Annotated in this window: 110 protein-coding genes (2 of these 110 cut by a window edge); 51 read left to right on the top strand and 59 right to left on the bottom strand. The window is 63.0% G+C overall.

Annotation, left to right across the window (positions count from 1 at the left end; genetic code table 11):
* The 6 genes in view from JHX88_RS16975 to JHX88_RS16950 are tightly spaced (at most 55 nt apart) and all read right to left on the bottom strand, a layout consistent with a single transcriptional unit that may run on beyond the window.
* Nucleotides 1-233: the start of an ABC transporter ATP-binding protein gene (locus JHX88_RS16975; RefSeq protein WP_076524838.1), read on the bottom strand. Its footprint begins 721 nt before the window's first position; only the first 233 of its 954 coding nucleotides appear in the window; the start codon lies at nucleotides 231-233; its stop codon lies beyond the left edge, outside the window.
* On the bottom strand, nucleotides 230-1,207 hold the full coding sequence (locus tag JHX88_RS16970) for an ABC transporter ATP-binding protein (RefSeq protein ID WP_076524836.1): 978 nt from the start codon (nucleotides 1,205-1,207) through the stop codon (nucleotides 230-232). The genes JHX88_RS16975 and JHX88_RS16970 overlap by 4 nt, the downstream gene beginning before the upstream one ends.
* Before the next feature lie 3 nt (nucleotides 1,208-1,210).
* The gene (locus tag JHX88_RS16965; protein WP_076524834.1) at nucleotides 1,211-2,113 is read right to left on the bottom strand and encodes an ABC transporter permease subunit; all 903 of its coding nucleotides are present in this window, start codon (nucleotides 2,111-2,113) and stop codon (nucleotides 1,211-1,213) included.
* A complete protein-coding gene (locus JHX88_RS16960) occupies nucleotides 2,113-3,120 on the bottom strand; it encodes an ABC transporter permease subunit (protein ID WP_076524832.1) in 1,008 nt (335 codons plus the stop codon). The genes JHX88_RS16965 and JHX88_RS16960 overlap by 1 nt, the downstream gene beginning before the upstream one ends.
* A complete protein-coding gene (locus JHX88_RS16955; RefSeq protein ID WP_076525015.1) occupies nucleotides 3,120-4,214 on the bottom strand; it encodes a M24 family metallopeptidase in 1,095 nt (364 codons plus the stop codon). The genes JHX88_RS16960 and JHX88_RS16955 overlap by 1 nt, the downstream gene beginning before the upstream one ends.
* Before the next feature lie 55 nt (nucleotides 4,215-4,269).
* Nucleotides 4,270-5,862 carry an ABC transporter substrate-binding protein gene (locus JHX88_RS16950; protein ID WP_076524830.1) on the bottom strand — a complete coding sequence of 531 codons (1,593 nt, stop codon included), beginning with the start codon at nucleotides 5,860-5,862 and terminating at the stop codon, nucleotides 4,270-4,272.
* Nucleotides 5,863-6,122: 260 nt separating this feature from the next.
* Here JHX88_RS16950 and JHX88_RS16945 point away from each other — a divergent pair, with 260 nt between their 5' ends.
* The 3 genes from JHX88_RS16945 to JHX88_RS16935 are packed head-to-tail and all read left to right on the top strand — an operon-like array spanning nucleotide 6,123 to nucleotide 8,699.
* Nucleotides 6,123-7,067 carry a lysophospholipid acyltransferase family protein gene (locus JHX88_RS16945; protein ID WP_336389902.1) on the top strand — a complete coding sequence of 315 codons (945 nt, stop codon included), beginning with the start codon at nucleotides 6,123-6,125 and terminating at the stop codon, nucleotides 7,065-7,067.
* The gene (locus JHX88_RS16940) at nucleotides 7,067-8,017 is read left to right on the top strand and encodes a phosphatidate cytidylyltransferase (protein ID WP_076524827.1); all 951 of its coding nucleotides are present in this window, start codon (nucleotides 7,067-7,069) and stop codon (nucleotides 8,015-8,017) included. Before JHX88_RS16945 ends, JHX88_RS16940 begins: the two co-directional genes overlap by 1 nt.
* 34 nt (nucleotides 8,018-8,051) lie before the next feature.
* On the top strand, nucleotides 8,052-8,699 hold the full coding sequence (locus JHX88_RS16935; protein WP_076524825.1) for a CDP-alcohol phosphatidyltransferase family protein: 648 nt from the start codon (nucleotides 8,052-8,054) through the stop codon (nucleotides 8,697-8,699).
* 15 nt (nucleotides 8,700-8,714) lie between these two features.
* Here the strand turns inward: JHX88_RS16935 and JHX88_RS16930 are convergent, their stop codons facing one another.
* The 4 genes from JHX88_RS16930 to JHX88_RS16915 all read right to left on the bottom strand — a co-directional run bounded on the left by JHX88_RS16930 (nucleotide 8,715) and on the right by JHX88_RS16915 (nucleotide 12,496).
* Nucleotides 8,715-9,212 carry a DUF2244 domain-containing protein gene (locus tag JHX88_RS16930; protein ID WP_076524824.1) on the bottom strand — a complete coding sequence of 166 codons (498 nt, stop codon included), beginning with the start codon at nucleotides 9,210-9,212 and terminating at the stop codon, nucleotides 8,715-8,717.
* Nucleotides 9,212-10,888, bottom strand: a complete 1,677-nt coding sequence (gene ctaD, locus JHX88_RS16925) for a cytochrome c oxidase subunit I (RefSeq protein ID WP_076524822.1) — start codon at nucleotides 10,886-10,888, stop codon at nucleotides 9,212-9,214. Before ctaD ends, JHX88_RS16930 begins: the two co-directional genes overlap by 1 nt.
* A 192-nt stretch (nucleotides 10,889-11,080) precedes the next feature.
* Entirely contained in the window at nucleotides 11,081-11,518 is a 438-nt protein-coding gene (locus JHX88_RS16920) for a c-type cytochrome (protein WP_076524820.1), read from the bottom strand.
* A gap of 312 nt (nucleotides 11,519-11,830) precedes the next feature.
* A complete protein-coding gene (locus tag JHX88_RS16915) occupies nucleotides 11,831-12,496 on the bottom strand; it encodes a GntR family transcriptional regulator (protein WP_076524818.1) in 666 nt (221 codons plus the stop codon).
* A gap of 116 nt (nucleotides 12,497-12,612) precedes the next feature.
* Here JHX88_RS16915 and JHX88_RS16910 point away from each other — a divergent pair, with 116 nt between their 5' ends.
* The 6 genes from JHX88_RS16910 to JHX88_RS16885 all read left to right on the top strand — a co-directional run bounded on the left by JHX88_RS16910 (nucleotide 12,613) and on the right by JHX88_RS16885 (nucleotide 18,588).
* Nucleotides 12,613-13,608, top strand: coding sequence for a TRAP transporter substrate-binding protein (locus JHX88_RS16910; protein WP_272848076.1), 996 nt, complete (start codon nucleotides 12,613-12,615; stop codon nucleotides 13,606-13,608).
* A 5-nt stretch (nucleotides 13,609-13,613) separates the two neighbouring features.
* Nucleotides 13,614-14,120, top strand: coding sequence for a TRAP transporter small permease (locus JHX88_RS16905; protein ID WP_076525013.1), 507 nt, complete (start codon nucleotides 13,614-13,616; stop codon nucleotides 14,118-14,120).
* On the top strand, nucleotides 14,120-15,436 hold the full coding sequence (locus tag JHX88_RS16900) for a TRAP transporter large permease (protein WP_076524816.1): 1,317 nt from the start codon (nucleotides 14,120-14,122) through the stop codon (nucleotides 15,434-15,436). The genes JHX88_RS16905 and JHX88_RS16900 overlap by 1 nt, the downstream gene beginning before the upstream one ends.
* Nucleotides 15,433-16,740: a malonyl-CoA decarboxylase gene (locus JHX88_RS16895; RefSeq protein ID WP_076524814.1), complete on the top strand. Its 1,308-nt coding sequence runs from the start codon at nucleotides 15,433-15,435 to the stop codon at nucleotides 16,738-16,740. Before JHX88_RS16900 ends, JHX88_RS16895 begins: the two co-directional genes overlap by 4 nt.
* Nucleotides 16,737-18,245: a malonate--CoA ligase gene (locus JHX88_RS16890; RefSeq protein ID WP_076524812.1), complete on the top strand. Its 1,509-nt coding sequence runs from the start codon at nucleotides 16,737-16,739 to the stop codon at nucleotides 18,243-18,245. The genes JHX88_RS16895 and JHX88_RS16890 overlap by 4 nt, the downstream gene beginning before the upstream one ends.
* A 160-nt stretch (nucleotides 18,246-18,405) precedes the next feature.
* Nucleotides 18,406-18,588, top strand: a complete 183-nt coding sequence (locus JHX88_RS16885; RefSeq protein WP_076525009.1) for a hypothetical protein — start codon at nucleotides 18,406-18,408, stop codon at nucleotides 18,586-18,588.
* A 12-nt stretch (nucleotides 18,589-18,600) separates the two neighbouring features.
* On the opposite strand, the gene JHX88_RS16880 is transcribed toward JHX88_RS16885, so the two are convergent.
* Both JHX88_RS16880 and JHX88_RS16875 read right to left on the bottom strand, forming a co-directional pair.
* Nucleotides 18,601-19,143, bottom strand: a complete 543-nt coding sequence (locus JHX88_RS16880) for a 5' nucleotidase, NT5C type (RefSeq protein ID WP_076524810.1) — start codon at nucleotides 19,141-19,143, stop codon at nucleotides 18,601-18,603.
* Between the two features lie 12 nt (nucleotides 19,144-19,155).
* Nucleotides 19,156-20,760 carry an alpha-glucosidase gene (locus JHX88_RS16875; RefSeq protein ID WP_076524808.1) on the bottom strand — a complete coding sequence of 535 codons (1,605 nt, stop codon included), beginning with the start codon at nucleotides 20,758-20,760 and terminating at the stop codon, nucleotides 19,156-19,158.
* Nucleotides 20,761-20,884: 124 nt separating this feature from the next.
* Here JHX88_RS16875 and glgB point away from each other — a divergent pair, with 124 nt between their 5' ends.
* From glgB to JHX88_RS16850, 5 genes are all read left to right on the top strand, one after another.
* Nucleotides 20,885-23,071 carry a 1,4-alpha-glucan branching protein GlgB gene (glgB, locus tag JHX88_RS16870; RefSeq protein WP_076524806.1) on the top strand — a complete coding sequence of 729 codons (2,187 nt, stop codon included), beginning with the start codon at nucleotides 20,885-20,887 and terminating at the stop codon, nucleotides 23,069-23,071.
* Between the two features lie 125 nt (nucleotides 23,072-23,196).
* Nucleotides 23,197-24,456, top strand: coding sequence for a glucose-1-phosphate adenylyltransferase (gene glgC, locus JHX88_RS16865; RefSeq protein ID WP_076524804.1), 1,260 nt, complete (start codon nucleotides 23,197-23,199; stop codon nucleotides 24,454-24,456).
* Nucleotides 24,453-25,874, top strand: a complete 1,422-nt coding sequence (glgA, locus tag JHX88_RS16860) for a glycogen synthase GlgA (RefSeq protein ID WP_076524802.1) — start codon at nucleotides 24,453-24,455, stop codon at nucleotides 25,872-25,874. The genes glgC and glgA overlap by 4 nt, the downstream gene beginning before the upstream one ends.
* Before the next feature lie 119 nt (nucleotides 25,875-25,993).
* The gene (glgX, locus tag JHX88_RS16855) at nucleotides 25,994-28,084 is read left to right on the top strand and encodes a glycogen debranching protein GlgX (protein WP_076524800.1); all 2,091 of its coding nucleotides are present in this window, start codon (nucleotides 25,994-25,996) and stop codon (nucleotides 28,082-28,084) included.
* Between the two features lie 461 nt (nucleotides 28,085-28,545).
* On the top strand, nucleotides 28,546-30,966 hold the full coding sequence (locus JHX88_RS16850) for a glycogen/starch/alpha-glucan phosphorylase (RefSeq protein WP_084203019.1): 2,421 nt from the start codon (nucleotides 28,546-28,548) through the stop codon (nucleotides 30,964-30,966).
* 18 nt (nucleotides 30,967-30,984) lie between these two features.
* On the opposite strand, the gene JHX88_RS16845 is transcribed toward JHX88_RS16850, so the two are convergent.
* From JHX88_RS16845 to JHX88_RS16765, 17 genes are all read right to left on the bottom strand, one after another.
* Nucleotides 30,985-32,061 (bottom strand): DUF1513 domain-containing protein, encoded by a 1,077-nt coding sequence (locus JHX88_RS16845; protein ID WP_076524798.1) that lies wholly within the window; start codon nucleotides 32,059-32,061, stop codon nucleotides 30,985-30,987.
* Between the two features lie 138 nt (nucleotides 32,062-32,199).
* Nucleotides 32,200-33,195, bottom strand: coding sequence for an imelysin family protein (locus JHX88_RS16840; protein WP_076524796.1), 996 nt, complete (start codon nucleotides 33,193-33,195; stop codon nucleotides 32,200-32,202).
* Entirely contained in the window at nucleotides 33,195-34,730 is a 1,536-nt protein-coding gene (locus JHX88_RS16835; RefSeq protein ID WP_084202998.1) for a di-heme oxidoreductase family protein, read from the bottom strand. Before JHX88_RS16835 ends, JHX88_RS16840 begins: the two co-directional genes overlap by 1 nt.
* A 7-nt stretch (nucleotides 34,731-34,737) precedes the next feature.
* Nucleotides 34,738-35,994 carry an imelysin family protein gene (locus JHX88_RS16830; protein ID WP_076524794.1) on the bottom strand — a complete coding sequence of 419 codons (1,257 nt, stop codon included), beginning with the start codon at nucleotides 35,992-35,994 and terminating at the stop codon, nucleotides 34,738-34,740.
* Nucleotides 35,995-36,110: 116 nt separating this feature from the next.
* Nucleotides 36,111-36,845: an ABC transporter permease gene (locus JHX88_RS16825; protein ID WP_076524792.1), complete on the bottom strand. Its 735-nt coding sequence runs from the start codon at nucleotides 36,843-36,845 to the stop codon at nucleotides 36,111-36,113.
* Complete coding sequence (locus JHX88_RS16820) at nucleotides 36,842-37,777, bottom strand: ABC transporter ATP-binding protein (RefSeq protein ID WP_076524790.1); 936 nt, start codon at nucleotides 37,775-37,777, stop codon at nucleotides 36,842-36,844. Before JHX88_RS16820 ends, JHX88_RS16825 begins: the two co-directional genes overlap by 4 nt.
* The gene (locus tag JHX88_RS16815) at nucleotides 37,774-38,937 is read right to left on the bottom strand and encodes an ABC transporter permease (protein WP_076524788.1); all 1,164 of its coding nucleotides are present in this window, start codon (nucleotides 38,935-38,937) and stop codon (nucleotides 37,774-37,776) included. Before JHX88_RS16815 ends, JHX88_RS16820 begins: the two co-directional genes overlap by 4 nt.
* An 11-nt stretch (nucleotides 38,938-38,948) precedes the next feature.
* Complete coding sequence (osmF, locus tag JHX88_RS16810) at nucleotides 38,949-39,860, bottom strand: glycine betaine ABC transporter substrate-binding protein OsmF (RefSeq protein ID WP_076524786.1); 912 nt, start codon at nucleotides 39,858-39,860, stop codon at nucleotides 38,949-38,951.
* A 293-nt stretch (nucleotides 39,861-40,153) separates the two neighbouring features.
* Entirely contained in the window at nucleotides 40,154-40,705 is a 552-nt protein-coding gene (locus JHX88_RS16805) for a flagellar basal body-associated FliL family protein (protein WP_272848075.1), read from the bottom strand.
* Nucleotides 40,706-40,714: 9 nt separating this feature from the next.
* The gene (gene flgH / locus JHX88_RS16800) at nucleotides 40,715-41,446 is read right to left on the bottom strand and encodes a flagellar basal body L-ring protein FlgH (RefSeq protein WP_419182370.1); all 732 of its coding nucleotides are present in this window, start codon (nucleotides 41,444-41,446) and stop codon (nucleotides 40,715-40,717) included.
* 35 nt (nucleotides 41,447-41,481) lie between these two features.
* Nucleotides 41,482-41,898, bottom strand: a complete 417-nt coding sequence (gene flgA, locus JHX88_RS16795; protein ID WP_076524782.1) for a flagellar basal body P-ring formation chaperone FlgA — start codon at nucleotides 41,896-41,898, stop codon at nucleotides 41,482-41,484.
* Nucleotides 41,898-42,683: a flagellar basal-body rod protein FlgG gene (gene flgG / locus JHX88_RS16790; protein ID WP_076524780.1), complete on the bottom strand. Its 786-nt coding sequence runs from the start codon at nucleotides 42,681-42,683 to the stop codon at nucleotides 41,898-41,900. The genes flgA and flgG overlap by 1 nt, the downstream gene beginning before the upstream one ends.
* A gap of 11 nt (nucleotides 42,684-42,694) precedes the next feature.
* Nucleotides 42,695-43,411, bottom strand: a complete 717-nt coding sequence (locus JHX88_RS16785; RefSeq protein WP_076524778.1) for a flagellar hook-basal body complex protein — start codon at nucleotides 43,409-43,411, stop codon at nucleotides 42,695-42,697.
* Nucleotides 43,412-43,415: 4 nt separating this feature from the next.
* The gene (locus JHX88_RS16780; RefSeq protein WP_076524776.1) at nucleotides 43,416-43,682 is read right to left on the bottom strand and encodes a flagellar biosynthetic protein FliQ; all 267 of its coding nucleotides are present in this window, start codon (nucleotides 43,680-43,682) and stop codon (nucleotides 43,416-43,418) included.
* A gap of 9 nt (nucleotides 43,683-43,691) precedes the next feature.
* Nucleotides 43,692-43,982, bottom strand: a complete 291-nt coding sequence (fliE, locus tag JHX88_RS16775) for a flagellar hook-basal body complex protein FliE (RefSeq protein ID WP_076524774.1) — start codon at nucleotides 43,980-43,982, stop codon at nucleotides 43,692-43,694.
* 11 nt (nucleotides 43,983-43,993) lie between these two features.
* Complete coding sequence (gene flgC / locus JHX88_RS16770) at nucleotides 43,994-44,386, bottom strand: flagellar basal body rod protein FlgC (RefSeq protein WP_076524772.1); 393 nt, start codon at nucleotides 44,384-44,386, stop codon at nucleotides 43,994-43,996.
* An 11-nt stretch (nucleotides 44,387-44,397) separates the two neighbouring features.
* A complete protein-coding gene (locus JHX88_RS16765) occupies nucleotides 44,398-44,787 on the bottom strand; it encodes a FlgB family protein (protein WP_076524770.1) in 390 nt (129 codons plus the stop codon).
* 95 nt (nucleotides 44,788-44,882) lie between these two features.
* Here JHX88_RS16765 and JHX88_RS16760 point away from each other — a divergent pair, with 95 nt between their 5' ends.
* Nucleotides 44,883-46,184 carry a FliI/YscN family ATPase gene (locus JHX88_RS16760; protein ID WP_084202996.1) on the top strand — a complete coding sequence of 434 codons (1,302 nt, stop codon included), beginning with the start codon at nucleotides 44,883-44,885 and terminating at the stop codon, nucleotides 46,182-46,184.
* A gap of 37 nt (nucleotides 46,185-46,221) precedes the next feature.
* Here JHX88_RS16760 and JHX88_RS16755 read toward each other — a convergent pair whose 3' ends face one another.
* The gene (locus tag JHX88_RS16755) at nucleotides 46,222-47,046 is read right to left on the bottom strand and encodes an extensin-like domain-containing protein (RefSeq protein WP_076524768.1); all 825 of its coding nucleotides are present in this window, start codon (nucleotides 47,044-47,046) and stop codon (nucleotides 46,222-46,224) included.
* The gene (locus JHX88_RS16750) at nucleotides 47,043-48,539 is read right to left on the bottom strand and encodes a L,D-transpeptidase family protein (protein ID WP_076524766.1); all 1,497 of its coding nucleotides are present in this window, start codon (nucleotides 48,537-48,539) and stop codon (nucleotides 47,043-47,045) included. Before JHX88_RS16750 ends, JHX88_RS16755 begins: the two co-directional genes overlap by 4 nt.
* 148 nt (nucleotides 48,540-48,687) lie before the next feature.
* Here JHX88_RS16750 and JHX88_RS16745 point away from each other — a divergent pair, with 148 nt between their 5' ends.
* The 6 genes from JHX88_RS16745 (at nucleotide 48,688) to JHX88_RS16720 (ending at nucleotide 55,429) form a co-directional block, all read left to right on the top strand.
* Nucleotides 48,688-50,004, top strand: a complete 1,317-nt coding sequence (locus JHX88_RS16745; protein ID WP_076524999.1) for a TRAP transporter large permease — start codon at nucleotides 48,688-48,690, stop codon at nucleotides 50,002-50,004.
* Nucleotides 50,005-50,132: 128 nt separating this feature from the next.
* The gene (locus JHX88_RS16740) at nucleotides 50,133-51,341 is read left to right on the top strand and encodes an MFS transporter (protein WP_076524764.1); all 1,209 of its coding nucleotides are present in this window, start codon (nucleotides 50,133-50,135) and stop codon (nucleotides 51,339-51,341) included.
* Nucleotides 51,341-53,074 (top strand): glycosyl transferase family 90, encoded by a 1,734-nt coding sequence (locus JHX88_RS16735; RefSeq protein ID WP_076524762.1) that lies wholly within the window; start codon nucleotides 51,341-51,343, stop codon nucleotides 53,072-53,074. The genes JHX88_RS16740 and JHX88_RS16735 overlap by 1 nt, the downstream gene beginning before the upstream one ends.
* A gap of 25 nt (nucleotides 53,075-53,099) precedes the next feature.
* Complete coding sequence (locus tag JHX88_RS16730; RefSeq protein WP_076524760.1) at nucleotides 53,100-53,579, top strand: ureidoglycolate lyase; 480 nt, start codon at nucleotides 53,100-53,102, stop codon at nucleotides 53,577-53,579.
* On the top strand, nucleotides 53,576-54,208 hold the full coding sequence (locus JHX88_RS16725; RefSeq protein WP_076524757.1) for a ribonuclease HII: 633 nt from the start codon (nucleotides 53,576-53,578) through the stop codon (nucleotides 54,206-54,208). The genes JHX88_RS16730 and JHX88_RS16725 overlap by 4 nt, the downstream gene beginning before the upstream one ends.
* Nucleotides 54,209-54,301: 93 nt before the next feature.
* The gene (locus JHX88_RS16720) at nucleotides 54,302-55,429 is read left to right on the top strand and encodes a site-specific DNA-methyltransferase (RefSeq protein ID WP_076524997.1); all 1,128 of its coding nucleotides are present in this window, start codon (nucleotides 54,302-54,304) and stop codon (nucleotides 55,427-55,429) included.
* A gap of 113 nt (nucleotides 55,430-55,542) precedes the next feature.
* Here JHX88_RS16720 and topA read toward each other — a convergent pair whose 3' ends face one another.
* The 4 genes from topA to tldD all read right to left on the bottom strand — a co-directional run bounded on the left by topA (nucleotide 55,543) and on the right by tldD (nucleotide 61,444).
* Nucleotides 55,543-58,212, bottom strand: a complete 2,670-nt coding sequence (topA, locus tag JHX88_RS16715) for a type I DNA topoisomerase (RefSeq protein ID WP_076524755.1) — start codon at nucleotides 58,210-58,212, stop codon at nucleotides 55,543-55,545.
* 85 nt (nucleotides 58,213-58,297) lie between these two features.
* Nucleotides 58,298-58,720, bottom strand: a complete 423-nt coding sequence (locus JHX88_RS16710) for a VOC family protein (RefSeq protein ID WP_336389886.1) — start codon at nucleotides 58,718-58,720, stop codon at nucleotides 58,298-58,300.
* Between the two features lie 33 nt (nucleotides 58,721-58,753).
* Nucleotides 58,754-59,887 (bottom strand): DNA-processing protein DprA, encoded by a 1,134-nt coding sequence (gene dprA / locus JHX88_RS16705; RefSeq protein ID WP_272848074.1) that lies wholly within the window; start codon nucleotides 59,885-59,887, stop codon nucleotides 58,754-58,756.
* A 135-nt stretch (nucleotides 59,888-60,022) separates the two neighbouring features.
* A complete protein-coding gene (gene tldD / locus JHX88_RS16700) occupies nucleotides 60,023-61,444 on the bottom strand; it encodes a metalloprotease TldD (protein ID WP_076524749.1) in 1,422 nt (473 codons plus the stop codon).
* 200 nt (nucleotides 61,445-61,644) lie between these two features.
* On the opposite strand from tldD, the gene coxB reads away from it, so the two are divergent.
* From coxB to JHX88_RS16645, 11 genes are all read left to right on the top strand, one after another.
* Entirely contained in the window at nucleotides 61,645-62,553 is a 909-nt protein-coding gene (coxB, locus tag JHX88_RS16695; protein WP_084202995.1) for a cytochrome c oxidase subunit II, read from the top strand.
* A 25-nt stretch (nucleotides 62,554-62,578) separates the two neighbouring features.
* Entirely contained in the window at nucleotides 62,579-63,496 is a 918-nt protein-coding gene (gene cyoE, locus JHX88_RS16690; RefSeq protein ID WP_076524747.1) for a heme o synthase, read from the top strand.
* On the top strand, nucleotides 63,490-63,708 hold the full coding sequence (locus JHX88_RS16685) for a hypothetical protein (RefSeq protein WP_076524745.1): 219 nt from the start codon (nucleotides 63,490-63,492) through the stop codon (nucleotides 63,706-63,708). The genes cyoE and JHX88_RS16685 overlap by 7 nt, the downstream gene beginning before the upstream one ends.
* Nucleotides 63,705-64,268: a cytochrome c oxidase assembly protein gene (locus JHX88_RS16680; RefSeq protein ID WP_076524743.1), complete on the top strand. Its 564-nt coding sequence runs from the start codon at nucleotides 63,705-63,707 to the stop codon at nucleotides 64,266-64,268. Before JHX88_RS16685 ends, JHX88_RS16680 begins: the two co-directional genes overlap by 4 nt.
* A 26-nt stretch (nucleotides 64,269-64,294) precedes the next feature.
* The gene (locus JHX88_RS16675; RefSeq protein WP_076524741.1) at nucleotides 64,295-65,095 is read left to right on the top strand and encodes a cytochrome c oxidase subunit 3; all 801 of its coding nucleotides are present in this window, start codon (nucleotides 64,295-64,297) and stop codon (nucleotides 65,093-65,095) included.
* 89 nt (nucleotides 65,096-65,184) lie between these two features.
* Nucleotides 65,185-65,856, top strand: a complete 672-nt coding sequence (locus JHX88_RS16670) for an SURF1 family protein (protein ID WP_076524739.1) — start codon at nucleotides 65,185-65,187, stop codon at nucleotides 65,854-65,856.
* Nucleotides 65,857-65,866: 10 nt separating this feature from the next.
* Nucleotides 65,867-67,249: a threonine synthase gene (gene thrC, locus JHX88_RS16665; RefSeq protein ID WP_076524737.1), complete on the top strand. Its 1,383-nt coding sequence runs from the start codon at nucleotides 65,867-65,869 to the stop codon at nucleotides 67,247-67,249.
* Between the two features lie 62 nt (nucleotides 67,250-67,311).
* Nucleotides 67,312-68,520, top strand: a complete 1,209-nt coding sequence (locus tag JHX88_RS16660; RefSeq protein WP_141225799.1) for a M16 family metallopeptidase — start codon at nucleotides 67,312-67,314, stop codon at nucleotides 68,518-68,520.
* Nucleotides 68,520-69,101 (top strand): GNAT family N-acetyltransferase, encoded by a 582-nt coding sequence (locus JHX88_RS16655; protein ID WP_076524733.1) that lies wholly within the window; start codon nucleotides 68,520-68,522, stop codon nucleotides 69,099-69,101. The genes JHX88_RS16660 and JHX88_RS16655 overlap by 1 nt, the downstream gene beginning before the upstream one ends.
* A 30-nt stretch (nucleotides 69,102-69,131) precedes the next feature.
* Entirely contained in the window at nucleotides 69,132-70,541 is a 1,410-nt protein-coding gene (locus JHX88_RS16650) for an FAD-binding oxidoreductase (RefSeq protein WP_076524731.1), read from the top strand.
* Nucleotides 70,542-70,608: 67 nt separating this feature from the next.
* Nucleotides 70,609-72,255, top strand: a complete 1,647-nt coding sequence (locus JHX88_RS16645) for an FMN-binding glutamate synthase family protein (protein ID WP_076524729.1) — start codon at nucleotides 70,609-70,611, stop codon at nucleotides 72,253-72,255.
* Between the two features lie 278 nt (nucleotides 72,256-72,533).
* Here JHX88_RS16645 and JHX88_RS16640 read toward each other — a convergent pair whose 3' ends face one another.
* From JHX88_RS16640 to JHX88_RS16630, 3 genes are all read right to left on the bottom strand, one after another.
* Nucleotides 72,534-73,154 carry a class I SAM-dependent DNA methyltransferase gene (locus JHX88_RS16640; RefSeq protein ID WP_076524727.1) on the bottom strand — a complete coding sequence of 207 codons (621 nt, stop codon included), beginning with the start codon at nucleotides 73,152-73,154 and terminating at the stop codon, nucleotides 72,534-72,536.
* A 225-nt stretch (nucleotides 73,155-73,379) separates the two neighbouring features.
* Nucleotides 73,380-74,639 (bottom strand): lytic murein transglycosylase, encoded by a 1,260-nt coding sequence (locus JHX88_RS16635; RefSeq protein ID WP_076524724.1) that lies wholly within the window; start codon nucleotides 74,637-74,639, stop codon nucleotides 73,380-73,382.
* A 102-nt stretch (nucleotides 74,640-74,741) separates the two neighbouring features.
* Nucleotides 74,742-75,071: a hypothetical protein gene (locus JHX88_RS16630; RefSeq protein ID WP_141225793.1), complete on the bottom strand. Its 330-nt coding sequence runs from the start codon at nucleotides 75,069-75,071 to the stop codon at nucleotides 74,742-74,744.
* Nucleotides 75,072-75,200: 129 nt separating this feature from the next.
* Here JHX88_RS16630 and JHX88_RS16625 point away from each other — a divergent pair, with 129 nt between their 5' ends.
* The gene (locus tag JHX88_RS16625; protein WP_076524995.1) at nucleotides 75,201-75,671 is read left to right on the top strand and encodes a YbaK/EbsC family protein; all 471 of its coding nucleotides are present in this window, start codon (nucleotides 75,201-75,203) and stop codon (nucleotides 75,669-75,671) included.
* Nucleotides 75,672-75,699: 28 nt separating this feature from the next.
* Nucleotides 75,700-76,524, top strand: coding sequence for an aldo/keto reductase (locus tag JHX88_RS16620; RefSeq protein ID WP_076524720.1), 825 nt, complete (start codon nucleotides 75,700-75,702; stop codon nucleotides 76,522-76,524).
* Here JHX88_RS16620 and JHX88_RS16615 read toward each other — a convergent pair whose 3' ends face one another.
* On the bottom strand, nucleotides 76,525-77,313 hold the full coding sequence (locus tag JHX88_RS16615; RefSeq protein WP_076524718.1) for an alpha/beta hydrolase: 789 nt from the start codon (nucleotides 77,311-77,313) through the stop codon (nucleotides 76,525-76,527).
* Nucleotides 77,314-77,414: 101 nt separating this feature from the next.
* Here JHX88_RS16615 and kynU point away from each other — a divergent pair, with 101 nt between their 5' ends.
* The 4 genes from kynU to JHX88_RS16595 all read left to right on the top strand — a co-directional run bounded on the left by kynU (nucleotide 77,415) and on the right by JHX88_RS16595 (nucleotide 83,870).
* Nucleotides 77,415-78,602: a kynureninase gene (gene kynU / locus JHX88_RS16610; RefSeq protein ID WP_076524716.1), complete on the top strand. Its 1,188-nt coding sequence runs from the start codon at nucleotides 77,415-77,417 to the stop codon at nucleotides 78,600-78,602.
* 68 nt (nucleotides 78,603-78,670) lie between these two features.
* The gene (locus JHX88_RS16605; RefSeq protein WP_076524993.1) at nucleotides 78,671-79,726 is read left to right on the top strand and encodes an efflux RND transporter periplasmic adaptor subunit; all 1,056 of its coding nucleotides are present in this window, start codon (nucleotides 78,671-78,673) and stop codon (nucleotides 79,724-79,726) included.
* Nucleotides 79,723-80,823: an efflux RND transporter periplasmic adaptor subunit gene (locus JHX88_RS16600; protein ID WP_076524714.1), complete on the top strand. Its 1,101-nt coding sequence runs from the start codon at nucleotides 79,723-79,725 to the stop codon at nucleotides 80,821-80,823. Before JHX88_RS16605 ends, JHX88_RS16600 begins: the two co-directional genes overlap by 4 nt.
* Complete coding sequence (locus JHX88_RS16595) at nucleotides 80,820-83,870, top strand: efflux RND transporter permease subunit (RefSeq protein ID WP_076524712.1); 3,051 nt, start codon at nucleotides 80,820-80,822, stop codon at nucleotides 83,868-83,870. The genes JHX88_RS16600 and JHX88_RS16595 overlap by 4 nt, the downstream gene beginning before the upstream one ends.
* A gap of 72 nt (nucleotides 83,871-83,942) precedes the next feature.
* Here JHX88_RS16595 and JHX88_RS16590 read toward each other — a convergent pair whose 3' ends face one another.
* From JHX88_RS16590 to msrB, 3 genes are all read right to left on the bottom strand, one after another.
* A complete protein-coding gene (locus JHX88_RS16590; RefSeq protein WP_076524710.1) occupies nucleotides 83,943-84,239 on the bottom strand; it encodes a cupin domain-containing protein in 297 nt (98 codons plus the stop codon).
* Nucleotides 84,240-84,437: 198 nt separating this feature from the next.
* Nucleotides 84,438-84,944 (bottom strand): peptide-methionine (S)-S-oxide reductase MsrA, encoded by a 507-nt coding sequence (msrA, locus tag JHX88_RS16585; RefSeq protein WP_076524708.1) that lies wholly within the window; start codon nucleotides 84,942-84,944, stop codon nucleotides 84,438-84,440.
* Entirely contained in the window at nucleotides 84,945-85,385 is a 441-nt protein-coding gene (gene msrB / locus JHX88_RS16580) for a peptide-methionine (R)-S-oxide reductase MsrB (protein ID WP_076524705.1), read from the bottom strand.
* Between the two features lie 226 nt (nucleotides 85,386-85,611).
* On the opposite strand from msrB, the gene JHX88_RS16575 reads away from it, so the two are divergent.
* Nucleotides 85,612-86,283, top strand: a complete 672-nt coding sequence (locus JHX88_RS16575) for a transferrin-binding protein-like solute binding protein (protein WP_076524703.1) — start codon at nucleotides 85,612-85,614, stop codon at nucleotides 86,281-86,283.
* 57 nt (nucleotides 86,284-86,340) lie between these two features.
* On the opposite strand, the gene JHX88_RS16570 is transcribed toward JHX88_RS16575, so the two are convergent.
* Nucleotides 86,341-87,309 (bottom strand): NAD(P)H-dependent flavin oxidoreductase, encoded by a 969-nt coding sequence (locus tag JHX88_RS16570; protein WP_076524701.1) that lies wholly within the window; start codon nucleotides 87,307-87,309, stop codon nucleotides 86,341-86,343.
* A gap of 154 nt (nucleotides 87,310-87,463) precedes the next feature.
* Between JHX88_RS16570 and JHX88_RS16565 the strand changes: the two genes are divergently transcribed.
* Complete coding sequence (locus JHX88_RS16565; protein ID WP_076524699.1) at nucleotides 87,464-88,354, top strand: 5'-methylthioadenosine/S-adenosylhomocysteine nucleosidase; 891 nt, start codon at nucleotides 87,464-87,466, stop codon at nucleotides 88,352-88,354.
* Nucleotides 88,355-88,554: 200 nt separating this feature from the next.
* A complete protein-coding gene (locus tag JHX88_RS16560) occupies nucleotides 88,555-89,514 on the top strand; it encodes an omptin family outer membrane protease (protein WP_176011418.1) in 960 nt (319 codons plus the stop codon).
* 161 nt (nucleotides 89,515-89,675) lie between these two features.
* Here the strand turns inward: JHX88_RS16560 and clpB are convergent, their stop codons facing one another.
* Nucleotides 89,676-92,315 carry an ATP-dependent chaperone ClpB gene (clpB, locus tag JHX88_RS16555; protein ID WP_076524695.1) on the bottom strand — a complete coding sequence of 880 codons (2,640 nt, stop codon included), beginning with the start codon at nucleotides 92,313-92,315 and terminating at the stop codon, nucleotides 89,676-89,678.
* Nucleotides 92,316-92,473: 158 nt separating this feature from the next.
* Between clpB and pyrF the strand changes: the two genes are divergently transcribed.
* The gene (gene pyrF / locus JHX88_RS16550) at nucleotides 92,474-93,181 is read left to right on the top strand and encodes an orotidine-5'-phosphate decarboxylase (protein ID WP_076524693.1); all 708 of its coding nucleotides are present in this window, start codon (nucleotides 92,474-92,476) and stop codon (nucleotides 93,179-93,181) included.
* Between the two features lie 232 nt (nucleotides 93,182-93,413).
* On the opposite strand, the gene JHX88_RS16545 is transcribed toward pyrF, so the two are convergent.
* The gene (locus tag JHX88_RS16545) at nucleotides 93,414-93,857 is read right to left on the bottom strand and encodes an NUDIX hydrolase (protein ID WP_272848073.1); all 444 of its coding nucleotides are present in this window, start codon (nucleotides 93,855-93,857) and stop codon (nucleotides 93,414-93,416) included.
* A 263-nt stretch (nucleotides 93,858-94,120) separates the two neighbouring features.
* Here JHX88_RS16545 and meaB point away from each other — a divergent pair, with 263 nt between their 5' ends.
* The 9 genes from meaB to mnmH all read left to right on the top strand — a co-directional run bounded on the left by meaB (nucleotide 94,121) and on the right by mnmH (nucleotide 100,484).
* Nucleotides 94,121-95,092 (top strand): methylmalonyl Co-A mutase-associated GTPase MeaB, encoded by a 972-nt coding sequence (gene meaB / locus JHX88_RS16540; RefSeq protein WP_076524691.1) that lies wholly within the window; start codon nucleotides 94,121-94,123, stop codon nucleotides 95,090-95,092.
* A 67-nt stretch (nucleotides 95,093-95,159) separates the two neighbouring features.
* Nucleotides 95,160-96,227, top strand: coding sequence for a bifunctional transcriptional activator/DNA repair enzyme AdaA (locus JHX88_RS16535; protein ID WP_272848072.1), 1,068 nt, complete (start codon nucleotides 95,160-95,162; stop codon nucleotides 96,225-96,227).
* A complete protein-coding gene (locus JHX88_RS16530; RefSeq protein WP_076524687.1) occupies nucleotides 96,217-96,963 on the top strand; it encodes an isocitrate lyase/PEP mutase family protein in 747 nt (248 codons plus the stop codon). Before JHX88_RS16535 ends, JHX88_RS16530 begins: the two co-directional genes overlap by 11 nt.
* 128 nt (nucleotides 96,964-97,091) lie before the next feature.
* Nucleotides 97,092-97,391, top strand: coding sequence for a 50S ribosomal protein L28 (gene rpmB / locus JHX88_RS16525; RefSeq protein ID WP_076524685.1), 300 nt, complete (start codon nucleotides 97,092-97,094; stop codon nucleotides 97,389-97,391).
* 104 nt (nucleotides 97,392-97,495) lie between these two features.
* Nucleotides 97,496-97,804 carry a divalent-cation tolerance protein CutA gene (cutA, locus tag JHX88_RS16520; protein WP_272848071.1) on the top strand — a complete coding sequence of 103 codons (309 nt, stop codon included), beginning with the start codon at nucleotides 97,496-97,498 and terminating at the stop codon, nucleotides 97,802-97,804.
* 18 nt (nucleotides 97,805-97,822) lie between these two features.
* A complete protein-coding gene (locus tag JHX88_RS16515; RefSeq protein WP_076524683.1) occupies nucleotides 97,823-98,167 on the top strand; it encodes a hypothetical protein in 345 nt (114 codons plus the stop codon).
* A 32-nt stretch (nucleotides 98,168-98,199) separates the two neighbouring features.
* Nucleotides 98,200-98,679 (top strand): copper chaperone PCu(A)C, encoded by a 480-nt coding sequence (locus tag JHX88_RS16510; RefSeq protein ID WP_076524681.1) that lies wholly within the window; start codon nucleotides 98,200-98,202, stop codon nucleotides 98,677-98,679.
* Nucleotides 98,680-98,856: 177 nt separating this feature from the next.
* On the top strand, nucleotides 98,857-99,429 hold the full coding sequence (locus tag JHX88_RS16505) for a L,D-transpeptidase (protein ID WP_076524679.1): 573 nt from the start codon (nucleotides 98,857-98,859) through the stop codon (nucleotides 99,427-99,429).
* A gap of 2 nt (nucleotides 99,430-99,431) precedes the next feature.
* Nucleotides 99,432-100,484, top strand: coding sequence for a tRNA 2-selenouridine(34) synthase MnmH (mnmH, locus tag JHX88_RS16500; RefSeq protein WP_076524677.1), 1,053 nt, complete (start codon nucleotides 99,432-99,434; stop codon nucleotides 100,482-100,484).
* A 65-nt stretch (nucleotides 100,485-100,549) separates the two neighbouring features.
* Here the strand turns inward: mnmH and JHX88_RS16495 are convergent, their stop codons facing one another.
* From JHX88_RS16495 to JHX88_RS16430, 14 genes are all read right to left on the bottom strand, one after another.
* Nucleotides 100,550-101,359: a purine-nucleoside phosphorylase gene (locus JHX88_RS16495; RefSeq protein ID WP_076524675.1), complete on the bottom strand. Its 810-nt coding sequence runs from the start codon at nucleotides 101,357-101,359 to the stop codon at nucleotides 100,550-100,552.
* Nucleotides 101,343-102,308, bottom strand: a complete 966-nt coding sequence (locus JHX88_RS16490; protein ID WP_076524673.1) for an ABC transporter permease — start codon at nucleotides 102,306-102,308, stop codon at nucleotides 101,343-101,345. The genes JHX88_RS16495 and JHX88_RS16490 overlap by 17 nt, the downstream gene beginning before the upstream one ends.
* Before the next feature lie 2 nt (nucleotides 102,309-102,310).
* Nucleotides 102,311-102,955 (bottom strand): LysE family translocator, encoded by a 645-nt coding sequence (locus tag JHX88_RS16485; RefSeq protein ID WP_272848070.1) that lies wholly within the window; start codon nucleotides 102,953-102,955, stop codon nucleotides 102,311-102,313.
* Nucleotides 102,952-104,049, bottom strand: coding sequence for an ABC transporter permease (locus tag JHX88_RS16480; RefSeq protein WP_076524671.1), 1,098 nt, complete (start codon nucleotides 104,047-104,049; stop codon nucleotides 102,952-102,954). The genes JHX88_RS16485 and JHX88_RS16480 overlap by 4 nt, the downstream gene beginning before the upstream one ends.
* Nucleotides 104,049-105,698, bottom strand: coding sequence for an ABC transporter ATP-binding protein (locus JHX88_RS16475; RefSeq protein WP_084202989.1), 1,650 nt, complete (start codon nucleotides 105,696-105,698; stop codon nucleotides 104,049-104,051). The genes JHX88_RS16480 and JHX88_RS16475 overlap by 1 nt, the downstream gene beginning before the upstream one ends.
* Entirely contained in the window at nucleotides 105,698-106,693 is a 996-nt protein-coding gene (locus JHX88_RS16470; RefSeq protein WP_076524669.1) for a BMP family lipoprotein, read from the bottom strand. Before JHX88_RS16470 ends, JHX88_RS16475 begins: the two co-directional genes overlap by 1 nt.
* An 82-nt stretch (nucleotides 106,694-106,775) precedes the next feature.
* Nucleotides 106,776-107,195: a GNAT family N-acetyltransferase gene (locus tag JHX88_RS16465; protein ID WP_076524667.1), complete on the bottom strand. Its 420-nt coding sequence runs from the start codon at nucleotides 107,193-107,195 to the stop codon at nucleotides 106,776-106,778.
* Nucleotides 107,192-107,797: a tRNA (adenosine(37)-N6)-threonylcarbamoyltransferase complex dimerization subunit type 1 TsaB gene (gene tsaB / locus JHX88_RS16460; protein WP_076524665.1), complete on the bottom strand. Its 606-nt coding sequence runs from the start codon at nucleotides 107,795-107,797 to the stop codon at nucleotides 107,192-107,194. The genes JHX88_RS16465 and tsaB overlap by 4 nt, the downstream gene beginning before the upstream one ends.
* Complete coding sequence (locus JHX88_RS16455; protein WP_076524663.1) at nucleotides 107,790-108,350, bottom strand: NifU family protein; 561 nt, start codon at nucleotides 108,348-108,350, stop codon at nucleotides 107,790-107,792. The genes tsaB and JHX88_RS16455 overlap by 8 nt, the downstream gene beginning before the upstream one ends.
* A 70-nt stretch (nucleotides 108,351-108,420) precedes the next feature.
* Nucleotides 108,421-108,876, bottom strand: coding sequence for a universal stress protein (locus tag JHX88_RS16450; RefSeq protein ID WP_076524661.1), 456 nt, complete (start codon nucleotides 108,874-108,876; stop codon nucleotides 108,421-108,423).
* Nucleotides 108,877-108,977: 101 nt separating this feature from the next.
* The gene (gene truA, locus JHX88_RS16445; RefSeq protein ID WP_076524660.1) at nucleotides 108,978-109,757 is read right to left on the bottom strand and encodes a tRNA pseudouridine(38-40) synthase TruA; all 780 of its coding nucleotides are present in this window, start codon (nucleotides 109,755-109,757) and stop codon (nucleotides 108,978-108,980) included.
* A 3-nt stretch (nucleotides 109,758-109,760) separates the two neighbouring features.
* On the bottom strand, nucleotides 109,761-110,720 hold the full coding sequence (locus tag JHX88_RS16440; protein ID WP_076524659.1) for a 5-bromo-4-chloroindolyl phosphate hydrolysis family protein: 960 nt from the start codon (nucleotides 110,718-110,720) through the stop codon (nucleotides 109,761-109,763).
* Between the two features lie 188 nt (nucleotides 110,721-110,908).
* Nucleotides 110,909-111,889, bottom strand: a complete 981-nt coding sequence (gene lpxK / locus JHX88_RS16435; RefSeq protein ID WP_076524657.1) for a tetraacyldisaccharide 4'-kinase — start codon at nucleotides 111,887-111,889, stop codon at nucleotides 110,909-110,911.
* Nucleotides 111,886-112,657 carry the 3' portion of a 3-deoxy-D-manno-octulosonic acid transferase gene (locus tag JHX88_RS16430; protein ID WP_076524655.1) on the bottom strand. Its footprint extends 404 nt past the window's final position, so 772 of the gene's 1,176 nt are visible here — the last part of the coding sequence; its start codon lies off the right edge, out of view; the stop codon is at nucleotides 111,886-111,888. Before JHX88_RS16430 ends, lpxK begins: the two co-directional genes overlap by 4 nt.

Genomic DNA, 112,657 nt, shown 5'->3' with positions numbered 1-112,657 from the left:
TCGATTCCGCCGATCGTGAAGTTGCCCGAGGTCGGTTCCTCGATCATCGTGATCAACCGGGCGAGGGTGGATTTACCGCAGCCGGATTCCCCGACCACTGCCAGCGTCTTTCCCGGCTGCAATTCGAAGCTCGTGTCCGAAACCGCACGCAAGATCCGCGGACCGGAGAAAAGCCCACCCTTGACCTCGTAATGGCGCGACAGGTTATCCGCCTTGACCACAGGGGCATTCATGCCGAAACCTCCGTCTTGGTATTGAGGGGATAGTGACAGCGGGCAAGGCCGAGTTCGGGCCCCATGGGTGCCGGAGGCTCGATCCTGCAACGTTCATCGGCAAATTTGCAGCGAGGGCTGAACAGGCAGCCTTTCGGCCGGTCGAATTGTCCCGGCACGACGCCCGGAATGGTCGGTAGATGGCGCGAGGTGGCGCGTTCTGGCAGGGCAGCCAGCAGGGCGGCGGTATAGGGGTGATGCGGTGTCTCGAACAGGTCGATGACCTTCTGTTCCTCGACTTTCTGGCCGGCATATTGCACCGATACCCGCTCGGCCGTTTCGGCCACCACGCCCATGTCATGGGTGATCAGGATCAGGGCCATGTCGCTATCGCGTCTCAATCCGGTCAGAAGATCGAGGATTTGTGCCTGGATCGTCACGTCCAGCGCCGTCGTCGGCTCATCCGCGATCAGCAGTTTGGGGCCGCAGGCAATGGCCATGGCGATCATGACCCGCTGGTTCATCCCGCCCGACATCTGGTGCGGGAAGACCTTCAGCCGCTCTTCGGGTGCGGGGATGCCGACCATCTCGAACAGCTCAACCGCGCGCCGGTGGCGGGCCTTGCGATCAAGGCCGAGATGCAGGCGCAGCGCCTCCTTGAGCTGGAAGCCGGTGGTGAAGCAGGGATTGAGCGATGACATTGGCTCCTGGAAGATCATCGCCATGTCCTTGCCGATGATCCGGCGCCGCTGCCGCGGGCTGAGTGCGTGCAGGTCATGGCCGTCGAAGCGCATGACATCGGCGGTGATCGTCGCCGTCCATGGCAGCAGGCCCATCATCGCCAGCATCGACACGGATTTGCCCGAGCCGCTTTCACCGACGATGGCAAGCAACTCGCCATTATCGACAGACACATCGACTCCGTCCACTGCCCGGAACTGCCCCGAGGAAGTGACGAAATCGACCGAGAGGTTGCGGATTTCAAGCAGGGGCATGGATCAGCTCCGCTTCAGTTTCGGATCGAGTGCATCGCGTAGCCCGTCACCCATCAGGTTGATGGCCAGCACCGTGAACAGGATGGCAAGGCCGGGGAAGGTCACCACCCACCATGCGCGCAGGATGAATTCGCGTGCTTCGGCCAGCATGGTGCCCCATTCGGGCGTCGGCGGCTGCGCGCCCATGCCCAGAAAGCCCAGGGCCGCCGCATCCAGGATGGCGGTCGAGAAGGACAGCGCCGCCTGCACGATGATCGGCGACAGGCAATTGGGCAGCACGGTAAGGAACATCAGCCGCAGCCTGCCCGCACCCGCCACGCGGGCAGCGGTCACGTAGTCCTTGGTGCGTTCGGACAGCACACTGGCGCGGGTCAGGCGGACGTAATGGGGCTGCAGGACGATGGCGATGGCGATCATGGCATTGGTCAGGGAGGGACCGAGGATTGCCACTAGCACCAGTGCCAGCAGAAGTGACGGAAAGGCAAGGATGATATCCATGATCCGCATGATGATCGTATCGAGCCAGCGCGGCGCGAAACCGGCGATCAGCCCGATCACGATTCCGCCCGAGGCCGCCACCGTGACCACCACGATTCCGACATAAAAGGAGTAACGCGCCCCATGCAGCAATCTCGACAGCATATCCCGCCCAAGCGCATCCGTTCCCAGGGGGAAGGCGATACTGCCGCCTTCTTGCCAGAAGGGTGGTTGCAGCAGGTTCTGGCGGAACTGCGAGGTCGGATCGTATGGCGCGATCAGATCCGCGAACAGGGCGACGAGGATGAAGCCGACAAAGACCCAGAGGCCCATGACCGCCCCCCGGTTCTCGCGGAAGTAATGCCAGAACTCGCGGAGCGGCCCCGGACGGTCGGTGGCTTGGGATGCTGTATCGCTCGTTTCGGTCATCAGCGTTTCCGGATCTTGGGGTTGATGAAACCGTAGAGCATATCCACGATCAGGTTCACGATCATCACCATCACGGCGATCAACAGCAGGCCTCCCTGCACGACCGGGTAATCCCGGCGGAAGATCGAATCGACCATCCATTTGCCGATGCCGGGCCAGGAAAAGATCGTCTCGGTCAGGATTGCCCCGGCCAGCAGGGTGCCGACCGACAGGCCGATGACCGTGATCACCGGGATCAGCGCGTTGCGCAGGGCGTGCAGCCCGTTCACCCGCAGCGGTGCAAGCCCCTTGGCGCGGGCGGTGCGGATGTAATCCTCGGACAGCACTTCGAGCATGGCCGAGCGGGTTTGCCTCGCGATCACCGCCAGCGGGATGGTGCTGAGGACGATGGTTGGAAGGATGAGGTGGTGAACCGCCGACCAGAAGGCGCCGTCCTGCCCAGACCTGAGCGAGTCGATCAGCATGAAGCCGGTGCCGCCGTCGAAATAATACATCAGGCTGATACGCCCCGAGACCGGAGTCCAGCCAAGCCAGCCGGAAAAGGCGATGATCAACAGAAGCGCCCACCAGAAGATTGGCATCGAATAGCCGACCAGCGCCGTGGACATCAGCAGCCGGTCAAAGAACTTGCCCCTGTTCACCGCCGCGATCACGCCTGCGGGCAGACCCAGGGCTACGGCAAGGATGATCGCGCAGACCGACAGTTCCAGCGTGGCGGGAAACAGCGTGAAGAACTCGTCCCAGACCGGTTTCTTGGTGACCAGGCTCTGCCCGAGATCGCCCTGCATCACGCCCTTGAGGTACTCCCAGTACTGAAGCAGGATCGGTTGGTCGAAGCCGAATTCCTTCATCAACTCGGCATGGCGCTCGGCCGAGATGCCGCGTTCGCCCGCCAGAACGGTGATCGGGTCGCCGGGCAAAAGGCGGATGAAGGCGAATGAGATCAGCGTTACCCCGAAAAAGGTAGGCAGGAAGGTCAGCAGCCGCGAAAGGATGAATTTCAGCATCAGCCTACGATCCTGATATCTCGGGGGAATGTCGTCAGGGAGCGGTTGCCGGAATCGGTGATCAGCACATCGTCCTCGATACGGATACCGAAGCCCCCGGTCTGGTAGAGGCCCGGTTCATTGGTAAAGACCACGCCCGGTTCCAGCCGCTGATGATTGCCGCGCATGACATAAGGTGCCTCGTGGACATCGCGGCCCAGCCCGTGCCCGGTCTTGGTTCGGATCCGGTCGGCATAGGGGGATGCCTCCAGCACCGAAATCACCGCGTCATCGACCTCATGCGCGGTCACGCCCGGCGCGGCGATCTCGTGTCCGCGCCGATTGGCCGCCAGCACGGTTTCATAGACCGAAGCCGCCTCGTCGGTGACATGCCCGACAAAGGCGGTGCGGGTGATATCGGCGCAAAGCCCGCCCCAACGCGCGCCGAAATCGATCAGCAGCGGATCGCCTGCCCGTAGCGCGTAATCGTCGCGCGCATGGGCATGAGAGGCCGCGCTATGCGCCCCGGCGGCGACCAGCGCCCCGAAAGCCTGCTCTTCCGCGCCATGGGCGAACAACGCCTGGATCAGGATCCGCTCGACATGTTTTTCGGTTTGCCCGATGCGCACCTGGTCCAGAGTCTCGCCCAATGCCGCCTCGGATATGGCGATGGCGCGCTCCATCGCGGCGATCTCGTCCGGGGTCTTGCGATATCTGAGGCCGGTGATCCGGGCCTCGCCGTCCACGATGCCAAGGCCGGGCCAGGCGTTGCGCAACGCGAGTTCGATGAACACGCGCATGGATTGCCCCTCTACTGCGACCGAGCGCAAGGGCAGGCGTGCGGCCAGTGCAGCGAAGGCTTCGTCATAGCCCGTCTGATCGCGCCAGTCGAAAACCTCGCCCTCGAAATCAAGGGCGGCAAAACTGGACAGTTCCAGGTTTGGCACGATGGCAGCGGGATCGCCCTCGACGGGGATCACCACCACCAATGGACGTTCGTTGCTCATGAACACATGCCCGTAGAGGCGTGTGAAATTAGCGCCGGGAACCAAAGCGACCGCATCAGTTCCCAGTTCGGCCGCGATGCGGCGGAAATCTGTGTATCTATCTGGCATGATCAGGCACCTGATCATGAGAGGCGCATGAAGGCGCGCCCCTCATGACCAAAGCTTACTCGGCGATATCGACGCCGTAGAAGATATGGGTGCCGAGCGGATGAACCTTGAATCCGGTCACTTCCTTGCGCACCGGTTTGTAGACCACCGAATGAGCTATCGTGGCCCATGGCGCCTGTTCCTTGAAGACGGTTTGGGCGTCTTCGTAAAGCCTGGTGCGCTCGTCCTGATCGGAAGAAACCTTGGCCTTCTGGATCAGCTCTTCGAAGGGCTCATGACACCATTGCGCACGGTTCGCACCGCCAACTGCGTCACAGCCCAGCAAGGTGGCCAGGAAATTGTCCGGATCGCCATTATCGCCGGTCCAGCCCAGAAGCACGGCACCGTCGCGATCCGTCTCTTTCGAACGTTCAAGATACTCGCCCCATTCATACGAGACGATCTCGACATCAACGCCCACTTCGCCGAAATCGGCCTGGATCAGTTCTGCCATGCGGCGGGCATTGGGATTGTAGGGACGCTGCACCGGCATCGCCCAGATCTTCATCGACAGATCGGTGACCCCGGCCTCGTCCAGCATGGCCTTGGCGGCCTCGGGGTCATAGCTGTCGTCCTCGACCGCATCGTTATAGGACCACATGGTCGGCGGAACCGGGTTCTTGGCCGCGGTGCCGGCGCCCTGGAAGACCACGTCGATGATGGCTTCCTTGTTGATCGCCATGTTCAGCGCCTTGCGGACCTTGGGATCGTCGAAGGGCTCCATCTGCGTGTTATAGGCCAGGTAACCGACATTCAGCCCTTCCTGTTCGAGCATGTCGATATCGGCATCGGCCTTCATCGCCTCGATATCGGCAGGATTCGGGTAGGGCATGACATGGCATTCCCCGGCCTTCAGCTTCTGGTAGCGGACCGAGGCGTCGGGGGTGATGGCAAAGATCAGATCGTCGATGGCGGCCTTGCCGCGCCAGTAATCGGGGTTGGCCTTGTAGCGGATGACCGCATCCTTCTGATAGGCGACGAACTGGAACGGCCCTGTGCCGACAGGGGCCTGGTTCAGCATTTCCGGCGTGCCGGCCTCCATCATCTGGTCGGCATATTCCTTCGACTGGATCGAGGCGAAATCCATGGCGAGATTCGCGACCATCGGCGCCTCGGGGCGGTTCAGCACGAATTTCACGGTATAATCGTCAACCTTCACGATCTCCTTGATCAGGTCGGGCATCGACATGCCGTTGAAATATTCCCAGGTGCCCCCCGAGACTTGGTGATAAGGATGATCCTCCAGCCGCTGGCGGTCGAAGGTGAAGATTACGTCATCCGCATTGAAGTCGCGCGACGGGGTGAAACTGTCATTGGAGTGGAACTCGACGCCTTCACGCAGATGGAAGGTATATTCCAGCCCGTCTTCCGACACCTCCCAGCTTTCGGCCAGGCCGGGAATGACCTTGGTGGTGCCGGTCTCGAACTCGACAAGGCGGCTGTAGACAGGCTGCGACGAGGCATCAAAGGTGGTGCCCGCCGTGAACAAGGCCGGATCGAACCCTTCGGGCGAGCCTTCCGAACAATAGACCAGTGTCTTGGCCGAGGCGGCGGTCCCGCAAAGCAATAGTGCGGTGGCGCTGATGGCGATCTTCTTTTGCAACGACATTTCTAACTCCTTGTTGGCTGGCAGTTCCGATGCTCTGCTCGCTTTGCGACGGCCATTTCGATGCTGGCCTGTCCGGGTGAACTGGGTTCAGTTCATGGTGACGGTGGCTCTTTGCATGAGGCGCAAGATGCGGGGACGGGGATGGATGTGGAGATCATAGCATTATCCGGGAGCCGTCCCAATAACGCGGGCAGCAAGTGCATATCGGACATGCTGCCGCGCGGCGCGAATGCGCGGACCAATTGCCATGAAGATGCGGCTTGCTGGACGACGCGTCATTCCCACCCTGTCGACGACTGATTACCAAAGGCTTTCTGCCCTGTTGCGGACATTACAGAGAGAAAAACCTTTGTGGTCAAGGAAAATTTTTATTAATTTCAATTGGTAAGATGGGACTTAAAGATGCGTGGAAATTGGGCATCCGGTTGTTTTGTTGCGAGCAGGCTGACGGGTACGATGCGCAATCCGATGGATGGGTGATTGCATCCGTCCTCGCAACCGTTAGCTTTGCCGTCGACATAACTGGGGAGAGGCAAGGGATGGCGCGGAGGGGCGGAAACTTGTTGCGCAAGGCATTGGCACGCGGTTCCGGACGGGCCATCGCCTTGTTTGCCCGCCTTGTCACGGCTGTTCAGCCGCTTTGGCAGGGTATCGATCCGCTCGACCGGCGTCAGCGCATCTATTTTGCTAATCACGCAAGTCACGGCGATTTCATTCTTGTCTGGTCCGTCCTGCCAGAGCCGTTGCGGCAGGGGGCCCGGCCTGTCGCGGGGGTGGATTATTGGGGCGGTACCGGATTGCGCAGCTTTGTCGGCAAGGATGTCTTCAACGCCGTGCTGATCGACCGGCAGCGCAGCGAGGAGAGCGCCGATCCCGTGTCGGTCATGGCCGGAACGCTTGACGATGGCACATCGCTGATCCTGTTTCCCGAAGGAACGCGCAACCTGACTGACGCGGAACTGCTGCCTTTCAAGAGCGGGCTTTTTCATCTTGCCAAGGCACGCCCCGATATCGATCTGGTTCCGGTCTGGATAGACAATTTGAACAGGGTGTTGCCGAAAGGGAGTTTTATTCCCGTACCATTGATGTGCAAGGTGATTTTCGGAGAGGCCCTGCGCATCAAGCCGGCTGAGGAGAAAGATGCGTTTCTTGCCCGTAGCCGCGATGCCCTGCTGAACCTGCGCCCAAGAAAGGATGGCAACTGATGCTGCAAGCGCGCGACGATCTGTTGACCGTTTTCATGGGTGTAGGAGGCGTTCTGGTTCTGGCCTCGCTGATCGGTTGGACCCTGCGGCTGCGCTTTTCGCCAGAGGGTGGGAATGCCGCGATCGATAATCTGAACGACCGGATTCGCGCTTGGTGGATCATGGTCATCGCATTGGCATTGGCGTTTCTGGGCGGGCGCATGGGGGTCATGTTGCTGTTCGCCCTGTGCTCATTCGCGGCCTTGCGGGAATTCATGACGCTGACAAATGCCACGCGAGCCGATCACTGGTCCCTGGTCGGCGTCTTCTTTATCGTGCTGCCGGGCCAGTACTATCTTGTCTGGGCAGAGCTATACGGCATCTTTGCGGTATTCATCCCGGTCTATGTCTTCCTGCTCTTGCCGATCATGTCGGCCTTGCGGGGAGAGAGCCGCAACTTCCTTATCCGTGTCGCCGAGATGCAATGGGCACTGATGATCTGTGTCTTCTGCGCTTCGCATGTGCCGGCTCTGCTGAACCTGACGATACCGGGCTACGAGGGGCGGAACCTGCTGCTGATCGCCTTCCTGGTGATCGTCGTGCAGATGAGTGATGTGCTGCAATATATTTGGGGCAAGCTGATCGGGCGGCACAAGATCGCGCCCTCCCTGTCGCCCTCGAAAACCATCGAGGGGTTTCTGGGTGGAGCCGGGTCTGCCACGTTGTTGGCCGCCGGGCTGTGGTGGATGACCCCATTCAATCCGTGGCAAGCGGGGCTGATGGGGGCGATCATCACGCTGTTCGGTTTTCTCGGGGGGCTGGTCATGTCGGCAATCAAGCGCGATCGCGGTGTCAAGGATTGGGGGCACGCCATCGCGGGACATGGCGGCTTTATCGACCGGCTGGATTCGGTGGTGTTCTCGGCCCCGATATTTTTCCATCTGACACGCTATTTCTGGTCTTTGACGTGACGATCCCCGTATCCGGGCACCGGAGGTATTCGATATGACCGAACCCGATCAACGCAGGCCCTTGGCCAGCCGACAAACCGCATGGGCGGCGGCGCTTACACGCAGGTTGACCGCGACATCGGTGACTCCCAACCAGATTTCCGGGGCTGGGATGGTCGTGGCCCTGCTTTCCGGAATTTGCTTTGGCCTTGCGGGATCGGCCGAGGGGTGGGGGCGTGTCCTGCTGCTGTTGCTGGCGGCTGGGTTCTGCCAGAGCCGGCTGTTATGCAACCTGCTGGACGGGATGGTGGCGGTCGAGGCGGGCAGGCGCGCGCCCGATGGCCCGTTCTGGAACGAATTCCCGGATCGGGTCTCGGACATGTTCATCCTGGTCGGGGCGGGTATTGGCGCTGCCGTGCCCGGCCTTGGGTGGATTGCGGTCAGCATGGCGTTCCTTACCGCCTATACCCGCGAACTGGGCTCGAACTGTGGCGCAAAAGCGGATTTTTCGGGGCCGATGGCCAAGCCGCACCGGATGGCGCTGATCACGGGTGCCGCATTGCTTTCCCTGTTCGAACCTCTCTGGAACAGCAGCGGCCAAATTCTTGCCGCCGCACTTGCCGTCATCGCGATCGGGGCGGGTATGACCGCCTTGCGTCGGGCTGTCAGGTTGGTGCGGTTTCTGAAGGGGGTGGGCATGTGATGCGACGAGGCGTGGTTATCGCAATCTCGCCAACTGTCGATTGATCTCGTTACAAAGCTCTCGCCGCTCTTCCGGGGTCAGGAAGGCACCCAGCTCGATTTCCCGCCGGCCGTCGGTCAGGGTCAGGTATTCCTCTACGGGACCGTCATCCCATAGCGATACCCGGACCCAATAGGGATTGGTCTGCCATTGGCGATCAGCCCGGCCCGGATCATGCCGCCACAGTTCCAACATGTCGCGGTTCAACCGCAACTCCTCCCGGATTTCACCGCTACGATAACTGCGCTGCAAGGCGGTCCAGATGGCCCAGATCGCGACAAGGGCGAAGGGCAGCAGACCCCATAATGCGGATGTTCCAAGCAATGCGGCCAGCGGTAGCGCCATCAATGCGGCGGTGGCTCCGATGAACCACACGAAGCCTCGGCGGGGCAGGGACCGATATGGCCAGAGGACCAGCCGATGTGAAACGGCCCCGGAATCCTCCGGGGCCGTGTCTTGCCATTCATAAGGCATCAGTGGGCGTGGCCGTGATCCCAATCCGAACGCTTGGGCAGCTGCTCGAACGTATGTTCGGGCGGTGGCGAGGACAGTGTCCATTCCAGAGTATCGGCATGCTCGTTCCAGTAGTTCGGCACGTTTACCCGCTGCCCGTAGCGCAGCGTGTAGAACATGATGCCGAAGAAGAACAGGAAAGAGGCGAAGGACAGATAGGCCCCGAGCGAGCTGATATTGTTCCAGTACGCAAATTCGACCGGATAGTCGATATAGCGGCGCGGCATGCCCTGACGGCCCAGGAAGTGCTGCGGGAAGAAGGTAATGTTCGCGCCGATGAACATCATCCAGAAGTGCAGCTTGCCTGCCCATTCGGGGTATTGCCGGCCCGACATCTTGCCGATCCAGTAATAGATCCCGGCAAAGATCGCAAAGACCGCGCCAAGCGACATCACATAGTGGAAATGCGCCACCACGTAATAAGTGTCGTGATAGACACGATCCAGCGGCGCTTGCGACAGCACCACGCCGGTCACGCCGCCGACGGTGAACAGGAACAGGAAGCCGAAGGCCCAGAGCATCGGCGTCTTGAACTCGACCGAGCCGCCCCACATCGTCGCGATCCACGAAAAGACCTTGATGCCGGTGGGCACCGCGATGGTCATGGTTGCCAGCATGAAGTAGCTTTGCTGGGTCAGCGACATGCCGACCGTATACATGTGGTGCGCCCAGACCACGAAGCCCAGAACACCGATTGCGGCCATGGCCAGGACCATCGGGAGGTAGCCGAAAACCGGCTTTTTCGAGAAGGTCGCGATGACATGGCTGATGATGCCGAAGCCGGGCACAACAATGATATAAACCTCGGGATGACCGAAGAACCATAGGATATGCTGGTACAGGATCGGGTCACCGCCGCCGGCGGGATCGAAGAACGCCGTGCCGAAATTGCGGTCCATCAGCAGCATGGTAATGGCCCCGGCCAGAACCGGCAGCGCCAGCAGGATCAGCCATGCGGTGATGAAGACCGACCAGGCGAAGAGCGGCACCTTGAACAGTGTCATTCCGGGCGCGCGCATGTTCAGGAAGGTGGTGATGATGTTGATCGCGCCAAGGATCGAGGATGCGCCCGAGACGTGGACGGCGAAGATCGCCAGGTCCATCGAATAGCCGCCCTCGGTCGTGGACAGCGGCGGATACAGCACCCAACCCACGCCGGAACCCGGTTGCTGGTTGCCGCCCGGTGCCAGAAGCGAGGCGATGCCGAGACAGACGCCCACGACATACATCCAGTAGGAGAGGTTGTTCAGCCGCGGAAAGCTCATGTCCGGGGCGCCAATATGCAGCGGCATGAAATAGTTGCCGAAACCGCCGAACAGCGCCGGAATCACCACGAAGAACATCATCAGCACCCCGTGATAGGTGATCATGACGTTCCACAGATGACCGTTGGGCGTGCATTCCGCCGTCGAATCGGCGATGAACCGCGCGCCTTCCTGGCACATGTACTGCACACCGGGGTGCTGCAGTTCCATCCGCATGTAGACGGTGAAACAGACCGAAATCAGGCCAACCACCGCGGCCGTCAGAAGGTAAAGGATGCCAATGTCCTTGTGGTTGGTGGACATGAACCAGCGGGTGAAGAACCCGCGCTGGTCGTGATGGTCTTCGTGGCCGTGAGCGGCTGCGTCTGCCATACCCGAACTCCCTCAGATATCGTCGAGCCGGTCTGGCCGACCGGCGGTGTCTCGCGTTCTTCTAGACCAGCCTTCGGCACCGGGCAATGCGTTACGCTGACCAAAAATTGAATACCCCCACAAGAATATCACATTCCGCGGGGGCGAGGCCTTCCTGTCATGCGACTGATTGCCGCAGGAACCCGTGCCGTCCTACTCCGCCGCCGGAGCATCGGGGGAGACGCTGGCCAGGTAGGCCGCGATATCGGCCTGCCCCTTGCGAAGCTTGAAGGTCATCTTTGTCCTGGCGCTGGAGTCGCCGGTCTTTTCCTGAACGAAGGCGTTCGGGTCGGTGACATACGCGGCCAAATCCTCTTCGGTCCAGACCTCGCCGCTATCCTTCAGGGCCAGCAGCGCGTCGGAATACTTGAAATCCTCCTGGCTGCCGGCGGGGCGGCCGACGATGTTCCAGAGATTCGGGCCGGTCTTGCCGCCTTTCACGATGTCCTCGCCATCGGCGCTCTGGATCATGTGGCAGGCCTTGCATTTGCGGAATTCCTTTTCCCCCGCGGCGACATCGCCCTCTTCCTGGGCGAAGGCGGGCAGGGCAAGGACGACGCTCAGAACGCCGCCGATCATTGCAAGTTTCATTTGGCTCTCCTCACTCACACTAGCTGGGTGTCCAGCAAAGCTTATAGGAAACCGGAGCCTTCAAGACTACCCGGCATAAGGTCGCAGAGCAGAATCGTGCAAACGAGGGTCGCGGCTGGATGCAACAGCGGCGTGCGTTGCGTCCGTGCGGGGCGCGCTACGGTCGGCGGAACTTGACCAGCAAATGCTGGGAATCCGACTGCACAACCCGTACACCGAACGTGCACAGCATGTACACAGACCGTACACAGGCAGCGCGCGTTGCGCGGTTGTTCTCACGTTTTCGCGATCCTGGTGGCGCGATTCGCGCGTTCAGCCCGCGTTCGCCCGCGCAGCCGCGCCGAATTGCGAGAGGAAATCGCCGAAACGCTCTCCCTGGATCAGGATATGGGCTCGCTGCACGGCCTCTGCCACTGCTTCGTCCCCGGCTTCGATGGCGGTGACGACCTGCGTATGCTCGGCCAGCGACTGCCGCAACCGGCGCGGCACGCGGAGTTGCTGGCGGCGAAAGGGCGTCAGGCGCAGATGCAGGGATTCGGCCTGTTCCGCAAGGAACCCGTTGCCCGAACCGCGATAGATGGTGTGATGAAACTGGCGGTTAGCCTCGTAATAGGCCGAGACATCCTGCGCCGCCGCCGTGGTTTCGCAAGACATCAGCCATGCCCGCAACTTCTCGATCAACTCAGGTTCCGCGCGGCGGGCGCAAAGACGTGCGCAGACGGCCTCCAGTTCCGCCATGACCTCGAACATCTCGACGATGCGCCCGATCGAAGGGTTCAGGACCTGCGTGCCCCGGCGCGGTTTCAACTCGACCAGGCCCGAGGCCGACAGCCGCTGCAATGCCTCTCGCACCGGGGTGCGGGAGACGCCGAAACGTTCGGCCAGCGCGGGCTCTTCCAGCCGCGTGCCGGGAGGTAGCAGGCCTTCGACGATCTCGGTCTCTAGCGCCTCGCTGATATCATCGGCGACACTGGTCATCCTGCACTCCCATCAATCTGCATGCATGATTATCGCTTGTGTATACACAAAAGTCGAGACAGTATGCATGCGGGAGTATGAGATTCGGTGCGATGCGCCGCAAGGGAGGAAATATCATGACCAGAATAATGACCGCCGCAGCAGCGACAGCAGTGATCGCTGCCACCATGCCGCTGGCCGCCGGGGCCGAAGTGCTGAAGGCCAGCCACCAGTTTCCGGGCGGCAAGGGCGATGCCCGGGACGAAATGGTGCAGATGATCGCCAAGGAAGTCGCGGATGCCGATGTGGATCTGGAGATTCGCGTCTATCCGGGCGAATCGCTTTACAAGGCCCGCGAACAATGGAGCGCCGTAACCAGCGGACAGTTGGACATGACGTCCTTCCCGCTGGATTATGCCGCAGGCCGGGTGCCGCAATTCAGTGTCACGCTGATGCCGGGGCTGGTGCGCAACCATGAACGCGCCCAACGCCTGAACGATTCGCCTTTCATGGAAGAGATCAACCGGCTGATCGAGGAAAGTGGCGCGCTGGTCCTGTCGGATGCGTGGCTGGCTGGCGGGTTCGTCAGCAAGAAAAATTGCATCACCGCACCGGATTCGATCTCGGGGCAGGTGACGCGCGCCGCCGGTCCGGCATTCGAACAGATGCTGGTCGGTGCCGGGGCCTCCATCGCCTCGATGCCGTCTTCCGAGATTTACACGGGCATGCAGACCGGGGTCCTGGACGCGGCGAATACATCGTCCGGTTCGATGGTCAGCTATCGCCTGTTCGAACAGGCCGAATGCCTGACCGCACCGGGCGAGAACGCGTTGTGGTTCATGTATGAGCCGGTGCTGATCTCGAAGAAGAAATTCGAGCGGCTCAGCGAAGAACAGCAACAGGCGTTGATGGATGCCGGTCAGAAGGCCGAGGACTGGTTCGCCGAACAGGCCGCCGGTCTCGACAGCAAGATGATCGAGGAATTCGAGAAAGCCGGGGTGGAAACCGTCAGCATGAGCCTTGAGGATTACGAGGCATGGCTCGCCATCGCCAAGGAGACCTCTTACAAGACCTTTGCCGAAGAGGTCGATGGCGGTCAGGAACTGATCGATCAGGCCCTGGCGGTGGAATGATCGGCATGAGCGCTGTCTTGCGGGTTCTGAACGGGCTGGCCTGGCTGAGCGGCATCCTTGCGATGCTGCTCCTGGCCTCGGCGACAGTGGTGGTCACGCAGATGGTCATCTGGCGCTATTTCCTGGGCGCCTCGACCGTCTGGCAGACCGAGTACGTGATCTTTTCGACCACGGCGGCGATGATGCTTGGCGCGCCTTATGTGCTGGCGCTGAAGGGCCATGTCGGCGTCGATCTGCTGGTCGAACGGGCGGGGAGCGGGATGCGCCGGGTCTTCGCGTTGATCTCGGGGTTGGCCTCGCTGTTTTTCGTCGGTGCGCTGGCATGGTCGGGGCTGCATTTCCTTTTCGAGGCAACGATGAAGGGCTGGACCACGGACACGATCTGGGCCTTGCCTTTGTGGATTCCGTTCTGGCCAGTGCCCTTCGCCTTTGCGCTGATGAGCCTGCAACTGATCGTGCAGATTATCCTCGCGGTGTTTCCCGAGCTTGATTCAGCCGAAGGAGCTGCGTGATGTCTCCGTCAATGTCCGGGCTGGCCGTTCTGGTCACGATGTTCACCCTGCTGGCCGTGGGAACGCCGATCGCTTTCACGATGGGCTTCGTCGCGGTCGCCGCGCTGGCGCTGTCCGAGGGATGGTTCGCCATCGGCGGCGTTTCGGAAACATTTTTCGCGGGGCTCGCGAATTTCGGGATGGTGTCGATCCCGATGTTCATCCTGATGGGCGCGGCGGTGGCGTCGTCGCCCGCGGGCAAGGATCTGTACGAGGCGCTGGATCGCTGGCTGTATCGCGTGCCGGGTGGCATGGTGATGTCGAATATCGGCGCCTGTGCGCTGTTCGCGGCACTGTCGGGCAGCAGCCCGGCGACCTGCGCCGCCATCGGCAAGATGGGCATCCCCGAGATGACCAAGCGCGGCTATCCCGATTCGCTGGCCGCGGGGTCCATCGCGGCGGGCGGCACGCTTGGCATCCTGATCCCGCCTTCGGTGACGATGATCGTCTATGGCATCGCGACCGAGACCTCGATCGGGCGGCTGTTCCTGGCCGGGCTGATGCCGGGTCTGATGCTGACCGGGCTGTTCATGGCATGGGCGCTGTTCGATTGCTGGCGGCGCGGGCTGGGGCTGTCGGATGTGACGCGCCGCTATTCGCTGGCGGAGCGGCTGGAGAAGCTGCCGAAGGTGCTGCCTTTCCTGATCATCGTGGCGATGATCCTGTTCGTGCTTTACGGCGGCGTCGCCACGCCCTCGGAAGCGGCGGGAACCGGGGCGTTGATCTGCCTGCTGCTGGTCGCGGTGATCTATCGCATGTGGAAGGCCGGGCCGATGGTCGCGATCTTCCGCGACACGATCCGCGAGGCGGTGATGATCATGCTGATCCTCGGCGCGGCGGAACTGTTCGCCTTCGCGCTGTCCTCGCTGTTCATCACGCAGACGGTGGCGGACGGGATCGCCGGCCTTGAGGTCAACCGGTGGGTGCTGCTGATCGTGATCAACATCTTCCTGCTGATCGCGGGCTTCTTCCTGCCGCCAGTAGCGATCATCCTGATGACCGCGCCGATCCTGATGCCGATCCTCGATTCGGCCGGGTTCGATCCCTATTGGTTCGCGGTGATGCTGACGATCAACATGGAGATCGGGCTGATCACGCCTCCGGTCGGGCTGAACCTCTATGTCATCAACGGCATCGCGCCGCAGATATCGCTGCGCGACATCCTGATGGGCTCGCTGCCCTTCGTGGGGATGATGGTTCTTGGTATGCTGTTGCTGGCGATCTTTCCGCAGATCGCGCTTTTCCTGCCCGAACTTATCATGGGAGCGGCGCAATGACCTTGACCGCGCAGATCTATGACCGGCTCAGCAGCCTCGTCGTCAGTTCCGGCTGGCGGCGGGGGAGGGAGGACGCGCCCAAGCCCGAGGCGCTGATCGAATCTGCCCGCGCCCTGCCGGGACTGCGCTCCGAGATGCGGGTGATGGCGCTGGCCGTCGAGGTGCTGGACGGCTACGCGGCCTTGGACGACGCTGGCAAGCGGGTGTTTTTCGACGCCCTGCGCGACGGTTTCGATCCCGACCCCGAGGCGCTGGCGGGTGCCGCTCGCGCCTATCTGGACATCGGCGATCCGGCGGCGCTGGAGGCCCTGTCGCGCCTCGCCGAGCCTCCGCGGCAGGAATTGCTCCGGCGGTTGAATATGGCTCCGGGAGGGACGGCGCGGCTGGTGGGGATGCGGGCCGACCTGTTGCGGCTGACCGGGCGCGACAAGGATTTCGCCCGCGTCGATGCCGATTTCCGGCACTTGCTGAAATCATGGTTCAATCGCGGCTTCCTCGAACTGGTGCGGATCGACTGGCGCAGCCCGGCGCTGCTGCTGGAGAAGCTGATCGAATATGAGGCGGTGCACGAGATTCGCGATTTCCGCGATTTGCAGATGCGGGTGCTGCCGCCCGACCGGCGCTGCTACGCCTATATGCACCCGGCCATGCCGGACGAGCCGCTGATTTTCGTCGAGGTGGCGCTGACCGAAGGCCTACCGGACTCGGTTCAGGGGCTGATCGACGAGACCCGCGAATTGCTGCCGCCGGAAAAGGCCGATACGGCGGTATTCTATTCGATCTCGAATTGTCAGGCGGGGCTGGCCGGGATCAGTTTCGGCAATCTGTTGATCAAGAATGTCGTGGCCGAGTTGTCGCGGGAACTATCGGGACTTTCGGTTTTCGTCACGCTCTCGCCCATTCCCGGCTTGCGGGCATGGCTGGAGGAACGAGTCAAGGCGGGAGAGACCGCCATCGCCAAGCTGCTGGACGATCCCAAGCCCGCCGCCCTGTCGGCGCAGACCGCCCGTTACCTTTTGCTGGCCAAGGATGGCAGGGGACGCCCGCGCGATCCGGTGGCACGTTTCCATCTGGGCAACGGGGCAGAGGCCCATCGGGTAATCCCCGAGGCAGATATTTCGCCGCGGGGGCGGAAACAGTCGCTTGGGATGATGGTGAATTACCTTTATGACCGCCGCCGGATCGAGGCGCAGCATGATGAATTCACCGAAAGCGGCACCATCGCCGCGCCGAAGAAATTGCAGGAACTGGCCCGAAAGACCGAGGCCGAGGCAAAGCAGACGGACGGAAAGAAGAAGAAATGACCAACACGCTTTTTGACGCATTGATGGGCCCGCATGAGGGCTCGGCCCGAGATTTCCTGATCCTCGGCGACGGCAAGCGGATCAGCTATGGTGAGATGTATCGGCTGTCCGGACGTCTGGCTAACCTGCTGCAGGCAGAGGGCGTAAAGCCCGGAGATCGCGTCGCCGTGCAGGTCGAGAAATCGCCCGAGGCGCTGGCGCTCTACCTGGCGACGGTGCGGGCGGGGGGCGTGTTCCTGCCGTTGAATACCGCCTATACTCCCGCCGAGATCGCCTATTTCGTTGGCGATGCCGAGCCTGCGCTGGTTGTGTGCGACCCGGCGCGCGAAGCAAAGCGGGCCGATTTCATGCCCGCTGACGGAAAACTGATGACGCTTGGCGCGGATGGCAAGGGTAGCTTGATCGAGGCTGTCGCCGCCCATGACGAGGCGCATGATCCGGTCGCACGCGAAGGCGGCGATCTGGCGGCGATCCTTTACACATCGGGCACCACGGGCCGCTCGAAAGGCGCGATGCTGAGCCATGACAACCTGCTCTCCAATGCCCGCACGCTGAAGGATGCCTGGCGCTTCACCTCGGAGGACGTGCTGCTCCATGCCTTGCCGATCTTTCATACCCATGGGCTTTTCGTCGCTTCGAACGTGACGATCCTGTCGGGCGGGGCGATGATCTGGCTGCCGAAATTCGACGCCGCGCAGGTGGTTGGACTGCTGCCGCGGGCGACCACGATGATGGGTGTGCCGACCTTTTACACGCGGCTGCTGGACCGGCCCGATTTCACCCGTGATCTGGTCAGGGACATGCGGCTGTTTACCTCGGGCAGTGCGCCCTTGCTGGCAGAAACCCATCGCGCATTCGAGGATCGCACCGGGCATCGCATCCTTGAACGCTATGGCATGACCGAGACCAACATGAATACCTCGAACCCCTATGAGGGAGAGCGGCGTGCGGGAACCGTCGGTTTCCCCCTGCCGGAGGTGGAGTTGCGGATCGTCGGCGAGGACGGGGCCGAACTGGCGCAGGGCGAGATCGGCCAGATCGAGGTTCGCGGCGACAATGTCTTTCAGGGCTATTGGCGGATGCCGGAAAAGACTGCCGAGGAACTGGGCGCGGATGGCTGGTTCAAGACCGGTGATCTGGGGATGATCGATGCGGATGGTTACGTGGCCATCGTCGGACGCGGCAAGGACCTGATCATCTCGGGCGGGTTCAACATCTATCCCAAGGAGGTCGAACTGCTGATCGACGAGATGCCGGGTGTGCTGGAAAGCGCGGTGATCGGCGTTCCGCATCCCGATTTTGGCGAGGGGGTGGTCGCGGTGGTTGCGCGCGCGAAGGATGCCAAGCCCGACCCGCAGGCGATCATCGACGGGCTGGCCGACCGATTGGCGCGGTTCAAGCAGCCCAAGAAGGTGATCGTGATCGACGAATTGCCGCGAAACACCATGGGCAAGGTGCAGAAGGCGGCGCTGCGGGCCGAGCATGAAGCCTTGTTCAAGGGCTGATATTCGGGTCAACGTGTACTGGTAGTGTAGGGGCAAGGGGGCGCTCGCGCACCCTCTTGCGTCCCGGCGGGCCGCAATTCACCCCCGAGGATATTTGCATGAAGAAGAAGGGCTGCGCGGCAGGCTGTCGTCATGTAAGGAGGGCAAAACGGAGGGAACGATGCTGGTCGATCCGAATGCGCCTTTTTTCAGGCCGCTATGGGTGCGGGTGCTTTGTGTTGCACTACCGCTGCTCTGGGCGGGGTTCGAGCTGTCCATGAACAACGTGTTCTGGGCGATCTTGTTCGGAGCGGCGGGGCTTTACCTGGGATTCGAGCTGTTCTTTCGCCGTAAGGGTGACTGACCGCGCTGATGTTCAGACCAAAGCCCCTGCAAAGAAACGCGAGATGTCCTGCCAGTTCCGGACCCGGTCGAAACGGTTTTCCCGGCGGTTCTTGGGCGCGTCGTAGAGGATGCCGCGCCCGTCCAGCTTTTCGAAATGATGCGGGGTGTCGTCGATCAGGTAATCGACATTTACCACATGCTTGTGTCCGCAGAACACCAGCCGCAGCGGGTCGAAAAACGGCAGATGCTCTTCGACCCATGTGAATTTGTGCTGAAGGCTGCCGGGATGCTCCATCGCGGCTGTGACGATGAAGATGTCATGGGCGCGATAGAGTTCGGCCAGAATTTCGACCGCGCCGTCCATCGGGGCGAGCTGACGAAAGATCGAACCTTCGTTCAGCATTTCAGTCATGATGGTATTTTGCGACGGGGTCAGCAGGGTCTCGATGGGCTCATCGGCCCGGTCGCGCAGGGACAGGCCGAACTCTTGCTCGGCCCATCCGATCAGCTTGGCGTGGGTGTTGCAGATCACGTCATCCATGTCGACGCCGATCCGGTATCTTGTGCTTGTCATGGGGCCGTCCTGTCAGGTTTGCAGATCAATGGTGCCGCTCAGCCATGCGTAACCGTTCGCGGGCAGATCGAGCCTGCCTGCTGACAATGACGCCTGCGAGGGGCCGGACAGTACTGTGTCGCCCGTGACGGTCAACTGCCGTGCGGTCCTGGAGAGGTTGAAGACGCAGGTCAGGCTTGCGCCGTCATGGGTCCGGCGGAAAGCGAGGACCGGTTCGGGCAGGTCGAGAAACTCGGTCCGGCCATGGCGCAGCGGGGCCTGCGATTTGCGGAATGACAGGGCGGCACGATAGGCGGCGAGCACGCTGTCATTGTCGGTCTGCTGCACAGATACGGCGCGGCCAGCCTGCGGCGGCTTGACGGGAAGCCATGGCCTGGCCGTGCTGAAGCCCGCATGCGGGGCGTCGACATCCCAGACCATCGGGGTGCGGCAGCCGTCGCGGCCCTTGACCTCGGGCCAGAAACGCAGGGCGGGCGGGTCGGTGAGTTCCTCGTAGACCAGCTCGGTTTCGGTCTGGCCGAGCTCTTCACCCTGGTAGAGGCAGATTGTACCGGGGAACGACAGCAACATCGCCGCCGCTTGTTGGGCAAGGGCATCCGGGCTGCTGCCATGGTCCTGCCAGCGGGTGACGTGGCGGATCACGTCATGGTTCGAGAAGCTCCAGCAGGAATGCCCGTCCGGCGCGCCCTTTTGCACACCCTCGATGCAGCGGCGGAAATGTGCGGCGGTGAATTCCGGGCTGAGCATCTCGAAGCTATAGCACATGTGCAGCCGGTCGCTTCCGGCGGTATATTCCGCCATGATGTCGATGGCCGTCTGGCCACCATCCCCGACCTCGCCCACCATCATGCGCGCGTCGTATTCGTCGGTCAGCGCGCGCATGCGTTTCAGGAAACCGATATTCTCGGGCCGGTTCTTGGAATGGATATGCTGCTGGAAACCATAGGTTTCCGGCCCGGTATGGTCGGGATTGGGCGGGTTGTCGCGCAGCTCGGCATCGTGGAAATAATAGTTCACCGTGTCCAGCCGGAAACCGTCCACGCCGCGTTCCAGCCAGAAGCGCATGGTTTCCAGCAGGGCGTCCTGCACGGCCGGGTTGTGCATGTTCAGATCCGGTTGCTCGATCAGGAAGTTATGCAGGTAATATTGTCTGCGGCGCGGCTCCCATTCCCATGCCGGGCCGCCGAAGACCGAGGGCCAGTTGTTCGGGGGCGTGCCGTCGGGATTGGGATCAGCCCAGACATACCAGTCGGCGCGCGGATTGTCGCGGCTCTGGCGGCTCTCGGCAAACCACGGATGCTTGTCGCTGGAATGGCTGATCACCTGGTCGATGATGACTTTCAGACCCAGTTCATGCGCCCGTGCGACCAGCGCGTCGAAATCCGCGAGCGTGCCGAAAAGCGGGTCGATATCGGTATAATCCGACACGTCGTAACCCATATCCTTCATCGGCGAAGTGAAGATCGGCGATAGCCAGATCGCATCCACGCCAAGGCCGGCCACATGGTCGAGGCGTTGCGTGATGCCTTTCAGATCGCCAAGCCCGTCGCCATCGCTGTCCTGAAAGCTGCGGGGGTAAATCTGGTAGATCACCGCGTCACGCCACCATTCCGCCATCGGCTGCTCCTGTATCCTCAAAGAGATTCGGCCCGAATAAATCATGACTGTAGCCGGGAGCGAAAGAAATTGTTAGCGTTAACTAACGCATTGCTCGAATCTTTGCGCCGGATAGAGTGGGGTCATGAAACAAGCAAAGAACACAGCTTTGATCGGCGAAGATGACCTCGTGCTGCTGCGCGAGGGGCGCCTTGATCGGCCATTCGATGTGCTGGGGCCGCATGAGACAGGCGGGCGGATATGCGTGGCGGCGCTGGTGCCGGATGTCGCCGCGCTGACGGCGATCACGGACAAGGGCGAGATGCCGTTGGAGCGAATAGAGGGCGATCTGTTTGCGGGGCCGGTCGGTTCCGGCGCTTACCGGCTGAAGGCGCGCTCGGGCGGCGGGGTCGAATGGGAGTTCGACGATCCGTATCGCTTTGGCCCGGTGCTGGGTGAGATGGACCTTCACCTGATGAGCGAAGGCACGCATCGGCGGCTGTGGCAGGCGCTTGGCGCGCATGTGATGACGCATGAGGGCGTTCGGGGCACGCATTTCGCGGTCTGGGCGCCGAATGCCCACCGCGTTTCGGTGGTCGGAGATTTCAACCGTTGGGACGGGCGGCGTCACCCGATGCGGCGCACAGGCAACGGGTTGTGGGAGATCTTCCTGCCCGATGTGGCGGAAGGCGCGCTGTATAAATACGAGATCCTCGACGCGAATGGTGCCCTGCAACTGAAGGCCGATCCGGTCGGCTTCGGCTCGCAGCATCCGCCGGAGCAGGCCAGCGTGGTGCGCGATATCTCGGGCTATGGCTGGCATGATTTGGCCTGGATGGAGGGCCGCGCCAAGGCGCATGACCGCCGCGCGCCGATCTCGGTCTACGAGGTGCATCTGGGGTCGTGGCGCAGGCGTTGGGACGATGGCGGGCGGCCCCTGTCCTACAAGGAGATGGCGCGCGATCTTGTGGGCTATGCCAAGGATATGGGCTTCACCCATCTGGAATTGCTGCCGGTCAGCGAGTTTCCCTTTGACGGTTCATGGGGCTATCAGCCGGTGGGGCTTTACGCGCCGACGATCCGTTTCGGCCCGCCGCATGAATTCCGAGATCTGGTCGATGCGGCGCATGAGGCCGGGCTGGGCGTGCTGCTGGACTGGGTGCCGGGGCATTTCCCGACCGATGCGCATGGGCTGGCGCATTTCGATGGCACCGCGCTTTACGAGCATGCCGACCCGCGCGAAGGGTTCCACCAGGATTGGAACACGCTGATCTATAATTACGGCCGTACCGAGGTTCAGAACTACCTGATCGCCAATGCCATCTATTGGCTGCGGGAATACCATGTCGACGGGCTGCGCGTGGATGCGGTGGCCTCGATGCTGTATCGCGATTATTCCCGCAAGGAGGACGAATGGATCCCCAACAAGGATGGCGGGCGCGAGAATTACGAGGCCATCGCCTTCCTGCAGAACATGAATATCGCCGCCTATGCCGAGGCCGAGGGCATCATGACGGTGGCCGAGGAAAGCACCTCCTATCCGCAGGTTTCCAGCCCCGTGGATGTCGGCGGGCTGGGCTTTGGCTATAAGTGGAACATGGGCTGGATGAATGACACGCTGCGCTACATGCAGCGCGACCCGGTGCATCGGCAGCATCATCATGACCTGATGAGCTTTGGGCTGAGCTATGCCTTCTCGGAGAATTTCATCCTGCCGATCAGCCATGATGAGGTCGTGCATGGCAAGGGCAGCATGCTGACCAAGATGCCCGGCGACGAATGGCAGAAATTCGCGAATCTGCGCGCCTATTACGGCTTCATGTGGGGGCATCCGGGCAAGAAACTCTTGTTCATGGGCTGCGAGTTCGCCCAGCCCGAGGAATGGAACCATGAGGGTGAACTGAACTGGCACTCGGCCGAACAGCCCCCGCACAAGGGGGTGCAGACGCTGGTGCGCGACCTGAACTGGCTTTACGCGCATACGCCCGCCCTGCACCGGCGGGATTGCGAGGCCGAGGGGTTCCAGTGGATCGCGACCGATCCCGAGCAATCGACCTATGCCTGGATCAGGTGGGGGGATGCGGGGGATCCCCCCGCCATCGTGATCTGCAATTTCACCCCGGTCCCGCGTGAGAATTTCCGGATAGGCGTGCCGCGCGAGGGATATTGGGCCGAGGCATTGAACACCGACGCGGTAATCTACGGCGGCAGCGGCATGGGCAACCTGGGAGGGGCAGAGGCGGATGGCGGGCCGCAGGACGGGCAGCCCGCCTCGATGGCCGTGACATTGCCGCCATTGGCCGTGGTGATCTTTACGGCGTCCGAGGGATGAGGACGGTGACGGAAATTGCGTCCCGCGATGGCCGGGGAGGGCTGTCTGCCCTCCCCGGACCCCTCCCGAGGATATTTGTGTGAAGAAGAAGTCAGTGCAGAAGGTTGAGAGGGAGAGGGGATAACATGGCCAGAACCAAAAGACTGACCAGCCGGGCGATGGCTTTCGTTCTGGCCGGTGGGCGCGGCAGCCGGTTGAAGGAGCTGACTGACAGGCGCGTCAAGCCCGCCGTCTATTTCGGCGGCAAGACCCGGATCATCGATTTCGCGCTGTCCAACGCGATGAACTCGGGCATTCGCAAGATCGCCGTTGCCACGCAATACAAGGCGCATAGCCTGATCCGTCATTGCCAGCGCGGCTGGAACTTCTTCCGGGCCGAGCGGAACGAGTTTCTTGATATCCTGCCCGCTTCGCAGCGCATGTCCGACGAAAGCTGGTATCGCGGCACGGCGGATGCGGTGAACCAGAATATCGACATCGTGGACAGCTATGACGTCGATTACATCGTGATCCTCGCCGGGGACCATATCTACAAGATGGATTACGAGATCATGCTGCGCGAGCATGTCGAGAGTGGTGCCGATGTCACCGTCGGCTGCCTGACCGTCCCCCGCGAGGAGGCGAGCGCCTTCGGCGTGATGGATGTGGATGGCAGTGGCCGGATCACCTCTTTCCTCGAAAAGCCCAAGGATCCGCCCGCCATGCCCGGTCATCCCGACAAGGCATTGGCCTCGATGGGGATTTATGTCTTCAACTGGGCCTTCCTGCGCGACCTGCTGCAACACGATGCCGAGAACCCGGATTCCAGTCATGATTTCGGCAATGACCTGATCCCCGAGATCGTGAAACACGGCAAGGCGATGGCGCATCGTTTCGACGAGTCCTGCGTGCGGCGCGAGGGCGCGCCTGCCTATTGGAAGGATGTCGGCACCGTGGACGCCTTCTGGCAGGCCAATATCGACTTGACCGATTTCACGCCCGAACTGAATCTCTGGGACCGGGACTGGCCGATCTGGACCTATTCCGAAAGCGTGCCCCCGGCGAAATTCATCCATGATCAGAAAGGGCGGCGCGGGCTGGCGGTGTCCTCGATGGTGTCCGGCGGCTGCATCATCTCGGGAACCGAGATCCGCAACTCGCTGTTATTCACCGAGGTTCACACCAATTCCTATGCCTCGCTGGATCACGTGGTCGCATTGCCCTATGTGACGGTGCATCGCCATGCGAAACTGTCCAATGCGGTGATCGACCGCGGGGTGGTGATCCCCGAGGGGCTGGTCGTCGGAGAGGATCCGCAGGAGGACGCGAAATGGTTCCGGGTCAGCGAGGGCGGCGTGACGCTGATCACGCAGGACATGCTGGACAAGCGGGCGGCAGCGCTTTGATCCGGGTCCTGTCGGTCGCCTCGGAATGCGCGCCGCTGGTCAAGACCGGCGGGCTGGCCGATGTGGTGGTGGCGCTGCCTGCTGCGCTGGCGGTGCAGGGCGTGCAGATGCGCACGCTTCTGCCGGGCTATCCTGCGGTCATGGCGGTGCTGACAGGCGAAACCGAGGTCGAGCGGTTCGACGATCTTTTCGGGGGCCCGGCCCGGCTGCTTGCCGGTCAGGCGGCGGGGCTCGATCTGCTGGTGATCGATGCGCCGCATCTGTTTGACCGTGAAGGCAATCCCTATCTGGGCCCGGATGGCCGCGACTGGCCCGACAATCCCGAACGTTTCGCGGCGCTGTCATGGGTCGGTGCGCATGTCGGGGCCAAGGGGGCTGGGGGCTGGCATCCGCAGATCCTGCATGGCCATGATTGGCAGGCGGGTTTCATGACCGAATACCTGCGGCGGATGCAGGCAGGAGACCTGCGCACCGTCCTGACGATCCACAATATCGCTTTCAATGGTCCCGCCGATCCGTCACGGCTGCATTCCCTTCGGCTCGACCCTGCGCGCTTCCATAGTGACGGCTTCGAATATTGGGGCGCGATCTCGGCACTGAAGGCGGGACTGATCGGGGCGGACCGCCTGACCACGGTGTCGCCCACCTATGCCGAGGAACTGATGACACCGGAATTCGGCCTTGGCATGGATGGGGTCATGCGCCACCGCCGCGATGCGCTGACAGGAATCCTGAACGGCATCGACGAGTCGGTCTGGAATCCTGCCACTGACCCGGCGATCAAGACCTATCGCGATCTCAAGGGCAAGCCCGCCAACAAATCCGCCTTGCGGGCCGAGATGAGCCTGCCCGGAAGCGATGGCCCGCTCTGCGTGATCGTCTCGCGCATGACCGAGCAGAAGGGGCTGGACCTCGTGCTGCAGGCCCTGCCCGCCTTGCTGAAAGGCGGGGGCCAGCTTGCCCTGCTCGGCTCGGGCGATCCCGCCCTGCAGACCGCCTTCGAGCGCGCTGCGAAGAACCCGCATGTCGCCGTCCGTATAGGTTATGACGAGGCGCTCTCGCATCGCATGATCGCGGGCGGCGATGCGATCCTCGTGCCTTCGCGCTTCGAGCCCTGCGGGCTGACGCAGCTTTACGGGCTGCGCTATGGCACGCTTCCGCTGGTGGGCCTGACCGGGGGGCTGGCGGATACGGTGATCAATGCCTCCCCCGCCGCTCTGGCCCAAGGGGTGGCCACGGGCATCCAGTTCTCGCCGATTACCGCCGAGGCGCTGCGGAACGCATTGACCCGGCTTTGCGCACTTTACAGGGACCGCGAAACATGGTCCCGCATGCAGGCGAACGCGATGGCACAACCCGTAGGCTGGGATCAGTCGGCCAGGGCCTATGCCGACATGTATGCCGAATTGATCGGCTGAATACCGGATGGGCTTCCCATTGCGCCTTCTTCCTTATGCGATTATCCCAAGCCATCGCGGAACGCGGATCGTGCCGGGTTGGCAACCGGGCCTTTACAATTCACTGATAAGCATCGGGAATGACTGACAGATACGCGATCACCGCAGGACTCCCGACACCATTGGGTGCCACTTTCGACGGTGCCGGGGTGAATTTCGCCGTCTTCTCGCAACATGCCGAGCGGGTGGTGCTGTGCCTGTTTGACGCAAGGGGCCGCGAAACCCGCATCGACCTGCCCGAGCGCGAGGGGCATGTCTGGCATGGCTATATCTCCGGGCTGTGGCCGGGGCAGAAATACGGCTATCGCGTCCACGGCCCCTATACCCCGCAGGAGGGCCATCGCTTCAATCCCAACAAGCTGCTGATCGACCCATATGCCAAGCGCCTGAGCGGCAAGCCCGTCAATCACGACGCGCTTTGCGGCTATCGCGCCGGTCATGCCGATGCCGATCTCAGCTTTGACCGGCGGGACAGCGCGGCCTATATGCCGAAATCTCTGGTCGTCGATCCCGCCTTTGCCTGGGGAGACGACCGGCCCCTGCAGCACCCATGGACCGAAACGGTGATCTACGAGGCGCATGTGAAGGGCCTGACCGCCGGGCGTCAGGACATCCCCGGACGCGGCACCTATCTGGCGATGGCCTCTGACCCGATCCTCGATCACCTGAACGATCTTGGCGTGACCGCGATCGAGCTTTTGCCCGTGCATGCCTTCAAGGATGACCGTTTCCTGACCGAGAGGGGGCTGGTGAATTACTGGGGCTACATGTCCTACGGCTTTTTCGCGCCCGAGCCGCGCTACATGCGCGACGGCGATATCGCCGAGTTCCAGCAGATGGTTGCGCGCTTTCACCGGGCCGGGATCGAGGTGATCCTTGACGTGGTCTACAACCACACCGCCGAGGGCAATGAGCTGGGGCCGACCCTGTCCTTTCGCGGTTTCGACAACGCTGCCTATTACCGGCTGACCGAGGATCGGCGCTATTACGTCAATGACGCGGGCACCGGCAATGTGCTGAACATGGACAGCCCCTTCACGCTCAGACTGGTCATGGATTCATTGCGTTACTGGGTCGAGGTGATGCATGTGGACGGCTTCCGCTTCGACCTCTGCTCGGTGCTGGGCCGCACTGGCGGAGTGTTCGACCGCGACGGGCCGTTCTTTCGCGCGGTGCGCCAGGACCCGGTGCTGAACCGGGTCAAGCTGATCGCCGAGCCATGGGATATCGGGCCGGACGGCTATCAGCTCGGCTCTTATCCCGCGCCCTTCGCGGAATGGAACGACCGTTTCCGCGACCAGATCCGTGGTTACTGGAAAGGTGATTCCGGGCTGATCGGCAAGCTGGCCAAGCGTATCGCCGGATCGGCGGCGCGGTTCGATCATGACGGGCGGGCGGCGACCTCTTCGGTCAATTTCATCGCCGCGCATGATGGGTTTACGCTGATGGATACGGTCAGCTACAACCAGAAACATAACGAGGCCAATAGCGAGGATAACCGCGACGGCCACGATCACAACGTCTCGGACAATTGCGGGGTCGAGGGGCCGAGCGATGATGCCGGGGTGCTGGCCCGCCGCGCCCGCCGCCGCCGTAACCTGATGGCGACGCTGATGCTGTCGCAGGGCACGCCGATGATCCTTGCGGGCGACGAGCTGGGCAATTCGCAGGGCGGCAATAACAACGCCTATTGCCAGGATAATTCAACGGGTTGGGTGGACTGGGACAGCGCCGATCAGGGTTTTCTCGAGTTCTGCCGCCGGGTGATCGGCTTCCGCAAGGCCCATCCGATCCTGCGGCAAAAGCGCTTCCTGCACAGCCTTCCGCGCCGCGAGGACGGCTTGCCCGACCTGTTCTGGCGCCGCGTTGACGGTGAACCGATGAGCGAAGCCGACTGGACCAATCCCGATCTGCGCCTGCTGGCGGTCGAGATGCGGATGGCCTCGGGCACGCCCGGTTACGCGGCTTTGCCGGGGGCGATTTTCGTGGTTTTCAATTCCGGACCAGAGGCTTCGCTGCGTCTACCCGATATTGCGGAGGGCGCTGGCTGGCGACGTCGGCTGGACAGTTGGCGTGACGGAGATATCGACGATGCAGCGGCAGAGACCGAACGCATCGGGGCCAATAGCGTTGTGGCCTTCGTCATGAGCGAGACCGGTCAAACCGGCTGACCCATGGGCCATGACCCGTTGCGCAACACCAGCGCGCGTTGCAAATGTGCACTGCGCGCAACATGTGACTTGTTTTACCGGGCAAATGCTGGGAATCCGACTGCACAACGCATGCAGCACGCGTACACAGGATGTACACAACCTGTACACAGGCAGCGTGCGTCGCGCGCAGATTCCCTTAACTTTCCAGCGCAATACAGGCGCTATCTTCACAAGTCGGAACCAGCCCGCAAAATCCAGTACGAAAAACATACTGAACCGCGCCGCCCTCCTCCTTCTTCTTCATGCAAATATCCTCTGGGGGTCCGGGGGGCGAAGCGCCCCCGGCCATCGCGGGACGCAAGCACCCCTGTGACGCATTTGCGCGATCCGAACGGGGAAAACCGGCCGGGCGCTTTTCAAAGCCCGGGAAAGCTGGCAACAGGTTCCGCATGCTGGTGGCGCTATCGGCGCCGCGATGGATGATCATTTTCAAGAGGCCGGTTTTGACCCAATTTCCTTCCGCCCAAGATCTTCACGACCGGATTCTTCATCACCTGACCCGCGGGCAAGGCCGCTCGCCCGAGACCGCCTCGATCTCTGACTGGCGCATGGCCATCAGCCATCTGCTGCGCGAAATGATGACCGATCCCTTGATGGCGGCACAACGGGCCACGCAAGAGCAGGGCGCGAAGCGGGTCTACTACCTGTCGATGGAATTTCTGATCGGGCGGACGCTTGGAGATGCGATCATCAACCTGCGCCTCGACGGGGCGATGGACGAAGCGCTGGCGATGCTGGGCCTCGACAAGCGCGAATTGCTGGAAGACGAACCCGATGCCGCCCTCGGCAATGGCGGGCTGGGGCGGCTGGCGGCCTGTTTCATGGAATCGCTTTCCTCGCTGCAATGCCCGGCCATGGGTCATGGCATCCGCTATGAGCATGGGCTGTTCCGCCAGCGTTTCGACTCTGGCCAGCAGGTCGAGATCGCCGAGGATTGGCTGGACCGCCCGAATCCGTGGGAGTTTCCGCGGGCCGATGACAGTTCCCGGATCGGCTTCAAGGGTCATGTCGAAGAGGTGGATGGCCGCGCGGTCTGGCATCCCGGCGAAACCGTCATCGCGCGGGCCCATGACCTGCCGGTGATCGGTTGGAACGGTGGGTGGGCCAATACGCTGCGGCTCTGGGGCGCGCATCCGGCCGTGCCTTTCGATCTGCACCGCTTCAATGCGGGCGATCATATCGGTGCCGCCGAGCCAGAGGTTCTGGCGCGGACCCTTTCGCGGGTGCTCTATCCCGATGACACGACCGAGGCCGGCAAGGAATTGCGTCTTTGCCAGGAATATTTCCTGACCGCCGCCGCCTTGCAGGACATATTGCGGCGTTTCCTGTCCGAGCATGGCGACCTGCGGCTCTTGCCCGAGAAACTGGCGATCCAGTTGAACGACACCCATCCCGCCATTGCCGGGCCGGAACTGATGCGGCTTCTGATGGACGAACATGGGTTGGGTTTTGACAAGGCCCGCAACCTGGCGCGGGGCACGCTGAACTATACCAACCACACCCTGCTGCCCGAGGCGCTCGAGACATGGTCGACATGGCTGATGGGGCGGGTGCTGCCGCGTCACATGCAGATCATCGAGATGATCGACGCCGATCACCGCGCCTCGACGGGCCGCCCCGATCATGTCGGGATCGTCCGGCATGACCAGGTCCATATGGGTGAGCTGGCCTTCATCATGGCGGGCAAGGTGAACGGGGTCTCGGCGCTGCATACCGACCTGGTGCGGGATACGGTCTTTGCCGATCTGCACAAGCTGCATCCGGATCGGATCGTGAACCAGACCAACGGGGTCACGCCGCGCCGCTGGATGCGGCTGGCGAATCCGGTGCTGGTGCGGCTGATCGACGAGAGCATCGGCACCGGCTGGACCGCCGATCTCGACCAGCTTCGCGGGCTGGAACCCTTTGCCGAAGATCCCGCTTTCCGCGAAGGTTTGCGGGCGGCCAAGCGGTGCAACAAGCTGTGGCTGGCGGATCACCTGCTGGGCGATCTGGGCGTGAAACCCGATCCAGAGGCGATCTTCGACGTGCAGGTCAAGCGCATCCATGAATACAAGCGCCAGTTGATGAATATCCTCGAGGCCATCGCGCTATGGCGGCGTATCCATGACGATCCGAACGGGGATTGGGTGCCGCGGGTGAAGATATTCGGGGGCAAGGCCGCGCCGGGTTACTGGCTGGCCAAGACGGTGATCCGGCTGATCAACGATGTGGCTGCAACCATCAACAACGATCCGGTCACCGGGAAATTCCTGCAGATCGCCTATCCGCCGAACTACAATGTCTCGATGGCCGAAAAGCTGATCCCCGCCGCCGATCTGTCCGAGCAGATCTCGACCGCGGGCAAGGAGGCCTCGGGCACCGGCAACATGAAATTCACCATGAACGGCGCGCTGACCATCGGCACGCTGGACGGCGCGAATGTCGAGATCCGCGAACATGTGGGGGCCGGGAATTTCTTCCTCTTCGGCCTGACCGCCGCAGAGGCCGGGGCCGAGGCCGCGCGCCCCGGCCATGCCCGCGCAGCCATCGAGGCCAGCGAGGATCTGCGCGCCGCCCTGCAGATGGTGGCCGAGGGTCGGTTCTCGGGCGGGCAGGGCGATGCGTATTTCGAGCTGCTGGACCGGACATGGAATGACGATCCGTTCCTGGTCGCCTCGGATTTCGACGCCTATTTCGCGGCGCAGCGGCGGGTCGATGCCGCCTATCGCGATCCGGCGGAATGGGACCGGATGGCGGCGCTGAATATCGCGCGCTCGGGCTATTTCTCATCTGACCGGACGATCAGGGGTTACATGGCCGATATCTGGCGGGTCGATCCGGTCGGGATCGGGGAATAGGTCCCGGAAACCGGCATGTCAGGTCATCACCGGCACCAGGTGATGATCCCATGCGCGGCCCCGATGCTTGGCCAGCGGATGCAGCGCCTCGCCCGCCCGCATCAGGCCGCCGAGGCCGTCGGACAAAAAGAAGCCCCGTGGCGCCGGGGCGATGCCGCAGACATCCTCGCGCTCGATGGCCCGCAGATGCCGCCCGGTCTCGTCGAAGACCTGCACCCGCCCGCCACGCGGAGAACTGATCGCGACGCGGCTGCGCTCTGCATCGAAGGCGATGGAGCCGACATAGCCCCGCATCGCCACGGCCTCGTAAACAGGCATCCGGTCCAGAACCGCCGCCTCGCCGCGCCGATGCAGCCCCATCAACGGCATCCCCAGCGCCGGATCGCCCTGCCACTGCATCCCGAAGGCGACCAGCCCGTCCCGGCCAAGGGCGATATGGCGGATGGAGTTGAGGCGCAATTCCTCGTCCAGCTCGACCTTTTCCAGCAACTCGCCATCGGGGCTGACATAGGCGAGGTTGGGTCGCATCTCTGACACGTCCAGCTTGACGCCGGGCCGGTCGGGATGATTGCGATAGCCGCCATTCGCCGCGACCAGGATGTCACCGGGCAAATGCTTTATCTCATGCGGGCCGACGCCATGGGTGGGGATCTCTCCCACGCGCCGCCAATCCTCGCTCCGGGACCAGAGCCCGATGCGGCCCTGTCCGGTTCCGAAATCATTTTCCGAAGTGCAGAGGATATCACCATCCGCGATGAATGTGCCATGGCCATAGAAATGCCGCCCCTCGGGCGCGACCAGCCGCGCCAGCACCTCGCCGGTAACGCAGTTCAGCACCACGGCAAAGCGGCCAGGGCTGCGGGCGAAGGCCACGGCCTCGGGCGCGCTTGGATGGGCGGCGGCGGCATGGCCACGGGCGGGCAGGGGGATGCGAAAGCAATCGCTGCCATCCGCCGCGATGCCGAACAGCGCGTAACCGCCATCTTCTTCGCGCGCTGCGCCGAGGATGGCGGGACTGCCCGCATCCGCCCATGACAGGCGCGGCACGACCGACCCGGCAAGCAGTGCGGCAATGAAATTTCGGCGTCCGATCATGACAATGCGTCCCGGAGCCGCATGAAATCGCTCGTTCCTTCTTCTTCATGCAAATATCCCCGGGGGTCCGGGGGCAGGCAGCCCCCGGCCATCGCGGGACGCAATTCGCTCGGCAGCCCGGTCACGCGCAATGCCATTCTAATCCCCATCCCTCGAATTGAACCCGGCGCTCAGGCCCAGCCCGCCGCCGATCTCGGCCCGGGTGGCGTCGCCTACCGCGCGGATCTGCTGTTGCAGGATCTCGACCTTCAGCCGTCCCTGCGGGGTTTCGACCCGGGCAAGCAGCGGATCGTCAAGCGCGCCAGCTGTCGCCAGCGCCCTGTCGAATGCCGCCTCGGTGACAGGGATCGGATCGTCCGACATGGTCAGGGCCAGATCGCGCAGGGCCTTTAGCGACAGGGTGACGTTCCGCAACGGACGGCCCGAGCGCCAGGCTTCCGCGCGGGTTGGGCGCGGGCGGTGGAAGCTGCCCATCGGACGGCCAAGCCGCTGATCGGCGTCGAATTCGACAGTCGTCAGAAGCGCGGTATAAAGAACCTGCGACGCCTCGCTTTCCGACATGTAGCGGGCATTTCCCTCGGCCCCGGCGGTCCGCATCAGCTCTGCATGCTCCCGCCAATCGGCCAGGATTTCCCCGGCCATGCGCGACAGATCGGCCGAGATGGCTGTCGCATAGCGGCAATTGTAATCTCCGGCCCCGTATCCCGACAGGGTATCGTCGTAAAGCAGGCGCTCCAGTGCCATCAGCCCGCGCCCCGCGACCGAAACCTCGGGGAAGGCTTCGGGATCGTCGACCACCGGGTCGGCATCGGCACCCATTCCCGCGACGGTGCGGGCCACCATGCCGCGGGGATCGGGCCAGAACTCGATGGCCAGCGCCCGGCCATCGGTTTCCAGCGGACCAAAGGACAGGTGCGACAGGCCCATCCAGGCGTCGAACGCCTGTCGATAGGCCGGGCGCAGCGCCTCTGCCGTGCAATCATCCGCCGCCGTTTCGGCCAGATCCTCGGCGGCGACAGAGAAATCCTCGACGGCGGGCAGGATATGCTCCCGTATCGCCTCGGTCACACCGGCCATGGCGGGCAGGGGGGCGAGGGCGGTCAGGGAGACAAGGGCAAGGGCAGGTATTCGCATCACAGGCTTTCCACGAATCGGATCAGGGCGGCCCGGTCCCCGGGCGGCATGGATATCACGCGGTCACGGGCCGGTTCCGCCTCGCCTCCGTGCCACAGCACGGCTTCGAGAAGCGAGCGGGCGCGGCCGTCATGCAGGAAGAGGCTGTGCCCGTTGACCTGTTCCGTCAAGCCCAGTCCCCAAAGCGGCGGCGTGCGCCATTCCCGCCCGCTCGCGAGCCCTTCGGGGCGGTCATCGGCCAGACCTTCGCCCATGTCATGCAGCAGCATGTCCGTATAGGGCCAGATCAACTGGAAACTCTGCTCGGGCCGATCCTTCAGCCGGGCGGTGACGAATTTCGGGCGGTGGCAATCGGCGCAGCCGGTGTCGTGAAAGACCTGCTTGCCGTGCAGCACGTCCTTGTCGTCCAAGTCCCGCCGTTCCGGCACGCCCAGATTGCGGCTGTAGAAACTCACGAGGTCGAGCCCCTCGGCATCGATCTCGGTCCCGCGCGCGTCGCCATCGCCATGCGGAGCCTTGACGCAGGCGGTCTGCGCATTGGTGCAATCGCCCCAACCGTCGGGATGCAACGGGTTCGAGATGCCGATATCCCCGGCGAATGCGCTTGCCGATTGTTCCTCGATCGTCGGCATCCCGGCCTTCCAGCCGAAGCGGCCCAGCATGGGCGCGTCGTAGCGTTCGGACCACGTGATCTGCGCGCGCCCGGAAATGCCGTCGCCGTCGCTATCCTCGGGATCGGCGCCCGCCAGGATATCGGCGGCCGGGATCGCCTCCAGCAGCCCCAGCCCGATCATCTGCGGGGCGACGCGCGGGCTGATCATCAAATCGTCGCGCAGCGGGCCATAGGCCGGGTTGTCGATGGAATAGCCGGGCTTGCGCAAGGAGGCTGTCTCGCCGCCCGACAGGGGGATACGGATCTCGTCATAGGTGATGCGCATCCGTCCCTCGGCGGGGATGCCCTGCACCGACAGGTCCTGCAACTGCCCGCCATAGACCGGATCGGGGCGGGTCGGGGTGATGTCCTGTCCTATACTGGCCAGGTAATCCTCGATTTTGCTTGCAGCCGCATCCTCTGGCGCAGGGATCGACAGGCGCAGGAACATCGAGCCGCCCGGATCGCCGGCAATATCGGGTGGATGGCCGCGTCCGTCCTTGAGATGGCAGTTCTGGCAGCCGCGCGAATTGTAAAGCGGCCCCAGCCCGTCCGAAGCCAGCGTCGAGGAGGGCGACGACACCCACAGCTTGCGGAACAGCCCGTTGCCGAGCTTGAAATCCAGCTCTCCCTCGAAGGAGATATTTCCCGAGGGCAGCGAAAAGGCGTCGGCATCACTGCGCCGCCGCACGGTGGCCGCCCCGGCGGGATTGGCCTCGAATTTCTCAGGCGCCGTGAAACCGGTCGGCGGGGCCGTCACGGCCTTTATGCGGGCTGTTTCCTCATCGCTGCGCGCGATGGTGGAAAGGTGCAGATCCCGCAACTCCGGCTGATCGGCGATCAGCGGCGCGGCGGAACAGATCAGCACCGCCAGCGCCGCCAAGCCAATCCTACTGGAACACGGCATCGGGGTTGTCGAGGCTGTCCGAACCTTCAAACCCGATTTCTTGTAAACCCAAAACATTCACCACTCGCTCGATCTCTTGCGTCTGCGCGACCAGCGCATCGACAGCGGCCATGATTACGGCCTCGCCTTCCTTGTTGTCGCGGGCCAGCATCTGGTCGTAGAACTCGCCCTGATCGACCCTGTCCCATATCGCCTGCAGCTTATCTACCGAGTCCGCGATATCCGCGGTCACGGCCTCGGCGACCTCGGGATCCGCCTCTGTCACCAGGTCGTGAAGCGATTCCCCGGTCACCTCGGTGCCATCGGTGCGCGTGTAATGGCCCATCCAGACATTCTGGATGCTGATGCCGTCATAGAAATGGCTTTGATGCGTGTTATCCGAGAAGCAGTCATGCTCCTCCTCGGGATCGTTCAGCATCAGGCCCAGCTTCATCCGTTCGCCTGCAAGTTCGCCATAGGAAAGGCTGCCCATCCCGGTCAGCATGGCAGAGATCGCGGCATCCGGATCGGCGGTCAACGAGGCCGCGGCCTCGCCACCCTCGGCCCATTGCGCGACCATCCATTCCAGGTCACTGACCAGCAGGTCGGTGGCGGCCTTTAGATATGCGCCGCGCCGGTCGCAATTGCCGCCGGTGCATTCGTCGCCCGAGGCGTAATCCGTCCAGGGCCGCTCGCCCGCGCCGGCATCGGTGCCGTTCAGGTCCTGCCCCCAAAGCAGGAACTCGATGGCGTGATAGCCGGTGGCGACATTGGCCTCGATCCCGTCGGCCTCCTGCAATTGTTCGGAGAGCAGTTCCGGGGTGATCTCGGAAGCGTCCACTTCTTCGCCCGAAAGCGTAAAGCTGGGCGAGGCGATCACGTTCAGGGCCGCATATTCGTTTTCATCCGTCGCGCCGCCATAGGAGGGATCGACATAATCGATCAGCCCCTCGTCCAGCGGCCAGGCATTCACCTTGCCCTCCCAGTCATCGACGATCGCATTGCCGAAACGATAGGCCTCGGTCTGCATATAGGGCACCCGCGCGGCGATCCACGCGTCGCGGGCGGCGGCCAGTGTATCCTCGGATGGTTCGGCCAGCAGCGCATCGACGGCGGTCTGCAATTCCTGCGCCTTGGTCAGACTGTCCTCATAGGCGGCATGGGCGATGGAGACATAGGTCTGGACGACCTCGGGCTTGCCCGCGAATGCGGGCATCGCGACGGCACAGGCCAGCGCGGAGATAGCGACGGTGGTTTTCATTCTGTCCTCCCGGGCGACATGGCTGGCTTGTTTCTAGCCGCAGCCAGTTACCATTTCCTGACTAAATATCTAGGAGATAGTAAATATCGGCAGAGGGCCGTGGTCAAGGTGCGATATCAGCCTTGCCCGATCCGTGCGGCGGCGAATTGTTCGAGCCGCTGGAAACCCTCATAGATCAGCACCGCGATGATGCCCACGACCATCCCTCCCTGCAGGACGAATGCCGTGTTGGACGATAGCAGCCCCGCGATGATCACCTCGCCCAGGGTTTTCGCCGCCACGGTCGAGCCGATCGTCGCGGTTCCGAGCGAGATCACCGCAGTCAGGCGCACGCCGGTCAGGATCACCGGCAGGGCCAGCGGCAATTCGACCTGCCACAGCCTTTGGCGCGGGGTCAGGCCCATGCCGCGCGCGGCCTCTCGTACCTGTGGGGATTGGCCGGTCAGCCCGGCCAGCGCGTTCTCGAACACCGGCAGCAGACCATAGAGGAACAGCGCGACCAGCGTTGGTCCCGCCCCGAAACCCATCACCGGCACGGCCAGCGCCAGCACCGCGACCGGCGGAAAGGTCTGCCCGACCGAGGTCACGGTACGCGCCAGCGGCAGGAACTCCCGCCCCGCAGGGCGGGTCACGAGGATGGCCAGCGTCACCGCGATCAGCGTCGAGGCGATGACGGCCAGCAGGACCAGCCCCAGATGCGAGAGCGTCAGCGACATGAGGCCGGTCTGCGTATAGATCGCCGGGGCATTGTTGCGGGTGAAGGGCTCGAATAGCGGCGCGAAACTTTCCGGGCTGGCAAGAAAGGCTAGCAAGAACAGCACCGCCGCCGCCATCAGCACCCGTCCGGTCATTCCGCCGCCCTCGCGGTCGGCGCGGCCTGCGCGCGTAAGCTGTCCAGCGTGACGATGCCGCCACCTTCGACCGGTAGCCGGTCCCGCCCGCTCCACAGGCATTCGGCCAATGCGTCGCGCAAGCTGGCCTCGCGCGGGATCTCGGCGCCCTCGGCCTGTCCTTCGGCGATGATCTCGGCCACCGGGGTCAGCGACAGCAGCCGGAAGGGCCGGTCGCCGGTGCCGATCAGGTCGCTGACGAAAGAAGTGGCGGGGGTGGTGAGGATCTCGGATGGCGGGCCGTATTGCAGCAATTCGCCCTTATCCATCACCGCGATCCGGTCGCCCAGGGTCACGGCCTCTTCCATGTCATGGGTCACGATGATCAGTGTCGTGCCCAGTTGCCGCTGGATGTCGCGCAGATCCTGCTGCGCCTTGGCCCGGATCACCGGGTCGAGCGCGCCGAAAGGTTCATCCATCAACAAAAGGTCGGGGCGCGCGGCCAAGGCTCGCGCCACGCCGACGCGCTGTTGCTGACCGCCTGACAGTTCGTGCGGCATGCGGTCGCGGAAATCGGCGGGTTCCATCTGGAACAGTTCCAGCAACTCGTCCACGCGGGCGCGGTACTCGTCCTGCGTCCAGCCGAGCAGGCGCGGCACGGTCGAGATGTTCTGCGCCACGGTCCGATGCGGGAACAGCCCGTGGCCCTGAATCGCATAGCCGATCTGGCGGCGCAGCAGATGCGGCTCGATCTCGGCCGTGTCCTTGCCGTCGATCAGCACCTTCCCCTCGCTTGGCTCGACCAGCCGGTTGATCATTCGCAAGAGCGTGGTCTTGCCCGATCCCGAGGTGCCGACCAGCGCCGCGATCTGCCCGGTCTCGACGGTCAGGCTGACATCCTTGACCACGGCACTGGTGCCATAGATGCGGGTCAGGTTCTGAATCTCGATCATGCTTGCCCTCCTTTCGGGCGTCCGCCGGTCGCTTCGACCAACAGATCCAGCGCGATGCCGGCAACCAAAGCCAGCGCGATTGTCGGCAGCGCACCCAATAGAACCAGATCCATGGCGGTCTGGTTCAATCCCTGGAACACGAAAGTGCCGAATCCGCCGCCGCCGATCAGCCCGGCGATGACGGCGAGGCCGATATTCTGCACCAGAACGATGCGGATCGCGGCCAGCAGGACCGGCAGTGCCAGCGGGATCAGCACCTGGAGCAGGATCTGCGGGCGGGTCATGCCCAGCCCCGCCGCCGCCTCTCGCGTGGCCGGGTTGACGCCGGTCAGGCCGGTCAGCGTGTTCGAGACCACCGGCAGCAGGGAATAGAGAAACAGCGCCACCAGTGCCGGAAACAGGCCGATCCCCGCGACGCCTGCCTGCGCCGCCCCGGGGATATTGGCGGCGATCCAGCCGAAGATCGGGATCATGATGCCGAACAGCGCCAGCGAAGGGATGGTCTGCAGGATGTTCAGGATGCCCAGAACCGGGCGGCGCATTGCCGGGGATTCGTAGATTGCCACGCCAAGCGGCAGCCCGATCAGCAGCGCAAGGCCAAGCGAGCCGAAGGCGAGGGCCAGGTGCCCCGCCGCCTCTCGGGCGAACAGATCGCTGCGGGCCGCGTATTCGCGCATGACCGATACCCCGTCCAGCGCACCCGACCCAAGGATCACCGCGATCAGGGCCATCGCCCCGGTCAGCATCGCGAGACGGGTCGGCAGCCCAAGCGTGATCCGGCTTTGGGCATCGGCAAGCATCAGGGTGAAGGCGAGCAATAGCAGCCAGAAACCGGAGGATGGGGAAACCCGCGCCAGCGTGTTGTCCGGCGGTGTCAGATGGGTTGCCGCCGCTCCCAAGGCCAGCGTCACCGCGATTACCGCCAGCAGGGCAACCGTCAGACGCAGCTTGGCGGGCCATCGGTCAAGGCAGCCTGCGATCAGCATTGCACCGAGAACCAGGCCGATCATCCAGCTGAGCGGCGTGAACAAGGCCTCGAACAGCCGTAGCCCTTCGCCCGGAACGATCCGGTTCGGTTTGAACTGCACGAAGGGCAGCACCAGCCCGGTCAGCCCGATCAGGGCGAATAGCAGCCCGGTGCGGCTGATGCGGAGAGCCATCCCGGCGGCGGTCAGTCGAGGAAGCCTGCGCTCGTCAGGTAATCCTTGGCTACCGTCGCGGCGGGTTCTCCGCCGATCTGGATGCGGCCATTCAGCTCTTGCAATGTCTCCAGTTCCAGCGTCGCGAAGATCGGGTTCAGCACCTCGGCGATATCGGGATGCGCCTCCAGCACCTCGGCCCGGACGATGGGGGCGGGCTGATAGACCGGCTGCACGCCCTTGTCATCCTCCATCACCGCCAGCCCGGCGGGTGCGATGCCGCCATCGGTGCCATAGACCATTGCCGCGTTGACGCCCGAGGTCTGCTGTGCCGCCGCCGCGATGGTCGCCGCCGTGTCACCGCCCGAAAGCTGTACCAACTGATCGGATGTCATCTTGAAACCATAGGTTTCCTGGAATGCGGGCAGGGCGGCGGCAGAGGTCACGAATTCGGTCGAGGCGGCCAGCTTCACCTCGCCGCCCCCCGCAATCCATTCGCCGAAATCAGACATGGTGGCGAGGGTGTTTTCCTCGGCCACGTCCTGCCGCACGGCGATGGCCCATGTGTTGTTTGCGGGCGCCGGGTCCAGCCAGACGATGTCGTTCTGTTCCTTGTCGAGCTCGGCCACGCGGGCGCGGCCCTCTTCGGCATTCTTCCAGACCGGGCTGTCGGCCTCGTTGAAGAAGAAGGCGCCATTGGCGGTATATTCCGGATAGATGTCGATCTGCCCCGAGGTGATCGCGTCGCGCATGATCGGCGTGCCGCCCAGTTGCAGCTTGTCCTGCACGGGCAGACCCGCATCTTGCAGTGCCATCAGGATCATGTTGCCCAGCAACCCGCCCTCCGTATCGATCTTCGAGGAAACCACGATGTCCTGCGCCGAGGCCGAACCGGCCGCCAGCCCGATGGCCGCAGCGGCAAAGAAATGTGTCAGAGGTTTCATGCTGATTGCTCCTGTCGGGGGAATTTTGCCGAGCCTCGGTCGGCGCAGATGTCTAACCGCCTTGCGTCGTTCAAGTGACAGACCGGCCTGTCGGTTCCTACAGGCCAAGCTCACCCCGTCGAACTGCCGGTGTCAAGGCCGGAAGAGGCTGTTAACTGCGATCCTGCCCCAGCAGGCTGCAAAAGAGATCTTTTCTTACCTGTCTCGTCGATAGCCCCCTGTCCGCCGGATCGTCTGTCCGCCGGATCGTCAGGCCGGGATGTCCGTTCATGACATCCTCCGCGGCTCCGTGGTCAATTGGATTGCCGAGCGATATCTTCGATCAGCACGCCAGAGACCTTTGATCCTACGCTGACCTGAACCGCCTCGAGCAATGTCTTTCGCAGCCCGCGCAGACGGCCCTCCGTGGTGAAGTTGCCGTCGAAACCGCCCATATTCGCCACGATCAGCAATTGTCGCAAGAGGACGTCGCGCAGACGGTGCTCTTGCCTGGCGATCTCTTCGAGCTCGGCAGCGCTTGTTTCAAGAGACAAGGTCAGGATCATCATCCCGTCCGAGTCCCCCTCACGTGCGAGGGGCACGAAGAACTGGCTGGAAAAGGTGAACCAGGCCGCGTCGCCCTTGCCGGACTTGCCGTGACCTTCATCCTTGTCATGACCATCGCCATGCGATGTCGCACCGTGATCCGCGCTGCCATTCTGCCCTGCCGATGGCATGTCGTCATGGCCGGTTTCATGTGCCGGCGGGGCTGTTTCGGGCGAGTCGGGTTTCAACATCGCTCCACCGAACGCACCGGCGACAAAGGCAAGAAGCGGCACGGTAAACATGAAAATTTTCTTCAACATTCGCGGGCCTCAATATGGCAATAGGATGTCGGTGATCTGCTGGCCGTAGCGGGGCTGCTGCACGTCGGAGATATGTCCGCGCCCGCCATAGGCAATGCGGGCACCGGCGATGCGGTCATAGGCGATCTCGTTGTTGCGGCCAATATCGGCGGGGCGCACGAAACCGCTGACGGTCAGTTCGCGCAATTCGTAGTTCACCCGCACCTCCTGTGTTCCCTCGATTTGTAGGGTGCCATTGGGAAGCGTCGAGACGACCGTGGCCGCCACGCGCAGTGTCAGCTTGTCACGCCGTGATATATTGCCCGATCCCTTGTAGGTCGAGGATGCATCCGCTTCGGCCAGGTCGTCGAAACTGGCGCCCTCGGGCAGCTTGCGTGCAAGCCGTTGCGGGATGCCGCCGAATTGTGGGATCGACAGATCTTCCGACGTCTTGCGGGACCGGCCCGAACTGTTGCTGATCTCGGCGCGGTCGTCGATCTCGATCACCACCGTCAGGATGTCGCCGCGCACCGAGGCCCGGCGATCATGGACCAGCGAAGACTGCTCGCCCGCCCATAGCGAGGCGGATGCTTCGGGGCGGCCGGAATCGACCGGAATATCCAAGGGCGGATTGACCATCGCCTCGAACTCCGCCGTGTCCTGCAGATCGGTCAGCTGCGGTGGCCGGCCAAGATGCTCGACACGGTTGCAGGCAGCAAGGGCCAGCGCGAAACAGAGCAGGTAAGTCGATCTCATCTTCATCCTTGCAGGTAGGGGTGTCATGTCCGGCAGGGTCTCTATCTTGCCGCGTGCAATGTGCCGTCGGGGGCGATGCGGGCGGTAACGGTGGTTCGCGAAGCCAGGTTCATGACGCGAACCAGGTCGCCCGCGCCGCCCTCGTCCAGCGCACGTGCATCGGTGGCGATGTGCAGTGTCCCGCGCTGAAACAGAAGCCGCACGATCTGGTTTCGCTCGACCAGTCTTGGCGGGCGCAGCATGCTGGCCTGAATGGGGCGCCCCTCGTAGATGGTGATGCGGGTCTCCTGCCCGACGATCTGCGACGGATCGCTGTTTTCCTGTGCCGTTTCATCGCCTGCGCGAAGATCGCCGGAGGTGATCAGGGTTCCTGCGGGCAGGGTGCGGGCAGCGATCAGGCCACCGGCCATTGCGGGGAGCGGGGGAATGAGAGCCAGGAACAACAGCAGCGCGCGCATCAGCGGACCTGCACCGTTGCGCCCAGCATCTGGTCGGCGGCGGTGATTACCTTGGCGTTCAGCTCGTATCCCCGCTGCGCCTTGATCAACTCGGTGATCTCGCGCACCGCATCGACCGAGCTTTCCTCGAGATAGCCATGCCGCAGCGTGCCCAACCCCTCTAATCCGGGCGTGGCGACTCGGGGCGGCCCGGATGCACCGGTTTCCAGGAACAGGTTCGAGCCGATCGCCTCCAGCCCTTTCTGATTGGCGAAACCCGCCAGCGTAAGCTGGCCCAGCAATTCGGGTTCTGGCTGATCGCTGAAAAAGGCGAAGACCTCGCCTTCGGAATTGATCGAGATCGAGCGCGCATCTTCGGGAATGGCGATCTCTGGGGCGACCGGGTGGCCGTCAGAGGTGACGATCAGCCCATCGGGCGAGCGTTTGAGACCGCCATCGCGGGTATAGGCGGAGAGGCCGGAGGGCAAGGTAACCTCCAGGTAGCCGTCGCCCTCGATCGCGACATCCAGATCGCCGCCGGTTGCGGCCAGGCTTCCCTGCGCCAGGTTGACGGTGACGGCGGTTGGCCGAACCCCCAGCCCCAACTGGACGCCCGCCGGAACGAGCGTGCCATCGGCGGCGGTGACGCTGCCGGGTCGGACCGCCTGCTGATAATGCAGATCCGCGAATTCGGCGCGGCGGGTATTGTAGCCGGTGGTGGACATGTTGGCGAGGTTGTTGGAAATGACCTCGACGCGGGTTTGCTGCGCGCTCATCCCCGTCGCTGCGATTTGTAGGGCTCTCATATGCGGTCCTCTTAGCGGGTCATGGCGGTGATCGCGCTACGGATGCGCTGATCCTCGCGGTCAAGGAAGGATTGGCCCAGTTCGTAGGCGCGCTGGACCTCGATCATGCGGGTGATCTCGAAGACCGGATCGACATTGGACTCTTCGAGAAAACCCTGTCGGATACGCGGATCCTCGACGGGTTCCGGATCGGTGTCGGTGGCAAAGCTGGTGCCGCCCTTGTGGAACATCCCGGCAGGATCGGGGGCGGCGAAAACCCCGATGCGGCCAAAGGGCAGCCCGTTTGCCGAAAGCGTGCCATCGGAACCGATGGCGATCCCGGTGGCCCCGGCGGGAATGATGATCGGAGCCTGCCCCTCATCCAGAAGCCGATGGCCATCGGCATTCATCAACTCTCCCTCGGCCGAGGGCATGAAGGCGCCCGCACGGGTCAGCCGGTTGCCTTCCGGGGTCTCGACCATGAAGAACCCCTCGCCCTCGATGGCAAGATCGAAGCTGCCATTGGTCTGGGTCAGCACGCCCTGCCGCAGATCGACCATGCGCCCCCGGGCATGAGCCATCGACAAGGTGTCGCCATGACGATCGACGGCGGCAAGATGCTCGGCGAAGATCACCCCTTCGCGGCGAAAGCCGGTGGTGCTGGCATTCGCCATGTTGTTTGCGACGACCCGCATCTCCTTCATCAGGCCGGACTGGCGGGTCAGTGCGGCATAGATCGCGTTTTCCATGATGTCAGCCTCCGGCAATGAGGGGAATGATCTGACCGATATAGAAGTCGGACAGGGTGGTGGTCATGAAGCTCATGCTGACCCAGAACACGGCCAGCATGAGGCCGACCTTGGGCACGAAGGTCAGGGTCATCTCCTGGATGGATGTCAGGGCCTGGAACAGCCCGATGACCATGCCCGCGATCAGCGCCACTAACAGCATCGGCGCGGATATCCGCACCGCGATCAGCAATGCTTGCCGCATCATGTCGAAAAGCAGCGTTTCGCTCATTTCGGGACCTCAGACCGGCATGCGCAGGATTTCCTGGTAGGCTTCGACGACCTTGTTGCGGATCGTCACGACCGTTTCCATCGCCAGTTGCGCCTCGGCGATGGTCTGGACCAGGTGATGCGTCCCGGTCCCGCCCGTCATCGCGCCGGTCGCGGCGGCATCGAACTGTTGCATCTGCTGGGCGAATTCCTCGGCGGCGGAGCCGATGCGCTGAACAGTTGCCGACGGGGAGCCCTGATCGGGGGCGATGGCCGGACGTGCCATCGAGTAGGCGCTGGCGGCGTTGAGAGACGAGACCATGGAAAATCCTTTCATCGGCGCAGGAGTTCGAGCAACGAACTGCTCATCTGCCGGGTTTGTTCAAAGATGCGAAGATTGGCCTCGTAACTGCGGCCCGCTTCGCGAGAATCGGCGATTTCGATAACCAGATCGACATTCGACCCAAGGTAATAACCCTCGTCATCTGCCATCGGATGCGACGGATCATGGATGCGCGGCAACTCGGTCTGGTCCAGGTGGACAGGCGAGGCCTCGACCTCGCCGGACGGACGCCCGAAACGGATCGCCTCGTCGAAGGTGACGAGCTTGCGGCGATAGCCGGGCGTGTCGATATTGGCGATATTCTCGGCTGTGTGGCGCAGCCTCTCGGCCTGCGCACGCATCCCGGACGCCGAAAGGCGCAGGGGGGAAACCTGTTCGTTCATGATGAATCCGGTTAGTTGCGACGGTCGATACTGGTTCGCATCAAGGTCAGTGCAGAGCGGTAGATCCCAAGCGACAGGTCATGCTCCCGTTTTGTCTCGGCCAGCTTGAGCATTTCCTCTTCCAACGAAACCGAGTTGCCATTGGGAGAATTGCCGACCTCGGGCATGACCTCTCGCGGGTTGGCGGCGGACCAGAACGGAGACGCGACATGACCGCTGCGGCTGGTGCGTAAGGGTGGCGGGTCGGTATGGCGATAGCTTTCCACGAAGGATTGCAGATCGCGTGTCTTGAAGCCGGGCGTATCCGCATTGGCAATATTGCGCGCGACCACGCCATTGCGGCGGGCAGCGTGATCGGTCATCGCGCGGGTCATTTTCATCAACTCGATGCGCTCAAACATGGAGGTTCTCCTCTGTGTCGATAAACCGGGTCTTAACCCACAGAGGTTTAGAAACCGTTTCTAGACGCAACACGGAACGGCGGGTGGGCAACAAAATGGAAAAAATTGAATCGATTACCCGCAGGATGAGGGATGTGACCCCGATCACCCATCTAGGACGGGTACGGTCGATTCGCGCTGGCCTGGTCAGCGTATCCGGCCTGAACGACCACGCCTCGGTCGGTGATCGGGTGCGGATTACGCTCCAATCCGGCGATATCTACGGCGAGATCGTGGGACTTCGCCATGACCTCGCCGAAATCCTGCCCGAGGGAGAGGCCGAGGGACTGTCAATCGGCGCACCGGTCGAATTGCTCTTCGCCCCGACGATTTCGCCCTGCGATCGCTGGATCGGTCGGGTTATCGATCCTTTCGGGCAACCGCTGGATGGGCGCGCTCTGCCGCAAGGGGGACAGCCCCGGCCTTTCCGTTGCGAGGCCCAGCCTGCGATCAGGCGCAAGCGTCTCGGGGCAAGGTTGCCGACGGGCCTTGCGGTGTTCGACACGCTCCTGCCGGTGGTGCGCGGTCAGCGGATTGGGCTGTTCGCCGGGTCGGGTGTGGGCAAGTCGGTTCTGCTGTCACGGTTTGCCCGCGGGGTGCAGGCCGATATCGTGGTGATCGCGATGATCGGCGAGCGTGGGCGGGAATTGCGGGAATTCGTGGAGAACACGCTTGGTCCCGAGGGCATGGCGCGGGCGGTGATCGTGACGGCGACTTCGGACCGCTCGCCCCTGATCCGGCGCCGCTGCGCATGGGCCGCCATGGCCGTGGCCGAGCATTTCCGCGACCAGGGCAAGCATGTCCTGCTGCTGGCCGATTCGATCACCCGCTTTGCCGAGGCGCATCGCGAAATCGCCCTGGCAGCAGGGGAGCCGCCCAGCTATCGCGGTTTCCCGCCATCGGTGTCGAACCTCATCATGGCACTGGCAGAGCGGGCCGGGCCGGGGCTCGATGGGAGCGGCGATATCACCGCCATCTTCACCGTGCTCGTCGCCGGGTCGGATATGGAGGAGCCGGTCGCAGATATCCTGCGCGGAACCCTGGATGGGCATGTGATCCTTGACCGGGCCATTGCCGAGCGCGGGCGTTTCCCCGCCGTGGACGTGGTCCGCTCGGTGTCACGCTCTCTGCCAGATGCCGCCAGCGAAGCGGAAAATGCCATAATCGCCAAGGCACGCACGGCGCTTGGGGCTTACGCGGAATCGGAATTGATGATCCGGGCCGGTCTCTATGCGCCGGGATCGGACAAGCGGCTTGACGAGGCGGTGCGGCTGTTTCCCCATCTCGATGCCTTCGTCACCAGGCCGAGCGATTCGATTACGAACAGCTTCGTGGCACTGGGCGAGGCGCTGCAATAGCCGGTTCAGATGGCGGCGAGCATGATCCGTTGCGGCCCTATTGGCACAGGCGCCAGCCATTCTTGCGGCTCTTGACGTCCAGATGCAGATGATCGTCATGTGCCTCGTTCGAGCCCGGCCCAAGAACCGTCGTGAAATAGAGACAAGCGGTTGCCCGAGCGCTGCGCTGGAAGGCCTCGAACCGGTCGCCGGTATCCTCGCGCGGCTGAACCGGCAGCGGGTCGGAATTGTCGAACAGGAACGCGGCAATATCGATCGCATTGCCGAGCGCATGTTCAGAGAGTTTCGGGCGCTTCTTACCCGTTCCGGCCCGTGCGCGGCAGCTATAGGTCGATCCCAACCGCAAACCCGTCAAGCGGGGAGAATCCGGCAGGGTCGCCGCTGCGGGGCGCAGGAAATCGCGTGCCCAGAAACCAAGGGCGCGCGCCGTGTCGCAACGCATCTCTGCCCCGCCTTCCAGTTCCAGTCCGGGCAGGATCTCGGTCACGCGTAGCGGTCTCGCGATGCCGCAATCGGAATCATCCGGGTCGGTGATCGGCGGAATTTCCTCGTAAACACTGCCAAGCAGCGACAGCGCCAGACGGCAAGAGGCATATTCCTGATCGGTTTCCCGCAAATCCTTCCATGCGGGCGGTCCGGCCTCTTCGACCGGTTTCGCAGGTTCACGCGGTTTGGCTGGCTCCGACCTTTCCTCCGGTTCACTGGGCGGTGCCGGTGTGTCGCTCTCCGGCCGCGCGGGAGGGCGCGTATCGCTGCTGATCGGGGCAGCATCCTCGATACGTTCGGGGGGTGTTTCCTGTGCAATTGCCCCCGAACCCGTAACGAGCACAAAACAGGCTAGGATCGGCCAGAATTGCCTCACTGTGGTTGAACCGGGGCAGGCGGGACGATGTCGGATTCCGGGATCGCGTTGGAGAGCGCTTCGCTCAGCAGGTCGTCGACGGGGTTCTGCGTTGTCGCCGGCGCGAAACCATCCGCCTCTTCCTCGCTGGTATTCTCATAAACCGGCTGTGTACCCGCAACCGGAGCCGGAGCGCCTGCCGGTTGAGGCTGTCCGACCGGTGGCAAGGGCGCCGTGGACTGTTCGGTCGCAGCGGATATTCCGGCGGGCTGGTTGCCCCGCGCCGTGGCCGTGCCTGTCGTCGCCATTTCTGTCGTCATCGTCGTGTCAGCAGTTGCCGCCGACCGGCCGAGCCATGCCGGGCGGGGCAAGGGCGCACGCGCCGACAGGGTTGGCTTGGCCGTCGTAACAGGTCTTGTCACCGCTGCACTTGCTGCCGTCGTCGCCGTCGCGACAGCCGTCGCGGGGATCACACCCTCTGCGGGTGCAATCTGCCCACCGGTGACATCTGCGATGGTGACGCCGGGTTCCAGGAACTCGACCTTGGTCTTGCCGGGTATCACCATACCCGCCAGCTCGCGCGCGTCCCAGTTGGTCAGCCGCACACAGCCATTGGACTGGTTGCGGAACAGGCGGGACGGGGTCGGGGTGCCGTGGATGCCATAGGTGGGTTTCGTCAGGTCGATCCAGACATTGCCGACCGGCCCGTTCGGTCCCGGAGGAACGATCAGCGCCTTGTCGTTATCGCCCTGCTTGAAATTCTTCTCGGGATTATAGGTGTAGTTCGGGTTCAGTGCGACCGTGACGACGGTGTGGTGCCCCGAGGGCGAGGGCGTCGCATCCGATCCGACGGTTGCCGGGTAATCGACGATCATCTCACCATCCGCATCATAGGCGGCCACGCGCCGGGTCGCCTTGTCGACGATGATCCGGGTGACCTTTGTCTTGATCGGCTTGGCAGGAGAGATGACCTTGATCGTCGCACCGGGCACCAGGGCCGTGCCGGGGTTGAGGAAGGCGATGAATTTCTCGTCCATGTGAAACCGCTCGCCCAGTTTTTCCGCCACGCTGGTATAGGCCATCGCGGACATCTGGGCCTTTTCGGCATAATCGCTTGGAATGGCATCGACCAATCCCTGCGCGTCCTCTTCGGTGATCGTGTAATCCATTGTCTGCGGCTGTGCCGCATAGGGCAGAAGCAATTGCCAGACTTGCGGGTCCATCCGGCCATCGATGGGCAGGCCGGCGCGGCGCTCGAACGCCATGAGGGCGCTTTCGCTCATCCCTCCCTTGTATCCGTCGATCACCCCCGGAGAGGTTCCGGATCGATCCAGAAGGACTTGCACCTTGGCAGTCAGGGGAGATTGCCCCGCGGGCAGGTCGCCGCCCTGATAACTCGCGGCTTCGATATCGGCGGCGGAAAACCCGGATTTCCCGTCTTGTCCAAGCGCCGGAACTGCAGCGAACATGGCCATGATCAGAGCCAGTGAAGTCCGATAGGGGCGAAAGGGCATAAATCTCTCCATCAATATTCCGTGCAGTCTCCACTTTCCGATGGCCGAAGGCCAGATGGGCTGGATTCAATTTTCGGTCAGTCGCGCGTTGCCGCCCAGGGGAACCGCTGCTATGCCGGGCAGCATTGTCGAGGAGGGACAAACTGAAATGAGCCCGGCCATGCTTGGCTTCATCGGAATCATCGCGCTGTTGGCGTTGCTGGCACTGCGGATTCCGGTTGCCCTGGCGACAGGGGCGGTCGCGATTGTCGGTTTCGCGCTGTCGGGAGGGCTGTCCGGCGCCGGATTGACCCAAGGCGTCGCGACCATCCCGGCGATTCTGCGGGAGTTGTTGCAACTTGACGCCATGGCGATGGTGGCGCTGTTCGTGGCCCTGGGCAACATCGCCTTCTATGCGGGAATTTCGACACGGATCTACGACGCCGCGCAGGTCTGGCTGCGGCGTGTGCCGGGGGGAATGGCAATGGCAGCTGTGCTGGGGTGCGGCGGTTTCGCGGCGCTATCCGGCTCGTCGGTGGCCTGCGCCTCGACCATGGGCCGGATTTGCGTGCCCGAGATGCTGCGGCACGGATATGATCCCAAGCTCGCCACATCCTCGGTTGCGGTCGGCGGCACCCTGGGATCGCTGATCCCGCCCTCGATCCTGTTCATCCTGTATGGCCTGCTGACCGGTCTGCCGGTCGCCAAGCTGTTCATCGCCGGGCTCTTGCCGGGGCTGCTCTCATTGGCGGGCATGATTGCAGTGATCCTCTGGTGGGTACACGAAGAGCCCGGAATCGCCCCGAAACCCGCCCCGGCCAAGGCAAGCCGGACCGAGGCGACCCTGGCGTTATGGCCGCCCGTCACCTTGCTGGCGATCATCATCGGCGGGCTGTATTTCGGCCTGTTGTCGCCTTTGGCAGCCGCGGGGTTCTGCGTGGGCCTGGCCGTGATGATCGGCGTGCTGGATCATCGGGTGTCGATGGATGTGCTATGGATCGTCCTTCGCGACACCGCCGTGCAAAGCGCCTCCTTGCTGCTGATTGTGGCGACCGCGACTCTGTTTCTTGGTTTCGTCGAACAGACCGGCATCGGGAATGCGGTTGCGGAATGGGCCCGTATCAGCGGTGCACCGGCGCTGACGGTTATCGCCATCGCGGCGGTTATCTGCCTGATCCTGGGCATGTTCGTCGAGCCGTTGGGAATACTTGTCCTGGTCTTGCCGATCATCTTGCCGCTGATGCAGGCCTACGGGATGGATCCGATCTGGTTCGGCGTAATTCTCGTCAAATTGCTGGAAATCGCCCTGATCACCCCACCCGTCGGGCTGAACGTCTTCGTCATTGGCAGCGTGACCCGGGATGTCGCCGTCGATCAGATATTCGCAGGGGTTGCGCGCTTTCTTCTGGTCGATGTGCTGGTGCTGGCGGTGCTTATTCTGTTTCCCGTTCTGTCGACCTTGCTGCCTTCCTCGATGGTGCCATAGATCGGGACCATGGGGGCGGCCAAGCGTCGGGGCTGCGGCGGTTTTCAGCGCAATTATGGGGATATCCCCGTATTTTCTATTCCGCAAGCGGCTGATAAAGCCGGACCGTCCATGATCGGGGAATCGCGATGAGTGTGCAGAGTACCGAGCCGACAGGTCCGGGCCGTCTGACCGGGACCAGCACCGCATGGAGCGTGCTGCTGGCGATCAGCCTGTGTCACATGGTCAATGACGTGATGCAGTCGATGTTGGCGGCAATCTATCCGCTGCTGCGCACGGAGTTCTCGCTGTCCTATACGCAGATCGGCATCCTGTCGCTTGCATTCCAGATCACGGCCTCGCTCTTGCAGCCCGCCGTCGGGATGGTGACGGACCGGCATCCGCAGCCGAGATCGCTCTCCCTCGGGATGGCCTCGACCTTTTGCGGAGTGCTGTTGCTGGCATTCGCGCATCAATATTGGGTCCTGTTGACCGGGGCGATGCTGATCGGGATCGGTTCGGCGATTTTCCATCCCGAAAGTTCCCGGGTGGCACGGCTTGCCTCGGGCGGGAGATTCGGCACCGCGCAATCCTTGTTTCAGCTCGGTGGAAATTTCGGTCAATCGCTCGGGCCGCTGCTGGCAGCCTTCATCGTCGTTCCCCTAGGCAGGCCCGCCGTAGCGTGGTTCGCGGTTGCCGCAGCATTGGGCGTCGCGCTGCTCTACCAGGTCGGCAACTGGGCCGAAGGGCGCAGGCGCGCCTCTACCGCACAGCCGGACACCACGTTGCGACTGCCCCGAAAACTGGTTGTCCGGGCAATCATCGTGCTGGCGGTGCTGACCTTTACCAAGAATATCTACAGCGCCGCGATGCTCAGCTATTTCACCTTCTTCACCATCGAGAAATTCGGCCTCGGCCCGCAAGGGGCACAGCTGATGCTGTTCCTGTTTTTGCTGGGCATGGCCGCGGGCGTCATGCTGGGCGGTCTCGTCGGAGACCGGGTCGGTTCGCTGAAGGTCATCTGGTTCTCGATCCTTGGGGTGCTGCCCTTCACGCTGGCATTGCCGCATGTGGGACTGATTCCGACCGGTATCCTGTCGCTGGTGATCGGGCTGGTCCTTGCCTCGGCATTTCCGGCCATCGTCGTGTTCGCGCAGGAACTCGTTCCAGGCCGCACCGGCATGGTGGCCGGGCTGTTCTTTGGGTTTTCCTTCGGCATGGGCGGTATCGCCGCCGCAGCGCTCGGAGTCCTGGCAGACGCGCAGGGGCTGCGGCTGGTCTTCCTGCTTTGCTCGGTGCTGCCTGTGTTCGGCATATTGACCATCTTGCTGCCAAGGCAGGATGAACTCGCAGGCTGATGGTGCGGAACCCGGTCTTTTTCCATATCAGCCCCGACCAATGTGGCGGGGCACGTCTGGCGCGGCTATTTTCCCTCAACGGCTACGAGGCGATTTGCGACGAGAAGGGAAAGCTGGCCGAGGATATCGCTTGGGCGCAGATGAGTGGGCAGGTCCCGCTGCGTGACTGGCCGGAGGCCCGGTTGTTCACCGGCCTTTATCGCCTGCAGCCATGGTGGAGGCCGCCGCTGGAGAGCTGGCGCAGCTTTGCCTTCCTTCGCCAGCATTTTCCCGATGCACGTTTCATCCTGACGACGCGGGACATGGAAGCATGGCTTCTGGATCGGATGACTGCCGCGAATGGTGCGGCGGCAAAGGCATATGCGGCGCATTGGCAGGTCGAAGAGGGCGAGATACCCGACCTGTGGGCGCGTGACTGGCAAGCCCATCTTGATGCGGTCGAGACATATTTCGAAGATGATCCCGCATTGATCCGGGTGGATACGAAAACCGAAAGGCTCGATGATCTCCGTGGGCGTCTCGAGGAATTCCTGCCGATGCCACGGTCTCCCAAGCGTCCCGGCTGGCACTATCCTGCCGGTCCCGGGCTGGAACAGATGCTCTTGCGCATACTTGATCCGGCACCGGAATCGCCCCGGCAACAGGCCGAGGCGTTTGTCGGGGACGTGGCCGAATTTTGCCTGCGCGGGCGCTGTCACCCGGCAACGAACGAGTTGAACGGCACCTCTCCGTTTTACGGTGAATGGGATGGTGGTCCACGGGTTTTCAACCGGGCTGGCAAGCCGCATCCTTTCGCCATCGGTCCGCAGCCCGGAAGCAACAATGACATCGCAATCGCCCGTCCAGGCCTGAGCTTCAAGGAACGCCGCGCAGAAGGGGTCATCAACGATATTCTTCGTCTCGGGCGCCGCGACCCGGTGAATATCGATATGGAGGATGCGCGCTGGATCGGCGCCTCGCATCGGAAGCCGCTTGGCAAACCGGTATTGTGCCACAATCGCAGGGAAGGCGCCCGGAACCTGGTTCTCTGGCCGCTGCCCGAGCAGATGGGGCCCGGTTTCCGCGGCTACGAGACCCCCAGCCCCGACAATATCCCGTTCGAGGATAAAGAGGATCGGCTTGTCTGGCGCGGCATGATCTCGGGGAACGAACGTCGCGAGGGTGTCAGGCCCGGCCCGTCATCGCTGCGTTTCCTGCGCAGGCTCGAGGAGGCGGGAGATGATCCGGAGGCGCGGGAAGAGGCATGGCAAGGGCTGTGCCGCACCTCCCGCATGGCGTTCATCCGCCGCTGGTTTGATCATCCCGATTTCGACATCGGCATCGCGATGGCCTGGGCTTTTCGGCAATTCGCGCGTGATCCGTTAATCGCGCCCTATTGTACCAGCCGCAAGGGACCGGCCTTTTTCCATGGTTTCCGTTACCAGCTATGCATGACAGGCTACGATCACGGATCGAATTTCATCCAGATGATCAACAGTCAGTCGGTGCTGTTGAAGGAAGAGGATGGCTGGGAAGTCTATTATTCCGGTCGCTTCAAACCGTGGAAACACTATATACCGGTTCAGAGATATTGCGACGACATCGCCGAGAAACTCGCATGGGCGCGCGAAAATCCTAATGAATGCAAAGAGATGTCCCGTGCGGCCCGGGAAGAGGTTGCGTTACTTGCGGACCCGGTTCTGATGCGTGCGATCAAGGGGCGCATCCTCGACGGGCTGGCTTCGGCAGGATAAACCCTGCCCGGAGGAGGACCGATACATGACCACGATCAAAGCCGAGCCGATCACCGCAGAGGCCTTTGCCCCTTTCGGGGAACTGCTGACCCCGAAGACGGCGCCCGACAAGCTGATCAACGAAGGGCGCTGCGAACGGCATCATGCACTTGCCACTGTCGAGCGGGGCGGTGGCGAGGCGATCATCTCGATCTTCCGTTCCGAGCCGGTCAGCCTGCCCTATGACTGCGCGATGCTGGAACGTCACCCTTTGGGCTCTCAGGCCTTCATGCCACTTGGACCGGATGACTGGTTGTCGGTCGTCGCACCCGACGAGGATGGCCGCCCCGGCGCGCCGCTGGCCTTCCTGGTGCCCGCGGGCATGGGCGTGAACCTGAGGGCGGGGATCTGGCACGGCGTGTTGACCCCGCTGGACCGTGCTGCCGAGTTTCTTGTCGTGGACCGCGAGGGAGATGGCGTGAATCTCGAAGAGGTCGATATCCCCACCGTCACCATAACCGCATGAGCCTGCCGGATTTCAGCTTTGAACAGGCTGCCATGGCGCGTGGCGCCCGTCGTGTTGCGGGCGTCGACGAGGTCGGGCGCGGTCCGCTGGCCGGTCCGGTCACGGCGGCGGCGGTCGTGCTGGAACCGGGCAACATCCCTGATGGGCTGAACGATTCCAAGAAACTGACCCCGGCGCGGCGCGAAACGCTTGCCGAATGGGTCATGACCCATTGCGACTGGTCGGTGGCCCATGTCAGCGTCGAAGAGATCGACCAGTTGAACATCTATCACGCCTCGCATCTGGCCATGTGCCGTGCCGTGTCGGGGCTGCGTATCCGGCCGGATCATGTCCTGGTCGACGGCAACAGAATCCCCAGCGATCTGGCCGTTCCCGCCGAGGCCGTGGTGAAGGGTGATGCCCGTTGTCTGAGTATTGCGGCGGCCTCGATCGTGGCCAAGCTGTTGCGCGATCGCATCATGGTGGATTTGGCGCAACAATATCCGGGCTATGGCTGGGAGGCGAATGCGGGCTATCCGACTCCGGCTCATAAACAGGCGCTTCTAGATCTTGGGGTGACCCCTCATCATAGACGTTCGTTCAAGCCCGTCCACAATATCTTGTGTAAAGATAAAACCGCAAGCAATTGATTCAAAAAAGAAATTGACGGCGAATCGCGTCTGAATCATCTTAGAGGGCATACCAGACCGGGCAAATCCGGCAACCCAGAGGCTCGAGAGATGATGAAGATCAAAGACAAACGCGCGGCTGCCGCGCGGCCCCTTCCGCTGAACCAGATTCTGGCGGGTGACTGTATAGAGCTCATGAATTCGCTGCCCGAAGGCAGCGTAGATCTGATCTTTGCCGATCCGCCCTATAATTTGCAGCTTCGTGGCGATCTTCTCCGTCCCGACAATTCCAAGGTCGATGCCGTCGATGACGAATGGGACCAGTTCGCGGGCTTTGCCGCCTATGACAAGTTCACCCGCGAGTGGCTGGCCGCTGCCCGCCGCCTGCTGAAGCCTGACGGGGCGATCTGGGTGATCGGTAGCTATCACAATATCTTCCGCGTCGGGGCCGAGCTTCAGAATCAGGGCTTCTGGATCATGAATGACGTGGTTTGGCGCAAGTCCAACCCGATGCCGAATTTCCGTGGCAAGCGCCTGACCAACGCGCATGAAACCATGATCTGGGCCACCAAATCCGATGCCTCGAAATATACCTTCAACTACGAGGCGCTGAAATCGCTGAACGAGGGCGTGCAGATGCGCTCGGATTGGGTGATTCCGATCTGCAATGGCGGCGAGCGATTGAAGGACGGCAAGGGCGACAAGGCCCATCCGACCCAAAAGCCCGAAGCATTGTTGCACCGTGTTCTGATAGGCACCACCAATCCCGGTGACGTTGTGCTGGACCCGTTCTTCGGCACCGGCACGACCGGTGCGGTGGCCAAGATGCTGGGCCGCGATTTCATCGGTATCGAACGCGAGGATGCCTATCGTGAGGTTGCTGAAAAGCGTCTTTCCCGTATCCGCCGTTTCGATGCAGATGCGCTGACCACCACCAAGGCCAAGCGTGCCGAGCCACGCGTGCCTTTCGGTCAGGTGATCGAGCGTGGCATGCTGCGCCCCGGCGAACAGCTTTTCTCGATCGGCAACCGCCACAAGGCCAAGGTCCGTGCCGATGGCAGCCTGATCGGCAATGACGTCAAGGGCTCGATCCACCAGGTCGGTGCGGCGCTGGAAGGCGCGCCTTCCTGCAATGGCTGGACCTATTGGCATTTCCGTCGCGAAGGCAAGATGATCCCCATCGACATCCTGCGCCAGCAGATTCGCGCCGAGATGGCGGGCGAGGTTTCCCGCCCCAACTGAGTTTCACAACAGTTTCGCCGAGTTCCGGCCGCCAGTTAGCGGTCGGAACCGCCTTGCCCCGCCATGTCTGATTGGCGGGGCCTTTTATGTTGTCCTGTCCGGGTAACCCGAGCTTATCCGGCCGCTTTCTTGCTGGCGGTTTTTTTCGCCGCCGGTTTCTTGGCTGTGGTTTTCTTGGTGCCCTTGCTGGCCGGTTTCTTCGCGGCTTTCTTGGGCGATTTTGCGGCCTTGGCGGTGATCAGCTCGAGCGCTTGCTCCTTGGTGATATCCTCGGGCGAGAGGTCGCGGGGCAGGGTCGCGTTGATCTTTTCCCATTTGACATAGGGGCCGTAGCGCCCGTTCATCACCTGGATGGACCCGCCATCCGGATGGTCGCCAAGCTCTTTCAACGGTGCGGCGGTGGTGCGTCCGCGCGTCTGCTTGGCCGCCAGAACCTCGACTGCGCGATTCATGCCGACGGTGAAGACTTCGTCAACTTCGGGCAGATTGGCGTATTTGCGGCCATGCTTGACATAGGGGCCATAACGCCCGATGCCCGCCTCAATCAGCTCGCCATCATCGGGATGCGGACCGACGGGGCGGGGCAGGGACAGAAGCCGCAACGCCTTTTCCAGGTCCATCGCGGCCGGATCCCATCCCTTGGGGATAGAGGCGCGCGGCGGTTTCGGCACTTCCTCGGTCGCCTCGCCGCGCTGGACATAGGGGCCGAAGCGACCGGTTTTCAGGCTGATTTCGTCGCCATCGTCATGACCGAGCACTCGGTCGCCTACCGGTTCCTCGCCATTCGGGGCAGAGAGCGGGCGGGTATAGCGGCATTCAGGGTAGTTCGAACAACCGATGAAGGCCCCGCCCGAACGCGCGGTCTTCAGGTTCAGCCGGCCTGCGCCGCAAAGCGGGCATTCGCGCGGATCGCCTCCGTCGGCGCGGGGAGGATAGAGATGCGGTGCCAGCGCGTCGTCGATGGCGTCCAGCACTTCGCTGATGCGCAGCTCGGACGTGCCTTCCAGCGCCTTGGTGAAATCCTTCCAGAACCGGCCCAGGACGTCGCGCCACATTCGGTCGCCAGCGCTGATCTCGTCCAGCTCGTTCTCCATGTCGGCGGTGAAGTCATAGCTGACATAGCGCGGAAAATACTTAACCAGGAATGTGGTGACCAGACGGCCCTTGTCCTCGGGAATCAGGCGGTTCTTGTCCTTGCGGACATATTCGCGGTCCTGGATCGTGGTGACGATGCTGGCATAGGTCGAAGGTCGGCCGATGCCCAGTTCCTCCATCCGCTTGACCAGCGTGGCCTCGGTATAGCGGGGCGGGGGCTGGGTGAAATGCTGGCGCGCGGCGGTCGAAGCCGCCTCGTTCATCAGCAGGCCGGGCGCGGCGCGATGCCCCGCAGGTGCCTCGGGGGCGGGTTCGGCCTTTTCCTGCGCCTTGGTGAACTCTGAGGCGAAGGCGTTTGACACCAGCTTCGCCGCCTCGCCCTCGGAAATGGCGGGCAGGCGGGCACTGTCATCGCCCTCGTCATCGTCGCGGCCTTGATCGTAAACCTTCAGAAAGCCGTCGAAGAGCATCACCTGACCGGTGGCGCGCAGCCCGACCTGCCCGTCGGGGCTGGCGATCTCGACCGTGGTGCGTTCCATCCGCGCGGCCTCCATCTGGCTGGCGATGGTGCGCTTCCAGATGAGGTCATAAAGCTTGCGCTGATCCTCTGCCGTCACACGCAGCTTGTCCGGGGACGTCATCATGTCGGTCGGCCGGATACATTCGTGAGCTTCCTGCGCGTTCTTGGCCTTGTTCTTGTACATGCGCGGCGATTTCGGCAGGTATTTCTCGCCGAACTTCGCCTTGACCGCGTCGCGGGCGGCCATCACCGCCTCCGGGGCCATGTCGATGCCGTCGGTCCGCATATAGGTGATCAGCCCGGCCTCATACAGCCGTTGCGCTGCCGACATGCAGGCCCGCGCGCCAAGGCCCAGCTTGCGGCTGGCCTCTTGCTGCAGGGTCGAAGTCATGAAAGGCGGCCACGGGTTGCGGCTGGCGGGCTTGGCGGTGACACCGGTCACGCCGAGGTCGCGGGAGGCGACGGCACTGACGGCCATGGCGGCCTTTTCCGCGTCGGCGAGATCGAAGCGTTCCAGCTTGGAGCCAGCCAGCGAAACCAGTTGTGCGTCATATTCCGCCCCTGCGGGTGTCGCCAAGCGAGCATGGACGGACCAGTATTCGCGGGGCTTGAACGCCTCGATTTCCATCTCGCGATCGACGATGATGCGCAGGCTGACCGATTGCACCCGGCCTGCCGATTTCGCGCCGGGCAGCTTGCGCCACAGCACCGGCGAGAGGTTGAATCCGACCAGGTAGTCCAGCGCGCGCCTGGCCAGATAGGCATCGACCAATGCCTGGTCGATTTCGCGCGGCTGCTTCATCGCCTCGGTGACGGCGGCCTTGGTGATGGCGTTGAAGGTGACTCGGCTGACATCCTTGCCGCCCTTCAACGAGGTCTTCAGCGCTTCGAGCAGATGCCAGCTGATCGCCTCTCCCTCGCGGTCGGGGTCGGTGGCGAGGATCAGGTTGTTATCCTCTTTCAGCGCATCCTTGATCGCCTTGAGATGCTTTTTGCTGTCGGAGGCGACTTCCCATTTCATCGCGAAGTCCTGCTCGGGATCGACGCTGCCATCCTTGGGGGGCAGGTCGCGGACATGGCCGAAACTGGCCAGCACGCGATAGTCACCGCCGAGATATTTCTCGATGGTTTTGGCCTTGGCCGGGGATTCGACGACGACAACGGGCATAGGGACCTCGGAGCGAGCTTCAATGGGGCGGCAACATGGGTGGCCGGAGCGGCACTGTCAACGGCCCGTGGTCAGCGGCAGGATTTCAGGAGCGGTGCGCCAGTTCGATCAGGTTGCCGTCCGGATCGCGCAGATAAAGCGATATGACTGGCCCGGTGGCGCCGGTTCGCGGGACCGGGCCTTCCTCGACTGCTATGCCCGCCTTGCTCAATCTTGCAGCGTTATCTTGCGCTGTTCCCTCGACCAGAAAACACAGATCCGCTGAGCCGGGCAGGGGCGCGTGTGCCTTGGGCTCGAATTCGTGACCGGCGCGATGCAGGTTGATCTTCTGCTGACCGAAATGCAGCGCCTTACGATTCTCGCCGAACTCGCGCAGTTCCATGCCCAGCAGGTTTTCATAGAATTCGACCGTACGCGCGGGGTCGGCAACCGTGAGGACCAGGTGGTCGAGCGCGGTCGCTTTGATCATTGCCAAAATTCCGGCTCCCTTAGAATGCGGTTCAAGCAATCCCCGATCCTGTCTCATCGGTCAACTCCTGTTTCAGAGCCGCGCGATTCGCCCGCCTGCCAGGCGCATCAGGCTGCCTTGCAATTCCAGCGCCTGGATCGCCGCATTGACGGTTGAAGCAGGAAGGCCGAGATCCCGGATGAGGTCGTTCTCTTCGAGGGGGCTGGGGGTCAGTCGCGAAAGAATGCGTGCTTCGAGCGAGGCGGGACCGCCGCAGTCCCGCGCATTGCCCGGTCGAAGCGGTAGGGCATTCATGGGGGCAACTTCATCATGCGAAGGAGGGATGTTCCCTGCCCGAACAGGTGCGGGGTCTCGACGGCTCTGCGCCAAAAGGGCCTCGGCCACGTCGGCAGCGCTGCGGACCAGTTGTGCGCCGTCACGGATCAACTGATTGCAGCCCGCCGCCCGGGCATCCATCGGATGACCGGGTATCGCCATGACTTCGCGCCCCTGATCCAATGCACATTTCGCCGTGATCAGGGTGCCGGACCGATATGCCGCTTCGATCACAACGACTGCCTGCGACAACCCGGAAATGATTCGGTTGCGGGCCGGGAAATGCCGGGCCGCTGGTTTCATCCCTGGAGGCTGCTCGGAAATCAGCGCACCTTTTTCGGCAATTTCGGCTGCCAGAGATGCATTTTCGGCCGGATAGATCTCATCGACTCCACCTGCCAGTACCGCGACGGTTCCGGTCGGCAGTGCCGCGCCGTGAGCAGCGGCATCGACCCCACGCGCCAGCCCGGCAATGACTGTATGCCCCGCTTCGCCCAGCCCTGCTGACATTCCGCGCGCCATGCGCAGCCCCAGTGACGAAGCGTTGCGCGCCCCGATCACCGCGGCGGGATTATGCGCCAGCCAGGCTGGATCGCCGCGCAGCCACAGCACGGCCGGAGCGCCTTCGATCTGCCGCAGTGCTTGTGGATATAGGGGCGAGTCATGACGGATAAGTTGTGCGCGAGCCTTGCGTCCGGCACGCAACTCGGCTGCCGCTGTGGCCTCGGAGCAAGGGGCGTAATCGCGAACGCCCGCGGCTGCCGCGATTTCCGGCAATGCCTCCAGCGCGGCGGCTGCACTGCCATGCTCGTTGAGCAGCCGGTGGAATGTCGTCGGCCCGACCCGGCGGGAGCGGATGAGACGGAGATAGGCAAGATCGTCGTCCGCCACGGCCCGTCGGGGGGGAGGGGGGCCAAAAGAAACGAACCCGGTATCCATAGCCTGCCTCTGCCTCATCCTGAGACAGGCATAACCGGGAAGGATTTAAGGAATCATGAACGCCGGGAGACTGGCCGCATGAAAATGTCAGTTAGCCGAGCCTCCGACGGTCAGGCCGCCGATCATCAATGTGGGCTGGCCGACGCCGACCGGCACCCATTGCCCCTGCTTGCCGCAATTGCCGATGCCCGGATCAAGCGTCATGTCATTGCCGATCGCCCGGACATGCTGCAACGCTGTTGCACCGTCGCCGATCAGCGTCGCACCCCGAATCGGATCGCCGACTACGCCGTTCCTGACGCGATAGGCCTCGGTGCAAGAGAAGACGAACTTGCCGTTGGTGATATCGACCTGCCCGCCGCCGAAGCCCACGGCATAGATGCCGTCCTTCAGATCCGAAAGAATCGCGGCAGGATCGGCATTGCCTCCGGGCATATAGGTATTGGTCATGCGCGGCATGGGGGCATGGGCAAAGCTTTCGCGGCGGCCATTGCCGGTCGGGGCCACGCCCATCAGCCGGGCATTCTGGCGATCCTGCATGTAGCCCACCAGGATCCCGTCCTCGATCAGGACATTGCGTGCCGGGGGCGTGCCCTCGTCATCCACGCTGAGGCTGCCGCGGCGGTCGGGGATGGTGCCGTCATCGACAACGGTCACTCCGGGCGCGGCGACCTGCTGGCCCATCAGTCCGGCGAAGGCCGAGGCCTTCTTGCGATTGAAATCCCCTTCCAGCCCGTGACCGACAGCCTCGTGCAGAAGAATGCCGGGCCAGCCGGGGCCAAGGACAACGTCCATCACCCCCGCCGGGGCGGGGACCGAGCGCAGGTTGACCAGCGCGATGCGCAGCGCCTCGTCCACGGAGGCCTGCCAGTGGGACGGTTCCATCAACCCGTCGAGCGAGACGCGCCCGCCGCCGCCGAAACTGCCGGATTCGCGGCGGTCGTTATTCTCGACGATGACTGCGACATTCAGTCGCGCCATCGGGCGGATATCGGTGACCAGCCCGCCCTCGGGACGCAGGATCGCCACCTCCTGCAAGGAGGACGCGATGGACGCGGTGACCTGCACCACGCGAGGGTCCTTGCCGCGGGCGTAATCGTCGATTTGCCTCAAGAGATCGATCCGGCGGGCGATGGGGATGCCGTCCGCAGGATCGATCGCAGCATAGAGATCGCATGCGTGCATCGGTGCGGGATCGGCCCAGTTTCCTCCGCCTGCGCCGACGGCGAGACGGGCCGTCCTGGCTGCGCGGCGCAGCGATTCCTCATTGATTTCCGTGGAGTGGGCATAGCCAGTCACCTCGCCTCGTACGGCGCGCAGGCCAAAACCCCGGCTGGCGGTGTAACCGGAATTGCGCAGCCGCCCGTCATCGAACACCAGCGTTTCGGCGGTACTCCGTTCAAGAAACAGCTCGCCGTCATCCGCGCCTGCGACGGCGTCGCGAAGGATGCCAAGGGCCTGTTCGCGGTCCAGATGCTGGGTGAACGGGTCGAAACGGTCACGAGTCATGGTTGGGCAACTCCGTTGGTGCGGGCTGTGTGATAAGAGGGCTACAGAGCGCACCGGCCCCGAAATTCGCTTCTAATTCCCATGTATCACTTGCCCGAGAGGTCGAGATATGGTCATAGAACGGACAATGTGAAAGGGAAAGGGGCAGCCTTGTGCGGCCCTTGCGGCCATTTTGGCCTCACCAAACGCGACGGGATGGAATGATGGCAAAAGCGTTGATTCGGCGTGCAGCAGGAGCAGTTACGGGCCTCGCAGGGGCGGGAATGGTGGCTGGAACGGCTCTGGCACAAGATGTTCTGGGCGAGCTTCCGGTGATCGGCAAGCCGATCGCGAAGGGCATGGGCTTCCAGCCTGCCTCGACCGAACTGGCGCGCGATCAGCAATGGCTGGATCATTTCGTGCTGATCATCATCACCCTGATCACCATCTTTGTTTGTGGGCTGCTGCTGATCGTGATCTTGCGCTACAACAGCCGCTCGAATCCCGTCCCCGCCAAGTTCACCCATAACACCCCGGTCGAGATCGTCTGGACATTGGTGCCGGTACTGGTGCTCGTCGTGATCGGCGCCTTCTCGTTGCCGGCCTTGTTCCGCAGCCAGGAAATGCCGCCGAACCCGGATGTCGTGATCAAGGCCATCGGCAACCAGTGGTACTGGTCCTATGAATATCCCGATAACGATCTCAGCTTCGATTCGATCATGCTGACCAAGGAAGAACTTGCCGAGAACGGATATAGCGAGGATGAATACCTGCTTGCCACCGATACCGAGGTTGTTGTCCCTGTCGGCAAGACCGTGCTGGTGCAGGTGACGGCCAATGACGTGATCCATGCCTGGACCATTCCCGCATTCGCCGTGAAGCAGGATGCCGTGCCCGGTCGGATCGCGCAGCTCTGGTTCAATGTCGAACAGGAAGGCGTCTATTTCGGCCAGTGCAGCGAATTGTGCGGCATCAACCACGCCTATATGCCGATCGTCGTGAAGGCCGTTTCGCCCGAGAAATACATTGCCTGGGTTGAAGAGCAGGGCGGAACCCTGACCGAGGAAGAACAGACGGCATTGCTGGAATCCGAAGCCGAAGCCAAGGTCGAACTGGCCGTGGCCAACTGATCCGCCATTACAGATACGCGCAGGAATGATTGATACCCACGCATATGACAGTGCCCCCGAGGCGGAATTTCGCGATTATGTCGCGTTACTGAAGCCTCGCGTGATGTCGCTGGTGGTGTTCACGGCCTTTGTCGGGCTGTGGGTGGCGCCGGTTGCCGTGCATCCATTCGTGACGTTCTGTTCTGTTCTGTTCATTGCCCTGGGCGGCGGGGCCTCTGGCGCGCTGAACATGTGGTATGATGCCGATATCGACGCGGTCATGCACCGCACGCGAAAGCGCCCGATCCCGGCGGGCCGGGTGACGGGCGGCGAGGCGTTGGGACTGGGGCTTGGCCTTGCCCTTATCGCGGTGATGATGCTGGGCCTCTCCGCGAACTGGTTCGCCGCTGGCTTTCTCGCCTTCACGATCTTTTTCTATGTCGTCATCTATACGATATGGCTGAAACGCTGGACCCCTCAGAATATCGTCATAGGCGGTGCGGCAGGCGCCTTCCCTCCGATGATCGGTTGGGCCTGCGCGACCGGGGGCATCAGCATCGAATCCCTGCTGATGTTCGCGCTGATATTTTTCTGGACACCACCGCATTTCTGGGCGCTCGCGCTGTTCATGAAGGAAGACTATCACAAGGCCGGCGTACCGATGCTGACCGTGACCCACGGCCGGGCGATCACGCGCCGCCACATCTTCGGCTATACACTGGTTCTTGCGCCATTCGCGATCTGGCTGGGACTGACCTCGGTCGGCGGGCCGATCTATCTCGCCGTGGCCATCCTGCTGAACGCGATGTTCATCTGGGGCGGCTGGCGTGTCATGCGCCGTGACGAAGAGACAGCCATCGCCGATGATTATGCCGTCGAGAAGCGGGTCTTCAAATTGTCGCTTTATTACCTGTTCCTGCATTTCCTTGCACTACTGGTCCAGAATTGGGTGGGAACATGGTGACGTCGATACAAACCGAACATGAACTTCACCGCCGCCGCCGCTCGCGCAATGTGGGGTTGGGGCTGGTGCTGGCCGGTTTCGTCGCGCTGGTCTTTGGCCTGACGGTGGTCAAGGTCCGGCAGGGCGACATGATGGAAGCATATGATCACCAGCCGCGCGTTTCGATCACACCGCAGGAAGAACCGGTAGCCGAAGAAGAGGTGAGCGAATGAGCCGCGAATCCCGCACCGTTCTGGGCTTGGTGGGCGTCGTGCTGACGATGGGCGCGCTGGCTTGGGCGGCAGTGCCCTTCTATAGCTGGTTTTGCAGCGTCACCGGCTTTGGCGGCACCACGCAGGTTTCGACCGCCGCGCCCGACGAGGTGTTGGAAGAGGTCGTCCGGGTCCGTTTCGATGCCAATGTGGACGAGGATCTGGGTTGGACCTTCCGCCCGATGCAGGCCAAGATGGATGTCAAGATCGGCGACAACGCGATGGCCTATTACGAGGCCGTCAACAATACCGACGAGACGATCACCGGCACCGCCAGCTATAACGTCGCGCCCGAGGTGGCGGGATATTATTTCAGCAAGATCCAGTGCTTCTGCTTTACCGAGCAGACTCTGAAGCCCGGTGAACGGGTCGAGATGCCGGTCAATTTCTATGTCGATCCCGATCTTCTGGAGGATCGGGATGCAAGCTGGGTGCGGGACATTACCCTGTCCTACACTTTCCACCGGACCGAGCCGAAGCAGGCCGCGCTTGACGCGGTCCCGGCGAATAACGTCAACTGATCTGAGGAGCCGACGGGGACTCACATATGGCGCACGCAAAGAACCACGACTATCATATTCTTCCGCCCTCCATCTGGCCCTTCATTGGCGCGGTTTCGGCCTTCATCATGCTGTTCGGCGCCGTGATGTGGATGCAGGAACGCGGCCCCTGGATGTTCCTGATCGGCTTTACCGGCGTCCTCTATGTCATGTATAGCTGGTGGGCCGACGTGATCCGCGAAGGCGAGACTGGCGATCATACTCCGGTCGTTCGCATCGGGCTGCAATACGGCTTCCTCCTGTTCATCATTTCCGAAGTGATGTTCTTCGTCGCCTGGTTCTGGAATTTCATCAAGAACGCGATGTACCCGATGGGCCCGGAAAGCCCGCTCAAGGATGGTGTCTGGCCGCCCGAAGGGATCGTGACCTTCGATCCCTGGCATCTGCCCTTCATCAACACGCTGATCCTGCTGCTGTCAGGCGTCGCCGTGACCTGGGCTCACCATGCCTGGGTGCATGAGGGCGACCGCAAGACCACCATCAACGGCCTGATCGTCGCGGTTGTGCTTGGCGCATTCTTTACCGTGCTACAGGCCTATGAATACAGCCATGCGCAGTTCGGCCTGTCCGACACCGCCTATGCCGGGGCGTTCTTCCTGGCGACCGGTTTCCACGGTCTGCATGTCATCATCGGGACGATCTTCCTGCTGGTCTGCCTGATCCGCTTCAATAAAGGGCAGATGACCCAGGAACAGCATGTCGGATTCGAGGCTGCTGCATGGTATTGGCACTTCGTCGATGTGGTCTGGCTGTTCCTCTTTGCCGTGATCTATATCTGGGGAAGCTGATCTCCCCACCGGTAATAGCGTGACGCGCGGGTCGAATTCCCGCGCGTTTTCATTTGGGTTTTGCCCGCATCGAAGGCTTTCCATCTCCCATGCGCCGCTATCTCTTTCCCCTGATCCTTGGCGTGGTCGGCTGTGCCATCCTGATCGGCCTTGGCATCTGGCAATTGCAGCGGATGGCGTGGAAAGAGGGGATGCTGGCCGAGATCCAGGCGCAGATCGACGCCCCCGCCATGCCCTTGCCCGCGCAGGTCGATCCATCGATGAAATACATGCCGGTCACGGTCAGCGGGACCACGACGGGCGACGAGATCGACCTGCTGTCCCATACCAAGGAGCAGGGCGGCGGCTACCAGGTCGTCTCGCGCTTCATCACCGATGACGGGCGGGAGATCATGGTGGACCGCGGCTTCGTCCCGCAAGAGGCGCGTCATCTCGAACGTGGCCCGGTCCGGCTGAACGTCCGCGGCAACCTGCACTGGCCGGACGAGAAGAGCGGCTCGACCCCGGCGCCGAACCTTGACGAGAATATCTGGTTCGCCCGCGATGTCCCCGCCATGGCCGAAGCGCTCGAGACCCAACCTGTCCTTGTCGTCGCCAGCTTTGTCGAAGGCGATGCGCAAGGGGTTGAGCCCATCCCCGTCGCCATCGAGGGGATCCCGAACAACCACCTGTCCTATGCCGTGCAATGGTTCATGATCGCCGCTGTATGGGCAGGGATGACAGCCGCGCTGATCTGGCGTATCAGGCAGCGGACATATTGAAGGATCGGCGATGCGTTACGTCTCGACGCGGGGAGAAGCCCCGGTTTTGAACTTTGAGCAGGCGATGCTGTCGGGGCTGGCGCGCGATGGCGGGCTTTATCTGCCCGAAACCGTTCCGGTCATGGACGATATCTCTGCGCTGGAGGGGCTGCCTTATGAAGAGGTCGCCTATCGCGTCATTCGCCCCTATACCGGCGATTGCTTCACCGAGGATGAGCTGCGTGGCGCAATTGACCGGGCATATGCCCGGATTGCCCATGCTGCCCGCGCGCCCTTAAAGCAACTTGCCCCGGGCCATCACCTGCTGGAGCTGTTCCACGGCCCGACGCTGGCCTTCAAGGATTTCGCGATGCAACTGATCGCGCAGCTCTTCGAGATCGCGCTGAAGCGGTCCGGGCAGCGCATCACCATCGTGGGCGCGACGTCGGGCGATACCGGCTCGGCCGCGATCGAGGCGTTCAAGGGTATCGACAATGTCGATGTGTTCATCATGTTCCCGCATGGCCGTGTCAGCGAGGTTCAGCGGCGGCAAATGACCACGCCGGACGCCGCCAATGTCCACGCGCTGGCCGTGGACGGGCATTTCGACGATTGCCAGGCGCGGCTGAAGGATCTGTTCAACGACCATGATTTTCGCGATCAGGTCGGCTTGGCGGGTGTGAACAGCATCAACTGGGCGCGGGTGGTGGCTCAGATCGTCTACTATTTCTCCTCGGCAGTCAGCCTTGGCGCCCCGCATCGCGAAGTGGATTTCACCGTTCCGACCGGCAATTTCGGCGACATCCTGGCAGGGTCTTTTGCCCGCGAGATGGGGCTGCCGATCCGTCGGCTGATCGTGGCAACGAACCAGAACGACATCCTGCACCGGGCCCTGACCACCGGCGAATACCGGATCGGCACCGTCGAGCCCTCGATCTCGCCCTCGATGGATATCCAGGTCAGCTCCAATTTCGAGCGGGCGCTGTACCTGGCCTATGGCAAGGATGCAGGGGCGATCCGCCAGATCATGGACGAGTTGAAAGCGGGCGGCTTCACGATCAGCCAGGGCGCCTTGCAGGCGCTGCGCGAGCTATATGTCTCGGGCCGGGTGTCCGAGGACGAGACGCTGGCGATGATCCGCACCATCCGCGAGGAAACCGGAGAGGTGCTGTGCCCACACAGCGCCATCGGGGCTGCGGTCGCGCGACAAAATATCGAGCCCGGCGTGCCGATGGTGACCCTGGCCACCGCGCATCCCGCGAAATTCCCCGACGCGGTCGAGCGGGCGGTGGGCGTTCGTCCGGACCTGCCCCCGCATATGGCGAACCTGTTCGACTTGCCCGAAACTGTGACTCGCGTTGAAAATGATGTAAACGCGCTGAAATCGCTGATCCTGGAACGGAGAACCAATTGACCACCGACCCTCATTTGCGCCTGACGACCCTGCCCAACGGGCTGCGTATCGCGACACGAAACATGCCGGGCCTGCATTCCACGGCTCTGGGCGTATGGGTTAGCGCGGGTGGACGGAATGAACGGGTTGAACAGAACGGCGTTGCTCATTTCCTGGAGCATATGGCATTCAAGGGGACCAAGACCCGCAGCGCCCTGCAGATCGCCGAGGCGATCGAGGATGTGGGCGGTTTCATCAACGCCTATACCTCGCGCGACGCGACCGCCTATTACGTCCGGGTGCTCGAGGATGATGTCGATCTGGCCTTCGACGTGATTTCGGACATCGTCTTGAACCCGGTCTTCGACCAGCGCGAGATCGAGGTTGAGCGCGGCGTGATCCTGCAGGAAATCGGGCAGTCTCTGGACACGCCCGACGACGTGATCTTCGACTGGCTGCAAGAGGCCGCCTATCCCGATCAGGCCATCGGCCGGCCGATCCTTGGCCCGGCAGAGCGGGTCAGCAGCTTTGGCCGCACCGATCTGGCCAGTTTCGTCGCCGAGAATTACGGTCCCGGCCAGATGGTGGTGGCCGCTGCGGGTGCCGTCGATCATGATCGCATGGTGCGGCTCGCCGAGGCCGCGTTCGGGCATCTGGCCCCGATCCTGCAAGCCCCACGCGAGGGCGCGGTCTGGCAGGGGCGCGAGGTGCGGCATGTCAAGAAACTGGAGCAGGCCCATTTCGCCATGGCGTTGGAAGGGCCGGGTTATCTCGCACCGGATTTCTATGCAGCGCAGATATTTTCGGCCGCGCTTGGCGGCGGCATGTCCTCGCGGCTGTTCCAGAAAATCCGGGAAGAGCGCGGGCTGTGCTATACGATCTTCGCGCAATCCGGGTTCCACGACGATACCGGCATGATGACGATCTACGCGGGAACCGGGGGAGAGGATGTCGCCGATCTGGCCAACCTCACCATCGACGAGATCAGGCGGGCCGCCGGGGATATCTCGGAGACCGAGGTAGCACGCGCCAAGGCGCAATTGCGTGCCGGGTTGCTGATGGGGCTGGAAAGTCCTTCGGCTCAGGCCGAGCGGATTGCGCGGGTTCTGGCGATCTGGGGTAGGGTGATGGACCCTGCCGAAGTGGCCGAGCGGATCGCTTCGGTCAGCCTTGCCGATGTCCGCGCCCATGCCGAACGTCTGATCGGTCAGTCCCGCCCGGCGCTTGCGCTTTACGGTCCCGTAGATCAGGCGCCCTCGCGTGAGGCGCTGGCAGAACGGCTTGCCGCCTGATGTTCTTGCGGCGGCGCCCCGTCCGGCTGGAAGCCGAGCGGATCGTGTTGCGGCTTCCCGCCCATTCGGATTTCAACGCCTGGTCGGCGCTGCGCATCGAAAGCCGCGATTTCCTGACTCCGTGGGAGCCGGTCTGGTCCCCCGATCACCTGACGCGCAAGAGTTTTACCAACCGCGTCTACTGGGCCGCACGGGCGAGCAAGGGGGGCACGGCCCTGCCGCTGTTCCTGCTGCGCCGCGACGGGGTACTGCTGGGGGCGATCACGCTGGACAATATTCGCCGTGGTCCCGCACAGACCGGGACCATCGGCTATTGGATCGGGAAGCCCTTTGCGCGTCAGGGCTATATGCGCGAGGCGATCGGGGTGCTGGTGCATCACGCCTTCACCACGCTTGACCTGTCCCGGATCGAGGCCGCCTGCCTGCCGGAAAACGCCGCTTCACGGGGAGTGCTGGAGCGGTCGGGTTTCAAATATGAAGGAGTCGCGCAAAGCTATCTGCAGATCAATGGGCGCTGGCGAAACCATGTGCTTTACGCCAACCTGCGAAGCGATCGGCGAGGGCGCAGCGAAGCGCGGTGACCTGCCGGCGGCAAAGAGGAGTATGCAGTCATGACCCTGAACCCCGCCGATGAAAAGCTGGCAAAGCGGCTTCCCGAAGGCATTCTGCGTGACCTCTCTCCGTCCTATCTCGAAGAGCCGAGGGGGCGTTTTCTCGGGCAGGCCGGGCTGATCGCTGCGCCGCGCGATGTCGAGGAGGCGGCGGCGGTCGTGTGCGCCTGTGCGGAAATGCTTGTGCCCATCGTCCCGCGCGGCGGCGGCACCGGACTGGTCGGCGGACAGGTGATGTCCGATGGCCCCGCCCCGCTGATCCTGTCGTTGGAGCGAATGACGGCGATCCGCGGGGTTTACGCCAATGAGGGCGTGATGCTGGCCGAGGCCGGCGCGACATTGCAGCAGGCGCGCGACGCGGCGGCCGAGGCCGGACGGCAATTCCCGCTGTCGCTGGCGGCGCAGGGGACGGCGCAGATAGGCGGGGTGTTGTCGACCAATGCGGGCGGTGTCAACGTGCTGCGCCATGGCAATGCGCGGGCGCTGTGCCTGGGGATCGAGGCGGTGCTGCCTTCGGGCGAGATCATGCATGATCTCAAACGGTTGCGTAAGGATAATACCGGTTACGACCTGCGGGATCTGCTGATCGGCGCAGAAGGAACCTTGGGGATCATCACGGCGGCATCGCTGGTGCTTGCCCCGGTTCCGGCTGAGACCGGGGTGGCGATGCTGGTCGTGGACAGTCCGGAGGCTGCCTTGCAACTGCTGTCCCTGGCGCAATCCCGCATGGCCGGGGGCGTGACCGCGTTCGAGCTGATCTCGGGGCAGGGGCTGGAATTCCTGTCCGAGCATTTCCCGCAAATCCGGCAGCCCTTCGATACGCGCCCGGACTGGACGGCGCTGGTCGAGGTCGGGCTTCCCGCCGGATTGCAGGCCGATACGGCGCTGGAAGACCTTTTTGTCGCGGGGGCAGAGGCCGGGCTGGTCAGCGATGGCGTGATCGCGCAATCGGGACAGCAGGCCGGGGAGTTCTGGAACCTGCGCGAACATATCCCCGAGGCGAACCGTGCCGTCGGGGCGATCGCCAGCCACGATATCAGCCTGCCCCTGTCCGAGATCGCCGGGTTCATCCGCGATGCCGGGAAGATGCTGGCCGAGCAGGGCGATCTGCGGATCAACTGCTTTGGCCATCTGGGCGACGGGAACCTGCATTACAACCTGTTCCCGGCCCAGGGACGGCATCGCGACGAGTATGATGATATCCGTCGCGACCTGTCCTATCGCATTCACGAGATGGTCGTGACTCGTGGCGGTTCGTTCTCGGCGGAGCATGGTGTTGGCCGCCTGAAAACCGATGATCTGGCGCGTTGGGGAGATCCCGCGCGGCTGGCCGCGATGCGGGCGATCAAGCGGGCGCTCGATCCCGCGGGCATCATGAATCCGGGAGCAATATTACCTATTTCCAGCTGAAATACCGGTTTTTGCTTAATCTCTGCCCGGCTCTGAGTCATGCTTGGGGTGTAAACGGGAGGAGACCATGCGACTGAAAATTACAAGCGCGGTCGAACGTGCTCGGTATTACGAGCGTTATCTGCCTTTTGTCATTGCAATTCTGATGGTGCCCCTGGGGCTTGCCCTGATCGCGATAGCGCCGATCCTGGGCGTTCTGCTGGCGGTTCTGGGGCTCGCCGGAACCTGCATGGGGATTTATGACCTGAGCCAGACGAGCCACGCCTTGATGCGGAATTACCCGCTGGCTTCGAGGATGCGCTATCTGCTGGAGCATTTCCGCCCTGAGATCCGGCAATATTTCGTCGAGGACGATCATGACGAAACGCCTTTCTCGCGCGAGCAGCGTGCCGTGGTGTATCGCCGTGCGAAGGGGATCGAGGGCGTGCGGCCCTTTGGCACGCTGCGCGATGTCTATGGCGACGGATACGAATGGCTGAACCATTCACTGGCGACTACCCATCTGGAAAATCAGGATTTTCGCATTCGCGTCGGAGGGCCGGACTGCACGCAGCCCTATGACAGTTCGGTCGTGAACATCTCGGGCATGTCCTATGGTGCGCTGTCACCCAATGCGATCGAGGCGCTGAACCGCGCGGCCAAGGCGGGCGGTTTCGCGCATACGACCGGCGAAGGCTCGATCTCGCGGTTTCACAGGATGGGAGGGGATTTGGTCTGGCAGATCGGCTCGGGCTATTTCGGGTGCCGGCATCCCGATGGCAGTTTCAATCCCGAACGGTTTTCTGAGACCGCCGCGGGTGATGCGGTGAAGATGATCGAGATCAAGCTGAGCCAGGGCGCCAAGCCCGGCCATGGCGGCATCCTGCCGGGGCCAAAAGTGACCGAGGCGATTGCCGAGGCACGCGGGATTCCCGTGGGTGAGGATTGCATAAGCCCTTCTTCGCACTCTGTTTTTTCGACGCCAAGAGAGCTTTGCGAATTCATTCGCCAGCTGCGCGACCTCTCGGGCGGCAAGCCGGTGGGCATCAAGCTTTGCGTGGGGCATCCTTGGGAATGGTTCGCCATGGCCAAGGCCTTTCGCGAGACGGGCATCACCCCCGATTTCATCACCGTGGATGGCGGCGAGGGGGGCACCGGCGCGGCGCCGGTCGAATTCGCCGATCACAAGGGGGCACCGCTGCGCGAAGGCCTGATGCTGGTGCATAACACGTTGGTTGGGCTGGATATTCGTGATCGGATCAAGCTGATTGCCTCGGCCAAGATCATCACCGCTTTCGACATCTGCCGGATCTCGGCATTGGGGGCGGATGGGGTGAACATGGCGCGCGGTTTCATGTTCGCCATCGGTTGCATCCAGGCGCAGGCCTGCCACACCGGTAAATGCCCGACCGGCATCACCACGCAGGATCGCGACCGTTACCGGGCGCTGGTCGTGCCGGACAAGGCGAAACGCGCGGCCCGGTTCCACAACGGCACCATGCACGCGCTGCAAGAAGCCTGTGAAAGCTCGGGGTTACGGCATCCGGACGAGTTCACGCCCCATCACCTGATGATCCGCACCAGCCCGCGCGAGGTCAGGTCGGCGGCCAGCCTGTATGACTGGCTCAAGCCCGGAGAGCTGTTGTCCAGCGATGTCCCGCACCCCGCTTTTGCGAAATATTGGGGCAGGGCGCAGATCGACAGTTTCGCGATGATGGCATCGGAAAACGGGTGATGCGCAACGGGAGCGCGCGTTGCATCGGTGTTCGGTGCAACATGGACGCGGCTTGACCCAGCAAATGCCGGGTTTTGGGCCGCACTGCGCGTACACCGGGCGTGCACAGCCTGTACACAGGGCGTACACAGGCAACGCACGCTTCGGGGATGACGCCACGTCATGGCTGAAGGAATGGTAAAGCTTTTCTTTCGCACGGGTTAACGCTCGGTTGCGTCGCTACCGTTTCGCCCGTTCCCGCGCGCCAGGTATTGGCGCAGGGTCAGGATGGGCCCGGATCAGAGCCGGCGCACTGCCCAGACACGGGCACCCAAGCCGATTGCGGGCAGGTGCTGGCCGTCTTCGGCCATGATCTTCTCGACCCGGCCATCGGCGATGGCCCGGTTCAGCCGTGCCTCGAATTGCGGATCTTCGAGCGTGTGATCGTTGAGAGAGACGACGAAGACGCCTCCGGGCGCGAGGCTTGCGATTGCCCCGTCGATATTCCCGGCCGGAGCCGCCCCTGCGCCGATCGCGCCCACGGCTGTGACGCCCATATATTGCCGGTCACCGGTATCGAGAACTGTATCCGGCTCGGCGCGAAACAACTCGCGATAGGCGCCCTTGGCGCGGGCCTTTTCCAGCATGCCCTCGGAGATGTCGGTGCCGTCGATGGTGGTGAAGCCCGCCTCTTTCAGCGCGACACCCGAGAGGCCGGTTCCGCAGGCGAAATCGAGGATCGGCGCGTCCCCGTCGGTAAGATGCCTGGCAAGGGCGGCGGCGCAGCGTGCGGGCGTGCGGTAATCGTTCTCGCGCAGGTCCGCGTCATAGATATCGGCCCAGTCATTGTAGTATCGGCGCATGCTTTCGCCGCCATCTGCCTCGTAAACCTTGTCCAGGAATGCGCTCGTACCGGCCATTTCGCCTCCTTGCCGTTTCTCGGGTCGGGAATTGGTAGCATCGCGCGTAGAGACATACAATAAAGCGACCATTCATGATCAAAAAACGACATGATCTGATCGCGAGGCGGGCGACACGCCAAGCCCATTGCGGTCCCGTTCGTGGTTGGGCATTCCGCCGGGGGACCACCAAATGAAAAGGGCGGGCCCGCAGGCCCGCCCTTGAAAATCCGCGGATGCGTCGGCTTAGCGCCGAAGCTGGTCCAGCACGATCGAGGTCGGATAGCCATCCGGCGTCGCCCCGATCGAGCGTTGGAATGCCGCGACGGCTTCCATCGTGCCCGAGCCGAACAGCCCGTCGATCTCGCCGTCATAGAAACCCTTGGCGCGCAGGCGGCGCTGGATTTCCTCGCGTTCCGAGCTGCTCATCCGCCGGTCGTTACGCGGCCAACCGCCCTGGATGCCCGACCGCCCGGCGATCCGCTCGCCCAGGAAGGCCACGCCGAGGGCGTAATTGTCCGAGTTGTTGTAACGCAGGAGCGAACGGAAATTGTCGAGGATCAGGAAGGCCGGGCCTTTCGCCCCTGCCGGCATGATGATCGAGCCATTGCCCGAGGGCAGGCTGCCGCCGCCCATCTTGCGGACGCCCTGTGACGCCCAATCGCCACTGGAGCGGCGGGTGCCCTTGCCGATCAGGTTGTAGTTGAAGCCGGATGGAAGCTGAACCTCGGCCCCCCATGCCTGGCCGCGCTGCCAGCCGTTGCGGGCGAGGTACGCGGCGGTCGAGGCCAGCGCGTCGGTCGGGTCGTCGGACCAGATGTCGCGGCGGCCGTCGCCGGTGAAATCGACGGCATATTCGAGATAGGAGGTGGGCATGAACTGGGTATGACCCATCGCGCCCGCCCAGCTGCCCAGCATATGCTCGGGGTCGATATCGCCTGCCTGCAGGATCTTGAGCGCGGCGATAAGCTGGTTCTGGAACATCTCGCCCCGGCGGCCATCATAGGCCAGCGTGGTGAGCGAGGGGATGATCTGCATCTTGCCGCGATTGCCGCCGAAATTCGACTCCATCCCCCAGACTGCCAGCACGATCTCGCGCGGGACTCCATAGCGGGATTCGATGGCGCTCAATGTCCGGCTGAGCTGTCCGGCCTTCTGGCGCCCGGTCGAGATGCGCGAATCCGAGACGGCGCTGTCCAGGTAGAGCCAGACGGGGCGCGAGAATTCAGCCTGCTTGCGATCCAGCCGGATGACATCGGGATTGTAGCGGGCGATGCGCATGGCTCGGTCATAGGTGCCGGCGGAGACGCCCGATGACAGGGCGCGGGACCGGAAGGACTGGATGAATCGCTGCAACCCGGCCTCGTCGCCCGGATCGGCCGCGGGAATGGATGCCGGGGTGACCGATGAGCCGGAAGGCCCGCTTGGCGAGTAGCTTTGGGGGCCGGCGCAAGAGGCTACGGCGCTGATCAGCGCGGCGGAAATGAAAAAACGTGAAATTGACATGTGGATCGCCTGTTCGTGACTGCTGCGGTTATTATTGTGAACGAGTGTAACGAAACCGATTCGGCTTGGATAGGGGTTGGGCGGCGATTCGGCGGGACTTCGTCACTCCTCGTCGCTACTGCCCTCGCAGCCTTTGAAAAAAGGTTGCATCTGGGCGATGATCACCGCGTTTTCGTCACGCGCCCGGTCCATCAGCGCGCGTTCGTCATCGTCGATCTCGTGCCCCTCGGCCAGCCGGTCTTCGGGCGTGCCGTAGCCGGTGACATCCAGCGGCGACATCTCGGCCTGTTTCAGGATCGCCACGGTCTCGCGCACGGCCTCGGCCTCGTCATGCCCCGCCGCATAGCACATCAGCGCCGCACCGGTCGCGCCATCGGGCAGGCCATCGCCCTTGCTGCGGCCGACCTCCACGAGCAGGGTATAGACATTCATGGTGGGGCTCCTTGTCGTCAATGCAGGTGTTTCGTCGATCATGCAGGATATTTGCATGAAGAAGAAGGGCCGGGCTGGTCCGTGGCGGCGGGCGGGGATAGGGTCGCGCAAAAGCTGTTGGAGGGACGGATGAGCAAGAGCCTGGCACGCGTCAAGGCGGCGCTGGAAGCGGCGGGGGAGCCTGTCGAGGTGCTGGAGATGGGGGAATCCACCCGGACCGCTGCCGAGGCAGCCGCGGCGGCGGGATGCGAGTTGGACCAGATCGCCAAATCGATCATCTTTCGCGGCGAGGACAGCGGACATGTGGTGTTGTTCCTGACCGCCGGGGGCAACCGGGTTGATCCCGAGAAGGCGGCGGCGGTGGCCGGGCAGCCTCTGGGCAAGGCGGATGCGGCGCTGATCCGGGCCGAGACCGGGTTTGCCATCGGGGGCGTGGCCCCGGTCGGGCATCTCAAGCCGGTGGCGGCGTTTTACGATCCGCGCCTGTCGGATTTCGAGAAGGTCTGGGCAGCGGCAGGCACGCCGCGCCATATCTTTGCCATTGCGCCCGGCCGGCTGTTGGAGCTGACCGTGGCGAGGCCGGCGGAGTTCACCGTCTGAACGGGAATGGCCGATAAAGGAGGATGACATGCAGCAACCGATGATGACCCTGAATGACGGGCGGCAGATGCCGCAGATGGGGCTGGGGGTCTGGCAGATGCCCGAGGACGAGACCGCTGTTGCGGTCGGGCATGCGCTGCAGGCCGGTTACCGGCTGATCGACGGCGCAAAGCTTTACGGCAACGAGGAGGGGCTGGGGCAGGCGGTGCGCGACGCCGACATCCCGCGCGAGGACATCTTCGTCACCTCGAAGCTATGGAACGATGAGCAGGGGCGGGACGCGGCGCGGCGCGGTTTCGACGCCACGATGGACCGGTTGGGGCTGGACTACCTGGACCTCTACCTGATCCACTGGCCGGTGCCGGCGCAGGATCTCTATGTCGAGACCTGGAAGGTGTTGATCGAGCTGCGCGAGGAAGGGCGGGTGAAATCCATCGGCGTGGCGAATTTCCAGGAGCCTCACCTTACCCGGCTGATCGGCGAGACCGGCGTGACGCCGGTGCTGAACCAGATCGAGTTGCACCCGGCATTCGCGCAGGCGCAGATGCGGGCGGTGCATGATCGCATGGGGATCGCCACGCAGAGCTGGGCGCCGTTGGGGCGCGGCGCCGATTTCGACTCTGACGCCGTGGCGGGGATCGCGGCGAGGCTGGGTGTGGACCCGGCGCAGGTCATCATTGCATGGCACCTGGCGCATGGGCTTTCGGTGATCCCGAAATCGCAGAATCCCGAGCGTCAGAAACGGAATCTCGCCGCGCTGGAATTGCGGCTGAGTGATGCGGATATCGCCGCCATTGATGCGCTCGATCATGACAATCGGACCGGGCCGGACCCAGAGACCTTCAGCGGCTGATCAGGCCAGCAAGGTCCGGGTCAGAGGGCTGTCGGGGCGGGTCAGCGCGTCGATGATATCGAAGTGATGGAGGCCGGGCTCGATCACGCAGTCGGTCGCGGCCCCCAGACCGGCCCAGATATCGGCCAGCAGGCGCGCCTGTCGGATGAATTCCGGTCGCTCCATCGCGCCGACCCATGCGGTGACGGGGATATCCGGGCGCGGTGTCAGCAAGGCTGGGCTTTCGGCAGCGGCTTCCGCGCCGTCAATTGCCAGCGTGTCATTCATCGCGGTCCGCATCATTGGCCGCAGATCGGAGAGCGGCGAGATCGGCAGGCAGCAAGCCACCCGCGCCGCGACCGTATCGGGCAGGGTGCTGTCATCGCAGATCATCCGCGCCGCCAGATGCCCTCCGGCGGAATGCCCGGTGATCGCCAGCGGTCCCGGAATGCGTTCGGCGGCCAAACTGATCGCCGCGGCGATTTCGCGGGTCATCTGCGAGATCCGTGCCTTCGGGGCCAGCGTATAGGCTGGCATCGCCACCGCCCAGCCCTGCGCCAGTGGTCCCGCCGCCAGATGCGACCATGTCGCGGGCGAGGTTTTCATCCAGAAACCGCCATGAATGAATACGGCCAACCCCTTTGGCGTGGTATCCGGCAGGAACAGATCGCCACGGCCCAGATCTTCCCGTCGGGCGGTGGCCCGGAACGTGGTGGCGGCGGCCTCCCATTGCGCCGGGAAATCGTCGCCTCGGGGAATATGGAGACCATTGGCATAGGCATCGTCCCAATCCGTGACCTGGTACAACATGGGGTGTAACCTCCTCTTCCGGCGCGGCGATTCCGCTGTTAACGTCACTCTCGAAGTGAGTGGTGAATTCGTTAACAGGCATGTCGAACAAGGGGAACTGTATGACCGATTTCACCAAGACCCGGCAAGCATTTCATCTGCCCGAGGGGTTGACCTATCTGGACGGAAACTCCCTTGGCCCGATGCCAGTTGCCGCGAAAGAACGCGTTTCGCGGATGATGGCCGAGGAATGGTCCGAGATGCTGATCACCGGCTGGAACCGGGCGGGCTGGTATGTGCAACCGCGCAGCGTCGGCGACCGGATTGCCCGGTTGATTGGCGCGGGACCGGGCGAGGTGGTGATGGGCGACACGCTGTCGATCAAGGTCTTCCAGGCGGTCAGCGCGGCGCGCGCCCTGCGGCCCGAGCGGCGGGTGATCCTGTCGGATAGCGGCAATTTTCCCTCGGATCTCTACGTGGCCGAAGGGCTGGCCCGGGCGGTGGATGCGGAATTGCGGGTGGTCGCGCCGGAAGAGGTCGCGGATGCGATTGACGAAGACCTGGCGGTGCTGATGATCACCGAGGTCGATTACCGCACCGGCCGCCGCCACGACATGAAGGCGCTGACCGCCCGCGCGCATGAGGCCGGGGCGCTGACGGTCTGGGACCTGGCGCATTCGGCGGGCGCGGTCGATGTCGACCTGATCGGGGCGGATGCCGATTTCGCGGTGGGCTGCACCTATAAATATCTCAATGGCGGACCCGGCGCCCCGGCATTTATCTGGACCCATCCGCGCCATGCCGATGCCGCGGAACCGATCCTGCAGGGATGGATGGGCCATGCCGCGCCCTTCGCCTTTGATCTGGGCTACACACCCGCGCCGGGGATCGAGCGGATGCGGGTCGGCACGCCTCCGGTCATCGCCATGACGGCGCTGGATGCGGCACTGGATGCCTGGGACGGGGTGGAGCTGGCCGATCTGCGGGCGCGCTCGGTCGAACTGACCGAGGCCTTCATCGCGGGTGTCGAGGCGGATTGTCCGGGTGTCACGCTGAATTCTCCCCGTGATCCGGCCATGCGCGGCTCTCAGGTCAGCTTCCGCCATCCGCAGGGTTACGCGGTCATGCAGGCGCTGATCGCCGAAGGGGTGATCGGGGATTTCCGGGCGCCGGATGTGCTGCGTTTTGGATTCGCGCCGCTTTACAATGATTTGCAGGATGTGCAGCGCGCGGTCGATACGCTTGCCCGGATTTTGCGCGAGGAAAGCTGGGATCAGCCGCATTTCCATGAAAAAGCCGATGTGACGTAGCGGCATGGGGCTTCTCATCCGGAGAGTCCTGACGCAAGAATTCAACGTTAACGGAAGCTGCGATGGTCATGCGATATCTTGCCTCAGTCTTCTTCGTCGGTCTGTCGGCCCTGGCCGTTTGGGCAGGGCCCGGTGATCTGCGGGTCGAATTCGTCACCGCAGAGGAAAAGCCCCTGCTGCTGAACTTGCGGCTTTCCGGCACGTTGGAGGCCAAGGACAGCGTCGATCTGGGCTTTCGCCAGAGCGGGCGGGTAACCGAGGTCCTGATCGAGGAGGGGGATCGCGTCGGCAAGGGCGATCCGCTGGCAAGGCTGGATTCCGTGCAGCAGGAACAGGGGCTGAAAGTGGCCGAGGCCAGTCTCGCCTCTGCCCGTGCCACGCAAGAACAAGCTCGGCAGGCAAGCGAGCGGGCAGCGGCAATGTTGGAGCGCGGCGTGGGCACGCGGGCGGCCCGCGATCAGGCGGTTCAGGCATTGTCAGAGGCCCAGGGCGCAGTCGAACGTGCCGAGAGTGGCGTGGAACAGGCACGGCGGGCGCTGGATGACACCGTGTTGCGCGCGCCTGAGGCTTCGGTCGTGACGGGCCGGGACATGTCGCCGGGGCAGATCGTCGGCGCGGCGCAACCGGTGGTTTCCCTGGCCAGCCTCGAGGGGCTCGAGGCGGTGTTCCGCTCGCCCGATCACCCGTTGCTGGACGATGCGATGGGCGCCGAGGTGCGGCTGGCCCCGATCGATATCGATGCCCCGGAGATGACCGGCGTCGTGACCGAGATCGCGCCGCTGGTCGATCCGGCCACGGGGACCGTCACGCTGCGCGCCAGTATCGAGGGCAACCCGGAGGGGATCGACCTGTTGGGCGCCGCCGTGCGCGGTCATCTGCGGGTGCGCAGCGATAGCGGCATCGTCATCCCCTGGACCGCCCTGACCCGGCAGGGCGAGACCGCGGCGGTCTGGACCCTTGGCGACGAAAACCGGGTCAGCCTGACGCCTGTCGAGATCAGTCATTTCTCCGATGGCGAGGTTTACCTGTCGGGCGGGATCGAGCCCGGGCAGGTCGTGATCGGCGCGGGATCGCAATTGCTCTATCCGGGGCGCGTCGTGGAACCGGCAGAGGTGCAGCCATGAAGCGGATCGTGGCCTTGGCTTTTGCGGGGATGTTGGCGGCCCTTCCCGCGGCGGGATTCGAACTGCCCGGCTGGCTTGGTTTTGGCGGCGAGGCCGCGACGGAAGAGCCCCCACGCCCGGTCGTGACCGAGATCGTCGAGGATCGCGGCGATGACGCCCGCTCGGTGCCTGGCCTGATCGCCTCGAAGACCGAGGTGACGATGGCGTTTCAGGCATTGGGCCGGATGATCTCCCGTCATGTCGAACTGGGCGACAGGGTCGAAGAGGGGCAGCTTCTTGCGGAACTGGCCACCGAGGATCTGGCCGCGACCACCCGCGCGGCCAGTGCCGCCGTCGATTCTGCCGAGGTGCAGCTTTCGACCGCGCGCACGACGCTAGAACGCACGCAGGCATTGGCCGAGCGCGGCGTGGCATCGGATGCGCAACTGGAACAGGCGCAGCGCGGCATGGCGGCGGCGCAGGCCGCAGCGGATCAGGCCCGGTCCGAACTGGTGCAGGCACAGGATGCCGAGGGTTTCGCGAAGATGACCGCGCCCTTCGCGGGGGTCGTCAGCGCCGTATACGAGGCACAGGGGGCGGTGGTCAGTGCCGGTGCGCCGATCCTTCAGCTTTCGGCAGATGACGCCCGCGAGGCTGTCATCGACCTGCCGGAATCGGCGCTGGCGGCGTTACCCAAGGATGCCGTTTTCACGATCTGGCAGCGCACCGATCCAAACCGGACCTATACCGCGCCCCTGGACCGCATCGATCCGCTTGCCGATATCGCCACGCGGACAAGGCGATTGCACCTGGTCTTGCCGGCGGATGCGCCTTTCCGCTTGGGCACGCTGATCCGTGCGCGTGTGGGGGCGCCGGATGAGCCTGCGCTGACCCTGCCGGATTCGGCATTGTTCGAACGCGACGGTCAGCCGCATGTCTGGCGGGTCTCACGCGAAGGCGACAATGCCAGGGTCGAAGCGGTTGGCGTGACCACCGGGCCTAGCTATCGCGGACGGGTGCTGGTGTCAGAGGGCCTGTTCATCGGTGACGAGGTGGTGGCCCGTGGCGTGAATTCATTGCAACCCGGGCAACCGGTCGGACGGAGGGTCGAGCCGTGAAGGGTTTCAATCTGTCGGACTGGGCGCTCCATCACCGCAGCTTCGTCTGGTTCCTGTTGGTCCTGTCGCTCTTCGCGGGGGCGCTGAGCTATGTCAATCTGGGCCGCGAGGAGGATCCGAATTTCACCATCAAGACGATGGTGATCGGCGCCGCGCTGCCCGGTGCCAGCATCGAGGATACGCTCAAGCAGGTCACCACCCGCATCGAAACCAAGCTGGAAGAACTGGACGAACTGGACTACACCCGCTCGGTCACCACTCCGGGGCAGTCCGTGGTCTATGTGGAATTGGTGCCGACGACGCGCGGCCCGGATGTGCCCGAGGTGTGGAAGCGCGTCCGCCAGATGATGTCCGATATCCGGCCGGAATTTCCGCAGGAATTCCAAGGCTTCCAGTTCAACGACGATTTCGGCGATGTCTATGGCAATATCTATGCCTTCACCTCGGACGGCTTCACCCCGCGCGAGATGCGCGACCGGGTCGAGGCGATCCGCAAGCAGGTCGCGGCCTTGCCCGCCGCCGGCAAGACCGAGCTTCTGGGCGTGCAGGACGAACGGATCTACATGGAGTTCTCGACCGCGCGGCTGGCGGCCCTGGGGCTGAACCAGCAACAGGTCATGGCGACGCTGGCCACGCAGAACGCGATTGCTCCGTCCGGCGTTGTGCAGGACGGGCCAGAGCGCGTGCTGGTCCGCGTCGGCGGCCAGTTCGACGATGCCGACTCCATCGCCGCCGTGAACCTGCGCGTCGGCGAGAGGTTCTTCAACCTGGGCGATGTCGCCACCATCACGCGCGGCTACGAGGACCCGCCGGACACCCTGTTTCGCTATAACGGCCAGCAGGCCATCGGGTTGCAGATCGGGATGCGCGAGGGCGAGAACATCCTGGAATTCGGTGAGCAGCTGGAAGAACTGATGGATGGCGTCGCCCGCGATCTGCCCATCGGGATAGAGATGGCCAAGACCGCCGATCAGCCGCATGTCGTTGAGGATGCGGTGGGCCATTTCGTTCAGGCACTGGCCGAGGCGGTGATCATCGTGTTGATCGTCAGCTTCATCAGCCTTGGCTTCCGGGCGGGCTTCGTGGTGACGCTGACCATTCCGCTGGTGCTGGCGATCACCTTCGTCATCCTTGATCTCTATGGCATCACCTTGCAGCGGATTTCCCTCGGTGCGCTGATCATCGCGCTCGGGCTCTTGGTGGACGACGCGATGATCGCCATCGAGACGATGATCTCGCGGCTGGAGATCGGCGAGTCCCTGTCCAGCGCGGCCAGCTATGCCTGGACCTCCATCGCCTTCCCGATGCTGACCGGCACGCTGGTCACGGTGGCGGGCTTCATCCCCATCGGGCTGAACAACTCGGCGGCGGGCGAGTTCACCTTCTCGCTTTTCGTGGTGATCGCAGTGTCGCTGCTGATCTCGTGGATCGTGGCGGTGCTGTTCGCACCTCTCTTGGGGGTGACCTTTCTCAAGGAGAACCTGGCGCATCATGAACACAAGGCCGGACGTCTTCGCCTTGCCTTCCATCGCCTGCTGCGCGCAGGCATGCGCTTCAAATGGGTGACCATCGCCGTCACCCTGCTGATCTTTGCGGGATCGGTCTGGGGCATGCGCTTTGTCGAGCAGCAATTCTTCCCCGATTCCGACCGCACCGAGGTGATCGTCGATGTCGGGGAACGTCAGAACGCCTCCATCGCCAAGACCCGCGCCGATATGGACCGGCTCGAAGCCTATCTGGCCGAAAGCGATGACGTGCTGTTCTGGACATCTTATGTCGGCAGGGGCGCGCCGCGTTTCATCCTGTCGATGGATGTGCCGACACCGGGGCCACATATGGGCCAGATCGTGATCCAGACGCCGGATGTGGCCGCGCGCGACCGGGTCAAGGCGATGCTCAACGATCTGGCGGCGACCGAGTTTCCGGGTGTCGATCTCTACGTGAAGAATCTCGAGATTGGCCCGCCGGTCGGCAAGCCGGTGCAGTATCGCGTCAGCTCTCCTGACCTGGACCAGGCCCGCGACGCGGCAAGGGGGCTGGCCGCCGTTCTGGCCACCGAGCCGCGCCTGCGCGATATCGCGCTCGACTGGAACGAGCCCGCCCGCGTCATCCGGCTTGAGGTCGATCAGGATCAGGCCCGTCAGGTCGGGGTGTCCGGTCAGGATATCTCGGACGCGCTGTCGGCGGTGTTCTCGGGCAAGACCGTTACGCAGCTGCGCGACGATATCTTCCTGATCGATGTCGTGGCGCGGGGCGTGGATGCCGATCGGCAATCGCTGGATTCGATCCGCAACCTGCAGCTGACGACGGGGGCGGCGGGGAATATTCCGCTGATGTCGCTCGCCAGCCTTGAATATGACACCGAGCAGCCGCTGATCATGCAGCGTGACGGCCTGCCCACCGTGACCGTCAAGGCTGCCATCGATGGCGATACGCAACCGGCGACACTGGTTCAGGCGCTGGAGGGTGCGGTAACAGACTATGAGAATGAACTGCCCGAGGCGGTCAGCATCGTCGTTGGCGGTTCTGTCGAGACATCGGCGGAAAGCCAGGCCCCCATCGCCGCGGTGGTGCCAGTGATGCTGCTGATCATGGCGATCCTGGTGATGGCGCAGATGCAGAGCGTCCGATTGTCGCTGATCGTTTTTGCTGCCGCGCCGATGGGGCTGATCGGTGTGGTCGCCGTGCTGGTGCCCTTCGGGGTGCCGATGGGTTTCGTGGCGATCCTGGGGATTCTCGCGCTGATCGGTATCCTGATCCGCAACTCGATCATCCTCGTGCACGAGATCGAGGTGCTGCTGTCCAAGGGGCGCTCGAAATGGGATGCCGTGTTCGAGGCCTCGGACAGCCGGGCACGCCCGATCCTGCTGACCGCGGCGGCGGCCTCGCTGGCGCTGATCCCGATCGCGCGGCAGGTGTTCTGGGGGCCGATGGCCTTCGCGATGATGGGCGGGATCATTGCCGGGACGCTGGTGACGCTGGTTTTCGTGCCGGCTCTGTATTGCGCGGTGTTCGGCGTGCGCCCGCCTGCCGAAGCAAAGAACTGACGCGCCTCCGGTCGGCCGGAAATCGCGTCGGTTCCACCCACGGGCGTGACCGGGAACAGCCGGCAGATCGCCTTACGGTTTCGTCTCGATCTCGATGAATGACAGAGGGCCGGGGCCGGCGTTCTTGACGTCGTGCTGCACACCTTTGGGGCGAAGGTAACTGTCACCGGGTTTCACCTGCTTCTCGGTGACCTCGCCATCCGCCTCGTAGGCCATCGTCGAATCCGTCAGGATCACCACGGCATAGTCCATTTCATGTTCGTGCCAGCCGGTCGTGGCACCCGGTTCGAAATCCCAACGGGTAATCTTCGAGCGGTCGTTCTCGGCAAGGACGGTGGGGACGGCGGAAATGGTGGATTCGAATGGCATGATGTCTTTCCTTCAACTCGCAGGACGTGGCTCAGCGTAACCGCCTTCCAGAATTTGTCACTACGGTCCTGCATCGGTCCCGTCCCGTGCCACCCTGCCTCCCGGTCCATGGCGTGTTTCCGCCCGGCATGGATTGCGGGCTTGCCATGAAAAACGCCCCGAAGGCAGAACCTCCGGGGCGCTCGCCATGCATGCCGCCTATTCGGCCGCCGAGCGTCTCGGCAGCACCCAGTCCGGGCGCGGGAAATGGCAGGTATAGCCGGTCGGGAAGCGTTCTAGATAGTCCTGGTGCTCGGGCTCGGCTTTCCAGAAATCGCCCACCGGTTCCACCTCGGTCACCACCTTGCCCGGCCATAGCCCGGACGCCTCGACATCGGCGATGGTATCCAGTGCCTCCTGCTTCTGATCCTCGTTCACATAGTAGATCGCCGAACGATAGCTGGGTCCGATATCGTTGCCCTGCCGGTTCGGCGTGGTCGGATCATGGATCTGGAAGAAGAACTCCAATAGCTGGCGATAGCTGATCATGCCCGGATCGAAGGTGATCTCGATCCCCTCGGCATGGGTGCCGTGATCGCGATAGGTGGCGTTCGGGACATCCCCGCCGGTATATCCCACCTGCGTCGAGATGACGCCGGGCAGGCGGCGGATCAGATCCTGCATCCCCCAGAAGCAGCCACCGGCCAATACAGCGCGTTCGGTCATTCAAGCCTCCTCTATCTGGTCAAGATACTCGCCATAGCCTTCGGCCTCCATCCGGTCCTTCGGCACGAAGCGCAGAGAGGCCGAGTTGATGCAGTAGCGCAGCCCCCCTGCCTCGGGCGGACCATCCGGGAACACATGCCCAAGATGGCTGTCGCCATGTTTCGAGCGGACCTCGGTGCGAACCATCCCGAACGAGCCGTCCTGGTGTTCGGTCACGTTCCCGTCGATCGGCTTGCTGAAAGCCGGCCAGCCGCAGCCGGAATTATACTTTGCCGCGCTGACGAAGAGCGGCTCTCCCGAGACGATATCGACATAGATGCCCGGCTCGAAATGATGATCGTATTCGCCGGTAAAGGCACGCTCCGTGCCGTTTTCCTGCGTGACGCGATATTGCTCCGGCGTCAACCGGGCGAGGGCGTCCTGCGACTTGGCATAGGCCATTCGATGTCTCCGTGGATCGATCCGTTCGCGACCCTATATGGTGACGAAACCGGTGGCCGCCAAGGCCGTTCTATAACTATGCCGCGATGGCAAATCTGGCCAGACCCGGCAATCGTATTGCCCGTTGATCGAATCGCCTTATTTTATTCGGGTTGGTGGGATTGATAAGGCAGGCATGAACGCGTATTCAGCCTATCGGTTTGGTATATGGTGCGCGGAGTTCTAGATGAAAATTTATCTGACAGCGCTGAGCGCTATCGCGGCCTCGGCAATTTTGACTGGCTGCGGCGGCAGCGGCGGGGTTATGAACACCCCAAAGCAGAACTTAAGCTATAACGAGCTGTACGACAGCGGGATTGCTTTGATCGAAAAGCACAAGCTGGACGAGGACGAAAATGACATGGTAGTCCCCGCAACTCCGATCAAGAACATGCCAAGCTCGGGCACGGCGACATATGCCGGGGTGGCGTCTTTCTCGGTTGGTGACGGTGTCGTTGTAAGCGACACCAAGGAAGTTATTGACGGGGTGACCCACAGAGTCGTGGAATACAAGCCGAACCGGTTGGGGCAGGCGCGCTTGACCGCTAATTTCGGCGAAGGCAAACTGACCGGTGACATCACGGATTTCAGGGCGTATCGGAAGAATGCCGCCAAGCCGGGCAAAATATCTTACGACGGCAAGATCGCGGACAATTTGACTGAAGGCCGGTTCACCGGCGAAGTTAATATTGCTGGCACGATGGTCAAGGTCGACATGCCCGGAGACGGCGGTTTCGCCGGTCCTGACGCGGATGCACTTGTCGTTACTGGAGAAAATGCTCATCGAGCAAGTTTCGCCAGCGAGAAGGCCTTCCAAAAGAACTTCCAAGAAATCGTCGTTATAGGCGAAAAAAAGTAACTCAATAGTTCCGCCCCGCCCATATCCTTAGGATTGGGCGGGAATTTTATGTTGGGATCAGGCCTTCGCCAATTCCTCTTTCGCCTCGGCATATTCCCTTGCCAGCCGCTCGATACGTTCTGCGGCAGGCAGGATCTCGTGCACAGCGCCGATGCCCTGTCCCGATCCCCAGATCTGGCTCCATGCCTTGGGCTTGCTTGAGCCCTCGCTGAAATTCATCGACGAGGCGTCGGCATGTTCCAGGTCGTCCGGATCCAGACCGGCATTGCGGATCGATGGCGCCAAGTAATTGCCCGAAACGCCGGTGAACAGCGACGAGGTGACGATATCCATCGCCCCGCTGTCGCAGATCATCCGCTTGTAGTCGGATGGTGCGCTCGCTTCTTCGGTGGCGATGAAGGGGCTGCCGATATAGGCCAGATCAGCGCCCATCGCCTTTGCTGCCAGAACCGCACGCCCGGTCGCGATCGCGCCGGACAGCAGCAGCGGCCCGTCGAACCAGTCCCGGATCTCCTGCACCAGCGCAAAGGGCGATTGCGGCCCGGCATGGCCGCCCGCGCCCGCCGCAACGGCGATCAGCCCATCCGCGCCCTTCTCGATAGCCTTCCGGGCGAATTTGTTGTTGATGATGTCATGCAACGCGATCCCACCGCAATCATGGGCGGCCGCGTTCACCTCGGGGCGCGCGCCGAGCGAGGTGATCCAGATCGGCACCTTGTGCCGGTGACAGATCTCGATATCCCGCTCCAGCCGGGCATTGCTGCGATGCACGATCTGGTTGACCGCGAAGGGCGCCGCCGGACGGTCGGGATTGGCCTGGTTGTGGCGGTCGAGTTCCTCGGTGATCCGGGTCAGCCATGCTTCGAGCTGCACCTCTTCGCCATCCTTTTCGCGCGCGTTCAGCGCCGGAAAGCTGCCGACGATCCCGGCCTTGCATTGCGCGATGACCAGATCGGGATTCGAGACGATGAACATCGGCGATGCCACGACGGGAATGCGCAGATTCTGCAGAATGGGCGGCAGCATGGGGGTCCTCCTTGCAATTTATGCAACGATGACGCGAGCTTCGGGATCATGCAAGCCGTGACGCGGCGACACTGACCGCAGGCTTCCGGCTGGAAAATCGGGCATAACCGGTCTAGCCCTGCAGAAGACCCGTTCATCATGAAGGAGCCATCCCATGTCCCTCCGCCTCAGCCTTGCCTTTCTCGCCGCCTCCGCCCTGCCGGTCGCCGCCGAGACTTCCCGCATTGCCGTCATCTCGGCCTTTCCGCCGGAATGGGTCAGCCTGCAGGCCGACCTGGAAGGGGCGGAAACGCAGGTGATCAATGGCAGCGAATTCGTGACGGGCAAGCTGGGCGGGCAGGACGTGGTGCTGTTCCTTTCGGGCGTGTCCATGGTCAACGCAGCCATGACCACGCAACTGGCGCTTGATCGTTTCGACATCGACGCCATCGTCTTCTCCGGCATCGCGGGCGGCGTCGATCCGTCGCTGAATATCGGCGATGTCGTGGTGGCCGATCAATGGGGCCAGTATCTCGAGTCGGTCATGGCGCGCGAGATCGATGACGGTTTCTCCATCCCGCCCTTCCTGGAATCTCCCTTCCCGAATTACGGCATGATCTTCACGCGCGAAACGACCGTCGCCTCGGATCGCGGAGAGCCCGAAACGCGCTTCTGGTTCGAAAGCGACCCCGAACTTCTGGACGCCGCAAAAACCGTTGCGGAAAGGATCGGCCTGGCCGAATGCAACAGCGACAACGCCTGCCTTGAACAGGCGCCGCAAATCCGTGTCGGCGGCAATGGCGTGTCGGGTTCGGCCTTCGTGGACAATGCCGGGCTGCGCGAATGGATCTTCGATACGTTCGAGGCGCGGGTCGTCGACATGGAATCCGCTGCCGTCGCGCAAGTCGCGTGGGCGAACCAGACCCCCTTTATCGCCTTCCGTTCGCTTTCCGACCTGGCTGGCGGCGGCGAGGGGGCGAACGAGATGGATGTCTTCATGTCGCTGGCCTCGGAGAATTCGGCGCTGGTGGTCAAGGAATTCCTGACAGCGCTGCCCAAGGACTGAAAGGATCACGGTTCGGGCAAGGTTTCATCAAGGGATGCCTGCTAGAAAGTGACTCCTGAATCGAGGCGCGGTATCAAGGGAAGCAGAACCTGCAAGCCGCCGTGTTTTCGATGAATCGCGGCACATGCTGCCAGTGGTTGCCGATCAACTACGGCATCACCAGCCGGTCTTGGCGACCGGGGGCTGAAGAGGAGTTTACCTTGCGACATTTTCGTTACATGCTCGTCATCGCCCTGTTCGCCTTCGCTGCAACCCCAGTATTGGCCGAGGGCGAGGATCGGCTGACAGGACGAGGCATGAGCCACGAATTCCAGGCAACGCTCGGCTACGGGCGAATAACCGCGAATGAGTTGGTTTACAGGGGGGCAGGGGATGAGCGTCTCAGCCACCTGATCTGGGAGGCGAGCACCCTGGTCGCGACATTGAGCACGCGATTTGACCTCGGCAATGCCTGGGCCCTGAGCGGCCAGGCGATGTTCGGTGTGAATGGCCGTGGCGATATGACCGATTACGATTGGCTGGCTCCCTTTGCCAAGGGCACCAGCGATCACCAATGGACTGATCGTTCACAGCATCCGGATAGCCAGCTCGATCATTATTTCGATCTTGAGCTGGCGGTTGGGCGCGATTTCGACCTGAATGAGGCCACGCAGGTCAATCTGCATGGCGGATTGAAATATACCTGGATCGAGTGGCATGCCCGGGGCGGTCGCTACATCTATTCGGACAACAATTTCCGCGATGCGCGCGGGAGTTTTCCCGATGGAGAGGTCGGTGTCAGCTACAAGCAGCAGCGCAGAACCGTTTTCGTCGGTGCCGAGATGATACGGGAACAAGGAGATTGGCGATTGTCGGGCCTGCTCCGGGCCGGTCTGAGCGTCAATCCGAAAGCTGTCGATCACCATTGGTTGCGGAATATACGTTTCGACGAAAGATTTTCCTCCTCACCATTCTTTCAGATCGGGCTTGCTGCAGAGCGTCAACTGGAAAACCAGATGTGGCTGCATGTCGGCGCCGGTTACCAGAAATTCTTCCGGGAGAGAGGAGACACGCGCTTGTCGGCGATCCGGACCGGGCAGAAGCAAGGGATATACGACAATAGCGTCGGAGCGGATCTTTCGGTCGCGACCATCGATATCGGGATCAGGCGGGAATTCTGATCACCTCGCTTTCGCGCAAGTTGAAAAGGCCCCGGTAACCGGGGCCCTTCTTCTTCATTGCAATATCCTCGGGGGGAAATCCCCGCAGGGGATTGGGGGGCGGATGCCCCCCGGCGGCCACGGAACCTGTAGACGACCGTTTCCGCCAAGCCGACACCGCCTCAATGCAGTGTCGCGTCCGGTTTCGGCCCTTCGCCGATCGCGCCCAGCTTCTGCCCGGCCTGTCCGACGCGGCTGCCGACCAGCAATCCGTCTTCGCCTGCGCCCACATGCACGGTCTGACCGTCCTGCACTTCGCCTGACAGCAGCAATTCGGCCAGCGGGTCCTGCAGCGCGCGCTGGATCACCCGCTTGAGCGGGCGTGCGCCGAAGACCGGGTCATAGCCCTGATCGGCCAGCCATTTGCGGGCGTCCTCGTTCAGGTCCAGCGAGATCTTGCGCCCGGCAAGTCTCTCGTCGAGCCTCTGAAGCTGGATCTTGACGATGCCATCCATGTTCTCGCGCGTCAGACGGCGGAAGATGATGATCTCGTCCAGCCGGTTCAGGAACTCGGGGCGGAAATGCACCCGCACCGCGTCCATCACCTGCGCCCGCGCATCGCTCGAGTCCGCCTCTTCGGGCAGTGTCGACAGCGCCTGCGAACCAAGGTTGGAGGTCAGGATGATCAGCGTCTGCTTGAAATCCACCGTCCGGCCCTGGCCGTCGGTCAGCTTGCCGTCATCCAGCACCTGCAACAGCACGTTGAAGACATCGGGATGCGCTTTTTCGACCTCGTCGAACAGGATCACCTGATAGGGCCTGCGCCGCACCGCTTCGGTCAGCACGCCGCCCTCGTCATAGCCGACATAGCCCGGAGGCGCGCCGATCAGTCTTGCCACGGAATGTTTCTCCATGAATTCCGACATGTCGATGCGGACCATCGCCTGGTCGTCGTCGAACAGGTAATCGGCCAGCGCCTTGGTCAGTTCGGTCTTGCCGACGCCGGTCGGGCCGAGGAACAGGAAGCTGCCAAGCGGCCGGTTCTCGTCATTCAGCCCGGTTCGCGCCCGGCGCACCGCGTTGGATACCGCGATCACCGCCTCGGATTGCCCGATCACACGACCGGTCAGCACGTCTTCCATCTTCAGCAGCTTCTCGCGCTCGCCTTCCAGCATCCTTGCCGTCGGGATTCCGGTCCAGCGCTCGACTACCCCGGCGATCTGCTCGGGAAGGACGGCCTCTTCGACCATCGGGCCGTTGGCTTCTTGCGTCTCGGACTCGGACAATTGCTTCTCGAGCCCCGGAATGATGCCATAGGACAACTCGCCCGCGCGGGCGAGGTTGCCCTCGCGCTTGGCTTGGTCCAGCTCGGCCCGGGCGCGGTCAAGCTGTTCCTTCAGCCCCCGCGCGCCTTCCAGCTTGTCACGCTCGGCCTGCCAGCGGGCGGTCATCTCGGCGCTGCGCTCCTGCAGGTTCGACAACTCCTTTTCCAGCCGCTCCAGCCGATCGCGGGAGGCGCTGTCTTCTTCTTTCTTCAGCGCCTCGGCCTCGATCTGCATCTGCAGGATCTGCCGATCCAGCGCATCGAGTTCCTCGGGCTTGCTGTCCACCTCCATCCGCAACCGGCTGGCGGCCTCGTCCACCAGGTCGATGGCCTTGTCCGGCAGGAAACGGTCGGTGATATAGCGATTCGACAGCTGCGCCGCCGCGACCAGTGCCGCGTCCGAGATCCGCACGCCGTGGTGAAGTTCGTATTTCTCCTTGATGCCGCGCAGGATGCTGATCGTATCCTCGACGGTCGGCTCCTCGACCATCACCGGCTGGAAGCGGCGGGCAAGGGCGGCGTCCTTCTCGATATACTTGCGGTATTCGTCCAGCGTCGTGGCACCTACGCAGTGCAACTCACCCCGCGCAAGGGCGGGCTTGATCAGGTTGGCCGCATCCATGGCGCCATCGGTCTTGCCGGCGCCGACCAGCGTATGCAGCTCGTCGATGAACAGCACGATCTCGCCCGCGGCGGCCTCGATCTCTTTCAGGATCGATTTCAACCGCTCCTCGAACTCGCCGCGATACTTGCTGCCCGCGATCAGCGCGCCCATGTCCAGCGCCATCAGCCGCTTGTCGCGCAGGGATTCCGGCACATCGCCATCGATGATCCGCAGCGCCAGCCCCTCGGCGATGGCGGTCTTGCCGACACCAGGCTCGCCGATCAGCACCGGGTTGTTCTTGGTCCGGCGGCTCAGCACCTGCATGGCGCGACGAATTTCCTCGTCACGGCCGATGATCGGGTCGATCTTGCCCTGTTCGGCGGCCTCGGTCAGGTCGCGCGCATATTTCTTGAGCGCCTCGTAACCATCCTCGGCCGAGGCCGAGTCCGCGGTGCGCCCCTTGCGCAGGTCATTGATCGCCGAATTTAGCTTTTGCGCCGTCACCGCGCCGGCCTCCAGCGCGTCCTTGGCGCGGGTATTCACCACCGCCAGAGCCATCAGGATGCGCTCCGCCGGCACGAAACTGTCGCCCGCCTTTTTCGCGATCTTCTCGGCCTCGTCCAGCACGCGGACCATGGAGGGGTCCACATAGACCTGCCCATCCGCACCCGAAACCCTGGGCAGCTTGGCAACCGCCTGATCCACGGCCTCGGCCACGCGCTTGGCCTCTCCACCAGCACGGTTGATCAGGTTGGACGCCAGCCCTTGGTCGTCATCCATCAATGCTTTCAGCAAATGTTCGGGAACGACCCGCTGATTTTCCTCGCGGATCGCAATGGTCTGGGCGGCTTGCAGGAAACCACGCGACCGTTCCGTGAACTTTTCCATGTCCATCGGCAGTTTCTCCTTTTGTTAGCCCCCGAGTTGGCAGACGCCCTGTCAGGCACGCCCCGGTTCGGGTCTTCGGGTAACAGATGGGATGTTTCGCGCCGCTTTCAAGCCGCGAAAACCTGTGCCATAACACCGCGATTTCGCGGCAAAAGGGGATACAGATGGATGACCGGCTGATCGTGGCGATGGATGTGCCGAACGCGGTGGCGGGGCTGGAACTGGCCGGAAAACTGGGCGACTCTGTCAGTTTCTACAAGATCGGGCTGGGGATGCTGACGGGTGGCGGGCTGGCGCTGGCGAATGAACTGAAACAGGAACATGGCAAGCGCATCTTCCTTGACATGAAGCTGTTCGATATCGGCGCGACCGTCGAGGCGGCGGTGCGCGGACTTGCCCAGTTCGACCTCGATTTCCTGACCGTGCATGGCGATCCCAATGTCATCCGTGCCGCGAAGGAAGGGGCAGGGGGCAGCGGATTGAAAATCCTCGGCGTCACCATCCTGACCTCGCTGGAGCGTGCCGACCTGGACGCCGCCATGATCCGGCCCGGCGATCTGCACGAAATCACCGTCGAGCGCGCCGCCCGCGCCTTCGAGGCCGGGGCCGATGGCATCATCTGCTCGCCCCGCGAGGCGGCGGCCATTCGCGCTCTGCCGGATTCGAAGCTGATCGTCACGCCGGGCGTCCGCCCCGCGGGCAGCGATCTGGGAGATCAGAAACGGGTCGAAACCCCGGCCAGCGCCATTGCCGCCGGGGTGGATCACATCGTCGTCGGTCGTCCCGTCTGGAAGGCCGACGATCCCCGGGCCGCCGCGCAGGCCATCCTGGCCGAGATGGCGTCTCCGCAGGCGCAATATCCGAACCAGTAGCGCTTTTGCGCTGCCCCGGATGGATATTTGCATGAAGAAGAAGGGGCGGGGCCAGGCATCATCGGCGGTGCAGCATACGCTGCCTGTGTACAGGTTGTGTACGCCCTGTGCACATCCTGTGTACGGGCTGTGCGGACGGATTCCCAGCATTTTCTGGCGAAAAACGCTTCACCGTTGAGCGGCTGTGCCGATGCAACGCACGCTGCTGTTGCGCAACATGTTGCAGGCCGGATCATGACGGCTGTGGGGTGGCACGCGGGTGCTCGATGATCCGCCGGATCCAGTCCTTGAAATGCGGCACCGCGAATGGGTGGCCAAGGAATTCTTCAAGCGGCATCATGCGCCATTCCTGCCCCTCATCACCAAATTTGATTGCGGCGATCTCGTCATGCCTCAGCTCGCCGTGAAACAGCCAGGATTGCGTGCCGGGGTTCTGGTGAGAAGGAAAATCATGTCCGATCAGTCGCTTGGGCGGCATGTCGATGCCGAATTCCTCGTGCAATTCCCGCAGGGCGCATTCCACGGGTGCCTCTTCCCCCTCGCGGCCGCCTCCGGGCAGATCCCAATGGGCGGGGAAGGGGATATGATCGAAATCGTCCCGCAGGCAGGTGAGCAGCCGCTCGCCTGACATCAGCAGCAGCTTGGCGCCGTGAAAGGGAGTTTCTTCTGCGGTCAAGGGCCTGTTCCTGCCAAATCTGTCGGACGGGCTCGATCCTGCATGAACTGAGGCGGGTTTCATAGGGGGCGGGGTTCGGAATTTCGCGTTGCTGCCGCTCATCGAGTGGCGCATACCTTAATAGCAATATGAATGGCTTAGGCGTGGCCGTGAGTTTGGTCGAATGCCAGCCGATACCTCCGTGGGGGTTGACGGTCAGTTCACGGCTGGTTCAAGAACCAGCGGTGATGGGGCAGCCCGCCCCCCGCTTTCGAAGAGGCCGCATGACCGAACTGCTCGAACAGCTGACCTCGGGTGATCGCCGCGCATTGTCGCGCGCCATCACGCTGATCGAATCGACACGGGCCGATCATCGCGAACGGGCCATCTCGCTCTTGTCGCTATTGCCTCCTCGCCAGGCGCTGCGCATCGGCTTGTCGGGCACACCGGGGGTCGGCAAATCGACCTTCATCGAGGCGTTCGGCACGATGCTGACCGAACAGGGCCTCAAGGTCGCCGTGCTGGCCGTCGATCCGTCCTCGGCCCGCTCCGGAGGGTCGATCCTGGGCGACAAGACCCGGATGGAAACCCTCTCGCGCAACCCGATGGCCTTCATTCGTCCGACCCCGTCCAACGCCCAGCTTGGCGGCGTGGCGCGCCGCACGCGTGAGACGATCCGGCTGTGCGAGGCGGCAGGCTATGACGTGATCCTGATCGAGACGGTCGGCGTCGGCCAGTCCGAGACGCTGGTGGCCGAGATGTCGGACCTGTTCACGCTGCTGCTGGCCCCGGCGGGCGGGGACGAGTTGCAGGGGGTCAAGCGCGGCATCATGGAGATGGCCGACCTGATCCTCGTGAACAAGGCCGATGGTGATCTGTTGACGACTGCCCGGCGCACCGTCTCGGATTATTCTGGGGCATTGCGGTTATTGCGCAAACGGCCGCAGGATCCCGAGAGCTTTCCCAAGGCTTTGGCAGTGTCGGCTGCCAGCGGAACCGGGCTGGAAGAGGCCTGGGGCGAGATGCGGGCGCTGGCCGATTGGCGTCGCGAACATGGGCATTTCGACGCGAACCGGGCCGCACAGGCGCGGCATTGGTTCATGGCGGAACTGCGGGCAGGATTGCTGGCGCGGCTGGACGAGCCGGAGGTAAAGGCCGAATTACAGCAGTTGGGGGACGAAGTTGCGGCTGGTGATAGGGCACCGGGGGCTGCGGCGGCACGGATGCTGGACCGATTGAAAGGCATGTTGGGTTGAACCCGATTGTGAAATAAACGCCCGATTTTGCACCCCATTGGGCGCGCGAATCGGTTAGAAACAGGGCATGAGGAAGGATATCGCCATGCTCGATCTACCCGAACCCGAAACGCTTTATGCTGCGTTGCTGGCCCGCGATCCCGCTTATGAGGGGCGCGCCTATGTTGCGGTCACGACGACCGGTATCTTCTGCCGGTTGACCTGTCCCGCCCGGAAACCGCGGCCCGAGAATTGCCAGTGGTTCGCTCATCCGGCGGATGCGCAGGCCGCCGGTTTCAGGCCCTGCCGCCGCTGTTTCCCCACCGGGCCCACTGCGGAAGGGGACAAGATCGTTTCCCGGCTGATGGCATTGCTGCGCGAAGATCCGTCGCGGCGTTGGTCCGAAAGCGACCTGACGGATATGGGGCTCGATCCCTCGACCGTCCGGCGCGCCTTTCGCCGCCATTTCGGCCAGAGTTTCCTGCAAATGGCGCGCGCGACACGTTTGCGGGGAGGGATGAGGACATTGACGGAGGGAGCGGCAATGATCGATGCGCAACTGGATGCCGGATTCGATTCGGCCTCGGGGTTTAGGAATGCCTTCGCGCGGCTTTTCGGCCATCCGCCGCATGTCTGGCGTGGAGCTGCCGATCTGCGTGCCGACTGGATCGATACGCCGCTTGGCGGGATGATCGCGATCGCCGATGACGAGGCGCTGCATCTACTGGAGTTCATCGACCGCAAGGCGCTGCCCGAAGGGTTACGCAAGCTGTCGGGCCTTGTCGGCGGGCGGATCGGCCTGGGCCGCAGCCATGTGACCGACAGGGTCGAGGCGGAACTGAATGCCTATTTCGATGGACGCAGTCCTCGCTTTTCCGTGCCGGTCCATATGCACGGGACCGAGTTCCAGCGCCGCGTCTGGAAGCAGTTGCGCGAGATACCGGCGGGTGAGACGCGCAGCTATGCCCAGCTGGCGAATGAGATCGGTCAGCCCACCGCGACCCGCGCCGTCGCCCGTGCCAATGCCACCAACCGCATCGCGCTGGTCGTTCCCTGCCATCGGGTCATCGGCGCGGATGGTAGCCTGACAGGCTATGCCGGCGGGTTGTGGCGCAAGGAAAAACTTATTGAGACAGAGAGAGCTTATGCCCACTGAAAAAACTTTCCATTTCTTGCACCAATCCGGTAACCCACTGGTTCTATACAATATCTGGGATGCTGGATCGGCCGAGGCCGTGGCGCGTGCCGGGGCGAAGGCCCTGGCGACGGGAAGCGCCTCGGTCGCCGGGGCGCTTGGCTATCCCGATGGCGAGGCCGTGCCACTCGATACATTGCTGCATGTCGTGGCGCGTATCCGGGCAGTGTCGGATCTACCGCTTAGCGTGGATTTCGAGGCGGGCTATGGCGAAACGCCTGGTGAAATTGCCGACAACGCCGCGCGCCTGGAGGATCTGGGCGTTGCCGGGATCAACCTGGAGGATGGAATACCGCCGGAAAGCGGCATCCGCCCCGCCGCCGAACATGCCGAGCGAATCGCCGCCATTCGCGCGCGGACCGCGCTGTTCATCAATGCCCGGACCGATCTGTTCCTACAGAACCCGCCCGATACTCATGCGGCCCTGTTGCCCGAGGCCCATGAACGTGCGGCCATCTATGCAGAGGCAGGAGCGGATGGCTTTTTCGCTCCGGGGCTGACGGAACCGGCATTGATCAGGGATTTGTGCGAAAATTGCTCACTGCCCGTGAATATCATGGCCTCGCCTGCTGCCCCGTCCATCGCCGAACTGGCCGGTTTGAAGGTGGCGCGGGTCAGTTTCGGGCCTTTCCCGTGGCGTGATGCGATGGCATCGCTGGCGCAGGCGGCATCGGAACAGCTTGGGCAAAGGGCTTGACGCGGGGCGTTGCCCGCTATAGTCACCCGCGAACGGAATTCCGGGCGCCGCTTTGCTGCGCCCTTTCACATTGGGCTGAACCTACCTGCCGGTGACGCCCGTTAAAGCTGAGACGAAGGATAAACACCATGTCGCGCGTCTGCGAACTGACCGGCAAAGGCCCGATGACCGGTAACAATGTCAGCCACGCCAACAACAGGACCCGGCGCCGGTTCCTGCCGAACCTCAACGAGGTCACGTTGACGTCTGAAAAGATGGGCCGCAGCTATTCGCTGCGCATTTCGGCCGCCGCCTTGCGCTCGGTCGATCACCGCGGTGGCCTGGACGAGTTTCTGGCCAAGGCGAAGGATGCCGAGCTGTCGGCCCGCGCTCTCAAGATCAAGCGCGAGATCGCCAAGAACGACGGCCCGGCTGAACTGCAAGCCTGATCGGGACTGTCCCGATGCAACGCTTGGCCCCGCTTTGGCGGGGCTTTTGCATTTGTGCGTGACGATGGGGCAGTTGTAGTCTGAATCCCGAAAAGGGAGTGCCCATGATGCTGCATGTCACGACCACCTGCCCGAACCTGGATTCGGCCAAACACTTGGCGCGCGAGGCCTTGCGGCAGCGCCTTGCCGCCTGTGTCAATATTCTGCCGGGAGTCGTCAGCCTGTTTCACTGGCAAGGCGATGTGGACGAAGAAACCGAACTGCAATTGACATTCAAGACAACCGAGGCCTTGGGCCCCTCTCTGGTCAAGTTGATCGAGGAGATGCATCCCTATGACTTGCCGGTCATCACATGGGAAACGGTCGGAACCACCGAGGCTGCGACAGATTGGCTGCTGTCGGAAACGCTTTGATAGGTTAGATTGGCGTTCATGCAATTTCTCCTGCGCCTTGTCCTGATCCTTTGCCTGACGTTGACCGGCGTCGGTCTGGGCATTGCGCGCGGCACCGTGCAGAGCGATGGGCAGGTGGTGATCTGCACCGGGGAAGGCGTTGTGATTCGCCATGTTCCGGGCGCTCCGGGAAAGGCGAAGGCGCATATCTGCCCCGACATGGCATTGTCACTGCTGATCGCGCCTGCCATGTCGGATGTTTCCATTCTGCGCGAACCCGATCAACGCCGCTTTATATCGCGGATTGAAGCTGCGCGGGCTATCTCTTGGCTCACGCCGACTGCGACTGCGCGCGATCCTCCGGCAAGGCCGTTCACCGTTTGATCGAACTGCCAAATCCAAAGAGGATATGTGATATGAAGACTGTTGTTTTTGCCGCGGCTGCGGTGTTGTTGCCCTTTGCCGCTTTCGCCCATGACGGTATGGCCATCAAGGAAGCCTATGCGCGCGGCGCGAACCCGAAATCGGGGGCCGCGTTCATGCTGTTGGAAAACCACCGCAAGGTCGATTGCACGTTGCAGGATGTTGCTTCGGATGCGGCTGACCGGGTGGAACTGCACACCAACAAGGAAGTCGACGGGATCATGAAGATGCAGCCGGTCGAGGGCGGCATCACGATCCCCGCCGAAGGCGAACATCTTTTGCAGCGCGGGGGCGATCACGTGATGATGATGGGTCTGAAAGCGCCGCTGGAGGATGGTCAATCCATAACCGTGACGCTGGATTTCGGAGATTGCGGAACCGAGGAGGTCGAGATGCCGGTCGATAATCAACGCAGCGCCGATCATGCAGCGCATGACGAAGCGGACGCGGCGGACGAGCATGCGGATCACTGATCGCGAATGGACGGGTGGCGGTCCTTCATCTCGGAGGACCGCCGCATCTGCTGCCTTGAGGACACGCAACCCGGTTTGGATGTTGCGAAAACATCTTGGTGAGTTGCAAAAACCGACCTGTTCGAGATACTCTTTCAGCGAGTAGAATAATCGAGCAGCCTACAGGAAACATTTATCATGAATCGCCGACAGTTGATGTCGCTGGCCCTGCCGCTGATCGCCGTTCCGTCGCTGGCGCTGTCGCAGACCGCACCCGCCGCCCCGGCAAAGGCGCAAAGCCGCGATCCCTATGCCCCGACCGAGGTCGCGATCCGCGATGATTTCGAGGTCGGAAGTATCGTCGTGGTCAGCAAGGATTTCTTCCTCTACCATGTCGTCGCTCCGGGCAGGGCGATCCGTTACGGCGTTGCGGTCGGCAAGGATGAGCTGGTCTGGAAGGGCAAGGCGACCGTCGGCCGCAAGGTCGAATGGCCAAGCTGGCGTCCCACGCAGGACATGATCAAGCGCAACCCCGATGCTTACGAGAAATACAAGGACGGTATGCCGGGCGGGCCGACCAACCCTCTGGGCGCCCGGGCGCTGTATCTCTACAATGCGAGGGGGCAGGACACCGCGATCCGTATCCACGGCACGACCGAGCCGGGCTCGATTGGCCGTGCGGTCTCGAATGGTTGCCTGCGGATGCGCAACGAGGCCGTGATGAGCCTCTTTGACCAGGTGCCTATCGGAACCCCTGTCTACGTTTTCTGAAGTTGCCGGTGAATTTGACCAGCGTAGCGGACCCTGCCTTGGCGGGGTTCGATGACATTATAGACGTGCGCTCGCCATCGGAATTCGCCGAGGATCATCTGCCCGGCGCCATCAACCTGCCTGTTCTGGATGACGAGGAACGTGCGCGGGTCGGCACGATCTACAAGCAGGTTTCACCTTTCGACGCCCGCAAGCTGGGCGCGGCGCTGGTCGCGGCGAATGCGGCCCGGCACATATCGGACGTGCTGGGCGACCGGGATGGAAGCTGGAAGGCCCTGGTCTATTGCTGGCGGGGTGGGCAGCGCTCGGGCAGCTTTGCCACGATCCTCAAGCAGATCGGCTGGCGCATCGACACGATCGAAGGCGGATATAAATCCTGGCGCGGCCTGGTGGTAGACAGGGTGCAGCACGGTGCCGTTTCCGCGCCCGTCGTGGTTCTCGACGGTAATACCGGTAGCGCCAAGACCGCAATCCTGCATCATCTGGCCGCAAAGGGTGCCCAGGTGATCGACCTCGAAGGGCTGGCCCGGCATCGTGGAAGCCTGTTCGGCGCGATGGCCGGAGGACAACCCAGTCAGAAGATGTTCGAGGGGCGTCTGGCGGTGGCACTGGAGGAACTGGACCCCGCACGCCCGGTTCTGGTGGAGGCCGAAAGCAGCCGCGTTGGGGACCTGCTGGTACCCAAGGCGTTGTGGCATGCGATCTGTGCCGCTCCGCGTATTCGGCTGGAGGTCCCGGTCAGCGCGCGTGCGGCCTACTCGGTGCGAGATTACGGCGATGTCGTGGAAAACCCCGAACGATTGAGCGCGATCATCGCCTCTTTATCGGCGCTGCACCCGGCGGAACGGATGGAGGTCTGGCGGGCACAGGTGAAAGCCGGTGACTGGAAAGGGCTCGCCGAGAGCCTGATGCGCGATCATTACGATCCCCGCTACCGCAAGCACCGGGAGCGCTATGCCGATCGCGAGAAGGCGGTCGTGCGGCTTGAGAGTCTGGACGATCTAGGCGTGGCTGCCGAACAGGTCGAGGCGGCATTGGAGCGCTTTAACGGGTAATCCCGGTCCTCCTGCGAGGCTGGATGCCTCCGGCGGAGGTATTTGTCCAAAGAAGAAGCGGCGATTTACGACGCGACACTGTTCCGGAGAAAGCGGCGGAGCAGTTTTTCCAGCTTGGCGGCACCCAAGGGGGCCATGGCCTTGGTGTGATCGTGGCTGATCGCCTCGTCGCTGAGGCCCGCCCCCATATTGGTGATGACCGAGATGGCGGCGCAGCGAATGCCCAAAAACCGTGCGAGGATGATTTCCGGCACCGTCGACATGCCGACCGCGTCGGCGCCAAGAGTTCGCGCGGCGCGTATTTCTGCCGGGGTCTCGAAACTGGGGCCCGAGAACCAGCAATAGACGCCTTGGGGAAGCGCGATATCTTCTGCGGCGGCGGCCTCTTCCAGCGCGGCGCGTATCGCGACGTCATGCGCATCCGTCAATGGCACGAAGCGGGCATCGGTCTTTTCGCCGATCAGCGGGTTGGTGCCCGCGAAGGCGATATGATCGTTGAGCAGCATCAATCCGCCCGGTGGGATATCGGCGCGAAGCGACCCGGCGGCATTGGTCAGGATCAGCTTGCCGCAGCCAAGCGCAGCCAGGACCTCGAGCGCCGGGCGCATCGCGTCGGCGCGGCCGCTTTCATAGTAATGGGACCGGCCCCCGAAGACGGCGACGCGGCGGTTTTCCAGTTCTCCGATGACCAGTTGCGGCACATGGCCCGAGACACCGGCAGGGGGAAAGCCCGGCAGATCGTCATAGGGAATCGCCACGCCCTCGACCGCTTCCGACAGATGGCCGAGTCCCGAACCGAGGATGAGCCCGTATTCCGGGGGTTCTCCTCCGGCACGCTCGCGGATCAGGGCGGCGAGCTCAACGCTCTTTGACATAGGGTTCTCCTCCTGCGCGCGGGGGGATGGCGCGGCCGACGAAGCCCGCGAGGATGATCACTGTCAGGATATAGGGCAGCGCGTTCATGAACATCGAGGGGATGGTGATGATGCCGAGATCCAGGTCGGGATAGCGGTTCGCAATGGCTTCCAGCAGGCCGAAGAGGAAGGTCGCGAACAGGGCGCTCCACGGTCGCCACTTGGCGAAGATCAGGGCGGCAAGCGCGATGAAGCCTCGGCCTGCCGTCATCTCCTTGACGAAACCCGCCGAGAGGCCGGTGGCCAGATAGGCACCGGCGAGGCCACAAAGCAGGCCGCATATGGCGATGGAGGCATAGCGCAGCCGCGTGACCGACACGCCGGCGGTATCGACCGAGGCGGGATTTTCGCCGACCGCCCGCAAACGCAGGCCGAAGCGGGTATGGAACAGTATCCACCATGTCAGCGGCACGCAGAGGAAAGCGACATAGACGAGGATCGTATGGCCCGAGATCAGATCGGAATAGATCGGACCAAGGAATGGAACATTCTGCAGGCTGTCGGCGAATGGCAGGTGGATTTCGCTGAAACGTCCTCCGCCAGTCAGGGAAGGGGTTCGGCCACCCAGGCCGAATATCCGTTGCCCCAGGAGCACCGTCATCCCCGAGGCGAGGAAATTGATCGCGACACCGGAGATCAACTGATTGCCCATGAAGGTGATCGAGGCGAGCCCATGGATCAGTGCAAGCGCCATCGAGCCGCCGATTCCCGCCAGCATCCCCAGCCACGGACTGCCCGTGGCATAGGCGACCGAGGCGGCGGAGAAGGCGGCCATCAGCATCTTGCCCTCCAGTCCGATATCGAAGACGCCCGAGCGTTCCGAATACAGCCCGGCAAGGCAGGCGAGCAGCAGGGGGGTCATCAGCCGCACGGCGCTGTCGAGGATCTGGATGATCGTTGCGAAATCCATTCTCAGCTCCTTTCCGTGGCCAGGCGGAAGGCGACATAGGCGAGGAAGGTGCCGATTGCGGCTTCGATCCAGCGCCGGGCATGGTCATAGGCGAGCCTGAAGGGGGAAGAGGAGAGCAGCACCGCATAGGCGCAATGACCGGCAAGCGACAGCGCGAATGCCCCGGCGATAAAGGTCGCCAGCACCGGCATCGGGGCGCCGTTGGTCGCGCCGACGGTGGCGATGGCGAGCCAGAACACGATGGCCTTGGGGTTGGTAATCTGCATCAGGTATCCGGCCGCGAAAGCCCGTGACAGGCCTGATGCGGGACGATCCACATGCGCTATTGCAATGCTTGGCGGCTCGATTGCGCGCCGCCACGCCTTGACCGCCAGCCACAGCAAATAGCAAATCCCTGCAAGGCGGATGACCGTGGAAAGCCACGCCACACGCTCCATCAACAGGCCAAGCCCCTGTGTCGTGGCCAGCGCAAGACAGGCGGCACCTGCCGCGATGCCGAAAGATGCTGCGATAGCCCGCGCACGCCCCTGCGAGAGCGCGATCCCAAGCAATAGTGCGACGCCGGGGCCGGGCGATGCGACGGAGACTGCCTGAATCGCATAGGCCGCAGTAAAACCCGGAAGAAAGGGAACAAGCCACTCCATCATGCACGCCCCTTCTTTCGCATGGCAAGGAATATCCGTTCCAGCGGCATCCGCACCATGTTGTCGAGCGCCCCGGTAAACAGGATCACCAATGCCTGGATGACGATGATCAGTTCGCGCGGGATGGAGGTCCAGAGCGCCAATTCTCCGCCTCCCTGGTAAAGGAAACCGAAGAGCAGTGCGGCGAGCAAGACGCCGAAGGGATGGTTGCGGCCCATCAGCGCCACGGCGATACCGATGAAGCCCGCCCCTTCCACGGCGTTCAGGACCAGCCGCTCGGCCTCTCCCATGACGTTGTTGATCGCCATCAACCCGGCCAGCCCGCCAGAGATCAGCATGGCGATGACCGTGATCCGCACCGGCGAGATCCCGGCATACATGGCGGCGGGCTCGGACCGGCCAAGGGCGCGGATCTCATAGCCGAGACGGGTGCGCCAGATCAGCAGCCAGACCAGAACGCAGGCGAGCAGGGCGATGATGAAGGTAATATTGACCGGGGTGTTCTTGCCCCATTCCAGGCCGATATTGGCCGCCATGCCGCTCAGGGTGGGAAGATGCGCGCCTTCGGGGAAATTGGCCGAGGCCGGATCCATGCTGCCGGTCGGGCGCATGAGATTGACCAGCATGTAGTTCAGAAGCGCGGCGGCGATGAAATTGAACATGATCGTGGTGATCACGATATGGCTGCCGCGTTTTGCCTGCAGCCATGCCGGGATCAGCGCCCATGCCGCGCCGAACAATGCCGCGCCGATCATCGCGGCGGGCAGGGCGATACCCCAATGCGGCCAGGGGAGTGCAAGGCAGACCAAGGCCACGCCAAGCCCGCCGACCATCGCCTGTCCCTCGCCGCCGATATTGAACAGCCTGGCGTGATAGGCCACGGCGACGGCCAGCCCGGTAAAGATGAAATTCGTGGTGTAATACAGCGTGAACCCCCAGCCATAGCTGGAACCGAGCGCGCCATCGATCATGGTTTTCAACGCCAGCCATGGGCTTTCGCCAATGGCAAGGATCACAAGCGCCGAGATCCCCATGGCGAGGATCAGCGAGATCAGCGGCGTCAGGATCACGTCTGCCCATTTCGGCATCTTGTCCATCAGGCAGACCCTCCTGAAACATCGTCGATATGCTTGTGCTCGGGCGGGATGCCCTGGCTTTCATCGACATGCGCAGTGTCGGTGATGCCTGCCATCAGCAGGCCAAGCTCGCCCGTGGTGGTCTCGTTCGGCAGGCGCTCTCCCATGATGCGGCCATCGAACATCACCGCGATGCGGTCCGACAGGGACAGGATCTCGTCCAGCTCGACACTGACCAGAAGAATGGCCTTGCCCGCATCGCGAAGCTCGATGATGCGCTTGTGGATGAATTCGATCGCGCCGATATCGACACCGCGCGTGGGCTGACCGATCAGCAACAGGTCCGGGTTCCGCTCGATCTCGCGGGCGACGACCAGCTTTTGCTGGTTTCCGCCCGAGAAATTGCGTGCGGCAAGGTTCGGATTGCGGGGGCGGACGTCGAAATGCTCCATCTTGGTTTCGGCATCCGCGCGGATGGCGGCGTTGTTCATCAGCAGGCCCTTGTTGAATTCAGGGGCGCGGTGATAGCCGAAAGCGGTATTCTCCCATGCCGTGAAATCCATGATCAGGCCTTCGGTCTGGCGATCCTCGGGTACATGGCCGATACCTCGGGCGCGGCGGGTTGCGGCGTCGGATTTGGTGCCGGTCAGGTCCAGCTCCTGCCCGTTCATCCGGATGCTGCCGCCGACCTTGGCGCCCTTTTCGGGAAAGCCGCCCAGCAATTCCAGCAATTGCGTCTGACCATTGCCCGATACACCCGCGATCCCCAGGATTTCGCCGGCGCGGATGTCAAAGCTGATGCCGCGCAAACGCTCGACGGCTTCATCATCCACCATCTTCAGGTCGCGGACCTCCAGCACCTTTTCACCGGGTTTTGCTGGCGGCTTTTCGACATTCAACAGCACCTTGCGCCCGACCATCAGCTCGGCCAGCTCTTCGGGGCTTGTCCTGGCGGTTTCTACTGAGGCGACCATCTCGCCGCGCCGCATGACGCTGACATTGTCGGTGATGTCCATGATCTCGCGCAGCTTGTGGGTGATCAGGATAATCGTCTTGCCCTCGGCCTTCAGCCCTTCGAGGATGCGGAAGAGGTGGTCGGCCTCTGCCGGGGTCAATACGCCGGTCGGTTCGTCGAGGATCAGGATATCGGCCTGCCGATACAGGGCCTTGAGGATTTCCACGCGTTGCTGGTGGCCCACCGACAACTCGTCGATGGTCTCATCGGGATCCACGTTCAGCTGATACTCGGCGGCAAGCTGCTTCAGTGCCCCCCGCGCCTTGGCCAAGGAAGGGCGCAGCAGGCGTCCTTCCTCGACCCCGAGGATGATGTTCTCCAGCACGGTGAAATTCTGGACCAGCTTGAAATGCTGGAAGACCATGCCGATGCCCGCGCGGATCGCGGCCTGGCTATCGGCGATGGTAAGCGCTTGGCCATTCACGAGGATCTCGCCCTTGTCGGGCTTGTAGAACCCGTAGAGGATCGACATCAGCGTCGATTTGCCCGCGCCGTTCTCGCCGATGATCCCATGGATGGTGCCCTTGGGCACGCGCAGGTCGATATCCTTGTTCGCCTGCACGGGCCCGAAGGCTTTCGAGATGCCGCGCAACTCGATGGCAAAGGGGGCCGTCGCGGTCGACTGCCCCCCTGTATCCGCGACAGCCTCACCCATCAGAAGCTGAGCGCAGGACAGGTATTGTCGCTGTAATAGTCGTGAACCTCGATCTCACCGGATTTGATTTGCGCCGCGACCTCGTCCACTCTTGCCTTCATCTCGTCCGTGATCAGCGAGGCATTGTTGTCGTCCAGCGCATAGGCGACGCCATCCTCTTCCAGTCCCAGCACGGATTGCCCCGTTTTAAGGTCTTCACCCGCCGTGAATGCGTCGTAAACGGCGACATCGACACGCTTGACCATAGAGGTCAGCACCTTGCCCGGATGCAAGTGGTTCTGGTTGCTGTCGACCCCGATGGAGAGGATGTCCTCGTCCGCCGCCGCCTGCAGCACACCGATCCCGGTGCCGCCCGCCGCTGCAAAGACCACATCCGCACCCTGCGAGACCTGTGCCTTGGTCAGTTCGCCACCCTTGACCGGATCGTTCCATGCTGCCGGAGTCGTGCCGGTCATGTTGGCCACGATCTCGATATCGGGATTCTGGGCCTTGGCACCTTGCGCATAGCCGCAGCCGAATTGCCGGATCAGCGGAACATCCATGCCGCCGACGAAGCCGACGGTGCCGGATTCGCTGGCCATGGCGGCCAGGACGCCGACCAGGTAGCTGCCCTCCTGTTCGGCGAACATGATGGATTTCACATTTGGCTGATCGACGACGGCATCGATAATGGCGAATTTGGTGTCCGGGTAATCCGGTGCGACCTCGTTGAGAATATTGCCGAAGGCGAAGCCTGTCGTGACGATGGGATTGGCGCCGGTTTCAGCCAGACGGCGCAGGGCCTGTTCGCGCTGAGCCTCGGACTGCATTTCCAGCTCCTTGTAAGAGCCGCCGGTTTCCTCGGCCCAACGCTTGGCACCCATATAGGCGGCCTCGTTGAATGATTTGTCGAATTTTCCGCCCAGATCGAAGATCAGCGCAGGTTCGGCCAAGGCATTGCCACCCGCAAGCACCATCAGCGCCGAGCTTGCCATAAGCGTTTTCATCAAAGTCATGACAGATAACCCCATCCTGTTGTCGCGGGCGATTCAAGTCACCCGCCTGATGCGCCGATTAGGGCGCATTGCCCGGAAGTGGTCAACCGCCTTCTTGTTGTTTTGCCAAACCAAGATGCATCACGACGGCATCCAGGCCGGGGGCATAGTATCCCCGCCTGCGTCCCGTTTCACGCCAGCCGAGGGCCGCATATAATGCTTGCGCGGGATGATTGTCGGCGGCGACCTCCAGGAACAGGTCGCAGGCCGCCATCCTGCGGGCCGTGTCGGCAAATTCAAGGGTCAGGGCACGTCCGTGACCCTGACGCCGCGCCTCGGGTGCCACTGCCAGGGTCAGCAATTCGGCTTCTCCCGCGATGGCGCGGCCAAGCAGGAAGCTATTGTCGCGGGTTAGCAGGAAGCTTCCGGATGTTGCCAGCAATGCCGAGAACTCGGCGGTGCTCCACGGTCGGGGCGTTGTGAAGCAGCGCGCATGCAGGGCGGCCAACTGGTCGGGAGTCACGGCAGGATGACCGGGGCCGGTTCGCGTGGCGGCGCGGCATCGGCGGGGCGCAGATAGATCGGGGCCGGTCGTGGGGCGGGCCCATTTCGGCGCATCATCGCAAGATGTGCGATGGCTTCGGGCAGGGGGATCGCCGAGCTTGCCGGTGCGGGGCCGGGCGGCAGCGCATCGGCCACGGCTTGCTGTGGCCGGCTTTGCCCTTCGTCACCCTTCTCGTTTGTGCCGAAATCCTGCCAGATCACCTGTTCGCGGCGCGATGGCAGCACAACCCGGCAGGGGCGGGGCAGCCCGAAAGCCGCGGCTTCGGTCACGCTGATGCCAATGGCGGGAATGTTCAGTGACAGGGCCAGTCCCCGTGCCGCCGCCACCGCGACGCGGATGCCCGTGAAATTTCCCGGGCCGATCCCCACGCCGATCACATCCAGGTCGTTCCAGCCGATCCCGGCCTCGGCGAGCATGTCTTCCAACAGCGGGAACAGCCTCTCGGCCTGGCCCTTGGCCATCTCTTCGTGCCGCGAGGCCAGGATCCTGTCACCGCACAGCAAAGCGGCCGCGCAATGCGCGGCCGACGTGTCGAAACCAAGAGCAACCGGTTCAGGCAACGGGCCGGACCTCGACCACCTCGGGGATATAATGCCGCAGCAGGTTCTCGATTCCCATTTTCAGCGTCAGGGTCGAAGAGGGGCAGCCTGCGCAGGCACCCTGCATATGCAGATAGACGATGCCGCGATCGAAGCCGTGGAAGGTGATGTCGCCACCGTCCTGGGCCACTGCCGGGCGCACGCGCGTATCCAGCAGCTCCTTGATCTGGCCGACGATCTCGGAATCCGGGCCGTCATGGGCGGCATGTCCGGCGCCTTCCTGCGCGTCACCTTCGATTGCCGGGGCACCGGATTGGAAATGCTCCATGATCGCGCCAAGGATCGAGGGTTTCAGATGATCCCATGGTGCGTCTTCGGTCTTCGTCACGGTGACGAAATCCCGGCCCAGGAACACCCCGGTCACGCCCTCGACGGCAAAAATCCGTTGGGCGAGAGGTGACTTTCCGCCTGTTTCGGCATTCGGAAAATCGGCGGTGCCGCTGGCGAGAACGGTTTCTCCGGGCAGGAATTTCAACGTGGCGGGGTTCGGCGTGGTTTCGGTCTGGATGAACATGGGGGCGCTCCTTTAGTTCCGATATGGCGACGGCAGCGTGCCGGGTCAAGCGGTACAGGCTGTGCGCGTCTCAGGTGATCGCTTCCAGACGTTCCTTCGACAGATCGCCCGGAACGACCGTGATCGGGCAGGACAGGTTGCCTGCCTCGCGTAGAAGCCGGTTCAAGACTGGATTTGCCGCGGATTTGTCGCTGTTCAGTCCCAGAACCACCACGCCGATTTCGTCGTCCTCGGTGATCTGTGCGATCAACTCATCCGCAGGATCGCCTTCGCGCACGACCAGTTCGGGCTCGACCTTGGGCCGTGAGCGCATCCATTTCGCGAAGACTTCGAAATGCGCCTCGATCCGTTCATAGGATTCGGCGCGCATGACATCCGCCACGCCAAATCCGTGCTGGATCTCGGCGGTTGGAATTACCGACAGCACGACAACTCCACCGCCGGTGCTTGCTGCACGCATTGCCGCAAATCTCATCGCGTTAAGACATTCGTGACTGTCGTCCAGTAAAACGAGAAATTTGCGCATCCTGGTATCGCGTTTTTGCCTCGAAGATTGGCGTCACAGTGGAGCATGCGTCAGAATTAAGCAAGCGCGGTATGACGAAGAACCGCGTTGCCATCATCCGATCAGGGACAGAACGGATCGGCCGGATAGCCGACACCGGTAAGATATAACCCATATGGCGGACAAACCGGGCCGCAGACAGCGCGGTCGCGGGCGGCCAACGCGTCGGCGACCTGCTCGGGGTGCCAAGATCCGGCCCCGACCCGTTCCAGCGTGCCGACGATCGAACGGACCTGGTTATGCAGGAATGACCGCGCCCGAAGCCGGAACAGGTATTCCCGGCCAAAGGGGATCTCGCGTTCCTCGATCTCGATCTGGTCAAGCGTTTTCACCGGGCTCCTGGCCTGGCAGATCGAGGATCGAAAGGTGGTGAAATCATGGTTGCCGATCAGATGCGAGGCACCTTCGCGCATGGCATCTGCATCCAACGGGTTTCGCACCCGCCAGACAGAACCCCTCTCATGCGTCAGGGGAGCCCGTCGCGCAATGAGCCTGAAACAATAACGCCGCTCGATTGCCGAGAACCGCGCATGGAAATCATCCATCACGCGGGCTGCGGCCAGGATCGCGACAGGGGCGGGCTTCAGGTGATAATTCAGCGCCTCGGTCAACCGGAACGGCTCCCAATCGCGCTCCAGATCGGCATGGACGACCTGTCCGGTGGCATGAACCCCCGCATCCGTCCGGCCTGCCGCGCCGATCCGCGCACCCGCTGCGAAACCGGGATCGAGCCGCCCCAGGGCAGTCTCGATCGCCTGCTGGACCGAGGGCTGGTCAGCCTGCGCCTGCCAGCCCGAGAAGGGGCCGCCATCATATTCGATCAAGAGGGCATATCGGGGCATGATTCAGCGGGTCTTCTGCCGCTCCGGGACGGATAGCAGATCCTCCATGGTCTGCGCGTCGTCCGAACGCAATGCAGGGCGCCCACCGCTATCGGCGGGGCGCACCCCTTCGCGGGCCAGACGCTCGCGCAATACGGTCATCTCGATATCCAGATCGCTGCGGTCTCCCTCCAGCAATTGCCGGCTGCGTGCAGTGAAATCATTTTCCAGATCGTTCAGGAATTCCTCATAGGCGGCGCGGGCCTGCGCATCCTGAGAGCGGGCATAGAGGTCGGCGAACTTGACCGTCGCATCGCGAGCACCCATCAGGTAGACGCCCATGTAGCGCCGGACCGCGCCCAGTTCGGTGGGGTCTTCCCGGACCTGGTCGAACAGTTCGTGAACCGTGGCCTCGAACATCGCCACGCGGGCCTCCAGCCGTCTTTCGCCGCTGCGCCGGATCGCGTCCTTCATCTGGTCCAGATGGGCCTGCCCCTCCTCGATCATCTTTGCGGCGCGGTCCTGCTGGAAGCTGTCGACGCCTTCCATTCCCTTGTCGCGCATCGGGTCGGCCCCGAAGGCCAGCCAGTGCAGCGCGAGTCCTGCCACGCCGATCAGCCCGGCCTCGGCGAAGGCACCCGGCTCGGCGGCGCCGATGCCAAGCCCCAATGCGGCGATCACGCCGCCGAACAGCTTGCGCGGGATGGCCGGGCGGCGTGCGACGCGGCGGCGGTCATAGGCGGCCTCGGCGACAAGCCCTTCGCCGGTCAGCCACATTCCCGCCGCGATCAGGCCGAAACCCGCCAGGTTCATCACCATCCCGGTCGGTTCCTGGAAGAATGCGCTCAGAAGGAATGGCGACGCGGCGATGGTGACCCATTTCGGCCGCCCCTGCAGCCGGTGCCGGGTCTCGGTCACGGGCATCCGGCCCGAGTCGTCGGCAGTCCTGTCGGGCGAGAAACGCCCACCGAAACGCTGTGCCATCCCTACTCCTTACGCCGCACCGGCCAGCGACGCATAAAGCGCCAGCAGCACCAGCAGATAAAAGCTCAGCCTTTGCATCGCCTTGCGTGACATGAAATCCATTCCTTCAATGCGGCTTGGGGCCGGTTTCCCGCAATATATATCGGCACGATCCGGTGAATTGCAAAGCGGATGCGCGGGAACGGTCCTCAGCCGTGAAACAATCGATCCAGAGCCCGCGTCAACGGCGCCGCGTCAGGGATAGACAGCCGCACGGGCAGGGCCAGCACCTTGGAACGGAAATTGCGGGGCAGGCGCACCGCGTCCTTTTCGGTCGTGACGAGCTGTGCGCCCCGCATCTTCGCCTCGGTCTCGAGCCGGGTCAGAAGGGCGGGGGTGAAGGGCTGGTGATCGTCCAGCGCCTCGCCCCGCACCAGTTCGGCCCCCAGCCCTGTCAGCGTGGCAAAGAACTTTTCGGGATGACCGATACCCGCGAAGGCCAGGACCCGGTGCCCCTTCCAGTCGATGCCGGTTTGCAGGGGGGACAGTTCGCCCCGCAGATGCGGGATGTTGCGGGGCGAATCGAACCGCGCCTGCGCCGCTGCTTCACCTATCGACAACAGCAGGTCGGCGCGGGCAAGCCCTTCGGTCACGGGTTCGCGCAGCGGTCCGGCAGGCAGGCATAACCCGTTGCCAAAGCCCTTCGCCGCATCGACAACCACCAATGACAAATCATGCGCCAGCGCCGGGTCCTGGAAACCGTCATCCAGAATCACCGCCTCTGCGCCCGCGGCCACCGCCGCCCGCGCGCCCTCCGCCCGGTCGTCCGAGACCCAGACCGGTCCGAAGGCGGCCATCAGCAAGGGTTCGTCCCCGGTCAGTTCCGCGTCATGATCGCGCTCGTTCACCCTCAGGCAGCCCTTGGCGCTGCCTCCGTAACCGCGGGAGACGATATGGGCGGCGATTCCGCGTGCCTGCATCTCTTGTTGCAGGTGGATCACCGTCGGGGTCTTGCCGGTGCCGCCCGCGTTCAGGTTGCCGACACAGATGACCGGAACGCCAACCCGCAGCCTTGCCCCTCGCGCCAACCGCCGTGCCGTCGCGCGGGCATAGATCGCACCGAGCGGCGAAAGCAGCCTGGCCCGCAGGGTCGGCGGGCGGATATACCAGGAAGCGGGGGCACGCCTCATTGTTCGGCCTCCTCCAGTGTATTCAGCACGGCCGAGGTGATACGCATCGCGACTCCCGCACCTCCGGTGCTGACCGTCCATGCGTTGCTGGCAAGATCGGCAACGAGATCAGGTTGGGTCAATTCGGCGACGCTATCGGCAAGCGCCTCGGCCCCCGGCACCAGCCGTGACGCGTTTCCGCCATCCAGTTGCTGCCATTCGGTCGGGAAACGCCCCGTGAAAGGGCCATGAATGACTGCTGATCCGAGGGCGGCGGGCTCGAAAGGATGGCGGGTCAATTCGTCATCGCCACTCAAGGTGCCGCCCAGATAGGTGACCGGGGCGAGCCGATACCAAAGCCCCAGCTCGGCATTCGTATCCGCGATCATGACCTGCACTTCCTCATTCGGCTCTTCTTCCAGGTCGCGGCGAGCGACGATCAGGCCGTTCTGTTCGAACCGTTCGGTGAGTGGGGCGATCCGGTCGGGATCGGTGGGCACCAGGAACAGCAGCGCGCGATGCGATTGATGCAGTGCGGAAAGATGCGCCGTTAGCACCGAGTCTTCCTCCGAGGGAGGGACGCAGGCGGCCAGCCAGGAGTGGCGACCGCCCAAAAGTTCGGCGAGGGTCGAGCGTTCGGCCTCGTTGCAGGGCAATGGGTCGAGGATTTCCGCCACCGGCCCGGTCATGCTGACCTTTCCAGGAGGAATCCCGACGCGACGGGCGACGTGATGGCTGGCCGTGTCGGTGACAAAGATCGTCTTGATCCTGGCCAGCAATTCGCGGCGC

Origin of the sequence: Paracoccus saliphilus, assembly GCF_028553805.1 — a bacterium.
Taxonomy (GTDB): domain Bacteria; phylum Pseudomonadota; class Alphaproteobacteria; order Rhodobacterales; family Rhodobacteraceae; genus Paracoccus; species Paracoccus saliphilus.
This window is presented reverse-complemented; position numbering and strand designations above follow the sequence as displayed.

Coding starts and splice junctions, on each gene's coding strand:
- JHX88_RS16970 (WP_076524836.1), bottom strand. CDS start 1,207: ATGCCCCTGCTTGAAATCCGCAACCTCTCGGTCGATTTCGTCACTTCC.
- JHX88_RS16965 (WP_076524834.1), bottom strand. CDS start 2,113: ATGACCGAAACGAGCGATACAGCATCCCAAGCCACCGACCGTCCGGGG.
- JHX88_RS16960 (WP_076524832.1), bottom strand. CDS start 3,120: ATGCTGAAATTCATCCTTTCGCGGCTGCTGACCTTCCTGCCTACCTTT.
- JHX88_RS16955 (WP_076525015.1), bottom strand. CDS start 4,214: ATGCCAGATAGATACACAGATTTCCGCCGCATCGCGGCCGAACTGGGA.
- JHX88_RS16950 (WP_076524830.1), bottom strand. CDS start 5,862: ATGTCGTTGCAAAAGAAGATCGCCATCAGCGCCACCGCACTATTGCTT.
- JHX88_RS16940 (WP_076524827.1), top strand. CDS start 7,067: ATGCTGCAAGCGCGCGACGATCTGTTGACCGTTTTCATGGGTGTAGGA.
- JHX88_RS16935 (WP_076524825.1), top strand. CDS start 8,052: ATGACCGAACCCGATCAACGCAGGCCCTTGGCCAGCCGACAAACCGCA.
- JHX88_RS16930 (WP_076524824.1), bottom strand. CDS start 9,212: ATGCCTTATGAATGGCAAGACACGGCCCCGGAGGATTCCGGGGCCGTT.
- ctaD (WP_076524822.1), bottom strand. CDS start 10,888: ATGGCAGACGCAGCCGCTCACGGCCACGAAGACCATCACGACCAGCGC.
- JHX88_RS16920 (WP_076524820.1), bottom strand. CDS start 11,518: ATGAAACTTGCAATGATCGGCGGCGTTCTGAGCGTCGTCCTTGCCCTG.
- JHX88_RS16915 (WP_076524818.1), bottom strand. CDS start 12,496: ATGACCAGTGTCGCCGATGATATCAGCGAGGCGCTAGAGACCGAGATC.
- JHX88_RS16910 (WP_272848076.1), top strand. CDS start 12,613: ATGACCAGAATAATGACCGCCGCAGCAGCGACAGCAGTGATCGCTGCC.
- JHX88_RS16905 (WP_076525013.1), top strand. CDS start 13,614: ATGAGCGCTGTCTTGCGGGTTCTGAACGGGCTGGCCTGGCTGAGCGGC.
- JHX88_RS16900 (WP_076524816.1), top strand. CDS start 14,120: ATGTCTCCGTCAATGTCCGGGCTGGCCGTTCTGGTCACGATGTTCACC.
- JHX88_RS16895 (WP_076524814.1), top strand. CDS start 15,433: ATGACCTTGACCGCGCAGATCTATGACCGGCTCAGCAGCCTCGTCGTC.
- JHX88_RS16890 (WP_076524812.1), top strand. CDS start 16,737: ATGACCAACACGCTTTTTGACGCATTGATGGGCCCGCATGAGGGCTCG.
- JHX88_RS16885 (WP_076525009.1), top strand. CDS start 18,406: ATGCTGGTCGATCCGAATGCGCCTTTTTTCAGGCCGCTATGGGTGCGG.
- JHX88_RS16880 (WP_076524810.1), bottom strand. CDS start 19,143: ATGACAAGCACAAGATACCGGATCGGCGTCGACATGGATGACGTGATC.
- JHX88_RS16875 (WP_076524808.1), bottom strand. CDS start 20,760: ATGGCGGAATGGTGGCGTGACGCGGTGATCTACCAGATTTACCCCCGC.
- glgB (WP_076524806.1), top strand. CDS start 20,885: ATGAAACAAGCAAAGAACACAGCTTTGATCGGCGAAGATGACCTCGTG.
- glgC (WP_076524804.1), top strand. CDS start 23,197: ATGGCCAGAACCAAAAGACTGACCAGCCGGGCGATGGCTTTCGTTCTG.
- glgX (WP_076524800.1), top strand. CDS start 25,994: ATGACTGACAGATACGCGATCACCGCAGGACTCCCGACACCATTGGGT.
- JHX88_RS16850 (WP_084203019.1), top strand. CDS start 28,546: ATGATCATTTTCAAGAGGCCGGTTTTGACCCAATTTCCTTCCGCCCAA.
- JHX88_RS16845 (WP_076524798.1), bottom strand. CDS start 32,061: ATGATCGGACGCCGAAATTTCATTGCCGCACTGCTTGCCGGGTCGGTC.
- JHX88_RS16840 (WP_076524796.1), bottom strand. CDS start 33,195: ATGCGAATACCTGCCCTTGCCCTTGTCTCCCTGACCGCCCTCGCCCCC.
- JHX88_RS16830 (WP_076524794.1), bottom strand. CDS start 35,994: ATGAAAACCACCGTCGCTATCTCCGCGCTGGCCTGTGCCGTCGCGATG.
- JHX88_RS16825 (WP_076524792.1), bottom strand. CDS start 36,845: ATGACCGGACGGGTGCTGATGGCGGCGGCGGTGCTGTTCTTGCTAGCC.
- JHX88_RS16820 (WP_076524790.1), bottom strand. CDS start 37,777: ATGATCGAGATTCAGAACCTGACCCGCATCTATGGCACCAGTGCCGTG.
- JHX88_RS16815 (WP_076524788.1), bottom strand. CDS start 38,937: ATGGCTCTCCGCATCAGCCGCACCGGGCTGCTATTCGCCCTGATCGGG.
- osmF (WP_076524786.1), bottom strand. CDS start 39,860: ATGAAACCTCTGACACATTTCTTTGCCGCTGCGGCCATCGGGCTGGCG.
- JHX88_RS16805 (WP_272848075.1), bottom strand. CDS start 40,705: ATGTTGAAGAAAATTTTCATGTTTACCGTGCCGCTTCTTGCCTTTGTC.
- flgH (WP_419182370.1), bottom strand. CDS start 41,446: ATGAAGATGAGATCGACTTACCTGCTCTGTTTCGCGCTGGCCCTTGCT.
- flgA (WP_076524782.1), bottom strand. CDS start 41,898: ATGCGCGCGCTGCTGTTGTTCCTGGCTCTCATTCCCCCGCTCCCCGCA.
- flgG (WP_076524780.1), bottom strand. CDS start 42,683: ATGAGAGCCCTACAAATCGCAGCGACGGGGATGAGCGCGCAGCAAACC.
- JHX88_RS16785 (WP_076524778.1), bottom strand. CDS start 43,411: ATGGAAAACGCGATCTATGCCGCACTGACCCGCCAGTCCGGCCTGATG.
- JHX88_RS16780 (WP_076524776.1), bottom strand. CDS start 43,682: ATGAGCGAAACGCTGCTTTTCGACATGATGCGGCAAGCATTGCTGATC.
- fliE (WP_076524774.1), bottom strand. CDS start 43,982: ATGGTCTCGTCTCTCAACGCCGCCAGCGCCTACTCGATGGCACGTCCG.
- flgC (WP_076524772.1), bottom strand. CDS start 44,386: ATGAACGAACAGGTTTCCCCCCTGCGCCTTTCGGCGTCCGGGATGCGT.
- JHX88_RS16765 (WP_076524770.1), bottom strand. CDS start 44,787: ATGTTTGAGCGCATCGAGTTGATGAAAATGACCCGCGCGATGACCGAT.
- JHX88_RS16760 (WP_084202996.1), top strand. CDS start 44,883: ATGGAAAAAATTGAATCGATTACCCGCAGGATGAGGGATGTGACCCCG.
- JHX88_RS16750 (WP_076524766.1), bottom strand. CDS start 48,539: ATGCCCTTTCGCCCCTATCGGACTTCACTGGCTCTGATCATGGCCATG.
- JHX88_RS16745 (WP_076524999.1), top strand. CDS start 48,688: ATGAGCCCGGCCATGCTTGGCTTCATCGGAATCATCGCGCTGTTGGCG.
- JHX88_RS16740 (WP_076524764.1), top strand. CDS start 50,133: ATGAGTGTGCAGAGTACCGAGCCGACAGGTCCGGGCCGTCTGACCGGG.
- JHX88_RS16735 (WP_076524762.1), top strand. CDS start 51,341: ATGGTGCGGAACCCGGTCTTTTTCCATATCAGCCCCGACCAATGTGGC.
- JHX88_RS16730 (WP_076524760.1), top strand. CDS start 53,100: ATGACCACGATCAAAGCCGAGCCGATCACCGCAGAGGCCTTTGCCCCT.
- JHX88_RS16725 (WP_076524757.1), top strand. CDS start 53,576: ATGAGCCTGCCGGATTTCAGCTTTGAACAGGCTGCCATGGCGCGTGGC.
- JHX88_RS16720 (WP_076524997.1), top strand. CDS start 54,302: ATGAAGATCAAAGACAAACGCGCGGCTGCCGCGCGGCCCCTTCCGCTG.
- topA (WP_076524755.1), bottom strand. CDS start 58,212: ATGCCCGTTGTCGTCGTCGAATCCCCGGCCAAGGCCAAAACCATCGAG.
- tldD (WP_076524749.1), bottom strand. CDS start 61,444: ATGACTCGTGACCGTTTCGACCCGTTCACCCAGCATCTGGACCGCGAA.
- coxB (WP_084202995.1), top strand. CDS start 61,645: ATGATGGCAAAAGCGTTGATTCGGCGTGCAGCAGGAGCAGTTACGGGC.
- cyoE (WP_076524747.1), top strand. CDS start 62,579: ATGATTGATACCCACGCATATGACAGTGCCCCCGAGGCGGAATTTCGC.
- JHX88_RS16685 (WP_076524745.1), top strand. CDS start 63,490: ATGGTGACGTCGATACAAACCGAACATGAACTTCACCGCCGCCGCCGC.
- JHX88_RS16680 (WP_076524743.1), top strand. CDS start 63,705: ATGAGCCGCGAATCCCGCACCGTTCTGGGCTTGGTGGGCGTCGTGCTG.
- JHX88_RS16675 (WP_076524741.1), top strand. CDS start 64,295: ATGGCGCACGCAAAGAACCACGACTATCATATTCTTCCGCCCTCCATC.
- JHX88_RS16670 (WP_076524739.1), top strand. CDS start 65,185: ATGCGCCGCTATCTCTTTCCCCTGATCCTTGGCGTGGTCGGCTGTGCC.
- thrC (WP_076524737.1), top strand. CDS start 65,867: ATGCGTTACGTCTCGACGCGGGGAGAAGCCCCGGTTTTGAACTTTGAG.
- JHX88_RS16660 (WP_141225799.1), top strand. CDS start 67,312: ATGCCGGGCCTGCATTCCACGGCTCTGGGCGTATGGGTTAGCGCGGGT.
- JHX88_RS16655 (WP_076524733.1), top strand. CDS start 68,520: ATGTTCTTGCGGCGGCGCCCCGTCCGGCTGGAAGCCGAGCGGATCGTG.
- JHX88_RS16650 (WP_076524731.1), top strand. CDS start 69,132: ATGACCCTGAACCCCGCCGATGAAAAGCTGGCAAAGCGGCTTCCCGAA.
- JHX88_RS16645 (WP_076524729.1), top strand. CDS start 70,609: ATGCGACTGAAAATTACAAGCGCGGTCGAACGTGCTCGGTATTACGAG.
- JHX88_RS16640 (WP_076524727.1), bottom strand. CDS start 73,154: ATGGCCGGTACGAGCGCATTCCTGGACAAGGTTTACGAGGCAGATGGC.
- JHX88_RS16635 (WP_076524724.1), bottom strand. CDS start 74,639: ATGTCAATTTCACGTTTTTTCATTTCCGCCGCGCTGATCAGCGCCGTA.
- JHX88_RS16630 (WP_141225793.1), bottom strand. CDS start 75,071: ATGAATGTCTATACCCTGCTCGTGGAGGTCGGCCGCAGCAAGGGCGAT.
- JHX88_RS16625 (WP_076524995.1), top strand. CDS start 75,201: ATGAGCAAGAGCCTGGCACGCGTCAAGGCGGCGCTGGAAGCGGCGGGG.
- JHX88_RS16620 (WP_076524720.1), top strand. CDS start 75,700: ATGCAGCAACCGATGATGACCCTGAATGACGGGCGGCAGATGCCGCAG.
- JHX88_RS16615 (WP_076524718.1), bottom strand. CDS start 77,313: ATGTTGTACCAGGTCACGGATTGGGACGATGCCTATGCCAATGGTCTC.
- kynU (WP_076524716.1), top strand. CDS start 77,415: ATGACCGATTTCACCAAGACCCGGCAAGCATTTCATCTGCCCGAGGGG.
- JHX88_RS16605 (WP_076524993.1), top strand. CDS start 78,671: ATGCGATATCTTGCCTCAGTCTTCTTCGTCGGTCTGTCGGCCCTGGCC.
- JHX88_RS16600 (WP_076524714.1), top strand. CDS start 79,723: ATGAAGCGGATCGTGGCCTTGGCTTTTGCGGGGATGTTGGCGGCCCTT.
- JHX88_RS16590 (WP_076524710.1), bottom strand. CDS start 84,239: ATGCCATTCGAATCCACCATTTCCGCCGTCCCCACCGTCCTTGCCGAG.
- msrA (WP_076524708.1), bottom strand. CDS start 84,944: ATGACCGAACGCGCTGTATTGGCCGGTGGCTGCTTCTGGGGGATGCAG.
- msrB (WP_076524705.1), bottom strand. CDS start 85,385: ATGGCCTATGCCAAGTCGCAGGACGCCCTCGCCCGGTTGACGCCGGAG.
- JHX88_RS16575 (WP_076524703.1), top strand. CDS start 85,612: ATGAAAATTTATCTGACAGCGCTGAGCGCTATCGCGGCCTCGGCAATT.
- JHX88_RS16570 (WP_076524701.1), bottom strand. CDS start 87,309: ATGCTGCCGCCCATTCTGCAGAATCTGCGCATTCCCGTCGTGGCATCG.
- JHX88_RS16565 (WP_076524699.1), top strand. CDS start 87,464: ATGTCCCTCCGCCTCAGCCTTGCCTTTCTCGCCGCCTCCGCCCTGCCG.
- clpB (WP_076524695.1), bottom strand. CDS start 92,315: ATGGACATGGAAAAGTTCACGGAACGGTCGCGTGGTTTCCTGCAAGCC.
- pyrF (WP_076524693.1), top strand. CDS start 92,474: ATGGATGACCGGCTGATCGTGGCGATGGATGTGCCGAACGCGGTGGCG.
- meaB (WP_076524691.1), top strand. CDS start 94,121: ATGACCGAACTGCTCGAACAGCTGACCTCGGGTGATCGCCGCGCATTG.
- JHX88_RS16535 (WP_272848072.1), top strand. CDS start 95,160: ATGAGGAAGGATATCGCCATGCTCGATCTACCCGAACCCGAAACGCTT.
- JHX88_RS16530 (WP_076524687.1), top strand. CDS start 96,217: ATGCCCACTGAAAAAACTTTCCATTTCTTGCACCAATCCGGTAACCCA.
- rpmB (WP_076524685.1), top strand. CDS start 97,092: ATGTCGCGCGTCTGCGAACTGACCGGCAAAGGCCCGATGACCGGTAAC.
- cutA (WP_272848071.1), top strand. CDS start 97,496: ATGATGCTGCATGTCACGACCACCTGCCCGAACCTGGATTCGGCCAAA.
- JHX88_RS16515 (WP_076524683.1), top strand. CDS start 97,823: ATGCAATTTCTCCTGCGCCTTGTCCTGATCCTTTGCCTGACGTTGACC.
- JHX88_RS16510 (WP_076524681.1), top strand. CDS start 98,200: ATGAAGACTGTTGTTTTTGCCGCGGCTGCGGTGTTGTTGCCCTTTGCC.
- JHX88_RS16505 (WP_076524679.1), top strand. CDS start 98,857: ATGAATCGCCGACAGTTGATGTCGCTGGCCCTGCCGCTGATCGCCGTT.
- JHX88_RS16495 (WP_076524675.1), bottom strand. CDS start 101,359: ATGTCAAAGAGCGTTGAGCTCGCCGCCCTGATCCGCGAGCGTGCCGGA.
- JHX88_RS16490 (WP_076524673.1), bottom strand. CDS start 102,308: ATGGATTTCGCAACGATCATCCAGATCCTCGACAGCGCCGTGCGGCTG.
- JHX88_RS16485 (WP_272848070.1), bottom strand. CDS start 102,955: ATGATGGAGTGGCTTGTTCCCTTTCTTCCGGGTTTTACTGCGGCCTAT.
- JHX88_RS16480 (WP_076524671.1), bottom strand. CDS start 104,049: ATGGACAAGATGCCGAAATGGGCAGACGTGATCCTGACGCCGCTGATC.
- JHX88_RS16475 (WP_084202989.1), bottom strand. CDS start 105,698: ATGGGTGAGGCTGTCGCGGATACAGGGGGGCAGTCGACCGCGACGGCC.
- JHX88_RS16470 (WP_076524669.1), bottom strand. CDS start 106,693: ATGACTTTGATGAAAACGCTTATGGCAAGCTCGGCGCTGATGGTGCTT.
- JHX88_RS16455 (WP_076524663.1), bottom strand. CDS start 108,350: ATGTTCATCCAGACCGAAACCACGCCGAACCCCGCCACGTTGAAATTC.
- JHX88_RS16450 (WP_076524661.1), bottom strand. CDS start 108,876: ATGCGCAAATTTCTCGTTTTACTGGACGACAGTCACGAATGTCTTAAC.
- truA (WP_076524660.1), bottom strand. CDS start 109,757: ATGCCCCGATATGCCCTCTTGATCGAATATGATGGCGGCCCCTTCTCG.
- JHX88_RS16440 (WP_076524659.1), bottom strand. CDS start 110,720: ATGGCACAGCGTTTCGGTGGGCGTTTCTCGCCCGACAGGACTGCCGAC.
- lpxK (WP_076524657.1), bottom strand. CDS start 111,889: ATGAGGCGTGCCCCCGCTTCCTGGTATATCCGCCCGCCGACCCTGCGG.